The sequence below is a fragment of the Marinobacterium sp. xm-d-579 genome, assembly GCF_013282935.1.
Lineage (GTDB): Bacteria > Pseudomonadota > Gammaproteobacteria > Pseudomonadales > Balneatricaceae > Marinobacterium_E.
This window is the reverse complement of sequence record NZ_WBYP01000001.1, coordinates 569,355-684,101: the sequence shown is the minus strand read 5'-3', so window position 1 is coordinate 684,101 and position 114,747 is coordinate 569,355. Positions and strand designations below refer to the sequence as shown.

The 114,747-nt window shown below is 49.0% G+C and carries 106 protein-coding genes and 1 pseudogene (1 of these 107 cut by a window edge); 62 read left to right on the top strand and 45 right to left on the bottom strand.

Annotated elements, in window-relative coordinates; translation table 11 throughout:
- Positions 1-90: 90 nt before the first annotated feature.
- Positions 91-1,281 carry a methionine adenosyltransferase gene (gene metK / locus XMD579_RS03525; protein WP_173505832.1) on the bottom strand — a complete coding sequence of 397 codons (1,191 nt, stop codon included), beginning with the start codon at positions 1,279-1,281 and terminating at the stop codon, positions 91-93.
- Between the two features lie 229 nt (positions 1,282-1,510).
- On the opposite strand from metK, the gene tkt reads away from it, so the two are divergent.
- The 4 genes from tkt to fba are packed head-to-tail and all read left to right on the top strand — an operon-like array spanning position 1,511 to position 6,860.
- Positions 1,511-3,505, top strand: a complete 1,995-nt coding sequence (gene tkt, locus XMD579_RS03520) for a transketolase (protein WP_173505831.1) — start codon at positions 1,511-1,513, stop codon at positions 3,503-3,505.
- A gap of 48 nt (positions 3,506-3,553) precedes the next feature.
- Positions 3,554-4,576, top strand: coding sequence for a type I glyceraldehyde-3-phosphate dehydrogenase (locus XMD579_RS03515; protein WP_173480082.1), 1,023 nt, complete (start codon positions 3,554-3,556; stop codon positions 4,574-4,576).
- Positions 4,577-4,597: 21 nt separating this feature from the next.
- Positions 4,598-5,764 carry a phosphoglycerate kinase gene (locus XMD579_RS03510; protein ID WP_173480083.1) on the top strand — a complete coding sequence of 389 codons (1,167 nt, stop codon included), beginning with the start codon at positions 4,598-4,600 and terminating at the stop codon, positions 5,762-5,764.
- 31 nt (positions 5,765-5,795) lie between these two features.
- Positions 5,796-6,860, top strand: coding sequence for a class II fructose-bisphosphate aldolase (gene fba, locus XMD579_RS03505; RefSeq protein ID WP_173480084.1), 1,065 nt, complete (start codon positions 5,796-5,798; stop codon positions 6,858-6,860).
- 47 nt (positions 6,861-6,907) lie between these two features.
- On the opposite strand, the gene XMD579_RS03500 is transcribed toward fba, so the two are convergent.
- On the bottom strand, positions 6,908-7,237 hold the full coding sequence (locus XMD579_RS03500) for a hypothetical protein (RefSeq protein ID WP_173480085.1): 330 nt from the start codon (positions 7,235-7,237) through the stop codon (positions 6,908-6,910).
- A gap of 96 nt (positions 7,238-7,333) precedes the next feature.
- Here XMD579_RS03500 and XMD579_RS03495 point away from each other — a divergent pair, with 96 nt between their 5' ends.
- Positions 7,334-8,317 carry a serine/threonine protein kinase gene (locus XMD579_RS03495; protein ID WP_173505830.1) on the top strand — a complete coding sequence of 328 codons (984 nt, stop codon included), beginning with the start codon at positions 7,334-7,336 and terminating at the stop codon, positions 8,315-8,317.
- Here the strand turns inward: XMD579_RS03495 and dbpA are convergent.
- Together dbpA and XMD579_RS03485 are read right to left on the bottom strand one after the other, a co-directional pair.
- Positions 8,314-9,699 carry an ATP-dependent RNA helicase DbpA gene (dbpA, locus tag XMD579_RS03490; RefSeq protein WP_173505829.1) on the bottom strand — a complete coding sequence of 462 codons (1,386 nt, stop codon included), beginning with the start codon at positions 9,697-9,699 and terminating at the stop codon, positions 8,314-8,316. The genes XMD579_RS03495 and dbpA overlap by 4 nt on opposite strands.
- Before the next feature lie 51 nt (positions 9,700-9,750).
- Positions 9,751-10,593, bottom strand: coding sequence for an NAD-dependent protein deacetylase (locus XMD579_RS03485; RefSeq protein WP_173505828.1), 843 nt, complete (start codon positions 10,591-10,593; stop codon positions 9,751-9,753).
- A 76-nt stretch (positions 10,594-10,669) separates the two neighbouring features.
- On the opposite strand from XMD579_RS03485, the gene XMD579_RS03480 reads away from it, so the two are divergent.
- On the top strand, positions 10,670-11,341 hold the full coding sequence (locus tag XMD579_RS03480) for a 2OG-Fe(II) oxygenase (RefSeq protein WP_173505827.1): 672 nt from the start codon (positions 10,670-10,672) through the stop codon (positions 11,339-11,341).
- 46 nt (positions 11,342-11,387) lie between these two features.
- Here XMD579_RS03480 and XMD579_RS03475 read toward each other — a convergent pair whose 3' ends face one another.
- The 3 genes from XMD579_RS03475 to XMD579_RS03465 all read right to left on the bottom strand — a co-directional run bounded on the left by XMD579_RS03475 (position 11,388) and on the right by XMD579_RS03465 (position 15,517).
- A complete protein-coding gene (locus XMD579_RS03475; protein WP_173505826.1) occupies positions 11,388-13,553 on the bottom strand; it encodes a malate synthase G in 2,166 nt (721 codons plus the stop codon).
- A 228-nt stretch (positions 13,554-13,781) separates the two neighbouring features.
- Positions 13,782-15,014 (bottom strand): phosphoglycerate dehydrogenase, encoded by a 1,233-nt coding sequence (gene serA, locus XMD579_RS03470; protein ID WP_173505825.1) that lies wholly within the window; start codon positions 15,012-15,014, stop codon positions 13,782-13,784.
- Positions 15,015-15,235: 221 nt separating this feature from the next.
- Positions 15,236-15,517, bottom strand: coding sequence for a pyrimidine/purine nucleoside phosphorylase (locus XMD579_RS03465; RefSeq protein WP_173480092.1), 282 nt, complete (start codon positions 15,515-15,517; stop codon positions 15,236-15,238).
- Positions 15,518-15,628: 111 nt separating this feature from the next.
- Here XMD579_RS03465 and XMD579_RS03460 point away from each other — a divergent pair, with 111 nt between their 5' ends.
- From XMD579_RS03460 to XMD579_RS03450, 3 genes are all read left to right on the top strand, one after another.
- The gene (locus XMD579_RS03460) at positions 15,629-16,816 is read left to right on the top strand and encodes an MFS transporter (protein ID WP_173480093.1); all 1,188 of its coding nucleotides are present in this window, start codon (positions 15,629-15,631) and stop codon (positions 16,814-16,816) included.
- 65 nt (positions 16,817-16,881) lie between these two features.
- Positions 16,882-17,583 (top strand): SDR family NAD(P)-dependent oxidoreductase, encoded by a 702-nt coding sequence (locus XMD579_RS03455; protein WP_173480094.1) that lies wholly within the window; start codon positions 16,882-16,884, stop codon positions 17,581-17,583.
- A gap of 17 nt (positions 17,584-17,600) precedes the next feature.
- Entirely contained in the window at positions 17,601-18,014 is a 414-nt protein-coding gene (locus XMD579_RS03450) for a CopD family protein (RefSeq protein ID WP_173480095.1), read from the top strand.
- Here the strand turns inward: XMD579_RS03450 and XMD579_RS03445 are convergent.
- From XMD579_RS03445 to XMD579_RS03410, 8 genes are all read right to left on the bottom strand, one after another.
- Positions 18,011-18,616, bottom strand: coding sequence for an SCP2 domain-containing protein (locus tag XMD579_RS03445; RefSeq protein WP_173505824.1), 606 nt, complete (start codon positions 18,614-18,616; stop codon positions 18,011-18,013). The two genes, XMD579_RS03450 and XMD579_RS03445, sit on opposite strands and share 4 nt — an antisense overlap.
- Before the next feature lie 25 nt (positions 18,617-18,641).
- Positions 18,642-19,397, bottom strand: a complete 756-nt coding sequence (gene ubiE / locus XMD579_RS03440) for a bifunctional demethylmenaquinone methyltransferase/2-methoxy-6-polyprenyl-1,4-benzoquinol methylase UbiE (RefSeq protein ID WP_173480097.1) — start codon at positions 19,395-19,397, stop codon at positions 18,642-18,644.
- 61 nt (positions 19,398-19,458) lie between these two features.
- Entirely contained in the window at positions 19,459-19,836 is a 378-nt protein-coding gene (locus XMD579_RS03435) for a gamma-butyrobetaine hydroxylase-like domain-containing protein (RefSeq protein WP_173480098.1), read from the bottom strand.
- 14 nt (positions 19,837-19,850) lie between these two features.
- Positions 19,851-21,179, bottom strand: coding sequence for an HslU--HslV peptidase ATPase subunit (gene hslU / locus XMD579_RS03430; protein ID WP_173480099.1), 1,329 nt, complete (start codon positions 21,177-21,179; stop codon positions 19,851-19,853).
- 10 nt (positions 21,180-21,189) lie between these two features.
- Positions 21,190-21,720, bottom strand: coding sequence for an ATP-dependent protease subunit HslV (gene hslV, locus XMD579_RS03425; protein ID WP_173480100.1), 531 nt, complete (start codon positions 21,718-21,720; stop codon positions 21,190-21,192).
- Positions 21,721-21,782: 62 nt separating this feature from the next.
- Positions 21,783-22,433, bottom strand: a complete 651-nt coding sequence (locus tag XMD579_RS03420) for an SPOR domain-containing protein (RefSeq protein WP_173480101.1) — start codon at positions 22,431-22,433, stop codon at positions 21,783-21,785.
- Positions 22,434-22,435: 2 nt separating this feature from the next.
- Positions 22,436-24,193: an arginine--tRNA ligase gene (gene argS, locus XMD579_RS03415; protein ID WP_173505823.1), complete on the bottom strand. Its 1,758-nt coding sequence runs from the start codon at positions 24,191-24,193 to the stop codon at positions 22,436-22,438.
- Between the two features lie 76 nt (positions 24,194-24,269).
- Complete coding sequence (locus tag XMD579_RS03410) at positions 24,270-26,459, bottom strand: primosomal protein N' (protein ID WP_217364071.1); 2,190 nt, start codon at positions 26,457-26,459, stop codon at positions 24,270-24,272.
- A gap of 229 nt (positions 26,460-26,688) precedes the next feature.
- Between XMD579_RS03410 and rpmE the strand changes: the two genes are divergently transcribed.
- The 3 genes from rpmE to XMD579_RS03395 all read left to right on the top strand — a co-directional run bounded on the left by rpmE (position 26,689) and on the right by XMD579_RS03395 (position 29,075).
- Positions 26,689-26,907 (top strand): 50S ribosomal protein L31, encoded by a 219-nt coding sequence (gene rpmE, locus XMD579_RS03405; RefSeq protein WP_173480103.1) that lies wholly within the window; start codon positions 26,689-26,691, stop codon positions 26,905-26,907.
- A gap of 13 nt (positions 26,908-26,920) precedes the next feature.
- Positions 26,921-27,673, top strand: a complete 753-nt coding sequence (locus XMD579_RS03400; RefSeq protein ID WP_173505822.1) for a thermonuclease family protein — start codon at positions 26,921-26,923, stop codon at positions 27,671-27,673.
- Between the two features lie 154 nt (positions 27,674-27,827).
- On the top strand, positions 27,828-29,075 hold the full coding sequence (locus tag XMD579_RS03395) for a malic enzyme-like NAD(P)-binding protein (protein ID WP_173480105.1): 1,248 nt from the start codon (positions 27,828-27,830) through the stop codon (positions 29,073-29,075).
- Between the two features lie 76 nt (positions 29,076-29,151).
- Here the strand turns inward: XMD579_RS03395 and XMD579_RS03390 are convergent, their stop codons facing one another.
- On the bottom strand, positions 29,152-31,614 hold the full coding sequence (locus XMD579_RS03390) for a penicillin-binding protein 1A (RefSeq protein ID WP_173505821.1): 2,463 nt from the start codon (positions 31,612-31,614) through the stop codon (positions 29,152-29,154).
- A 132-nt stretch (positions 31,615-31,746) separates the two neighbouring features.
- Here XMD579_RS03390 and pilM point away from each other — a divergent pair, with 132 nt between their 5' ends.
- The 12 genes from pilM to XMD579_RS03330 all read left to right on the top strand — a co-directional run bounded on the left by pilM (position 31,747) and on the right by XMD579_RS03330 (position 46,701).
- A complete protein-coding gene (gene pilM, locus XMD579_RS03385) occupies positions 31,747-32,811 on the top strand; it encodes a type IV pilus assembly protein PilM (RefSeq protein ID WP_173480107.1) in 1,065 nt (354 codons plus the stop codon).
- Positions 32,798-33,349, top strand: coding sequence for a PilN domain-containing protein (locus tag XMD579_RS03380; protein WP_173480108.1), 552 nt, complete (start codon positions 32,798-32,800; stop codon positions 33,347-33,349). The genes pilM and XMD579_RS03380 overlap by 14 nt, the downstream gene beginning before the upstream one ends.
- Entirely contained in the window at positions 33,346-33,963 is a 618-nt protein-coding gene (locus tag XMD579_RS03375) for a type 4a pilus biogenesis protein PilO (RefSeq protein ID WP_173480109.1), read from the top strand. The genes XMD579_RS03380 and XMD579_RS03375 overlap by 4 nt, the downstream gene beginning before the upstream one ends.
- A gap of 4 nt (positions 33,964-33,967) precedes the next feature.
- On the top strand, positions 33,968-34,516 hold the full coding sequence (locus XMD579_RS03370) for a pilus assembly protein PilP (RefSeq protein ID WP_173505820.1): 549 nt from the start codon (positions 33,968-33,970) through the stop codon (positions 34,514-34,516).
- A 3-nt stretch (positions 34,517-34,519) separates the two neighbouring features.
- Positions 34,520-36,583, top strand: a complete 2,064-nt coding sequence (gene pilQ, locus XMD579_RS03365) for a type IV pilus secretin PilQ (RefSeq protein ID WP_254442890.1) — start codon at positions 34,520-34,522, stop codon at positions 36,581-36,583.
- Positions 36,584-36,597: 14 nt separating this feature from the next.
- On the top strand, positions 36,598-37,122 hold the full coding sequence (aroK, locus tag XMD579_RS03360) for a shikimate kinase AroK (protein WP_305792067.1): 525 nt from the start codon (positions 36,598-36,600) through the stop codon (positions 37,120-37,122).
- A 14-nt stretch (positions 37,123-37,136) separates the two neighbouring features.
- Positions 37,137-38,219 (top strand): 3-dehydroquinate synthase, encoded by a 1,083-nt coding sequence (gene aroB, locus XMD579_RS03355; protein ID WP_173480111.1) that lies wholly within the window; start codon positions 37,137-37,139, stop codon positions 38,217-38,219.
- Between the two features lie 182 nt (positions 38,220-38,401).
- Complete coding sequence (gene gltB / locus XMD579_RS03350) at positions 38,402-42,856, top strand: glutamate synthase large subunit (RefSeq protein WP_173480112.1); 4,455 nt, start codon at positions 38,402-38,404, stop codon at positions 42,854-42,856.
- A 59-nt stretch (positions 42,857-42,915) separates the two neighbouring features.
- Positions 42,916-44,340, top strand: a complete 1,425-nt coding sequence (locus XMD579_RS03345) for an FAD-dependent oxidoreductase (protein ID WP_173498645.1) — start codon at positions 42,916-42,918, stop codon at positions 44,338-44,340.
- A gap of 109 nt (positions 44,341-44,449) precedes the next feature.
- The gene (hemE, locus tag XMD579_RS03340; protein ID WP_173495608.1) at positions 44,450-45,514 is read left to right on the top strand and encodes a uroporphyrinogen decarboxylase; all 1,065 of its coding nucleotides are present in this window, start codon (positions 44,450-44,452) and stop codon (positions 45,512-45,514) included.
- Between the two features lie 58 nt (positions 45,515-45,572).
- On the top strand, positions 45,573-46,268 hold the full coding sequence (can, locus tag XMD579_RS03335; protein ID WP_173505819.1) for a carbonate dehydratase: 696 nt from the start codon (positions 45,573-45,575) through the stop codon (positions 46,266-46,268).
- Between the two features lie 145 nt (positions 46,269-46,413).
- Complete coding sequence (locus XMD579_RS03330) at positions 46,414-46,701, top strand: hypothetical protein (protein ID WP_173505818.1); 288 nt, start codon at positions 46,414-46,416, stop codon at positions 46,699-46,701.
- Positions 46,702-46,764: 63 nt separating this feature from the next.
- Here the strand turns inward: XMD579_RS03330 and XMD579_RS03325 are convergent, their stop codons facing one another.
- Positions 46,765-48,153: a HAMP domain-containing sensor histidine kinase gene (locus XMD579_RS03325; protein WP_173505817.1), complete on the bottom strand. Its 1,389-nt coding sequence runs from the start codon at positions 48,151-48,153 to the stop codon at positions 46,765-46,767.
- Positions 48,150-48,821, bottom strand: a complete 672-nt coding sequence (locus XMD579_RS03320) for a response regulator transcription factor (RefSeq protein WP_173505816.1) — start codon at positions 48,819-48,821, stop codon at positions 48,150-48,152. The genes XMD579_RS03325 and XMD579_RS03320 overlap by 4 nt, the downstream gene beginning before the upstream one ends.
- 166 nt (positions 48,822-48,987) lie before the next feature.
- On the opposite strand from XMD579_RS03320, the gene XMD579_RS03315 reads away from it, so the two are divergent.
- The 6 genes from XMD579_RS03315 to XMD579_RS03290 are packed head-to-tail and all read left to right on the top strand — an operon-like array spanning position 48,988 to position 53,630.
- Positions 48,988-49,737, top strand: coding sequence for an ABC transporter ATP-binding protein (locus tag XMD579_RS03315; protein ID WP_173505815.1), 750 nt, complete (start codon positions 48,988-48,990; stop codon positions 49,735-49,737).
- Positions 49,734-50,666 (top strand): ABC transporter permease, encoded by a 933-nt coding sequence (locus tag XMD579_RS03310; protein WP_173505814.1) that lies wholly within the window; start codon positions 49,734-49,736, stop codon positions 50,664-50,666. Before XMD579_RS03315 ends, XMD579_RS03310 begins: the two co-directional genes overlap by 4 nt.
- Positions 50,659-51,636, top strand: coding sequence for an ABC transporter permease (locus XMD579_RS03305; RefSeq protein WP_173505813.1), 978 nt, complete (start codon positions 50,659-50,661; stop codon positions 51,634-51,636). Before XMD579_RS03310 ends, XMD579_RS03305 begins: the two co-directional genes overlap by 8 nt.
- A gap of 2 nt (positions 51,637-51,638) precedes the next feature.
- On the top strand, positions 51,639-52,259 hold the full coding sequence (locus XMD579_RS03300; protein ID WP_173505812.1) for a hypothetical protein: 621 nt from the start codon (positions 51,639-51,641) through the stop codon (positions 52,257-52,259).
- A gap of 31 nt (positions 52,260-52,290) precedes the next feature.
- A complete protein-coding gene (locus tag XMD579_RS03295) occupies positions 52,291-52,791 on the top strand; it encodes a cytochrome b (RefSeq protein ID WP_173505811.1) in 501 nt (166 codons plus the stop codon).
- Positions 52,791-53,630: a phosphatase PAP2 family protein gene (locus XMD579_RS03290; RefSeq protein ID WP_173505810.1), complete on the top strand. Its 840-nt coding sequence runs from the start codon at positions 52,791-52,793 to the stop codon at positions 53,628-53,630. The genes XMD579_RS03295 and XMD579_RS03290 overlap by 1 nt, the downstream gene beginning before the upstream one ends.
- A gap of 73 nt (positions 53,631-53,703) precedes the next feature.
- Here the strand turns inward: XMD579_RS03290 and XMD579_RS03285 are convergent, their stop codons facing one another.
- Entirely contained in the window at positions 53,704-54,975 is a 1,272-nt protein-coding gene (locus tag XMD579_RS03285) for an O-acetylhomoserine aminocarboxypropyltransferase/cysteine synthase family protein (RefSeq protein ID WP_173505809.1), read from the bottom strand.
- Positions 54,976-55,081: 106 nt separating this feature from the next.
- Between XMD579_RS03285 and radA the strand changes: the two genes are divergently transcribed.
- Positions 55,082-56,458, top strand: a complete 1,377-nt coding sequence (gene radA / locus XMD579_RS03280; protein ID WP_173505808.1) for a DNA repair protein RadA — start codon at positions 55,082-55,084, stop codon at positions 56,456-56,458.
- Between the two features lie 15 nt (positions 56,459-56,473).
- Complete coding sequence (locus XMD579_RS03275; RefSeq protein WP_173480126.1) at positions 56,474-57,109, top strand: nucleoside triphosphate hydrolase; 636 nt, start codon at positions 56,474-56,476, stop codon at positions 57,107-57,109.
- Positions 57,110-57,158: 49 nt separating this feature from the next.
- On the opposite strand, the gene ettA is transcribed toward XMD579_RS03275, so the two are convergent.
- Complete coding sequence (ettA, locus tag XMD579_RS03270; RefSeq protein ID WP_173480127.1) at positions 57,159-58,817, bottom strand: energy-dependent translational throttle protein EttA; 1,659 nt, start codon at positions 58,815-58,817, stop codon at positions 57,159-57,161.
- A 269-nt stretch (positions 58,818-59,086) separates the two neighbouring features.
- Here ettA and glyA point away from each other — a divergent pair, with 269 nt between their 5' ends.
- From glyA to ribA, 10 genes and pseudogenes are all read left to right on the top strand, one after another.
- Entirely contained in the window at positions 59,087-60,340 is a 1,254-nt protein-coding gene (glyA, locus tag XMD579_RS03265; protein ID WP_173480128.1) for a serine hydroxymethyltransferase, read from the top strand.
- 95 nt (positions 60,341-60,435) lie between these two features.
- Positions 60,436-60,897, top strand: a pseudogene (gene nrdR / locus XMD579_RS03260) (transcriptional regulator NrdR); the annotation flags it as partial.
- A gap of 137 nt (positions 60,898-61,034) precedes the next feature.
- Positions 61,035-62,132, top strand: a complete 1,098-nt coding sequence (ribD, locus tag XMD579_RS03255; RefSeq protein WP_254443733.1) for a bifunctional diaminohydroxyphosphoribosylaminopyrimidine deaminase/5-amino-6-(5-phosphoribosylamino)uracil reductase RibD — start codon at positions 61,035-61,037, stop codon at positions 62,130-62,132.
- A gap of 9 nt (positions 62,133-62,141) precedes the next feature.
- Positions 62,142-62,807 (top strand): riboflavin synthase, encoded by a 666-nt coding sequence (locus XMD579_RS03250; protein WP_173505807.1) that lies wholly within the window; start codon positions 62,142-62,144, stop codon positions 62,805-62,807.
- 13 nt (positions 62,808-62,820) lie between these two features.
- A complete protein-coding gene (gene ribBA / locus XMD579_RS03245) occupies positions 62,821-63,936 on the top strand; it encodes a bifunctional 3,4-dihydroxy-2-butanone-4-phosphate synthase/GTP cyclohydrolase II (RefSeq protein ID WP_173480131.1) in 1,116 nt (371 codons plus the stop codon).
- Between the two features lie 6 nt (positions 63,937-63,942).
- Positions 63,943-64,416 (top strand): 6,7-dimethyl-8-ribityllumazine synthase, encoded by a 474-nt coding sequence (ribE, locus tag XMD579_RS03240; RefSeq protein WP_173480132.1) that lies wholly within the window; start codon positions 63,943-63,945, stop codon positions 64,414-64,416.
- Position 64,417: 1 nt separating this feature from the next.
- Positions 64,418-64,891 (top strand): transcription antitermination factor NusB, encoded by a 474-nt coding sequence (gene nusB / locus XMD579_RS03235; RefSeq protein ID WP_173480133.1) that lies wholly within the window; start codon positions 64,418-64,420, stop codon positions 64,889-64,891.
- On the top strand, positions 64,891-65,859 hold the full coding sequence (gene thiL / locus XMD579_RS03230; protein ID WP_173480134.1) for a thiamine-phosphate kinase: 969 nt from the start codon (positions 64,891-64,893) through the stop codon (positions 65,857-65,859). The genes nusB and thiL overlap by 1 nt, the downstream gene beginning before the upstream one ends.
- Positions 65,852-66,325: a phosphatidylglycerophosphatase A gene (locus XMD579_RS03225; protein WP_173480135.1), complete on the top strand. Its 474-nt coding sequence runs from the start codon at positions 65,852-65,854 to the stop codon at positions 66,323-66,325. The genes thiL and XMD579_RS03225 overlap by 8 nt, the downstream gene beginning before the upstream one ends.
- Before the next feature lie 85 nt (positions 66,326-66,410).
- Positions 66,411-67,022 (top strand): GTP cyclohydrolase II, encoded by a 612-nt coding sequence (gene ribA, locus XMD579_RS03220; RefSeq protein WP_173480732.1) that lies wholly within the window; start codon positions 66,411-66,413, stop codon positions 67,020-67,022.
- A gap of 61 nt (positions 67,023-67,083) precedes the next feature.
- Here the strand turns inward: ribA and XMD579_RS03215 are convergent, their stop codons facing one another.
- The 6 genes from XMD579_RS03215 to XMD579_RS03190 all read right to left on the bottom strand — a co-directional run bounded on the left by XMD579_RS03215 (position 67,084) and on the right by XMD579_RS03190 (position 71,543).
- Complete coding sequence (locus XMD579_RS03215) at positions 67,084-68,853, bottom strand: 1-deoxy-D-xylulose-5-phosphate synthase (protein WP_173482759.1); 1,770 nt, start codon at positions 68,851-68,853, stop codon at positions 67,084-67,086.
- Positions 68,853-69,737: a polyprenyl synthetase family protein gene (locus XMD579_RS03210; protein WP_173480137.1), complete on the bottom strand. Its 885-nt coding sequence runs from the start codon at positions 69,735-69,737 to the stop codon at positions 68,853-68,855. Before XMD579_RS03210 ends, XMD579_RS03215 begins: the two co-directional genes overlap by 1 nt.
- Positions 69,737-69,979 (bottom strand): exodeoxyribonuclease VII small subunit, encoded by a 243-nt coding sequence (locus tag XMD579_RS03205; protein WP_173505806.1) that lies wholly within the window; start codon positions 69,977-69,979, stop codon positions 69,737-69,739. Before XMD579_RS03205 ends, XMD579_RS03210 begins: the two co-directional genes overlap by 1 nt.
- A gap of 59 nt (positions 69,980-70,038) precedes the next feature.
- The gene (locus XMD579_RS03200; protein WP_173480139.1) at positions 70,039-70,815 is read right to left on the bottom strand and encodes a sulfite exporter TauE/SafE family protein; all 777 of its coding nucleotides are present in this window, start codon (positions 70,813-70,815) and stop codon (positions 70,039-70,041) included.
- Between the two features lie 91 nt (positions 70,816-70,906).
- Positions 70,907-71,212 (bottom strand): cytochrome c5 family protein, encoded by a 306-nt coding sequence (locus tag XMD579_RS03195; RefSeq protein WP_173480140.1) that lies wholly within the window; start codon positions 71,210-71,212, stop codon positions 70,907-70,909.
- Between the two features lie 145 nt (positions 71,213-71,357).
- Entirely contained in the window at positions 71,358-71,543 is a 186-nt protein-coding gene (locus XMD579_RS03190; protein WP_173480141.1) for a hypothetical protein, read from the bottom strand.
- 137 nt (positions 71,544-71,680) lie between these two features.
- On the opposite strand from XMD579_RS03190, the gene XMD579_RS03185 reads away from it, so the two are divergent.
- Positions 71,681-72,184, top strand: coding sequence for a methylated-DNA--[protein]-cysteine S-methyltransferase (locus XMD579_RS03185; protein WP_173480142.1), 504 nt, complete (start codon positions 71,681-71,683; stop codon positions 72,182-72,184).
- On the opposite strand, the gene XMD579_RS03180 is transcribed toward XMD579_RS03185, so the two are convergent.
- Positions 72,181-72,627, bottom strand: coding sequence for a type II 3-dehydroquinate dehydratase (locus XMD579_RS03180; protein WP_173480143.1), 447 nt, complete (start codon positions 72,625-72,627; stop codon positions 72,181-72,183). The two genes, XMD579_RS03185 and XMD579_RS03180, sit on opposite strands and share 4 nt — an antisense overlap.
- Positions 72,628-73,033: 406 nt before the next feature.
- Between XMD579_RS03180 and XMD579_RS03175 the strand changes: the two genes are divergently transcribed.
- A complete protein-coding gene (locus tag XMD579_RS03175) occupies positions 73,034-73,792 on the top strand; it encodes a sulfite exporter TauE/SafE family protein (RefSeq protein WP_173489013.1) in 759 nt (252 codons plus the stop codon).
- A gap of 72 nt (positions 73,793-73,864) precedes the next feature.
- Here the strand turns inward: XMD579_RS03175 and XMD579_RS03170 are convergent, their stop codons facing one another.
- The 4 genes from XMD579_RS03170 to XMD579_RS03155 all read right to left on the bottom strand — a co-directional run bounded on the left by XMD579_RS03170 (position 73,865) and on the right by XMD579_RS03155 (position 77,674).
- Complete coding sequence (locus tag XMD579_RS03170) at positions 73,865-74,731, bottom strand: shikimate dehydrogenase (protein ID WP_173495617.1); 867 nt, start codon at positions 74,729-74,731, stop codon at positions 73,865-73,867.
- Between the two features lie 12 nt (positions 74,732-74,743).
- Positions 74,744-76,027: a TRAP transporter large permease gene (locus XMD579_RS03165; protein ID WP_173480146.1), complete on the bottom strand. Its 1,284-nt coding sequence runs from the start codon at positions 76,025-76,027 to the stop codon at positions 74,744-74,746.
- Positions 76,027-76,584: a TRAP transporter small permease gene (locus XMD579_RS03160; RefSeq protein WP_173505805.1), complete on the bottom strand. Its 558-nt coding sequence runs from the start codon at positions 76,582-76,584 to the stop codon at positions 76,027-76,029. Before XMD579_RS03160 ends, XMD579_RS03165 begins: the two co-directional genes overlap by 1 nt.
- An 85-nt stretch (positions 76,585-76,669) precedes the next feature.
- Positions 76,670-77,674: a DctP family TRAP transporter solute-binding subunit gene (locus XMD579_RS03155; protein WP_173505804.1), complete on the bottom strand. Its 1,005-nt coding sequence runs from the start codon at positions 77,672-77,674 to the stop codon at positions 76,670-76,672.
- Positions 77,675-77,931: 257 nt separating this feature from the next.
- On the opposite strand from XMD579_RS03155, the gene XMD579_RS03150 reads away from it, so the two are divergent.
- From XMD579_RS03150 to XMD579_RS03140, 3 genes are all read left to right on the top strand, one after another.
- Positions 77,932-78,582 (top strand): TetR family transcriptional regulator, encoded by a 651-nt coding sequence (locus XMD579_RS03150; RefSeq protein ID WP_173505803.1) that lies wholly within the window; start codon positions 77,932-77,934, stop codon positions 78,580-78,582.
- Positions 78,583-78,655: 73 nt separating this feature from the next.
- Positions 78,656-79,807, top strand: coding sequence for a sugar MFS transporter (locus XMD579_RS03145; protein ID WP_173505802.1), 1,152 nt, complete (start codon positions 78,656-78,658; stop codon positions 79,805-79,807).
- Between the two features lie 120 nt (positions 79,808-79,927).
- Positions 79,928-81,778: a bifunctional sugar phosphate isomerase/epimerase/4-hydroxyphenylpyruvate dioxygenase family protein gene (locus XMD579_RS03140; RefSeq protein ID WP_173505801.1), complete on the top strand. Its 1,851-nt coding sequence runs from the start codon at positions 79,928-79,930 to the stop codon at positions 81,776-81,778.
- Positions 81,779-81,978: 200 nt separating this feature from the next.
- Here XMD579_RS03140 and XMD579_RS03135 read toward each other — a convergent pair whose 3' ends face one another.
- Both XMD579_RS03135 and XMD579_RS03130 read right to left on the bottom strand, forming a co-directional pair.
- Positions 81,979-83,169: an ROK family transcriptional regulator gene (locus XMD579_RS03135; protein WP_173480152.1), complete on the bottom strand. Its 1,191-nt coding sequence runs from the start codon at positions 83,167-83,169 to the stop codon at positions 81,979-81,981.
- Positions 83,170-83,171: 2 nt separating this feature from the next.
- Positions 83,172-83,948 (bottom strand): ATP-binding cassette domain-containing protein, encoded by a 777-nt coding sequence (locus tag XMD579_RS03130; RefSeq protein WP_173480153.1) that lies wholly within the window; start codon positions 83,946-83,948, stop codon positions 83,172-83,174.
- 189 nt (positions 83,949-84,137) lie between these two features.
- Between XMD579_RS03130 and XMD579_RS03125 the strand changes: the two genes are divergently transcribed.
- The 8 genes from XMD579_RS03125 to XMD579_RS03090 all read left to right on the top strand — a co-directional run bounded on the left by XMD579_RS03125 (position 84,138) and on the right by XMD579_RS03090 (position 93,355).
- Entirely contained in the window at positions 84,138-85,067 is a 930-nt protein-coding gene (locus XMD579_RS03125) for a sugar ABC transporter substrate-binding protein (RefSeq protein WP_173480154.1), read from the top strand.
- 77 nt (positions 85,068-85,144) lie between these two features.
- Positions 85,145-86,674 carry an ABC transporter permease gene (locus XMD579_RS03120; RefSeq protein WP_173480155.1) on the top strand — a complete coding sequence of 510 codons (1,530 nt, stop codon included), beginning with the start codon at positions 85,145-85,147 and terminating at the stop codon, positions 86,672-86,674.
- 278 nt (positions 86,675-86,952) lie between these two features.
- Positions 86,953-87,615, top strand: coding sequence for a response regulator transcription factor (locus tag XMD579_RS03115; RefSeq protein ID WP_173482756.1), 663 nt, complete (start codon positions 86,953-86,955; stop codon positions 87,613-87,615).
- On the top strand, positions 87,612-89,102 hold the full coding sequence (locus XMD579_RS03110; RefSeq protein WP_217363795.1) for an ATP-binding protein: 1,491 nt from the start codon (positions 87,612-87,614) through the stop codon (positions 89,100-89,102). The genes XMD579_RS03115 and XMD579_RS03110 overlap by 4 nt, the downstream gene beginning before the upstream one ends.
- Positions 89,103-89,197: 95 nt before the next feature.
- Complete coding sequence (locus XMD579_RS03105) at positions 89,198-90,442, top strand: ABC transporter substrate-binding protein (protein WP_173480157.1); 1,245 nt, start codon at positions 89,198-89,200, stop codon at positions 90,440-90,442.
- Between the two features lie 57 nt (positions 90,443-90,499).
- On the top strand, positions 90,500-91,399 hold the full coding sequence (locus XMD579_RS03100; RefSeq protein ID WP_173480158.1) for a carbohydrate ABC transporter permease: 900 nt from the start codon (positions 90,500-90,502) through the stop codon (positions 91,397-91,399).
- Positions 91,389-92,252: a carbohydrate ABC transporter permease gene (locus tag XMD579_RS03095; protein WP_173480159.1), complete on the top strand. Its 864-nt coding sequence runs from the start codon at positions 91,389-91,391 to the stop codon at positions 92,250-92,252. Before XMD579_RS03100 ends, XMD579_RS03095 begins: the two co-directional genes overlap by 11 nt.
- 5 nt (positions 92,253-92,257) lie before the next feature.
- Positions 92,258-93,355 carry an ABC transporter ATP-binding protein gene (locus XMD579_RS03090; RefSeq protein WP_173480160.1) on the top strand — a complete coding sequence of 366 codons (1,098 nt, stop codon included), beginning with the start codon at positions 92,258-92,260 and terminating at the stop codon, positions 93,353-93,355.
- A 481-nt stretch (positions 93,356-93,836) separates the two neighbouring features.
- Here the strand turns inward: XMD579_RS03090 and XMD579_RS03085 are convergent, their stop codons facing one another.
- On the bottom strand, positions 93,837-95,660 hold the full coding sequence (locus XMD579_RS03085; protein WP_173505800.1) for a hybrid sensor histidine kinase/response regulator: 1,824 nt from the start codon (positions 95,658-95,660) through the stop codon (positions 93,837-93,839).
- Positions 95,661-96,113: 453 nt separating this feature from the next.
- On the opposite strand from XMD579_RS03085, the gene XMD579_RS03080 reads away from it, so the two are divergent.
- Positions 96,114-96,662: a YaeQ family protein gene (locus tag XMD579_RS03080; protein WP_173489020.1), complete on the top strand. Its 549-nt coding sequence runs from the start codon at positions 96,114-96,116 to the stop codon at positions 96,660-96,662.
- A 27-nt stretch (positions 96,663-96,689) separates the two neighbouring features.
- Here XMD579_RS03080 and XMD579_RS03075 read toward each other — a convergent pair whose 3' ends face one another.
- From XMD579_RS03075 to XMD579_RS03045, 7 genes are all read right to left on the bottom strand, one after another.
- On the bottom strand, positions 96,690-97,049 hold the full coding sequence (locus tag XMD579_RS03075) for an outer membrane protein assembly factor BamE (RefSeq protein WP_173495647.1): 360 nt from the start codon (positions 97,047-97,049) through the stop codon (positions 96,690-96,692).
- Positions 97,050-97,072: 23 nt separating this feature from the next.
- Positions 97,073-97,843, bottom strand: coding sequence for a heme ABC transporter ATP-binding protein (locus XMD579_RS03070; RefSeq protein WP_173505799.1), 771 nt, complete (start codon positions 97,841-97,843; stop codon positions 97,073-97,075).
- A 2-nt stretch (positions 97,844-97,845) separates the two neighbouring features.
- Positions 97,846-98,892 (bottom strand): iron ABC transporter permease, encoded by a 1,047-nt coding sequence (locus XMD579_RS03065; RefSeq protein ID WP_173480166.1) that lies wholly within the window; start codon positions 98,890-98,892, stop codon positions 97,846-97,848.
- Complete coding sequence (fur, locus tag XMD579_RS03060; RefSeq protein ID WP_173480167.1) at positions 98,892-99,302, bottom strand: ferric iron uptake transcriptional regulator; 411 nt, start codon at positions 99,300-99,302, stop codon at positions 98,892-98,894. Before fur ends, XMD579_RS03065 begins: the two co-directional genes overlap by 1 nt.
- A 44-nt stretch (positions 99,303-99,346) precedes the next feature.
- Positions 99,347-100,444: an ABC transporter ATP-binding protein gene (locus XMD579_RS03055; RefSeq protein ID WP_173505798.1), complete on the bottom strand. Its 1,098-nt coding sequence runs from the start codon at positions 100,442-100,444 to the stop codon at positions 99,347-99,349.
- Between the two features lie 8 nt (positions 100,445-100,452).
- Positions 100,453-101,910, bottom strand: coding sequence for an ABC transporter permease (locus XMD579_RS03050; RefSeq protein ID WP_371731490.1), 1,458 nt, complete (start codon positions 101,908-101,910; stop codon positions 100,453-100,455).
- Positions 101,911-102,090: 180 nt separating this feature from the next.
- Positions 102,091-103,098: a Fe(3+) ABC transporter substrate-binding protein gene (locus tag XMD579_RS03045; protein ID WP_173505797.1), complete on the bottom strand. Its 1,008-nt coding sequence runs from the start codon at positions 103,096-103,098 to the stop codon at positions 102,091-102,093.
- Positions 103,099-103,318: 220 nt separating this feature from the next.
- Here XMD579_RS03045 and XMD579_RS03040 point away from each other — a divergent pair, with 220 nt between their 5' ends.
- The gene (locus XMD579_RS03040; RefSeq protein WP_173505796.1) at positions 103,319-104,416 is read left to right on the top strand and encodes an enoyl-CoA hydratase/isomerase family protein; all 1,098 of its coding nucleotides are present in this window, start codon (positions 103,319-103,321) and stop codon (positions 104,414-104,416) included.
- 65 nt (positions 104,417-104,481) lie between these two features.
- Here the strand turns inward: XMD579_RS03040 and XMD579_RS03035 are convergent, their stop codons facing one another.
- Positions 104,482-105,465 carry a rhodanese-related sulfurtransferase gene (locus XMD579_RS03035; RefSeq protein ID WP_173482748.1) on the bottom strand — a complete coding sequence of 328 codons (984 nt, stop codon included), beginning with the start codon at positions 105,463-105,465 and terminating at the stop codon, positions 104,482-104,484.
- Positions 105,466-105,607: 142 nt separating this feature from the next.
- Between XMD579_RS03035 and gndA the strand changes: the two genes are divergently transcribed.
- The gene (gene gndA / locus XMD579_RS03030; protein ID WP_371731658.1) at positions 105,608-107,119 is read left to right on the top strand and encodes an NADP-dependent phosphogluconate dehydrogenase; all 1,512 of its coding nucleotides are present in this window, start codon (positions 105,608-105,610) and stop codon (positions 107,117-107,119) included.
- A gap of 4 nt (positions 107,120-107,123) precedes the next feature.
- On the opposite strand, the gene XMD579_RS03025 is transcribed toward gndA, so the two are convergent.
- Together XMD579_RS03025 and XMD579_RS03020 are read right to left on the bottom strand one after the other, a co-directional pair.
- A complete protein-coding gene (locus tag XMD579_RS03025; protein ID WP_173482747.1) occupies positions 107,124-107,432 on the bottom strand; it encodes a DUF1330 domain-containing protein in 309 nt (102 codons plus the stop codon).
- A gap of 71 nt (positions 107,433-107,503) precedes the next feature.
- Entirely contained in the window at positions 107,504-107,842 is a 339-nt protein-coding gene (locus XMD579_RS03020; RefSeq protein ID WP_173505795.1) for a DoxX family protein, read from the bottom strand.
- Between the two features lie 788 nt (positions 107,843-108,630).
- Between XMD579_RS03020 and XMD579_RS03015 the strand changes: the two genes are divergently transcribed.
- The 4 genes from XMD579_RS03015 to XMD579_RS03000 are packed head-to-tail and all read left to right on the top strand — an operon-like array spanning position 108,631 to position 112,317.
- Positions 108,631-110,085, top strand: a complete 1,455-nt coding sequence (locus tag XMD579_RS03015; protein WP_173505794.1) for a CHASE2 domain-containing protein — start codon at positions 108,631-108,633, stop codon at positions 110,083-110,085.
- Positions 110,082-110,450: a hypothetical protein gene (locus XMD579_RS03010; RefSeq protein WP_173505793.1), complete on the top strand. Its 369-nt coding sequence runs from the start codon at positions 110,082-110,084 to the stop codon at positions 110,448-110,450. The genes XMD579_RS03015 and XMD579_RS03010 overlap by 4 nt, the downstream gene beginning before the upstream one ends.
- Positions 110,441-111,907 (top strand): M48 family metalloprotease, encoded by a 1,467-nt coding sequence (locus XMD579_RS03005; RefSeq protein WP_173505792.1) that lies wholly within the window; start codon positions 110,441-110,443, stop codon positions 111,905-111,907. Before XMD579_RS03010 ends, XMD579_RS03005 begins: the two co-directional genes overlap by 10 nt.
- A gap of 11 nt (positions 111,908-111,918) precedes the next feature.
- Positions 111,919-112,317, top strand: coding sequence for a hypothetical protein (locus tag XMD579_RS03000; protein ID WP_173505791.1), 399 nt, complete (start codon positions 111,919-111,921; stop codon positions 112,315-112,317).
- A 322-nt stretch (positions 112,318-112,639) separates the two neighbouring features.
- Here XMD579_RS03000 and XMD579_RS02995 read toward each other — a convergent pair whose 3' ends face one another.
- Positions 112,640-114,747, bottom strand: the 3' portion of a protein-coding gene (locus XMD579_RS02995; protein WP_173505790.1) for a hypothetical protein. The gene runs 241 nt beyond the window's last position; only the last 2,108 of its 2,349 coding nucleotides appear in the window; its start codon lies beyond the right edge, outside the window — the gene reads right to left on this strand; its stop codon occupies positions 112,640-112,642.

Sequence of the window (114,747 nt, the reverse complement as noted above, 5' to 3'; positions counted from 1 at the left end):
TTATGCCATGACAATTAGGGTGCGTCAGGCTGGATTTAGACACAAAAAAGGGCAGGCTTTCGCCTACCCTTAGCCACTATTAGTTGGCGATTAGACGCCTGCAGCTGATTTTAACGCGTCTGCTTTATCGGTCGTCTCCCATGGGAAGGCCGTGAAGGTGTCATCACCAACGGTCATCTCAAATGGATCACGACCAAAGTGACCGTATGCCGCTGTCTGGCGGTACATAGGGTGCAGTAGATCTAGCATGTTTGTGATTGCGTACGGGCGCAGATCAAAGGTCTCGCGAACCAACTCGATGATCTTCTCATCCGAGATCTTGCCAGTGCCGAAGGTGTTGATTGAAACTGAGGTCGGTTCTGCAACACCAATCGCGTAAGAGACTTGAATCTCACAACGATCTGCAAGGCCTGCAGCGACGATATTCTTAGCCACATAGCGACCTGCATACGCCGCCGAACGGTCCACTTTTGATGGATCCTTGCCAGAGAACGCCCCACCACCGTGACGTGCCATGCCGCCGTAGGTATCTACAATGATCTTACGACCCGTCAGACCACAGTCACCGACGGGACCACCGATAACAAATTTACCGGTTGGGTTGATGTGCAGCTTAGTGCCAGCATGCAGTAGATCAGCTGGCAGAACATGCTTGATGATCAGCTCCTGAACCGCTTCCTGAAGATCTTTCTGGGTGACATCTGGATTGTGTTGCGTCGAAAGAACAACAGCATCAATCGCGACCGGCTTACCGTTTTCGTAACGACAAGTCACCTGAGATTTCGCGTCTGGACGCAACCAAGGCAGCAAGCCTGATTTGCGGGCTTCTGCTTGGCGCTCTACAAGACGATGGGCAAAGGTAATTGGAGCAGGCATTAGAACATCGGTTTCGTTCGACGCGTAGCCGAACATCAAACCCTGGTCACCGGCGCCTTGATCTTCAGGTTTTGCACGATCGACGCCCTGAGCGATATCCACAGACTGTTTACCGATGATGTTGATCACACCACAGGTATCACCATCGTAACCCACATCTGAAGAGGTGTAGCCGATGTCATTAATCACGTCACGAACAAGATCTTCAAGATCAATCCAAGAGGTGGTGCTGATCTCACCAGAGACAATCGCAACCCCGGTTTTCACCATGGTCTCACACGCCACTCGTGCGTACTTGTCCTCTTTTAAAATCGCGTCTAAAACTGCATCAGAGATCTGATCGGCAATCTTATCTGGGTGCCCTTCTGAAACTGATTCAGAGGTGAAAATCGAATATTCGCTCATGAGTAAATCCTATGGGTTAGGTCGAGCCGCACATGCACAGCTCTCAAAATGTGGCAGCCATTGTAACCGGTTAAGAGTCGAGTTCTAAGTAAAAAGAGCTCTACTTCGATGAAACCTTTGATCATTACCCATGAAATTGAGTCATTTTAGCTAATGTCATTTGAATCTAAGCCCCGTCTGCGAGAGAATTTACCCCTCAATTTTTAATACCCCCCGCAGGAGTAGATTAATGTCATCTCGCCGTGAGTTAGCCAATGCGATCCGCGCATTGAGCATGGATGCTGTTCAAAAAGCCAAATCTGGTCACCCAGGTGCCCCAATGGGTATGGCGGATATTGCCGAAGTACTCTGGAATGAGTTCATGAAGCATAACCCAAGCAACCCTCACTGGTTTGATCGCGACCGTTTCGTACTGTCAAACGGCCACGGTTCGATGCTGATCTATTCCTTGTTGCACCTAACCGGTTACGACGTCAGTGCAGAAGATCTGGCTAACTTCCGCCAACTGCATGCTAAGACGGCGGGTCACCCAGAGTATGGTTACTGCCCAGGCGTAGAGACGACGACCGGTCCATTGGGTCAAGGTATCACTAACGCCGTTGGTATGGCTGTCGCTGAGAAGACACTAGCGGCTCAATTCAACCGCCCGGGTCATGAGATCATCGATCACCACACCTACGTGTTCATGGGTGATGGCTGCCTGATGGAAGGTATCTCACACGAAGCTTGTTCACTCGCGGGTACTCTGGGTCTTGGCAAACTGATCGCATTTTGGGATGACAACGGCATCTCGATTGACGGTGAGGTTGAAGGTTGGTTCAGCGATGACACCCCTGCACGTTTTGAAGCTTACGGCTGGCAGGTGATTCGTGGCGTTGATGGTCACGATGCGGAACAGATCATTGCTGCTGTTGAAGCAGCTCAAGCAAACGAAGATCAGCCAACGTTGATCTGCTGTAAAACAATCATCGGCTTTGGTTCGCCAAACAAGCAGGGCAAAGAGGATTGTCATGGCGCACCTTTAGGTGATGACGAGATCGCTTTGGCTCGCCAAGAGTTGAACTGGCCACACGCCCCATTTGAGATCCCAGAAGAGATCGCAGAGGGTTGGGATGCACGTGAAGCGGGAAGCGTTCTTGAAAACGAGTGGAACGAACGCCTTGCAGAGTACTCTGAAGCCTTCCCAGAGCTTGCTGCTGAGTTGATGCGTCGCCTATCGGGTGAATTGCCTGCCGATTTCTCTGAAAAAGCGGATGCTTGGATTGCAGAAGTGGCAGAAAAGGGTGAGACCATCGCGTCTCGTAAGGCTTCTCAAAACGCTCTAAATTCACTGGGACCTATTCTGCCAGAGTTCTTGGGTGGTTCTGCCGACCTAGCGGGCTCTAACCTGACACTGTGGTCTGGCTCTAAAGCAATTAGCGCTGATGATGCGAGCGGTAACTACCTACACTACGGTGTGCGTGAGTTTGGTATGAGTGCGATCATGAACGGCATCGCACTGCACGGTGGTTTCATCCCATACGGTGCGACCTTCCTAATCTTTATGGAGTACGCTCGTAACGCGGTTCGTATGGCGGCTCTGATGAAGCAACGCGCTATCTTTGTTTACACTCACGACTCTATCGGTCTGGGTGAAGATGGTCCTACTCACCAACCGGTTGAGCAGGTAGCTAGCCTGCGTATGACGCCTAACATGGAGACATGGCGCCCTTGTGACGCGGTTGAATCCGCTGTGGCTTGGCGTAACGCGGTTGAGCGTGCCGATGGTCCAAGTTCATTGATCTTCTCGCGTCAGAATTTGCCGCACCAATCTCGCAGTGGTGATCAGATCGCAGCGATCTCTAAAGGTGGCTACATCTTGCAAGATTGTGCCGGCACACCGGATCTAATCCTAATCGCGACAGGTTCTGAAGTTGAGTTGGCTATGGCATCAGCCGAAGCACTGACAGCAGAAGGCAAAGCGGTTCGCGTAGTCTCTATGCCATCAACTGATCGTTTTGATGCTCAGACTGCTGAGTACAAAGAGTCTGTTCTACCGGCTGCGGTTACAGCTCGTGTAGCGATTGAGGCGGGTATTGCAGACTTCTGGTACAAGTACGTTGGCTTTGGTGGCGCGATTGTTGGTATGGAATCCTTTGGTGAATCTGCACCGGCTGGCGAGCTCTTCAAGCACTTCGGCTTCACGGTAGAGAATGTTAAACAGAAGGCGCTAGCCCTCGTTTAAGTTGATCACGCTGGTTTTTAACCGGCGTTTTACTCTCTGAGAGGTGAGATGAGCTACCGAATAGCGATTAACGGTTATGGTCGAATTGGGCAGTGTCTGCTCAGGGCTCTGTTTGAGCGTGGCTTAGAGACTAAGCTTCAACCCATTGCGATTAATGAGTTGGCTGAGCCTGAGACGGTCTCCTATTTGACGCGTTATGACACGACGCATGGCCGCTTCCCGGCACAGGTGTCTCTTAAAGATGATCAGCTAGTTATTCGTGACCACGCCATCCAAATCTTAAATACTCCCAAGCCCGACCAACTCCCTTGGCGTGAAATGGGTATTGATCTGCTGATGGAGTGTTCTGGCTCGTTCAGTGACCGTCAAACAGCTGAGTTGCATCTGAAGCAGGGGGCCAAGCGCCTACTCTTTTCACAGCCCGCTACGGCTGAGGTAGACGCTACCGTTGTGTTTGGCTTAAACCAAGATTCAATAAACGTGAATCATAAAGTGGTCTCAGCCGCCTCCTGTACGACCAATTGTGTGATACCTATATTAGATCAGCTCGATAGGCATTTTGGCATTGAGCAGGGTGTGACCACGACGATTCACTCGGCGATGAATGATCAGCCAGTGATCGATGCTTACCATCACACCGATTTGCGACTAACCCGCAGTGCTCTGCAGTCGATTATTCCGGTGGATACAGGGTTGGCAAAAGGGATCGATCGCCTACTGCCGTCGCTGGAAGGGAAATTTAAGTGCCTCCATTTACGTGTGCCAACCCTTAATGTCTCACTGATGGATATGTCGATCAGCTTAGAGCGTGACACCACTGAAGAGGAGATCAACCAACTCTTTAAATCGCTCTCTGAAGGTCCGTTAAAAGGGTTGTTGGGATACACAGAGGAGCCGCATGCATCGACCGACTTTAACCACGACAGTCGCTCAGTCGTTGTTGATGGCACCCAGACTCGATTGTCCGGCAAGCGTTTACTGAAGCTGGTCTGCTGGTTTGATAATGAGTGGGGCTTTGCCAACCGAATGTTGGATATTGCTGAGCATTGGCTCGCACTGAAACAGAATTAATTAAATGATTGGAGAATAACAATGAACGTAAAACTGATGAAAGATTTGGATCTTGCAGGCAAACGCGTATTGATTCGTGAAGATCTGAACGTTCCTGTTAAAGATGGCAAAGTCACTTCCGATGCTCGTATTCGCGCCTCACTACCGACCATTCAGCTAGCGCTTGAAAAGGGTGCAACAGTGATGTTGATGTCACACCTTGGTCGTCCAACCGAAGGCGAATATGAAGAGCAGTATTCACTAGCCCCTGTAGCGGCCCACTTGGAAGGTCTGTTGGGTCGTGATGTTCCACTGATTAAGGATTGGGTTGAAGGTGGCTTTTCAGTAGAGCCGGGTCAGGTCGTTCTTCTAGAGAACGTTCGTTTCAACGCGGGCGAGAAGAAAGATAACGAAGAGCTATCTAAGAAGATGGCCGCGCTTTGTGATGTCTATGTCATGGATGCTTTCGGTACCGCGCACCGCGCACAAGCATCAACTCACGGCGTGGCACGTTTTGCGCCAATCGCCTGTGCAGGTCCACTGCTAGCGAATGAGCTTGAAGCTTTGGGTAAAGCACTAGATAACCCAGCGCGCCCATTGGTGGCTATCGTGGGTGGCTCAAAAGTATCTACTAAGCTTGAAGTACTTAACTCACTCTCTGAGAAGTGTGATCAGCTCATCGTTGGTGGTGGTATCGCCAACACCTTCTTGGCTGCAGCGGGCAAGCCCGTTGGTACGTCACTGCATGAAGCCGATCTTATTGATACTGCGAAAGCGTTAATGGCTCGCTGTGAAATTCCAATTCCATCGGATGTCGTGACAGCGACTGAGTTTGCAGAGAGTGCGGAAGCGATTACGAAGTCAGCGGACGACGTCGCCGACAATGAAATGATCTTGGATATTGGTCCAGAGACTGCGGGTCAGTTGGCACAAGTATTGCAGAATGCCGGTACCATCATCTGGAACGGTCCAGTAGGCGTGTTTGAATTTGATCAGTTTGGTAACGGTACGGAAGCGTTATCAAGAGCGATTGCTCAAAGTAACGGCTTCTCGATTGCAGGTGGCGGTGATACTTTAGCGGCAGTAGATAAATATTCTATTGCAGATGATGTATCCTACATCTCAACAGGCGGTGGTGCTTTCCTAGAGTTTGTTGAAGGTAAGGTACTGCCGGCAGTCGCTGTGCTTGAAGCACGCGCTAACGGTTAACAGCAAACGATTAATAGCAAATAGGTAAAAAATGGCTCTTATTTCAATGCGACAGCTGCTCGATCATGCAGCAGAGTATGGCTACGGCATTCCAGCGTTCAACGTGAATAACCTGGAGCAGATGCGCGCCATTATGGAAGCAGCTGATCGTGCCGATGCCCCTGTCATCGTGCAAGCCTCTGCCGGTGCGCGCAAGTACGCGGGCTCTAACTTCCTTCGCCACATGATCTTGGCAGCGATTGAGGAGTTTCCACACATTCCTGTCTGTATGCACCAAGATCACGGCACAAGCCCAGCAGTCTGTCAGCGCTCCATTCAACTAGGCTTCTCATCGGTCATGATGGACGGTTCACTGGGTGAAGACGGTAAGACACCGACCGACTACGACTACAACGTTGAGGTGACTCGTCGTACCGTTGAGATGGCTCACGCATGTGGTGTCTCTGTCGAGGGCGAGCTTGGCTGTCTGGGCTCACTAGAAACGGGTGAGGCTGGTGAAGAGGACGGTATCGGTGCAGTCGGTAAGCTTAGCCACGATCAGATGCTGACTGACCCTGAAGAGGCTGCGCAGTTTGTGAAAGCGACTCAGGTCGATGCGCTTGCCATTGCAGTGGGTACTTCACACGGTGCTTACAAGTTTACTCGCCCACCAACGGGAGACATTCTTGCCGTTGATCGTATTCGTGCGATTCACGAACGTATTCCTGGTACTCACCTTGTTATGCACGGTTCATCTTCCGTGCCACAAGAGTGGCTAGAGGTGATCAACCAGTTTGGTGGTGAGATTCCTGAAACTTACGGTGTTCCGGTTGAGCAGTTGGTTGATGGTATCAAGCACGGCGTGCGCAAGGTCAACATCGACACCGATCTTCGTCTAGCGTCGACCGGTGCTGTGCGTAAGTTCTTGGCTGAAAATACCGCTGAATTTGACCCACGTAAGTATCTAGCGAAAACGATTACAGCGATGTCTGATATCGCTTACGCGCGTTACGATGCTTTTGGTGCGGCGGGCAATGCTAGCAAGATCAAAGCGATCAACCTTGAAGATATGACAGAGCGTTACCTCTCAGGTGAACTGGACGCAAAAGTGAATTAATCCAAGTTCACTGGATATCAAGGAGGCTTAGGCCTCCTTTTTTGTCTCTAGTGTATGGATTCTGTATGCAACTTACTCCAGGGCTCGGTGATGTCGTACCAGATGACCGCACTGAAATACTCCATCTGTCCCGCTTCTAGCTGCTCATAGTTCACTTCAAAACTGTGTAGCGTTTGTAGGCCCTGTTGGTGGGTATGATGATCGACGATCTGAAGGGATTGCCACTCTCGCTGCAGTCCCATCTTGCGCAGGTGTTCACCCAGTAACTCCAGTAGATCAGAGTTGCCATTGATCGTTGAAGAGTAGACGACGAAAGGGGTCTCTGGCCAGCCTGTCCCCTCGGTTATGTTGAGCTGATAATCGGTTGTTCTGCGCATGATCTGATCCTTAATTGAATATAGTTACGTTTCATCACGCTGAATCGATTGGCGCAATGATAGAATACCGTCATAACCGAACGATGGAGCCATAAGATGGACAGCAAAACCCCCTTCTACTCAATGACGCCTGATCGTGTCATCGATGCGGTTGAGTCTCAGGGGTGGCTGAGTGATTTCCGTATCCTTGAGTTAAACAGTTACGAAAACCGCGTCTATCAAGTTGGCATCGATCAAGCTGATCCCTTAATTACTAAGTTCTACCGCCCGAACCGATGGAGTGATGCGCAAATCCAAGAGGAGCATGATTTCTGTTTTGAGTTGGCTGATGCCGATATCTCTGTCGTTGCACCCTTGAAAAATAGCGAAGGGGAGAGCCTGCTCAACTTTGATCAGTTTCGTTTCACCCTCTTTCCACGACGAGGAGGAAGGGCACCTGAACTGGATGATCCTGAACACCTTTATCAACTGGGTGTTGCCCTCGGCCAAATACACTCTGTTGGCGCAGCTAAGCCGTTTGTAGAGAGACCCTCTTTAGATGTCGATAGCTACGGCTGGCAGAGTCGAGAGTTGCTACTGTCTGAACATATTCCACAGAGTCTTCGTGCAGCCTATGAGTCGATTTCACAAGAGGTGCTCGATAGGGTAGAGAAGCGTTTCTCAGACTATTCAGACCTTGAATCCATTCGCGTGCACGGTGATTGTCACAGTGGCAATGTGCTTTGGCGTGATGATCGACCGCACTTCGTGGATTTCGATGACGCCCGTATGGCTCCCGCTATTCAGGATATCTGGATGCTTTTGACGGGCGAGCGCCATCAGATGGAGATGCAACTGAGTGAAGTGATTGCCGGCTATGAGGAGTTTTTTGAGTTCAATCCTCGCGAGCTCAACCTTGTCGAGCCACTAAGAACACTAAGAATGATGAACCACGCTGCTTGGATCGCAAAACGTTGGGATGACCCCGCCTTCCCTAAAGCCTTTCCATGGTTTAACACAGAGCGCTACTGGGGTGAGCATCTGCTCGATCTTAAAGTGCAGCTCTCAGCCCTCGATGAGCCTGTACTGAAACTGCTTTAGATCTTACGCGCTCGTGCTGGCTTCCCTTTAAGAGGACGCTGGCGCAGGATCTCGACAGCACGATCAGCCAGTGTTCTTGGCACGGCTACGTAACTGTTGAAGTCTTGTACGGTAATGTTGCCGATCTGATCGCCTTTGATCTCTTTTGTTGCGGTTAGAGCACCGACAATGTCTCCGGGGCGAATCTTATTCTTGCGACCCATTGAGATCGCAATGGTGCGCAGGTTCGATTGCAGTTTAATCACATTGTTAATCTGTGGGCGGGGCATCGGTTTAGCTTCCAGTGACAAACCAACTGCTGTATTGATCTTCTCTAAACGGAACCCATCTTTAGCGCCGACCAGAGAGATAGCTTGGCCCTTACGACCAGCACGGCCCGTTCGGCCACAGCGGTGTGTGTAGACAGCCGAATCACCGGGCAGGCTGGCATTGAGTACCAGATCAACCGAGTCGATATCCAAACCACGTGCGGCAACATCCGTGGCGATCAAAAATCTTAACGTGCCGTTACTGAAGCGAATCAGTACCTGATCACGATCACGTTGTTCCATGTCACCATGTAACACGCCCGCTTTTAGACCGTAAGAGCGTAGCTCTTGCCCTAACTGGTTACAGCTCTCTTTGGTATTACAGAAGATGATGGCGGATTCCGGCATTACGGACGTCAATACCGCCAAAGTGCCTTGCCCCATTTGAGTTCGATCGCACTGGTAGGCACGATGCTTAATCGTGCTGATATCGGGATCTTTGGCAGCGATGCGCACCTCTTTAGGGTTGCGCTGATACTCTTTACTCAGTGCTTGGATGTTCTCAGGGTAGGTAGCCGAAAACAGAAGTGTCTGGCGATCTTTCGGCATTTGGCCAAGGATACGATCTAGGTCATCTTGGAAACCCATATCGAGCATACGATCCGCTTCATCAAACACCAGTGTTGAGACTTGTGATAGATCGAGAGTACGTTTGCGCAGGTGATCAACGATTCGCCCCGGTGTACCGACGATGATGTGTGCTCCGTGCTCTAGTGAACCAATTTGCGGGCCGATAGGTTGGCCACCACAGAGTGATAAGATCTTGATATTACCGGGGTGGCGCGCGAGTTTACGAAGCTCATCGGCGACCTGGCCGGCCAATTCGCGTGTTGGGCATAGCACTAACGCCTGAATGCAGAAACGTTTGGGCTCTAGGCGCTCCACCAGTGGCAGACCAAAGGCCAATGTTTTACCACTTCCCGTGGCTGCTTGTGCAAGCAGATCAGTACCCTCAAGGCTGTAAGGAAGACTTGCAGCTTGGATCTCGGTCATCGACTCGTAGCCGATCGAAGCCAAATTGTTTAACTGGCCTTCAGAAAGGGGGAGGGATTTGAACGATTTAGATTTGCTCACGGGTATGCCTTCAACTTGATAGTGCGCGAAGTATACCAGAGCTGATATCAACTAGCGCCAATCTATTCCAAGCAGATTAGCGACCTCTTCAAGGGTGTGATTAATCTCAGCATCGATTTTGAGGTCTAGCATCTCATCGGCACGAGTCACTCCTTGCGTCAGCGCCGCTTGTGGAATCTGTTGTTGCCGTGCATGGCGGTTAAAGCGAAATCCGGAGAACACCTGTAGTGAAGTGCCAATACAGAGCAGCGCATCTGACCCCTCCAAAGCATCAATCGCACTGAAGACAGTCTCCTTGGGAACGTTATCGCCAAAATAGACCACTCGTGCCTTCATGACGCCACCACAATCAGGGCAGTTCGGCACATTGAAGTGACTAAAATCGGCTTCAAGGTCAGCATCCCCATCGGGTCTTGGCGACGAGAGCGGGACGTTAAACTCTGGATTTTCACGACGACACCACTGGTGCATCTCGTCTCGGGTAATCTCATGATCACACTCAATGCACGCCACAATATCAGCACGGCCATGCAGATCGACCACCTTCTGGCTACCCGCTTTTTGATGCAGACGATCGACGTTCTGGGTCACCAGCAGTTCAACGCGGTTCTGCTTTTCAAGTGCGGCCAGTATTTTGTGTGCGTTACTCGGCTGAGCATCACGCATCGTATGCCAACCGGCTAAGCTTCTTCCCCAGTAGCGTTGACGTACCGCTAACTGACTGATGAATTGACCATGCTGCACCGGTGGAGGCGATTGCCAGTTACCCTCCGCATCGCGATAAGCCGGAATGCCTGAGCCAGTACTGATGCCCGCTCCCGTTAGTATGAACAGTTTTGGGTATCGCTCTATAAAGTCGGCCAGCTGTTGGCTCTGAGGGTTAAATTTTGTCATCAATTGCTTTCTAAATGCTTGCTTATTCTCTGATTTAGGCATGAAATGCAGATCTTATCTTTTTGAGTTCATCCCTATGTCACCTGCTCAACCCCTAACTGAATTACAAACCTATGCAGATGAAGAGGTTCTATTTGAACAGATCGCCAATAACCTGCAAAGCCAAGGCTATGCCATCTGCCCAGCGTCACTGCCGATTGAGCTGGGGCAGGAGATCTGTGAACAGTTATACGGGCTAGATGAAACTGAGTTCACTGCCGCGGGTATCGGTCGTCAAGATCAGCACATGCACAATGAATTTGTGCGAACGGATCGTATCTGTTGGTTTACAGGCGAGACTCCGACAGGCGCTCGCTGGTTAGCTTGGGCAAATCGGTTACAAGGCTATTTGAACCGTCGTCTATTCCTAGGCTTGTTCTCATTTGAAAGCCATTTGGCTCACTACAGTGCTGGTGACTTCTATAAGCGTCACTATGATGCGTTCCGAGATCAGCGTAACCGGGTGCTGTCGATGGTCGTATACCTCAACCCTAATTGGGGTCCGGATGATGGCGGTGAGCTGGTGCTTTACCAAAATGATGCAGATACCGAAGGACTTAAAGTCACCCCATTAATGGGCACGGTTGTTCTGTTTTTGAGTGAAGAGTTTCCTCACGAAGTGTTACCCGCACAACGAGATCGCTACTCCATTGCGGGCTGGTACCGCGTCAACGGTACAACCCCAGATCGAGTCGATCCACCTAGATAAAAAAACGGGCCCTAGAGGCCCGTTTTTGATCGTGCGGAGTTATCTATTAACGAGCCGCTTTTAGCTCTAGACGACGTGCGTGTAGTGCTGGTTCTGTGTAGCCGTTTGGCTGTTTGCAGCCATCGATGACCAAGTCACACGCCGCTTTGAACGCGATGTTGTTATCGATGTCGTCGCACAGTGGCGTGTAAGTTGGGTCGTTCGCATTCTGGCGATCAACAACAGCCGCCATGCGTTTTAGAGTCTCCATTGCCTGCTCTTCTGAACAGATGCCGTGACGAATCCAGTTCGCGATGTGCTGACTAGAGATACGCAGTGTTGCGCGGTCTTCCATTAGGCCCACATCATTGATGTCTGGCACTTTAGAACAACCGATACCCGAATCAACCCAACGAACAACGTAGCCAAGGATACCCTGTGCGTTGTTGTCCAGTTCCGCTTGGATCTCTTCTGCACTCCACTGTGGGTTTCGCTCGACAGGGATGGTTAGGATATCGTCTAGTGAAGCGCGTTCGCGCTTAGCCAACTCTTCCTGACGACCGAAGACGTCAACCTTGTGATAGTGAAGAGCGTGCAGGGTTGCACCAGTGGGTGATGGAACCCATGCGGTGTTTGCACCCGACATTGGGTGGCCAATCTTCTGATCGAGCATGTTCGCCATCTGATCAGGCATCGCCCACATACCCTTACCGATCTGCGCTTTACCGCTTAGGCCACAAGCAAGACCGATATCTACGTTCCAGTTTTCGTAAGCAGCAATCCAAGAGGCTGCTTTCATATCACCTTTGCGAATCATTGGACCCGCTTCCATCGAGGTGTGGATCTCGTCGCCGGTGCGATCTAGGAAGCCAGTGTTGATGAAGACAACGCGCGAGCTTGCGGCACGGATACACTCTTTCAAGTTGATCGTTGTACGACGCTCTTCGTCCATGATGCCAACTTTAATGGTGTTCTCTGCTAGGCCTAGTGCCTGTTCAACGCGACCCATAAGCTCGTTGGTGAAGGCCACCTCTTCAGGGCCGTGCATCTTCGGCTTAACGATGTAGATAGAGCCTGTGACGGTGTTGTTGAATTTGCCATTGTGCTTCACGTCGTGGATAGAGATCGTTGACGTGATCATGCCATCCATGATGCCTTCAGGTACTTCGTTACCCTCTTTGTCGATGATCGCGTTGTTGGTCATTAGGTGGCCAACGTTACGAACGAACATCAAAGAGCGGCCCTTCAGTGCCATAGGCTGACCATCTTTACCGGTGTATTCACGATCACCGTTGATGGTACGAGTGAATGATTTGCCACCTTTTTCGATGGTCTCGCTGAGTGTGCCTTTGATCAGACCCAACCAGTTGCGGTAAACCAGCGTCTTATCTTCAGCATCAACCGCAGCAACAGAGTCTTCACAGTCCATGATGGTTGTTAGCGCCGACTCCATCACAATGTCTTTAACGCCGGCTTTGTCTTCAGAACCGATCTGGCTTGATGCGTCGATCTGGATTTCAAAGTGCAGACCGTTGTTGATCAATAGAACCGATTCTGGAGCTGCAGCATCGCCTTTGTAGCCAACGAACTGCTCAGGGTTAGCCAGAGCAACGGCTTGGCCACCAATGGTAGCTACCAGTGAACCCTCTGCAACGGTGTAGGCGGTTACATCAGCGTGTGAACCTGAGGCAAGTGGTGCGGATTCGTTAAGGAAGTCGCGGCCGAATGCGATTACCTTAGCACCACGGGCTGGGTTGTACTCTTTAGTGATCTCGGCACCGCCATCGGTAGAGATCGCATCGGTACCGTACAGCGCATCATATAGGCTGCCCCAACGAGCGTTAGCCGCGTTAAGTGCAAAGCGTGCATTCATTACCGGTACTACCAGCTGTGGACCAGCCATGGTCGCCATCTCAGGATCGACATTCGAGGTCGTGATCTTAAAGTCAGGACCTTCCTCAACCAGGTAGCCAATCTCTTTTAGGAAGGCTTTGTACTCAGCAAAGTCGTAACCATCCTGATGCGCGCGGTACCACTCATCCATCTGCTCTTGGATCTGATCACGTTTAGCCAGCAGTTCGCGGTTGCGAGGAGCTAGATCGTGAATAATTGATGCGAATGAGCTCCAAAATGCATCGGTGCTGACGCCTGTGCCTGGAAGTACTTCGTCGTTAACGAAAGTGTAGAGTTCTGTAGCGACCTGTAGGCCATTAACTTCGGTACGTTGAATCATAATTACTCCTGAGTTTCGCGTAGGCCGGCATCTTTTCGCCGATGGGGTCGCGGTTTCAATTTGTGCTATGCAACATTAAACGACTGCTGCTTATATGTAACCCACCTTTAGTCTCAAGTGTGAAATGTTCTATTTCATACTGTGGAAAATGGGTCTTTTTTTCGTAGTGTGAAATTAGAAATGAAAAAGCCCAGCATCGCTGGGCTTTGGTCACTCTTTAAAGTCGACTTAGAAGAGTCGGCGGCAGCGAATCGTGCCATCAATTTCAGACAGTTTTTCAACCGCAATTTTTGAGCTGTCAGCGTCGACATCGATCACAACATAGCCCACTTTTTCATTGGTCTGCAGGTACTGACCGACGATGTTGATGTCATTTTCCGAGAAGATGTTGTTGATCTTAGAAAGGACACCCGGCACGTTTTTGTGAACGTGAAGAAGGCGGTGTGCATTGTTGTGGCCAGGAAGAGCCACCTCTGGGAAGTTAACCGAGGTGATCGACGAACCGTTGTCAGAGTACTTAACCAGCTTCTCTGCCACTTCGTAGCCGATGTTCATCTGCGCTTCCATTGTAGAACCGCCCACGTGTGGAGTTAGGATGACGTTATCGAACTTGCGTAGAGGGCTAATGAACTCGTCGTCGTTTGAGCGTGGCTCAACTGGGAATACGTCGATCGCAGCGCCCAGTAGTTTGCCGCTCTCTAGCGTTTCACAGAGTGCATCGATATCAACCACGGTTCCGCGAGCTGCGTTGATTAGGATTGAGCCTTGCTTCATCGCTTCAAACTGGATTGGCCCCATCATGTTCTGTGTTGCAGCAGTCTCTGGAACGTGAAGCGAGACAACATCACACATGCCTAGAAGCTCGTGCAGAGTGCCGACCTGTTTCGCATTGCCCAGTGGCAGCTTAGTGATGACGTCGTAGAAGTAGACCTCCATACCCAGGCCTTCAGCCATAACACTTAGCTGAGAACCGATGCTACCGTAACCGATAATACCGAGCTTCTTACCACGCACTTCGAAGCTATTCTTAGCCGTTTTCTGCCAACCACCACGGTGTGCAACCGCATTTTTCTCTGGTACACCGCGCATCAGCATGATGGTCTCAGCAAGAACCAGTTCAGCCACAGAGCGAGTGTTTGAGTAAGGTGCGTTGAAGACCGCTACACCGCGTTCAGTCGCTGCTTGCAGATCAACCTGGTTGGTGCCGATACAGAAACAGCCAACTGCGACCAGTTTTTCGGCCGCATCAAATACTTTTTCAGTCAGCTGAGTGCGCGAGCGAATGCCAACGAAATGAGCATCAGCGATGCGCTCTAGTAGCTCCTCTTCTGGAAGCGAGCCGGTGTGGAACTCAATGTTGGTGTAGCCTTGCGCGTTCAATGTATCAACGGCTGACTGGTGCACACCTTCCAATAGAAGAATTTTAATTTTGCCTTTTTCTAGAGACGTCTCTTTGCTCATTTTTGCCACTCGATTCTGAGGTTTAACCACTAGGGCTTAAAAATTTAGGGGCGCGATTATAGCACAAACGGGCGATTGGTCGGCTTTTATACAATCGTAGTGGGCGAAATATTCTCAGGTTAAGCTGAAGAATTTTGATTTAACAGGCGCCATTTTGTTCTGAACGAATCTTTAGACATAAAAAAGCCCTCTTTAAGAAGAGGGCCTTTTAAAAATGCCGGTTAGCTGTAGTAGCAGAGGTAAGCAGTTGCTGTTGCTACTTTGACATCGAATGAGCTGTTAGCGGGAACATTGAACTGGCTGCCAGCTGGAAAGCTTTGGAATTCAGTGGCTTCAGGGAGGCGAACAACCAGTTCACCGTGTACCACCTTCATTACTTCGTTCTGGCTAGTGCCAAACGTATATTCACCCGGTGCCATAACACCAGAGGTCACAGGACCGTCGGCTGACTCGAAGCCGATCGATTTTACATTGTCATCAAAGTAAGAGTTAACTGACAGCATGGGTGTCTCCTAAAAAATTGAACGCAAATAGTATTCAGAGTTGTTGGGTTTGTCACTACCGATCTAAAGGAGTAGGCTTCGCCCATTCATTGCACGGATTGCAGATTAACCATGATTGAAGCGAACAGCCGCGAATATTGGCGTGCCACCTTGGCCCTCTGTTTAGGGTCGTTCATGATTTTTGCCAATGTCTACATCACTCAACCTCTCCTACCGACCCTAGCCGAAGAGTTTCAGGTCTCAGCGCTAGAGGCCAGTTGGACCTTCACCATCACTACGCTGACCTTGGGTCTATCCTTGTTGTTCTACGGTGCACTGTCAGACTCTTTAGGGCGTCGAGGCATCATGATTCTGACGCTGGCGGGTGTGATGGGCTGTGGATTTGCGTTGAGTCAGGTTGAAGGCTATCACCAACTTCTAATACTACGGGCCGCTCAAGGGCTTTTATTAGGTGGGTTGCCTGCCATTGCTATCGCTTACATGAACGATGAATTTACTCCACGCGCACTCTCTTTGGCGGTGGGTCTGTACATTGGCGGTAACACCCTTGGGGGAATTGGCGGTCGCTTAATTGGTGGCTTTGTGGGTGAGTCATTGGGGTGGCAAGGCGCCTTTCTAGTGATGGCGCTGATCAGCCTAGCCTGCGTGGCGACCTTTGTTTATCTGCTACCTAGATCGAAACGCTTTGAATCCAGACCGTTAAGAGTAGGCCCCATGCTACGATCAATGGGCGATCACCTCTCCAATCCGATGTTGCTGAGCGCGTATCTCATTGGCGGCCTCAACTTCTTTATCTTCATTAATCAGTACAGCTACATTACCTTCGTTTTGGCGGATGATCCCTACAACTTGCCTGCCAGTCTGCTGGGTATGTTGTTTTTGACCTATCTGACCGGCACTTTTGGCTCAGCCATTTCGGGCAAAGTGTCAGACTATCTTTCTCAGCCGAGAGCGATGGCGTTGGGTATTGCCATTTTAGCGGTGGGCAGTTGTGTCACTCTGTTTGATTCGCTCATTATGATCATCATCGGCTTCTTAATTAATAGCTTTGGCTTCTTCTTTAGCCACTCTACTGCCAGCAGTTGGGTCAGCAAGCAAGCAACGCATGCCAAAGCGAGCGCCTCTTCACTCTATCTACTCTTCTACTATCTCGGCGCTAGTCTGGGTGGTTTCTATCTGCAGCCCTTCTGGTCGATCTGGCACTGGCCAGGTGTGATTTTAGGCTCTTTGATCGTGTTAGTTCTGACCTTCAGCTACTCAATCCGCTTAGAGAGAAAACGTCAGGCCCTTGCGGGTTAGAGAACCTGACAGCAGTTTGCATCCAGAACGCTGTTTAACGCGTATCTTTTAATTTTGGACGCACCATGGCCGATCTTTTAATCATAGGCAGTGGCGGAATTGGTCAGGCGTTTGCTGAACAGTCCACCATTCGCAGCCCTGACACTCGAGTGCTCACAACTACAAGATCCTCATCGGGTGACGAGCCGATAGTCCTTGATCTAACCGATACTAATACTTTTAAGCCCTGTATCGATCAGTTGAAAGAGCTTGAATTTGATCCCGTTAGAATCATTTTTTCTCAAGGTTTGCTGCACAACGAGACTCAACGTCCAGAGAAGTCTCTGCGCGAAATAGATCTTGATTGGATGACACAAGTAATGCAGGTCAATGCCCTCGGCCCAATGGCGTTTCTGGCCCAGTTGATGCGTCTTATTCCGCGTCAGTCAGAGCTGCAGATCGCTTTTCTATCGGCACGTGTTGGCAGTATTTCCGATAACCAACTAGGCGGTTGGTACGGCTATCGAGCATCTAAAGCGGCTCTGAATATGCTGATTAAAACCCTCAGTATCGAACTTGCAAGAACTCACCCTAAGGTTCAACTGTTGGCGCTGCACCCAGGTACAACCGATACAGAACTATCTAAACCCTTTCAGGCCAGAGTACCGGAAGGTAAACTCTTTACTACGACCTTTGCCGCCAGTGCGCTACTGGATGTTATGGAGAGTGCTCGCGGGGGGCAGAGTGGTCAATTTTTAGCTTGGGATGGCTCTTCAATACCCTGGTAAGCCTTTAAGGAGTTTGTATGCTTTGGATTAAGATGTTTCACATTCTGGCGATGACGAGCTGGATGGCCGGTATTTTCTATCTACCTCGTATATTCGTGCACTATGTAGAGGGTAAGGCTGCAGGGCAAGATGTTGCGCGCTTGTCGATTATGGCGTCAAAACTCTACGGTTTTATGACCATTATGGCGATTTTCACACTGGGCTTAGGGCTCTGGTTATGGCTAGGATATGGCTTTAGCGGTGGCTGGATGCACGCTAAATTGCTGTTTGTTGGTTTTTTGATCGGTTTCCATTTCTGGTGTCGATCTTACTTACAGAGACTAAAGCGCGATGAGCTTACTCAGAGTGGCCGTTACTTTCGACTCTTTAATGAGTTACCACTACTCATCTTCGTGCCGATACTTATCTTTGTTGTTGTGAAGCCTTTCTAAGCGCCTTTTAACAACCTCTCTAAACGGCGCTCGATCAACTCAGCTCTCTGCTTCAGTTGTCGAGTGTCGTCAATAAACCCTTCAAACTCAACGCGCGTTGGCAGCAAGTTGATCTCCTCTTGGAGGTACTCTTTGGCGGTCGTTGTCAGAGTCTGACGACTGCTGTTTGCCCACTCGATCGACTGATTGATCGGCTTCATAACTATAGCGGCAGGAAGATCACCGATTTGATCTGCTAACCAAGCTTCCCAGTCTAGGCTTGGGTTATCAAATGCGTGAGAGAGGCGTTGTAGCAGCGCGGAATCGCCTTTTACCTCGACGCCTTGGCCGAACATGACGCTATTGGGGTCATTCAGCAGTTTAAGCAGACCTGAGGCTGCTCCCGTTAAATGAGTGGTAGGTTCGCCATCGAATTCACGCATGACGGCGACTTGGTCATCGCTAAAAATCAGTGTGATTCTCAGCTCTTGTGGTATCAGGGTGATTCCTAAACTCTGACCGGCGAGCTTGCTGAGCGTGTTACGAGCGCTAGGACGCGTAGCGAGATAAGCGTTTATCGCTGATTCAATGGAGCCTGTTAGAGTCGCATCGATCAGATTCATAAACCTCTCCTCTCAACCGACTCTGTTAGGGTTTAATCCCAGTGTGAAGTGCGACAATGCCTTGGGTCAGGTTGCGGTAACGCGTCTGAACAAAGCCGGCACTGTCCATCATCCCTTTCAGAGTCTCTTGATCAGGATGCATGCGAATCGATTCTGCCAAGTAGCGGTAGCTTTCGGCATCGTTAGCAATCAACTGCCCCATTTTCGGCAGTAGATTAAAGGAGTAGAAGTCGTAGGCTTTTGTCAGTAGTGGGTTCTCAGTTTTAGAGAACTCCAACACCATCAATTTACCGCCTGGCTTCAGTACCCGATTCATAGAGCGCAGTGCAGCGTCTTTGTCGGTCACGTTGCGGAGGCCAAAGGCGATGGTGATGATATCGAAGGTGTTGTCTTCAAAAGGGAGGCATTCGGCATTGGCTTGAACGTACTCAACGTTGCCCGCAACGCCTTTATCGATCAGTTTGTCGCGACCCACTTTTAGCATGGAGTCGTTGATATCCGCCAACACCACCTTGCCTGATTGGCCAACGATCTGTGCAAAGCGGCGTGTTAAATCACCTGTTCCGCCAGCGATATCGAGAATTTTATGTCCAGGACGAGCACCGGAACTTTCGATCGTAATGCGCTTCCAAATACGGTGAATACCGCCCGACATCAGATCATTCATCACGTCATACTTAGCGGCTACCGAGTGAAATACGTCGGCAACACGGTTAACTTTTTCATCAACCGGTACCTCTTGGTAGCCAAAGTGCGTGGTGTTTTTCTGATTGTCTGACATGGGGTTGGATCCACTTAACTGTTCAATGGGGCTATTGTAACGACTGAGTGGGAGCTTGTCGTTAACCTATCGCAATCATTCCGTTGTCTCGGCTAGCACCGGCTGCATCAAGTCGAGCGAGATAATCACTCCAATACTGCTGTTGATTGTGCGCTAGGTCGTGGAGGTAGGCCCAGGTATAGAGCCCAGAGTCGTGCCCATCATCAAAGATCAGCTTCAGAGCATAGTTGCCGCTTGCTTCGACACCTTTAAGTCCAACCAAGCGCTTGCCAGTCTGAAGGACCTCTTGACCAATGCCATGCCCACGAACCTCTGCAGAGGGGCTATGAACACGCAAAAACTCGGCGGTCAGCTCATAGTTGCCATCTTCATAAACCAACTCAAGAGTCTTAGAGCGCTTGTGAAGATGGATCTGTTTAGGCATGGGCACAGAACTCATGGGGTAACCTCGTATTACAGAATGTAGTGACTCAAGTCCTCGTCGGCGCTCAGTTCACCAAGGTATTGGTCTACAAAGTTACGATCAATTTCGACGGTTTGACCACTCTTATCCGCAGCGCTGAAAGAGAGCTCCTCAAGTAGGCGCTCCATCATCGTGTGCAGACGTCGTGCTCCAATGTTTTCGGTCTTCTCGTTCACCGACCAGGCGAGCTCGGCGATGCGCTGAATCCCCTCTTGAGTAAACTCAATCGAAACGCCTTCAGTAGCCATCAGGGCTTTATATTGCTCTGTAAGAGCGGCTTTGGGCTCGGTCAAAATACGAGAGAAGTCTTCTGGTGTCAGTGCTTCCAGTTCTACACGAATCGGTAAGCGACCTTGGAGTTCTGGAATCAGATCTGATGGGCGAGCCAAGTGGAAGGCGCCTGACGCAATGAACAGTATATGATCGGTTTTGATCATGCCGTGCTTCGTGCTGACCGTACACCCTTCGATTAGTGGTAGAAGATCTCTCTGTACCCCTTCACGTGATACGTCAGCGTTACCAGACTCGGCGCGTTTACACACCTTGTCGATCTCATCTAAGAAGACAATGCCATTCTGCTCTACCGCTTCTAGCGCTTGCTGTTTGAGGTCGTCCTCTTTAATCAGCTTAGCGGCTTCCTCTTCGGTTAGAAGCTTGAAGGCTTCTGATACTTTAAGACGGCGCGACTGCTTCTTATCCTGCCCCATGTTGGCGAAGAGGCTCTGCAACTGATTCGTCATCTCCTCCATGCCTGGTGGTGTCATGATCTCAACACCAACTTTGGGTTGAGCAATTTCAATATCGATCTCTTTATCGTCGATCTGACCTTCACGCAGCTTTTTGCGGAAGATTTGGCGGGTTGCTGAGTCTGTTTTGTCTAGCTCTTCACTACCGATAGGGCGTGCTTCAGGTAGCAGTGCGTCCAGAATGCGCTCTTCTGCAGCCTCTTCAGCACGGAACTTGTTCTTCTCGATCGCCTGTTCACGCAGCATTTTGATCGATTGGTCGACCAGATCGCGGATGATGGTCTCAACATCACGACCCACATAGCCGACTTCGGTGAATTTTGTCGCTTCAACCTTAATGAATGGAGCGTTGGCAAGCTTCGCCAAACGACGTGCAATCTCAGTCTTACCCACACCGGTTGGACCAATCATAAGAATGTTCTTTGGGGTAACTTCTCCGCGCATCTCTTCATTCAGTTGCATGCGGCGCCAACGATTACGCAAGGCAATTGCAACAGAGCGCTTAGCGGAATCCTGACCAATAATGTGACGATCGAGTTCTGATACGATCTCGCGAGGGGTCATAGCTGACATAAAAGGCTCCTTAAGCGACAGACTCGAGTTGTTCGATGGTTAGGTTGGCGTTAGTGAAGACACAGATATCTGCTGCGATCTGAAGGCTCTTCTCAACGATGTCACGTGCGTTTAGTTCACTGTTATCGACCAGCGCGCGAGCTGCCGCAAGAGCATAGTTACCGCCTGAACCGATCGCAATGACACCGTCTTCAGGTTCGATCACATCGCCACTGCCAGAGATTAGAAAGGTCTTCTCAGAGTTGGCCACCAGCATCAAGGCCTCTAATCGACGCAACACTCGATCCGAGCGCCACTCGCGAGCAAGGTGGATAACCGCGTTCACAATGTTGCCTTGGTGTTTATCAAGCTGTTGCTCAAATAGATCGCGAAGAGTAATCGCATCGGCAGTACTACCAGCAAAGCCTGTGATGACTTTGTGTTTATCGATGACATTAACTTTACGGGCGCTACCTTTCATTACGGTATTACCCAGAGAGACTTGGCCGTCGCCGCCTACAACGACTTGATCACCGCGGCGAACAGAAACAATAGTGGTCATTAGAGATTTTCCCAATCATAAGCTTATCTGCATTTATTGGGATGAATCGCCCGTTTTCAAGGCTAGTTTACTTTGCGCTTAACTGGGTGGATGTTCAGCTTTTCGAGTTTGGCTGTGGCGCTTTTTAACTCGTTATAGGTCGAGAAGTTTCCAGTCGATACTCGGTACCAAACGCCGTTGCTCCCCTCTGTACGGGACATGGTCACGTTTGGCAGGCCAGAAAGTGCCAGTCGTGCACGCTGAGCTTCAGCATCGCGTGCATTGCGGAATGAGCCTGTCTGCAGTCGGTAAACGGCATCCAGTGAAGCCGTTTTGGGGGTCGAAACATAGGCTGACTCTTCAGGTGTTTGGACTTCGCTCTCTTCTAATAGCTTGTAGAAACCAAACCGCTCATCCTGTGACTCTAGGTCGATGTTATCTAAAGGCAGAGATTCCCCAGGTTGTCGGGGTTCGACTTTAGCGGGAATCACGGGCTCCAGTGTTGGAACCTGCTGAACCGCTTTGCTATTGCTCGTTGGTGCCGGTTGTTTAATCAAAAAGAAGATCAGACCAGCAAGCAGACCCAAAGCCACGACAACAGCAAGCACTAATCCTGCAGATACTCCTGAAGGTTGAGGAGCAGCCGGTGTTTTGCGAGCGCTCGAAGTGGTACGAGTGGCACCAGCTCGAGGCCTATTTGACTTGGGTTTGGATGCAAAGTCTCGATTCGACATGGTTACATCTGTTCAGGTGCTGACACACCCAAAATGGTGAGACCGTTTGCGATGACTTGGCGCACCGCCATGGAAAGCGTGATGCGTGCATTACGCAGTGCTTCATCCTCAATCAGCATCTTATGGCCGTTATAGTAGGCGTGGTAATCCGACGCGAGGTCACGCAGGTAGTTAGCCAGTTGGTGGGGCTCGAAGTTGGCTGCAGCCTGTTTAACCGTCTCTGGGTATTTGCTCAGTGCGGTCACAAGGTCACGCTCCGCTTCGCTATCCAAACGCTCCAGTGATGCTAAGCCCATCGCTTGGTCCCAAGCCATCCCTTCACTCTCTAATTTGCGCAGTACCGAGCAGATGCGAGCGTGAGCGTACTGGATGTAGTAGACCGGGTTATCCTTAGATTCTGACTTGGCAAGGTCTAGGTCAAAGTCCATGTGCTGATCGGCTTTACGAGTAACATAGAAGAATCGACAAGCGTCATTGCCCACCTCGTCGCGAAGCTCACGCAGTGTGACGAATGAACCGGAACGAGTCGACATCTGAACGCGCTCGCTGCCACGGTAAAGAATGGCGAACTGAACCAGTTTTACGACCAGACGCTCTGGATCGTACCCAAGTGCCTGAATGGCCGCTTTGACTCGAGTAATGTAGCCGTGGTGATCGGCACCCCAGACGTTGATAACTGTTTGGAAACCGCGCTCAAATTTGTTCATGTGGTAGGCGATGTCAGAGGCAAAGTAGGTGGTTTGGCCGTTGGCACGTTTAACCACACGATCTTTATCATCTCCGAAATCGGTCGATTTGAACCAGATATTGCCACCCTCTTCGTACAGGTAGCCCTTATCATCAAGGCGTTTCAGTGCCTCATCAACATCACCGCTGGAAGTCAGTGAGCGCTCACTAAACCAGCACTGGTAGTTCACGCCGAACTCACCCAAGTCTTCGCGAATATCGCCTAGGATAGAGTCCAGGCCGGCATCGAATAGGGTTCTGTACTGTGCGCCAAGGATGTTTTGAGCGCGATCGATAAGCCCATCGATGTGAAGCTCTTTATCGCCGCCTGCCGGTTCATCAGCAGGGACATCGAGATAGAGATCATCGAGTGAACACTGCAGTGCATCACCCTGAGTGGCTTTTAAGCTAGCAGCGATGTCACGAATGTACTCACCCTGGTAGCCGTTGGCTGGGAAGGTGATGGTATCGCCAAGCAACTCGAGGTAGCGAAGAAAGACGCTGACCGCCAGAATGTTCATTTGGCGACCCGCATCGTTGACGTAGTACTCACGCTCAACGTTCATACCACCGGCTTCCAGTAGGTCGGCCAGTGTTGCACCGTAAGCGGCACCGCGGCCATGACCTACGTGCAATGGTCCTGTTGGGTTAGCAGAGACAAACTCTACCTGTACACGATCATCGCTGGTTGGTTTACTGCGGCCAAACTGGTCAGTCTGCTCCAGTACATCGGCAACTACTGAGTAGATTGCAGCATCGTTGACAAAGAAGTTGATGAAGCCAGGACCAGCGATCTCAGCTTTATCAACGACCGTTGAAGCTGGAAGAGCTTGCAAAATCATCTCTGCAATAGCGCGTGGGTTTTGGCGAGCCGGTTTGGCCAGTGTCATCGCAAGGTTGGTCGCAAGATCACCGTGCGCCTTGTCACGTGTGTTTTCAACTTGGATGTTTGGCTCAAGATCAGCAGGGAGTTTGCCCTCTGCTTTCAGTGCTTCAATGGCGCCGTTTAACAGGAGCGCTATCTGTTCTTTCATGTCTTTACTCAGTGAAATAGATCGATGGTGTAGTCTGTCACTACAAAGTTGGCTGCATTATATCGTTTTGCAGCCCTTAAAAGCTATCGACAGGGTCAATGTCTATGTTCCAGCGAACGCGACTCGACTCTTTGTCTTGCTCCAACCAATTTTGTGCCGCTTTCAGAGTGCCTTGGATCGACGTGCGAGAGTCTCCCGTGAACATCAGTTGCGCTCTATACATGCCAGCACGCTTCTCCATGAAGGAGGGGAAGGGGCCGCTGATCATCGGAAGCTGCTCTCTTGGGTAGGTAGCCTCTAGGGATCTCCTTAAACGCATAAGGTGTGCTTCGGCCCAGCCCTGTTTTTTCGCTTCAGCACGGATAATCGCTTGAAAAGCAAAGGGGGGAAGTTGAGCCTGTTTGCGACTCATCAACTCCTGTTCTGCAAAGGTGAGATAGCCAGAGGTTACCAAGGTGTTTAGTAGAGGGTGATCAACCTGGTGGGTTTGTAACACCACTTCGCCCGGACGTTCCGCTCGCCCCGCTCGGCCGGCAACCTGCATAATAAGTTGCGCGGTACGCTCCATGCCACGAACATCGGCACTGAATAGGCCTGCGTCGGTATTGACGATGACGACCAGTGTGACGTTCGGAAAGTGATGGCCTTTGGCCAGCATTTGAGTACCGACCAAGATGCATGGATCGCCACTGTTAACTTCGTTCATCAAGGACTCAAAGGCTTGGCGAGAGTGGGTTGAATCACGATCCACACGTTTGATGCTGGTATGGGTGAATAGCTCTGACAATCTCTGTTCGATTCTCTCCGTACCGCTACCGGCCGGTCTTAGTTGATCACTGCCACAGTGCTGACAGTGGCGCGGGATAGGGGTTTGTCGATCACAGTGATGGCAGTGCAGCTTTGGTGGTTTGCGGTGCAGCGTCATGCGTGCATCACAGCGTGTACAGTCAACGGTTGATCCGCAATCCTGACAGGTCAGCGTTGGGGCAAAGCCGCGGCGGTTGATAAATACCAGGACTTGGTTGCCAAGGGTAATGTGATCGTTAATGCGACTGATAATCTCTGGAGCGAGGCCAGTATCTAACTCAACACCTTTCGTATCAAACAGCTCAAAGCTGGGCGCCGCTGCTCGACCCGCACGCTGTGTCAGTTGTAACTCTTTGAAGCGGCCCTGTTGAACGTTAAGTAGCGATTCCAGTGCCGGTGTCGCACTGCCCATGATGACCGGTATATCAAGCTGTTTTGCACGAACCAGAGCAAGGTCTCGTGCGTGATAGCGGAAACCCTCTTGCTGTTTAAACGATGGGTCGTGCTCCTCATCAATAACGATCATCCCAAGATTAGCAAAAGGAATGAAGATCGCTGAGCGTGTACCAATGACGATGCATGTCTCCCCGGACCGGATCGACTGCCAAGCCTCAAAGCGCATTCGATCCGTAAGGCCTGAGTGCAGTGAAGCAATGTTCGTGTTGAAGCGAGCAGTAAAGCGCTCAACCAGTTGTGGGGTTAAGCCAATCTCGGGCACCAAAATCAGCACTTGCTTGCCGTCGGCCAACGCCTGCTCGATCGATTGTAGATAGACTTCGGTTTTTCCCGAGCCGGTCACGCCGACTAATAGAATTGGGCTGAATCCCTCGCTCTGTTTGATCTGATCAACTGCTCGTTGTTGCTCAGCATTCAGTGCCAAGCCTGCAACGCTAGGTAGGACAGTGTTGACCAGCTGTGCACCGATTAAAGGCGCTTCACAGGGTTCGATCTGCTCCGATTCAATCAGTGCCTTTTGCACTTGTGACGTGAATTCAGCCTCTCTAATTGCGGATGTGCTGATTGGCTGTCGGTTTTTAATGAGCGTAAACAGGGCGCGCTGTCTGACGGCCCGTTTGGGCAGCGATTCAATATCGGCGTGCTCGGTTAAACGCCAGTAATCGGGGGCTGAGAAGGGGTGCTGCTCTTTGCGTGCTAAGTTGGGTAGAAGGTGAATTAAGGCATCGCCCAGTGGGTACTTATAATAGCTTGCCGCCCACTCACCGAGTTGTATCTGCTCATCATCGACAAGGGGCTCCTGATCGAGTAACGCTTCGAAAGGTTTCAGCTTATTTAGTGGCACCTCGGTCTGCTCGCTAAGACTATGAATCATCCCTATCAAGCTGCGCTGCCCGAATTTGACCAGCACACGAGCTCCGATAGCGGGCACAGCCACTCCTTGCGGAATGGCGTAGTCAAACAGACGGTTTAGGGGTACCGGTAGTGCAACACGTACGATCATGGCCAAAATTTCTAATAAGCGAAGGGCAAGTCTAGCACCCATCGGGCAGTTGGAAATAGCGGCTTCAAGGTATTGGGTGATCAGTGGTTGTTATTCGTACAGTGCCTGCGTATAATTGCGCGCCTTGACATTTCCCGGCGAATTTTTCGTCAGTCGTGCGGTGCTTAAGTAGCATAATATATGCATCAAGCGTTAAGTGGCGGCACATAAAACATAGAGGTTTAATACTATGAAAGCTGGTATCCACCCAGAGTACAACGAAGTTACCTTCAACTGTTCTTGCGGTAACGTAATGACAACTCGCTCTACTATGAAAGAGAGCACAATGGCTGTCGACGTTTGCAGTCAGTGTCACCCTTTCTACACTGGTAAGCAGAAAGAAGCTCAGACCGGTGGTCGAGTGGATCGCTTCAACAAGCGCTTCGGTGCTCGCAGCCTCAAGAAGTAACTTGGGTCTCTGCATGCAGAACATTAAAAAGGCACTCATCGCGAGTGCCTTTTTTATTGCCTGTCAGTCAGCGCAAGCGAGTAGTTGTACCCCACAAGGTGCATCTGAATCGGTACGGGTAGCCAAAGTGGTCGATGGCGATACCGTTCATCTAACCGATGGGCGAAAGGTGCGCTTGATAGGCGTTAATACCCCTGAGCTCTACTCAAAGCCAAGGGCTGAAGAGGGGGCCCTGCAGGCTAAACGCCAATTGCAATCTTGGGTAAACGAGTCAGACTCTCTGCAGCTCTATTTCGGACGTGAGCCTAAAGATCGTTACGGTCGTGTATTGGGCTACTTGTTCGATGGATCGAAAACGCTCTCGCAACGTTTGATCCACGAGGGTTTGGGTTGGGCGATCAGTGTTCCCCCTAATGATCGACTAGCGGATTGTCTCTTCTCATCCGAAAAGAGACCAAGAACTCTAGGAAAAGGAGTATGGTCAAAATCCATTGCTGCCGCTAAAGAGATTGAACAGGGTGGTTTCAATTTGGTGTCGGGACGCATTACCAAGATTGATCAGGCTAAAAAGTACCTCTACGTCGAACTGGATGATCGATTGGCGGTTCGCATACCGAAAGAGTGGAACAGGAGTCTCTCCTTTACATTGGGCAACTCACTGGAGGTGCGAGGCTGGATTTTGGATCGCCGTGACTCTTTAAAGCCGGGCTCGTTATTTAAACCCTTTTTGCTGCCGGTTTTAGATAAACGGCATATCAAAATGTGAAACGGTTATAAGCCCAATTGCTTAGACAGTTTCCAAGAATAGACCTTTCTACCGAGAGGTTATTTTTATATCATCCCACAACGACCTTTAACTAGAACATAACTTAGCCTATCTGCATTATGCCTATGGGCCTATAACCATTCAGGATTCTACAATGTCTCAAGACTTTAAACAGGCAGCACTGGATTACCATGAGTTTCCAATGCCAGGTAAAATCAGCGTAGAACTATCTACACCTGCTGAAACTTCACGCGACCTATCTCTTGCATACTCTCCAGGTGTTGCTGAGCCAGTGCGTGAGATCGCTAAAGATCCTGAAAATGCTTACCGTTACACAGCCAAAGGCAACCTGGTTGCCGTTATCTCAAACGGCTCTGCTATTTTGGGTCTTGGCGACCTAGGTCCATTGGCTTCTAAGCCAGTCATGGAAGGTAAAGCGCTTCTATTCAAACGTTTTGCAAACATCGACTCTATCGACATCGAAGTGGATGCTGAGAGCCCACAGGCGTTTATCGATACTGTCGCTCGCATCGCTGATACCTTCGGTGGTATCAACCTAGAAGACATCAAAGCACCAGAGTGTTTTGAAATCGAACGCACGTTGATCGAGCGTTGTAACATCCCAGTCTTCCACGATGACCAGCACGGTACTGCGATTGTTACCGCTGCCGGTATGATCAACGCACTTGAGCTTGCTGGTAAGAAGCTAGAAGAGGCATCGATTGTATGTCTTGGTGCTGGCGCTGCAGCAAGTGCTTGTATGAAGCTGTTGATCAACATGGGTGCTCGCAACGAGAATATCTACATGATCGACCGTAAGGGTGTTATCCACTCGGGTCGTGATGATCTAACTCCCGAGAAAGCGATCTTCGCAACTGAAACGGATAAACGTTCACTTGAAGATGCTATCGATGGCGCTGACGTATTCCTTGGTCTATCAGGTCCTGATCTGCTTTCAGCAGAGAACCTAGCTAAGATGGCAACTAATCCTGTTGTCTTCGCTTGTGCAAACCCTGATCCAGAGATCAAGCCAGAACTTGCTCGCGCGACTCGTGAAGATGTCATCATGGCAACAGGTCGTTCAGACTACCCTAACCAGGTAAACAACGTGCTAGGTTTCCCATTCATCTTCCGTGGCGCTCTAGATGTTCGTGCAACAGCGATCAACGAAGAGATGAAAGCCGCAGCCGTTATCGCACTAGCAGAACTTGCTAAGCAACCTGTTACACAAGAAGTACTGGATGCTTACGGCCTAGAGAGCCTAGAGTTCGGTCGTGAATACATTCTGCCGAAAGCGACAGATTCACGTCTTTTGGGCGCGGTATCTTACGCAGTGGCTAAAGCAGCGATCGATTCAGGTGTTGCCGTTAAAGGCATGCCAGAGAACTACCCACTGAGCTAATCACTCTGAGGTAAATAAGAAGGGAAGCCACTGGCTTCCCTTTTTTTGTGTTAAACACATTACAGAACTTAACGGATTATCGGAACAGCTCTTCAGAAGTAGGAGGAGCTACTTCACTGCCCGGTTTAGGAGCGACCTCAGTCGGTACCTGCTCCTCTTTGAAAATCTCGTTGTAAGCGTTTTTCTGTCCTTCGTAAGCTAGTAGTCCTGTCGCAGGATCAATCAGAGCCGTCGCAATACCTGCCGGTTCAGGCAGGTAACTTTCAGGGATGTTACGAAGAGCATCTCCCATGAAGTCGATCCACATAGGCAGTGCAGCCGTGCTACCCCATTCGCGCTTACCTAGATGAGACGGTTGGTCAAAGCCGACCCAAGCCGTTGCGCTCAATTTAGGGGTAAAACCGCTGAACCAAGAGTCTTTTTGATCATTGGTTGTTCCCGTTTTGCCAGCTAGGTCACCACGTTTCAGAGCCAGTGCTCGACGACCAGTACCCTTTTTAATGACGTCGCGCATCATGTCGTGAATGATGTAAGCGGTGCGTTCATCTAGCAGACGTTCAGCGAGAGGTTGTCCCGTTAACGTCACTAGTTGCGGGTCACTCTCGGTGCTGGCTTGCGCCTCAGAAGCTGTATCATTGGAAGCCATGTCGGCGAGCTCTTGAGCGATTAACTCTGCTTGCTGGCGTTCAGGACAACTACCGCAGGCAATACTCGGATTGGCAGCAAACAGAGGTAGTCCTTCACGGTCTAGCACCGACTCAATGATGTAAGGATTGATTTTGAATCCACCATTGGCAATCGAGGCATATCCTGTTGCAACCTGAAGCGGTGTGGCATCAGCACTGCCTAGCGAGAGTGATAAGTTTTTAGGAAGCTTATCCTCTTCAAAACCAAAACCGAGTATGAAGTTTCGCGTCTCTTCGATACCTAAAGCTCGCATCAGACGAATGGATATTAGGTTACGTGACCGGTATAGCGCCTCACGAAGTCGAGTCGGACCGCCAAACTTGCCATTATCGTTCTCAGGCCGCCAGTTACCCTCTAGGCTGACGTCATGGAAAACAACGGGAGCGTCATTGATTACTGACCCCGGAGTGTAGCCATTGCTCAGAGCGGCACTGTATAGAAAAGGTTTAATATTAGAACCCGGCTGACGGTACGCTTGAGTGGCTCGGTTGAACTTGTTTAGATAGAAACTAAATCCGCCGGTTAGGGATTGAATTGCGCCATTCTCAGGATTGATGGCAATGAACGCACCTTGCACTTCGGGCAGTTGCGAGAGACGCCAGCCTTCAGCGGTTTGGCGAATTCGAATCATATCGCCAACAGCCAGCACTTCGGATGCTTTTATCGGTTCAGAGCCGGTTGAGTTAACCCCTTTATATGCTCGAGCCCAGCTGATACCTGACCAGCGCAGCGTCGTTTCGCTGCCATCACCAAGTAGTAGCGTCGCTTCAGAATCATCCACCGCTTTCACCAGAGCCGCCTCAAGTCCGCCATAGGCTGGTGTCGCTTTAAGTTTTTTCTGCAGTGCAGAGGGTTCAATCTCTGTTAGATCAAAATGCTGCTCTGGACCACGGTAGCCGTGGCGTTCCGTGTAAGCCAGCAGCGCCGTTCTGAGCGCTTGATTGGCGCTGCGCTGCATGGTGCTGTCAATGGTCGTGTAGGCTTTCATACCCTCGGTGTAGATCCTTTCACCGTAGGTTTCATAGAGCTCCGCACGAACCATCTCTGCAACGTAAGGCGCAGGGATTTCAATATCAGCACCGTGGTAGCTAGCCGTAACCGGTTGATTGACCGCGTCGGAGTAGTCAGTCGTTGTAATGAAGCCTAGCTCCTGCATTCGACCAAGAATCCAGTTACGACGTTCGAGGGCTCGTTGCGGGTTAGTAATGGGGTTATAGGCTGATGGCGCTTTAGGTAAACCTGCGATCATTGCCAGTTGAGCGATGTTGAGCTGATCAATGGTTTTGCCATAGTAGACCTGTGCGGCGGCTTGTATGCCATACGATCGGTGGCCTAGATAGATTTTGTTGATGTAGAGCTCAAGGATCTCTTGTTTAGAGAGTGATTGTTCAATGCTGAGTGCTAACAGAATCTCAACAAATTTACGCTCAAAGGTACGCTCGCGCGTTAGGAAGAAGTTCTTAGCCACCTGCATGGTGATGGTCGAGCCGCCACTCTGAATTTTGCCAGAAGTTGCTAGCTGAAAGGCTGCACGAAAAAGCCCGCGAAGATCGATCCCTTGGTGTTCAAAAAATCGTGCATCCTCTGCGGCTTGAAGAGCATGGATAAAGTGTTGCGGGATATCGGCATAGCTGATTGGCGTTCGGCGCATTTCTCCAAACTCAGCAATCAACTTTTCATCTGCACTGTATACGCGCAGAGGGGTTTGAAACTCAACCTCACGCAGGGTCTCAGCGTCAGGCAATTGTGGGCTAAAGTAGTAGTAGATTCCGCCGGCTGCCAAAACGGCTCCCAGCAATCCAATTGCAGCCAGTGCCATCAACCATTTAATAATTTTTTTAATTATGCGCATTAATCTGCAAATTTCTTAAATTGAGCTAGGATTATAACGAGAACTTGATTTAGGTCCATAATGTCACTTGTAACTTTTGTGACCTAGTCTAGAGTGAAGTTAGATAATATCCACTAATTATTAGGTATTTTTGTGTTCAAACTCTTTGGTGGTAACAAACAAAGTGTTTTGGGAGTTGATATCGGGAACTCCTCTCTTAAGCTTGTTGCTTTAAGCTTTCGTGGAAAGACGCCTGTGCTGGACGGCTTTGGCGTCATCTCTCTGCCAGAAAAATCCTTTGTAGATGGCAGTATTGAGAAACCTGAAGAGGTTGCCGATGCGATTGTCAAAGCACAACGTCTGGCGGGTGTGAAAGCCACGCGAGCCATCACATCCGTAGCCGCCTCTGACGTGATCACAAAAGAGATTCAAATTTCTGAACTGTTCTACGGCTTTGACCTTGAAGAGCAAGTTAAAATTGAAGCCGATCAATTTATCCCCTATCCAATAGAGGATGTTGCACTGGATTTCGAGGTGCTAGGGCCTGTGCAAGGTAATCCGGCATTTAATCGAATTGGGATTGTCGCTTGTCGTCGCGACGGCGTCTCTGCTCGAGAGGATTGCCTAGATTTGGCTGGGCTCCAATGCGATGTGGTTGATGTAGATACCTATGTCTATGAACGCGCACTCCCACCAGAAGAGCTGGTGCCTGGAAGAGCCTGTGCGATTGTCGATTTTGGCGCTCATAATCTTACCTTTTACGCTTTTAAGGATGGCTTGATTAGCTACCATCGTGAGCATACCTTTGGGGGCGAGGAACTACTGCAGCAACTGCAACTCTACACAGAGCTGCCGCATGATGAATTGGCTGCACAGCTGCGACACGGTGAACTAGATCCCTCGCTTATCAGTCTCATGGAGAGCTTTGCTGATTCAGCGGTTCAGCAGGTCTCTAGAGCTTTGCAGTTCTATTCAGCTTCGGGGTCCCAAGAGCAGTTATCGACACTGTATATTACGGGCGGTCTAGCCTCTCTACCTGGTATTAAAGATAAATTGAGTAGTGAGTTAGGTATCAGGGTTCATGGTTTAGATCCGTTTGAGAGGGTAGAGATTGCATCCCAGATTAATATGGATCGATTAAATGCCGAGAAGAACGCTTTGACTAAAGCACTCTCTTTAGCCTTGCGTGGTGTCGGGGGGCAATATGAGAACCATTAACCTGAGACCTTGGCGTGAAGAGCGAAATGCTTTCCTGCAAAAACGTTTCTACACACAACTTATCGTCACTGCTCTGTTGGCCGCTTCGATTGTCGGAGCGAGTTACTACTACCTAACAGTTATGTTGAATAGGCAGCAGGATCGAAATGCCTATTTAACCAGCGAAATTTCGCGCCTAGATGTCAAACTGAAAGAGATACAAGAGCTTAAAAATAAGCGTGAACGCCTGCTAGAACGACTGACTGCAATTCAAGAGCTGCAGGGTACACGTCCTATTATTGTTCGCACCTTTGATGAGTTGGTAGAGGTTATGCCTGATGGCATTCACTACCAGTCACTGAACCGCTCTGGCCAAGAGATGTCGATCAATGGCCTTGCGGTTGCTAATGAAGATGTCTCGTCGTTGATGCGCACATTAAATGACTCCATCTGGTTTGGTGAGCCCTCGTTGTCGAAAGTCGCGACACAGAATGGTTTGAAGAGTTTTAATTTGCGAGTGCCGCTTGAGCGCCCCAATGTTGAGGAGGCTGCACAATGAGCTCAGTTTCCCTAAAACAGAAGTTTGAACGCGCGTTTCGCGGTTTTGACATCAATAACTTAGATCTGTCCGAAGCTTGGAGCTGGCCTTATGGCGTAAAAGCGATCGCGTTTGCTCTTTTGTTCATCGTTATTAATGGTGTCGGCTTTAACTTCTTAGTGATGGATCAAAAAGAGTCGCTCGACAGAGAGATTGGTAAAGAGCAGACACTCAAAACTCAGTTTGAAGCGAAGTCCTACCAAGTGGCCTCACTGGATGCACTGAGACGTCAAATGGCGGACGTTGAGTTGCGCTTTGCTGAGATGCTGGCGCAACTGCCAACAGAGAAAGAGGTACCGGGTCTGCTCGAGGATATCAGTGCGACAGGTCGAAACGCGGGACTTGAAATAGACTCCATCGCGCTGCAGCCAGAACGCAAAGCCTCATTCTATGTCGAGCTACCGATCGCCATTCAGGTTAAAGGTACCTACCATCAGATGGGTCAGTTCGTGTCGGGTGTTGCCAGCGTTAAGCGCATCGTAACCCTACATGATTTCAACCTTAGCCCAGCCAATGGTGATCTTTTGACCATGAGCATCAGCGCTAAAACTTACCGCTATGATGATGAGGAGTGATGTGATGAATAGAACAATCAAACATCTCTCTCTCATCGCGCTATTGGCATCTCTTTTGCAGGGTTGTATCTGGGTAGATGATTCGTCGGACCTTAAACTCTTTGTTCGTGAGAAGCTGGCGGCGCCTGGAGGTGGCATTGAACCGCTGCCTGAGCTGATCGCCTACGAAGCCTTTGTTTATGAAGGACCTTGGCAGCGTGATCCCTTTGTACCGCTATTGCCACAACAGTTTCTCGATGACGATGAGGTCGTGGTTGCACCAACAATCATGCCTGATTTCAATCGTATTAAAGAGTACTTGGAAGAGTTTCCGGTTGAGCAGTTGCAGATGGTAGGGACAATTACCTCGCCAATGGATGGTCAATTGATCGCCCTAGTCAGAGACAGTAACTTTGAAGTGCATCAGATTAAAATGGGTGCTCGCATGGGCATCGATTATGGTGTTGTAGTGAATATTGATGAACGCGGTATTGAGTTGAAAGAGATTGTATCGAACGGCCGCGGCGGCTGGATGAGCAGACCCAGAGTCGTCAAACTGCCGGGATTGGAGTAAGCCATGAATATGAAGAGATGGAAATTAAATATGTCGGTTCAGCGTTTAGTTACTCTGGTCACTTTGATGCTTATGTCGACGATGGCGTCGGCGCAAACGTTAAATGCTGTGGTTGCGACTGCGCTGCCGGGCAATCAGACAGAGTTGAGGTTTGACTTCACGGATCAACCGGCCGAACCAAAAATTTACGCAGTGGATACACCTGCGAGGTTGGTGGTTGATTTGTGGGGTGTTGATAAATCTGAGCAGTTGGATCGTTCAATCAGTGTTGGCTCTGGTCCCGTATCAAAACTGCTTTTTGCAGAAACCAACGATCGCCTTCGTGTCGTTGTCGAGCTGACGGAATCGGTTGGCTACCAAACCTCAGTGCAGGGTAATCAATTGATCCTCTCAATGGGTAACTCAACTCAAGCTTCAGCCGCTACTGCAGCAACGGCATCTAAAGCAGCTCCTGCTCAAAAAACCACTGTAGATGACACAACACGAGTAGTGGGTGTCGATTTTGAGCGTCTAGAAGGCAATCAAGGTCGGGTGACGATCTCTCTGAGTGACGATCGTGCTGGATTGGATATTATCGAAGAGGGTAACGGCGTCATTGTTAATTTGGTCGGGGCAACCTTGGCACCCGGGCTGTCTCAAAAGCTTGATGTCAAAGCCTTTGCGACACCGATTAACTTTATCGACTCGATGAATGCTGATGGCAGTGCGGCAATTTTGATTCTGCCCTCTAGCGACCCTTACGATTACCTCGCGTACCAATCCAACAACCAACTAGTGCTGGATTTCAAACCGATCTCGTTGAGTGCTCAAGCGGATCTTCAGAAAGATCTGTTCCCGTTTACCGGTGAAGAGATCGATCTAAACTTCCAAAATGTAGAGGTGCGCTCTGTACTCCAAATCATTGCAGAAGTGGCAGAGAAGAACCTAGTGGTAGGCGATGAAGTGAGCGGTAATACCACGCTTCGTCTGAAGAATGTCCCTTGGGATCAGGCGCTGGATATTATTTTGAAGACCAACGGGCTGGATAAGCGTGTCGTGGGTAACGTCATGCTAGTGGGCGATGCAACACAAATCGCCGATCGTGAACGTCAAGAGCTTGAAAACCAGCAACAGGTTAAAGAGCTGGCGCCGCTGGTAACCGAATACATCCAGATCGACTACCGCCGTGCCTCTGAGATGAAAGAGTATCTTTCGGCGGCCAATCTGATCAGTGAGCGTGGTTTTGTATTGGCTGATGACCAAACCAACGTCCTAATGGTGCGTGAGACTAACGCAGCCATCGAAGATATCCGCCGTACTCTGAAGCGCTTTGATGTTGAAGTCGCTCAGATCATGGTGGAGGCGCGCGTAGTCACGGCTTCGGCGAACTTCTCAGAAAGTCTTGGTGTTAAATGGGGTTTTGCTAATGGCCCAACCACCGTATTGGGTGATGGTCAGCTCTCTTTTGGTTCAGGCATTACGGCTCCAGGTGTGGCGGGCGTCACTCAGTCTGGTTTGAATGTGGACTTCGGTGTGGCAGGACCCTCTCTAGCGGTCGGCTTTATCAAAAACTCGCTACTGCTCTCGGCTGAACTTTCTGCGCTTGAGAGCTCAGGTAATGGTGAGGTGATTTCACAACCTAAGGTGATTACAACCAATGGTAAGGCGGCGAATATCACCTCTGGGCAACAGATTCCGTACCAAACTGTTGAAGACGGTACAACGACAACCGCATTCAAAGATGTCGCGCTCTCGCTTAACGTTACACCCCAGCTAAACCCAGGTGACCGAATCGCTATGGATCTGGCAATTAATCAGGACAGTGTGGGCTCAACCCTGGCTAATGGTGAAATTTCTATCAATACAAACCAATTAACTACTTCGGTTGTGGTTAACGATGGTGATACCATAGTGCTTGGTGGGGTATTCCGTACTGAAGCATCCGATGGTGTTCAGAAGGTTCCAGGTCTAGGTGACCTGCCTGTTATTGGTGCTGCGTTTAGAAATCGACAGACAACAGAACAGAAGAACGAGTTGTTGATCTTCATTACCCCGAAACTGATTCGTGAGTCACTGAACGTGCGGTAGTGTAAGGCTGTTTTTTGAAAATATTTTTAATTGGCCCTATGGGATCTGGAAAGAGCACCATAGGGCGTTTGCTTTCTAACGAGCTGAAATTGGAGTTTATTGACTCCGATAAAGTGATTGTTGACCGTGCTGGCGCCGATATTCCTTGGATCTTCGATGTTGAGGGTGAAGAGGGCTTTCGCGATCGCGAGCAGACGGTTATCGATCTAATCACTCAGCAAGATGACATCGTCTTAGCGACGGGCGGTGGTGCTGTGATGCGCCCAGCCAACCGAGAATTCCTCCGCAGCCGTGGTTTCGTTATCTACCTAGAAACCAGTATTGATCAGCAGATTGAGCGCACCGCGCGTGATCGCAACCGTCCTCTGCTGCAAACCCAAGATCCTCGCAAGACACTAGAGACCCTTTTAGAAAAACGAGATCCACTCTACCGCGACACCGCCGATATGATACTGCGCACTGATCGCAGACATCCGCGTATGGTCATCAGTGAGATCGTCAAAGCCCTTAAAAAACATCGCGTTCTGAAAAGCGCGTAGTCAGGATTCATCGCATGCAAGAGTTAAAAGTCGACTTAGGTGACCGTAGCTACCCTATCTACGTAGGCGACCATCTTTTTCAGAAAGTAGATATTGCGGGTGCGGTTCGGGGTAAGCAGGTAATGATCGTCACCAATGAGACGATTGCTCCACTCTACTTGAGCGCGCTGCGTGACCAGCTTCCTGGCCTTCAAGTGGACGAAGTGATTCTGCCAGACGGTGAGTCATTCAAAACTTTAGATACTCTTAACCTTATTTTCGATGCCTTGTTGCAGATGCGCCACAACCGCACGACCACACTGATCGCTCTAGGTGGTGGAGTTATCGGAGATATGACTGGTTTCGCAGCGGCCTCCTATCAGCGTGGTGTCGATTTCATTCAGATACCGACAACCTTGCTCTCTCAGGTAGACTCATCGGTGGGGGGGAAAACGGGCGTTAACCATCCGCTGGGTAAGAATATGATCGGTGCCTTTTATCAGCCCAAAGCGGTATTGGCCGATACCGATGTCTTGAAGACACTCCCAGAGCGTGAGTTGGCCGCGGGTCTTGCTGAAGTGATCAAGTACGGTTTGATCTACGATGTTGAATTTCTTGCTTGGCTGGAGAAGAACATCGATGGACTTAACGACTGTGATCCTGAGTTGATGGCATATGCCATTAAACGTTCTTGTGAAATCAAAGCAGAGGTCGTTGCACAAGATGAGCGTGAAGGCGGTATTCGTGCCATTTTGAATCTTGGTCACACCTTTGGCCATGCCATTGAGACTGATCAGGGCTACGGAAATTGGCTGCATGGTGAAGCGGTGGGAGCAGGTATGTGGATGGCTGCAGATCTTTCGATGCGTCTCGGTTGGTTAGAGCCTGCTGATTTAGCACGTGTTGAAACACTCTTGCGTCGAGCGAAGTTGCCGATAGCACCTCCAGCAGATATGACGCCGGATCGGTTTATTGAGTTGATGTCGGTTGATAAGAAGGTTTTAGACGGTCAGATTCGACTCGTCTTGCTGCAACAGCTAGGTCAGGCAGTCGTTACCAGCGAGGTCGACCCCGAAGCCCTAAAATCGACACTAAAGCAGCACTACAGCGGCGAATAAAAAAATTCCGACTTACAAAACGCGCCAACTTGGCGCGTTTTTTGTTTTTTCTTGGTCGATTTGTAGCCAGAGCCGTAGAAGTGTAGAATTACGGTCCCATTTTGCCTCTGTGTCATTTCTCTAGAGGTGTATTCAGGTTTTAAGTGCCTGATTTTATTTAAGTTTTTAGGTAGGAATAGCGTATGAGCAACGGTCTGTATCGCGCGGATGAATTTAAAGATAACTGCGGTTTTGGTCTAATGGCCCACATGCAGGGCGAAGCAAGTCATAAGGTACTTGATAACGCCATTGAAGCATTGGCCTGCATGACTCACCGTGGTGGTATTGCAGCGGATGGTAAGACGGGTGATGGCTGTGGTCTGTTGATGCAGATGCCACGCGATTTCATGCGTGCAGCCGCTAAGAATGAGTTGAATGTCGACCTAACTGACACCTTTGCTGTTGGCATGGTATTCCTATCTAAGGATGCCGCGGCGGCTGACAATGCTCGTACTGTCATGAATCGCGAACTTGAAGCGCAGGGCCTTACCGTTGCTGGCTGGCGTGTAGTTCCGACGGATGACAGCTGCCTTGGTCCTATCGCGAAAGAGACGCTTCCACAGATCGAACAAGTTCTGATCAATGTGTCAGACATGGATGCAAAAGCGCTTGAAGTTGCGCTGTTTGTGGCTCGCCGTAAAGTTGAGATCGCTCTGTCTGATGATGCAGATTTCTACATCTGTACCCTATCTGAGCGCGTGATCAGCTACAAAGGCTTGATGATGCCGGTCGATCTTCCTGTGTTCTATAAAGACCTTGCAGATCCTGAGTTGAAGACAGCGGTGTGTACCTACCACCAGCGCTTCTCAACGAACACAGCACCGCGCTGGCCTCTTGCACAGCCATTCCGTTTCCTTGCCCACAATGGCGAGATCAACACGGTTGAAGGTAACCGCAACTGGGCACGTGCTCGCGCCTCTAAATTTGCTACTCCATTGATTCCAAATCTTGATGAGCTACAGCCAATCGTTAACACCACCGGCTCTGACTCGTCATCAATGGATAACATGATCGAATTCCTACTGGTTGGTGGTATCGATATCTACCGCGCGGTTCGTATGATCATTCCACCTGCGTGGCAGAACGTTGACACCATGGACACTGAGCTACGTGCATTCTACGAGTACAACTCGATGCACATGGAAGCTTGGGATGGTCCTGCTGGTATGGTTATGACTGACGGTCGTTACGCGGTCTGTCTTCTAGACCGTAACGGTCTTCGTCCATCTCGTTGGGTGATGACCAAAGATGGCATGATCTGTACCGCTTCTGAGATCGGTGTATTCAGCTACGAGCCAAGCGATATTGTTGCTCAAGGTCGTGTTGGACCGGGTCAGATTCTAGCAATCGATACAGAGACAGGTGATGTACTGCACACTGATGATGTCGATAATCGTCTTAAGAAGGCACAGCCTTACAAGCAGTGGTTGAAAGAGAACACACTGCGTCTAGAGAACACGATGAATCTTTCCGTTGAAGCGGAAGCGCTCAGTGATATGTCCCCAGAAGAGACTAAGACTTACATGAAGATGTTCAATGTAAGTTTTGAAGAGCGTGACCAGGTGCTTCGTCCGTTGGGCGAAAGTGGCATGGAAGCGGTTGGCTCAATGGGTGATGACAAGCCGATGGCCGTGTTATCAGAGAAGATTCGTTCGCCATACGATTACTTCCGTCAGCAGTTTGCTCAGGTGACCAACCCACCAATCGACCCACTACGTGAAGCGATCGTGATGTCACTAGAGACCTGCCTAGGTCGTGAGCAAAACGTATTTGAAGAGACTGCGGATCACGCTCGTCGTGTTGTATTGACGATGCCAGTACTCTCTGCAAGCAAGTTCTACCGTATTCGTGACAACGATGAAAAAGGGTTTGAAGTTGCTGTTATCGATCTTAACTACAACCCAGAAGAGTTATCGCTTGATAAAGCGATCGTTGCTGTCTGTGATAAGGCGGAAGCTGAGGTTCGTGCTGGAAAATCGATCATCATCCTATCGGATGCCAACATCGAGAAGGGTAAGTTACCTATCCATGCAGCAATGGCGACGGGTGCTGTTCACCACCGTCTAATCGATACTGGTATCCGTACTGATGCCAACATCATTGTAGAGACGGGTACAGCTCGTGACCCACACCACTTCGCAGTGCTATTCGGTTTTGGTGCAACCGCGGTCTACCCATACTTGGCTTACCGTGTGCTGACTGATCTTTGTCGCACTGGTGAGATGCTACAAGATGCTCTACAAAGCCATGAGAACTACCGTAAAGGTATTGATAAAGGCCTGTTCAAGATCTTGTCTAAGATGGGTATCTCGACCATCGCGTCGTACCGTGGTGCTCAGTTGTTTGAAGCGATCGGTCTTAGTGATGAAGTGGTTGATCTCTGTTTCAAAGGGGTTACTAGCCGTATTCAGGGCTCTAAATTTGCTCACTTTGAAGAGGACCAAGCGGCGTTGGCTAAAACAGCCTTCATCGCACGTAAGCCAATCACTGATGGCGGCCTACTGAAGTACAAGTTTGGTGGCGAGTACCATGCTTACAACCCAGACGTGGTTCAAGCAATCCACGAAGCGGTTAAGTCGGGTGATCAGAAGCACTACGACCGTTACGCTAAACTGGTTAACGAACGTGGCATTGCGACGATTCGTGACATGCTTAAGCTTAAAGATGTCACTCCGATCAGCATTGACGAAGTAGAACCCGCTGAAGCGATCTACCCTCGTTTTGATACAGCAGCAATGTCGCTGGGTGCACTCTCTCCAGAGGCGCATGAAGCTCTAGCGGTTGCTATGAACGAACTGGGCGGTCGCTCTAACTCAGGTGAGGGTGGTGAAGATCCTGTTCGTCACGGCACTATTAAGCGCTCTAAGATCAAGCAGATCGCTTCGGGCCGTTTTGGTGTAACACCGGAGTACCTCGTTAATGCCGATGTTATGCAGATTAAAGTGGCTCAGGGTGCGAAACCAGGTGAAGGTGGTCAGCTACCTGGTGGTAAGGTTAACAGCCTAATCGCACGTCTACGTTACTCAGTGCCAGGTGTGACATTGATCTCGCCTCCACCGCACCATGATATCTACTCGATTGAGGATTTGGCGCAGCTTATTTTCGACCTTAAACAGGTGAACCCTGAAGGTCTGGTCTCTGTGAAGCTCGTTTCTCGTCCAGGTGTCGGTACCATTGCCTGTGGTGTAGCAAAAGCCTACGCAGATTTGATCACAATTTCTGGTTACGACGGTGGTACTGCGGCATCACCTCTAACATCGATTCACTACGCAGGTTCGCCTTGGGAACTTGGTCTAGCCGATACTCACCAGTCACTGCGCGGTAACCACCTGCGTGGTGCGATTCGTCTGCAGACAGACGGTGGTTTGAAAACGGGTCTAGACGTTGTTAAAGGCGCGCTACTGGGTGCAGAGAGCTTCGGTTTCGGTACTATGCCAATGGTTGCATTGGGTTGTAAGTACCTACGTATCTGTCACTTGAACAACTGTGCGACCGGTGTTGCGACGCAGAATGATCGTCTACGTAGCGATCACTTCCGCGGTACTGTAGAGATGGTTAAGAACTACTTCCGCTTTGTGGCAGAAGAGGTTCGTCAGATCATGGCTCAGCTGGGTCTGCGCACTGTCGAAGAGATGGTTGGCCGTGTTGATCTACTAGAGATCATTGAAGGCAAAACAGATCGTCAGAAATCACTGGATCTTTCGCCACTGATCAGCGATGCCGGTGTGCCAGCAGATCGTCCACAGACGGTTCAGCAAGAGCGCAACGTTCCGTTTGATGAAGGCCGTCTAAACACTGACATGCTAGCGATGGCGCAGGCAGCAATCGATTCAGCAGCCGGCGGTGAGTTTGAACTGACGATCACTAACTGTGACCGTTCAGTGGGTGCGCGCACCTCGGGCGCTATCGCCAAGAAACACGGCAACTTGGGTATGGAAAACAACCCAATTACCTTTAAGTTCCGTGGCCATGCAGGTCAATCATTCGGTGTCTGGAACGCCGGTGGTCAGAACCTTCTTCTAGAGGGTGATGCGAACGACTACGTTGGTAAAGGCATGGCGGGCGGTAAGATCGTCATCAAGCCATTCTCTGAAGTGACTTACGCCTCACAAGAGACTGCGATTATCGGTAACACCTGTCTATACGGTGCTACAGGCGGTAAGTTGTTCGCAGCGGGCTGTGCAGGTGAACGTTTCGGTGTTCGTAACTCAGGTGTACACGCGGTTGTTGAAGGCGCCGGTGATCACTGTTGTGAGTACATGACAGGCGGTTTGGTAACAGTTCTGGGTGATACAGGTTACAACTTCGGTGCAGGTATGACGGGCGGTTTCGCTTATGTACTGGATAAAGATCGTAGCTTCGTGGATAAGTACAACCACGAATTGGTTGATATTCACCGTATCCACACCGAGCACATGGAGCAGTACAAAAACCACCTGCGCTCAGTGATCATCGAATTCGTTCGTGAAACGGGCAGTGCGTGGGGTCAGGAGATTCTGGATAACTACGAAGATTTCCTTGGCAGCTTCTGGCTGGTTAAGCCAAAGGCGGCGAGCCTAGATGTTCTGCTAAACAGCATGACACACGCTCCAGAGTAAGATTTAGGTTTATTAGATTATCGCCCAGATGCGTCTGGGCTTAGACAAGAGGTGGGACTATGACTACCCGTCTTCACAACAATTTTCAGTTTGTTGAAGTAGGCCGTAAGGGCCCAGAAAAGATCGAAGCAGAAGTTCGCCGTGGCGAGTTTGCTGAGATCTATCAGCCGTTTGAACAAGAGGACGTTAACGCACAGGCACACCGTTGTCTTGAGTGTGGTAACCCATACTGTTCATGGAAGTGTCCGGTACACAACCACATCCCGAACTGGTTGAAGTTGGTATCAGAGGGTAACCTGTTTGAAGCGGCTACTCTGTCGCACCAGACAAACTCACTGCCAGAAGTGTGTGGCCGTGTCTGCCCACAAGATCGCCTTTGTGAAGGTGCTTGTACACTCAACGAAGAGTTTGGTGCGGTGACTATCGGTTCGGTAGAGAAGTACATCACGGATACCGCTTTTGCGATGGGCTGGCGTCCAGACATGTCCAATGTGACGTGGACTGACAAGAAGGTTGCTGTCATCGGTGCAGGCCCTGCAGGTCTTGGTTGTGCCGACATCCTTGCGCGTAACGGCGTTAAGCCAGTGGTATTCGATCGTAACCCAGAGATCGGCGGTCTACTGACTTTCGGTATTCCTGAGTTTAAGCTTGAGAAAGATGTCATGGTTCAGCGTCGTGAGATCTTCGAAGCGATGGGTGTTGAGTTCAAACTGAACACTGAAGTGGGTAAAGACATCACTATGCAGGAACTGGTTGATCAGTTCGATGCAGTCTTCCTTGGCATGGGTACTTACACCTACATGAAGGGTGGTTTCCCAGGCGAAGACCTTGACGGTGTCTACGATGCACTGCCTTTCTTGATCTCTAACGTAAACCACTGCCGTGGCTACGAGAAAGATGCTTCTGAATACATCAGCATGGAAGGTAAGAAGGTTGTTGTGCTTGGCGGTGGTGACACTGCGATGGACTGTAACCGTACCTCGATCCGTCAAAAAGCCGCGAGCGTAACCTGTGCTTACCGCCGTGACGAAGAGAATATGCCAGGCTCTAAGCGCGAAGTCGAAAACGCGCGTGAAGAGGGCGTCAACTTCATGTTTAACCGTCAGCCCGTTGAAGTGGTTGGTGAGAACGGCAAAGTAACCGGTATCAAAGTGGTTACGACTCAGATGGGTGAGCCCGATGAGAACGGTCGTCGTCGCGCAGAAGTGGTCGAAGGTTCAGAAGAGATCCTACCTGCTGATGCGGTATTGGTTGCATTCGGTTTCCGTCCTAGCCCAGCGCCTTGGATGGCTGATTTCGGTATCAACCTTCACCAAGACGGTCGTGTCGATGCTGCACTAGAGGGTGATCGCCTGCCGTTCCAGACGTCAAACCCTAAAGTGTTTGCCGGTGGTGATATGGTGCGTGGCTCTGACCTGGTCGTAACCGCGATTTACGAAGGCCGTAACGCAGCTGAAGGTATTCTTGATTACCTAGAGGTTTAATCCTCGCTGATCTACATCAAAAGCCGCTGACCCCAGCGGCTTTTTATTAACTGCTTAACAGGCTCAAAGCAGGTACAATCTGCGCAGTTATTTTTAGGAATTTGCGAACATGTCTGAATTGAAAAATGATCGTTTTCTTCGTGCTCTATTGAAAGAGCCAGTCGATTACACGCCAGTATGGATGATGCGCCAGGCGGGTCGTTACCTTCCTGAGTACAAAGCAACACGCGCCCAGGCGGGTGACTTCATGTCACTCTGCATGAACAAAGATCTAGCCTGTGAGGTGACCATTCAACCTCTAGAGCGTTTCGATCTGGATGCGGCGATTCTATTCTCTGACATTCTGACTATTCCAGATGCGATGGGTCTAGGTCTCTACTTTGAAGCGGGTGAAGGCCCACGTTTCAAGAAAGAGGTACGTACAGAGGCAGACGTTGACGCGATTCCGGTTCCAGATCCAGTCAAAGATCTTGGTTACGTGATGGATGCGGTGAAGACCATTCGTTCTGAGTTGAACGGCCGTGTTCCTCTAATCGGCTTCTCTGGTAGCCCATGGACACTGGCGACTTACATGATCGAAGGGGGCTCTTCTAAAGACTTCCGTCACATCAAAGCGATGATGTATTCACAACCAGAAGTACTCCACAAATTGATGGATAAGCTTGCTGAGTCGGTCACGCTCTACCTAAATGAGCAGATTCGCAGCGGTGCTCAAGCGGTTCAGATCTTTGATACTTGGGGTGGTGCTCTGAGCGGTCCTATGTACCAAGCCTTCTCACTCGACTACATGAAGAAGATCGCCGATGGTCTGATTCGTGAATACGATGGTCGCAAAGTACCGGTGATCATGTTCACTAAGAACGGCGGTCAGTGGCTTGAGTCGATGGCTGATGCGGGTGCGGATGCACTGGGTCTTGATTGGACAACAGACATTGCAGATGCGCGTCGTCGTGTCGGTGATAAAGTGGCACTGCAAGGCAACATGGATCCATCGGTTCTTTATGCGCCGGCTGATACTATACGCGCTGAAGTGAGCCGTATTCTTGAAGGTTACGGTTCGGGTACCGGTCACGTATTCAACCTTGGCCACGGTATTCACCAGTTTGTGAACCCAGATCATGCCAAAATCTTTGTCGATGCGGTGCATGAGCTGAGTGCCTCTTACCATAAATAAGAAGCGCCACAAATAAGAAGCACCAGGATTAAACTGAGACTGCGGTAGACGAGAGACGATGAAAAAACTGAGTGGGCTGTTTGAAAAAAACCGAGGCTGGTCGGAAAAGATCCACCAAGCTAATCCCGAGTTTTTTGCAACCTTGGCAGCACAGCAGGCGCCGGAGTACCTCTGGATAGGCTGTGCTGACAGTCGCGTCCCTGCCAATGAGATCGTGGATCTTATGCCGGGTGAGCTGTTTGTTCACCGCAACGTCTCGAATCTTGTCGTGCACTCAGACATGAACTGTCTGTCGGTGATTCAATACGCAGTCGATGTATTGAAAGTCAAAGACATCATGGTCGTGGGTCACTACGGCTGTGGTGGTGTCGTTGCCTCTATGGAAGATGAGCGTCACGGCCTAATCGATAACTGGCTAAGCCACATTCGTGATGTCTACTACAACCATCGCAAGTTCCTCGGTCAGTGGGAAGCGAAACCCTATCAAGTTGATCGTCTTTGTGAACTCAACGTGGTTGAGCAGGCACTTAATGTCTGTAACACCACCACGGTTACCGATGCTTGGGCACGAGGCCAAGAGCTAAACGTACACGGATGGATCTACGGTCTCGGTGATGGCCTATTGCGTGACCTTGGCTTCACGGTTAGCAGCAAAGAGATGATTCGCCCGACCTTTATCGATGCAGTGAATCTGATCGAAGCGAAAGGCGAGACGGTGGAAGGCCACTCCTGTACCCAGTTCTGTAACCACTAATCCGCTACTTCTGATGAAAAAGGGCCTCGTGCCCTTTTTTTGTTTCTACTCCCTTACAAAAAAGTAAGAAATCAGACAGATGCAGGTTAACTACTCGCCTTAATCTAACACCATCACTTCAGATAAATCCTAAGGAGAAATAGAGATGAATAAGTATGTAGTGAAAGGTGTCTTAGTGACCATCCTCCTGGCTCCAACAGGGTATGTACTCGCTAAGGATGTAAATGGTGTTACTGCGCAGGAAGTCAAAACTGTCCAAGTTGATCAAAAACAGCTTGTAGATGATCAAGAGCATGAAGATAAGGTTGCCGCTCAGGAGCAGGATGATGACCATGCGGATGGCCATGAGAAGAAGCCATTTTGGAAATTCTGGGAAGATGATGACGATGAAGGAGATAACCGACTATCAACTCAGCACGACATTAAAGGCTAATTAATTCGATACTGCTCCCACATAACGCTAAACGCCCCCACGTTTAGCGTTTTTTTATATCTGCTATTTAAAGATTAAAGTGACTTGAAGTCCTGGTTTATTATCAACTAGCTTCAACTCTGCATTGTGTCTAGCTGCTATCGCTTTAATTAAACTCAATCCGAGACCAGTACCTTCGATGTTGCGACTTTTATCTGCTCGATAGAAACGCCGCACAACCAATTCAAGCTCACTAGCATCAATGCCGGGGCCGTTATCACTCACTTGTAGATAGGGTTGAGATTTTAGAAACCCATATGAAATTCTGATTTCTGAGCCTGCTGGAGTGTAACGCATTGCGTTATCAACTAGGTTGATAATAGCCTGACGCAAAAGATTGCTATCGCCTGCAATAGTCACGATATTCTTAGATGTAATCGGGGTTAGACTGTGTCCGCTCTCTTCAGCAATTGGCTCGAAAAGTTCTAGGGTTTCACGACACAACTCTCCCAACTCAACAGGTTTAGATTCGATCGCCTCGACACCGCTTTCAATTTGGGCAAGTTCTAAAATAGAATCAAAGGTTGCGGAGAGGCGGTCAACATCTTCAATTGCTGAATCTAAATTTTTGAGTTTTGTGTCATGCTCGTGGGAAAGGCCCTCAAGTTTTAATCGAAGGCGAGTTAAGGGTCTTCTTAGGTCATGAGCAATATCACTAGATACTTGCTGCAAGCTTTGAATGGATGTTTCAAGTTGCTCCAAGGTTTGGTTGATGCCTCTTGAAACTGTGGCAAGTTCGTCACGTTCATGAGGTGATACCTCACAGCGAACGTTAAGTTGGCCATTGGCTGCCTTATTTAAAACAGTATTGATGGAGTGAACTCTCATCTGGCTCAATTTAGCAATGCTGAAAGCCACAATCGTGACGATAGTCATCGCTATTCCTAATCCCCATAAAATGGATTCAGTTAAAAGCTCCTGGCTGTCTGAAACCCAGAGGCTGTCTTTAGCGACAAGAATCCAACCATCATCAACCTTAATCCCAAAGCCATAATAGCGACCATCACTTTCATCACCCACATCAGTGATTGAACTAATCTCTTTACCAACCGTTAGTGAACTACGGCCGTCAAATGGTGTTTGAACTAAAAGTGTTCCTTTGGCAGTTTTAGTCTTGTTGAACCAAAAGCTAGCAAGCGTTGTGTTGTCATTTGCAAACTGCGCTTGGCGCTTAATTTCAGTAATGACAGCTTCTGGGCCGGCCAGATTATAAATTCCCAAATATGAGTCTGCTGTCGATTTGGTATCTAGATAGAGTCGATCAGATATTTCAGTACTGTGAACCTGAACGACTACAAGTGCTGCAATAGATGTGCTAAATGCAAATACAGTGGTGATGATGATAGTAAATAGAAAAGGGGATGAGACTCTATTTAGATAGAGCCTTGTTAGTTCTCGAATAGAATTGCTCATGGTTTAAAAAGATATCCTGATCCATGAACAGTTTGGATATTGTTGGTGCCAAAAGGTTTGTCTAACTTTGCTCTGAGTCGACTGATATGTGTCTCGACGACCGAGGTTTTAGGGTCGAAGTTGATGTTCCAAACAGCCTCTAAAATCATCGTTTTAGTCTGTACGCGTTCTGCGCGTTCCATCAAAAATACTAAAAGGGCGTATTCACGAGGCTGAAGGTCAATCTTTTCGCCGCTACGGAAAACTTCATGGCTTAGCAGCTTTACTTGTAAACCACCGAGCATCAGCTCTGTTTGTTCAACTTGCATGGCTGGTCTGCGAGTAATGACCTCTATACGTGCAATTAATTCTGCCATAGAAAAGGGTTTAACTAGATAGTCATCAGCACCAGATTTTAAACCACCAACACGATCATCTACGCTTCCCATTCCGGTCAAGAAGATCGCTGGAGTTAAGTCCTTAGCTGCCCTAAGCGACTTGACCACAGATAGACCATCTAAACTTGGCATCATCCTATCGAAGATGTAGAGATCATAATCTTGCATGGTTGCTTGTCCCAGTGCGTGCTTGCCATCGTGCACGACATCGACTGAGTAACCTTGTTGTGCGAGGCCTGCACGAACGTATTCAGCTGTCTCTAGATCATCTTCTGCGTACAAAATTTTCATGTTTTTAGTCTTTAGTGCTTCCTATCAATAAAGCCAAGGTTACAGGGTTTAACTCTATTATCCCAATACCCGGCGGGGTTCTTACAAAATTGTAAGAAATTGCACAGATCAGTCTCAACACTCCTCTTTAAAGTAGCTCCTATAGATTTTAAGACGGAGCAGATCAATGACCAAACTCGCTGTAGATTTGAAACGCGTTAACCAACTGTTTGGGGATTATCATGCGTTGAATAATTTGACCCTTCAGATTCCTGAAGGAGAAGTTTTTGGTTTCCTTGGCCATAACGGTGCAGGAAAAACGACCACTATTCATCTGCTCACCACGCTAACTAAACCAATTAGCGGTAGTGGGTACATTTTTGGTAATGACCTTTTTCTCGAGCCCGAAAAAGTACGCCCGTTGATTGGGTACGTACCTGAAAATGTCCGACTTTATGAGTCGTTAACGACACGTGAAAATCTCGAGTACTTTGCTGGACTGTCAGGACTGAATGACATAGCCAATCGAGTCGATGAGGCTATGGAGTACCTATCAATTCAGGATCTGGCGAATAAGCGCGTGGGTAACTTCTCAAAGGGTATGCGTCAGCGCGTCGGACTTGCTCAAGCAATCGTGCACGACCCTAAATTACTTTTCTTAGATGAACCTGCTTCTGGCTTGGACCCCCTGGGTATGAAGATGCTGCGTGAGTTGATTGTTCGTCTTAATCAAGAGAAGGGCATGACGATTTTTATGAACACGCACCTAATTAGTGAAATCGCCAAAACCTGTACCTCTATAGGTGTTTTGAGTCGCGGTCACCTAGTTTTTCATGGTGATGTTGAGGAAGTGAATCAGCGCTTTAGTGATGAAGCTGCAATGGAACGACTCTATTTAAGCGTTCAAAATGAACAAAGAGAAGGTGCTGCGGCATGAGTCACTCGGTCTCGTATTTAGTTACTAAGCAATCACTCAGCTCACTGCTGAAGCAACCGATTGTCCATATCTTTGCATTGTTGTTTGTTAGTTTGGTTTTGATGTCTGCCTATTTGGGTTGGTCTGCAACGTCGACGGTTAATGCCATCTATCAGGATGCAGTGGTTTATCTGAAGAGCACAGGCGGTGCTATCCCAGATAATCCAGTGACGCAGCAATCCTCTCTTGGATTGCTCCGGAATATGACTATCTATATCAGTTTGATCGGGGCACTAGCATCAATAGTCGTTGGGTATCAGTTAATCGCAACAGATCGCAAAAGTGGCGTAGTACCCCTAATAGGGACTCGTATTGGTCAGTCACTCTCTTATCTCTTTGGTAAAGTATCTGCGCTAGCTGTTGTTTTGGGTGCGATTATTCTGATCTCAGCTCTTATAGCAGTCATTACCCTAGCTCTGCTGCCAGCTATTCAGGTCAGTATATCTCAGTGGGTTAAGTTGGCTGAGTTCTTTGCGTGCGCATATCTATACCTGCTCTTTTTTGGTTTTGTCAGCATCGCTTCGTCGGCAACTTCCAGGGTTGAATCGGTAGCCCTACTTATACCTGTAACGCTTTGGCTCACCTTTACATTCGTTTTTCCTGAATTGACGTCGAGTATTCATTCAACTGCAGCGATCAATCCAATCTCATCATTAGTTGCTGTACCAGATAGCGCGTTTTTCCACTTTACGAGCGCATTACTTGGACCAATGTCATTGACTGAAAGCTTTAAAACACTTGGCGCTTACTTTTTAGAGTACCAAGTGTCTGGAGAAGCATTTCCTCGGGGTGCTCTGCTTTCGCTGGCCGGTTTAACTACAGCTTCTGGATGTGTTGCAGCATTTGGGGTGCTCACCCTTAAGCTTGAAAAAGGAGAGTTCGATGTCTAGCCAAACTTTTGCAATTACCAGTAAGGACCTCAAAGAGGCTCGTCGTGATGGTTTTTTCGCTCTTTTGACTAGCTTTATCGGGGTTGCAGCAATTGTCGCTCTTGTAACAGGGGCTATTGCACTGGCCACGGACGTGGCAACTTACAACGCAGCGAAAGAGACCTTACTGGCGTTAGGAAAATCATTAGATGTGATTGCCTCTCCCGAGTTCTATCCACTTAAACTCCTTCGAGGTGCGATAGAGCAGATAGAGATTGTGGGTGCTGTTCTCGGGATTTTGGTTGGTTTTAGAACAGCTGTTGCTGAACGTGGCCGTCAAACTCTGGCGTTGGTTTTAACTCGACCCCTTTCAAAAACTCAGTTTCTACTTGGTAAGGTTTTTGCCGGTACCTTGTTGATTGCCATCAGTCTATTTTTGGTCTTTGCAGTATTGGCGGGAGTGTTAGCGGTAAGTTCTGGCGTTCCACTCAGTGGTGATGACCTTGTTCGTATTGGATTGGTATGGGTGTTAGCAACAACCTATGTCAGTGCTTTTTTCCTTCTATCACTGCTTCTGACTTTCACGCTCAAACACCCATCATCGGCGCTTCTCGCGAGCTTTGTAATCTGGTTGTTGGTGGTTCTGATTGCTCCTCAGATTGGAGATACCTTGGATCCGGACAACCAGGTTGCTGGTGGTGTGTTCAAACAGTTGCATATTCCTAAAGTGGAGCAGGAGCGAATCAAACAAGGGTTCGCGACTTATGAACTAGTTCGAAATGGGATAGAGGCAGCATCAGTAACTAAACATTTTGAGCGGGCTAGCTTCGCCATACTAGGTATTAAAGATACCTACACGGGTCAGGCGCTCACTCCAATCCTCACTGAGAAGCGCAGCGATATCTTTTGGATCTTCGGTAGCTTCTTTCTCCTATCAATATTAACGATCTCAAACAAACTTAAATTTGAAAAACTAGCAAAGGAATCATAATCATGAAAACTCAAAAGACTATATTAGCTGCTTCACTTTTAACTATTCTTCTGTCACAGGGTGTACAGGCAGCTGTAGTAGACAGCGACCAAGATGGTATACCTGATACTGCTGAAGCACTGATTCAGACAGACCCATTGAACGCTGACACTGATGGAGATGGTATTAAAGATCTTGATGATAAAGAGCCAACGGTCGCGCCTATTTCGGTAGTCACTTCAGGCCCTAAATCACCGATAGAAATAAAAGAGGCATTGGTCGAGGATAACTATGACTATGCTGCAAAACATGATGCACCCGATCACCTTGAACTGTTGCTTAAGAACAGCTCAAGTAAAAACTTAACTGATCTATCAGTTAGTTATTCGATCACAAGCAATGATTCTGGCAAGCATGAGTCTTACATAGTGCCACTCAAAGGATTTCAACTTGCAGCCGGCGCAGAAGATCGTGTGCATCTAGATGATGCCAAGATTGCGGGCCATTTCCGTGCAAACCCAAACTCAATTTACAAAACAGACTCATCAGCTAAAACCTTTAAAGTCATTGTCGATGCAGCGGGGTACCAGAGTGTGACTGCAGAAATTAACAAGGATAAAGGTGGAGCAGAGCAGGCTGACTAAGCCTGCTTTCTTAAACAGGGAGTAAACAGAGATGAATGTTAAACATTACTCAAAAGGCCTTTCTCTTCTACATTGGCTAGTAGCAATCATGTTCGCTGCAAGTTATATCATCAGCGATGGCATGCCCAAGTATTTTGATCAACATTTGGAAAACATTGATGTCAGTGGACAGTGGGTTGCCAACTTCCACGTTTACGCGGGACTCGCCTTTATTGCGGTAGTACTAATTCGTTTGATCGTGAGGCTTACCTCACAAAAACCTGAACCAATAGGGTCAGCTGATTCGCGTCTTAACAAAATAGCGACTGGGACCCATCACTTACTCTATCTGTTGATGTTTCTAGTGCCTGTTGCCGGAGTGATTGGGTGGTATGAAAAGATTACGATCTTTGGAGATATCCACGTATTGTTGATGAATCTAATGTTGGGTTTAGTGGGCTTGCATATTGCGGCTGCTATCTATCATCAATGGGTGTTAAAAGATGGAATACTCTCACGCATATCTCTATTGAAAAGTGAAAAACGAAATTAATGAATATTTCTAGTTCTACAGATACAACCAGCAGTCAATCTTGGCTGCTGGATACGGCGATCATAGGTGTGCTTGGCATGCTAAGTGCACTTTTGTTGTTAACTAACATCAATCAGCCACTATTCCTGGCACTCAATGGTTTATTTTCGTTTTTACCTGATTCCTTGTGGGTATTTCTTACCAATGGTGGCGATGCTGCCGTTGCACTGTCGCTACTCATTGGACTCTCGAGACATAGAAAAAGTAAAACAGTCGTATTTTCGAGTCTGATGACTGCCATTGCATTGACACTTGTGGTCCAAGGATTGAAGTTTGGATTAGGGGTAGAGCGTCCGCCGCAAGTTTTGACACAGGACGCTTTCCATTTAATTGGTGGAGCGATTCACTCAAAATCATTTCCCTCAGGACATACAGCAATAGCCTTCTGTGTTGCAGGGATTCTTGCTGCACAATACAGAGGTCACTGGTTCAAAGTCGCACTGGTAACCGTAGCTACGCTGATTGGTTTGTCGCGCGTTGCAGTTGGTGTTCATTGGCCTACAGATATCGTAGTAGGGGCTTTAATCGGCTGGATACTGGGTTACTACCTCTTTTCAATTATCGAGAGAGCAATCACAGAGAAGCAAAGTTACATTCTGATTGGATTCGTTTTCTCTGTAGTCCTGCTAGTCCTTATGTTCTTCAGGCATTTAGGAAGTGAACCAGTGTTTGCTGAGTTGCTTTTACATCGTATTGCCTTGGTCACCATTGCCCTTGGGACTGCAATTCAATTCATTCGTTTAGATTTAGAATCTCTGCCTTGGATAAATACACTCGTTTTAAAACTGACTGGGCGTTAGGACACCCATTAACTGTTTACTAAACAAAAACCCGAATCAGATGATTCGGGTTTTTTATTTTTACTATCACAGATTAAGCAGCGTCGAGTGCTTGTGAGAGGTCAGCGATTAGATCGTCGATATGCTCAATACCCACTGATAGACGCACCATGCCCTCGGTTACACCTGCAGATGCAAGCTCCTCAGCATTCAACTGACGGTGCGTCGTTTCTGCTGGAATAGAGGCTAGCGACTTACAGTCACCGATGTTCACCAAGCGAAGGAAGATCTGAAGTGCGTCGTAGAATTTACGAGACGCTTCACGGCCGCCTTTAAGTTCGAAACTCAAAATGCCTGACGCCTTACCGCCCATATATTTCTGCGCAAGTGCGTGGTCTTGGTGGGACGCGAGACCCGCATATTTAACCCAACCAACTTTACTGTGTCCTTCAAGGAACTCGGCAACTTTCTGAGTATTTTCACAGATACGCTCCATGCGCAGTGCTAATGTCTCTAGACCCTGCAGGATAAGGAATACGTTCATCGGTGAAATTGCAGCACCGGTATTACGAAGTGGTACCACGCGACAACGACCAATGAAGGCTGCTGGGCCAAATGCTTCGGTGTATACCACGCCGTGGTAAGACACATCCGGTGTATTCAAAAGAGGGAAGCGATCTTTGTGCTCCGCCCAAGGGAATTTGCCTGAGTCGACAATCACACCTCCAATTGAGTTGCCGTGACCGCCAATATACTTAGTTGCCGCCGTCACAATGATGTCAGCTCCCTGTTCAATTGGACGCCACAATGCAGGGCTAGGAACTGTGTTATCACAGATCAATGGAATGCCGTGCTTGTGAGCTACTTCTGCAAGTGCTGCGATATCGGCAATACGACCCGATGGGTTGCCAACCGATTCACAGTAGAGCGCTTTGGTACGCGCATCAATTTTAGATTCGATGGCGGCTATGTCATTGCTGGCTACAAAGCGTACCTCAATGCCTTGGCGTGGCAGTGTGTGTGCAAATAGGTTGTAGGTACCGCCGTAAAGATCGCTGGCCGAGATGATGTTGTCACCGACTTCGGCAATGGTCTGAATGGCGTAAGTGATCGCTGCCATACCTGAAGCGACGGCAAGACCGGCAATGCCACCTTCTAGCGCTGCGACACGCTGCTCTAAAACGTCAGTCGTTGGGTTCATGATGCGCGTATAGATGTTGCCGACTACTTTAAGGTCGAATAGGTCAGCGCCATGCTGTGCGTCGTCAAAAGCGTAAGAGGTTGTCTGGTAGATAGGTACCGCAACCGACTTGGTGGTTGGATCGATTTGGTAGCCCGCGTGTACCGCTTGTGTTTCCAATTTCATTTATCTTTCCTTCTCTTCTTATTGATCTACGCTTAATGCAAAATAGATAGACATTTTGTACGCGTAATCCAAACCTTACGCAACTTCTATGGAGTAATAACCTTATATGGCAAAGGCAAAGTTAGCCTACGTCTGCGACGAGTGCGGAGCTGATTACAGTAAATGGCAAGGGCAATGTACTGCCTGTAAAGCTTGGAACTCATTGAAAGAGGTGCGTCTTGGCTCGGCACCGGCAGGTGGTGCTCAGGCCGCGGTGCGTCGTCAGGGTTATGCTGGTGAAGCGGGTCAGTCGAAAGTGGTGAATCTCTCTGAGGTGGAGCTGAAAGCGACCGATCGTATCAGCAGTAAGATCGGTGAATTGGACCGAGTCTTAGGGGGCGGCTTAGTACCTGGATCTGCCGTGTTGATCGGCGGGCATCCCGGCGCCGGTAAATCGACTCTGTTGTTACAAACCATGGCCGCACTGGTGGCCGATATGCCAGCGCTCTATGTGACCGGTGAGGAGTCACTGCAACAGGTCGCCATGCGTGCTAAACGCTTAGGCCTAGAGGTTGGGGATCTGAAGATGCTCTCTGAGACCTCTGTCGAGACCATCTGTGATGTGGCGGATCAGCTCAAGCCTAGGGTGTTAGTCATCGACTCAATTCAGGTGATGCACGTATCCGATGTGCAATCGGCGCCGGGCTCAGTATCTCAGGTTCGTGAAAGTGCGGCCTATTTAACGCGTTACGCCAAACAGACGGGTACGGTGATCTTTCTGGTAGGCCACGTGACCAAAGATGGCTCATTGGCTGGCCCCAAAGTACTTGAGCATATGATCGACTGTTCACTGCAACTAGAAGGCGAGAGCGACAGCCGATTCCGCACACTGCGCAGCCATAAAAACCGTTTTGGCGCTGTCAACGAGCTGGGTGTGTTTGCCATGCTGGAGACAGGGTTAAAAGAGGTTAAGAACCCCAGTTCTATCTTTCTAAGTCGTGATGATAATGCAAGGCCAGGCAGCGTCGTGATGGTGGTCTGGGAGGGCACCCGTCCGATGCTGGTTGAGCTTCAAGCCCTAGTCGATACATCGCACCACTCCAACCCCAAACGTGTGGCTGTCGGAATGGATCAAAATCGACTTGCGATGCTGCTAGCGGTATTGAACCGTCATGGTGGATTAATGACCGGCGATCAAGATGTCTTTATCAACGTGGTTGGCGGTATACGAGTCATGGAGACCAGCGCGGATTTGGCGCTACTAACGGCGATTGTCTCCAGTTTTCGTGATAAGTCACTGCCAACCGACTTGATCGTCTTTGGTGAGGTTGGCTTGTCCGGTGAGATTCGCCCTGTGCCAAACGGGCAGGAGCGAATCAAAGAGGCGGCTAAACACGGCTTTACTCGTGCGATTGTGCCCAAAGGGAACAGGCCAAAAGAGAGCGTTCCGGGTATGAAGATCATCGCCGTTGATCGCCTCTCAGAAGCGCTGGACTCTATCTAATCTGAGTAAGCAGTAATGATTTCACAACAGGTACAACATCTACTCTCATGGTTAACCAATTATCATCAGCTTGGCACACGGGTTGTCATCGCTGTGGTTGGCCCGCCCGGTGCCGGTAAGTCGACGCTCTCTGAGGAGCTGGTCGACACTATCAATGACACTAAAGGGGATGGACAGGCCGCTGTTATCCCAATGGATGGATTTCATCTAACCAATGAGGTCCTGGTCGAACGAGGTCGTTTAGATCGAAAGGGTGCTCCAGACACCTTCGATGTAGAGGGATTGATCAGCCTGGTACGACGTATTAAACAAGCGGATGCTGATGTACGTTACCCCATTTTTGATCGCTCAATTGAGGCGAGTCATATCGATGCGGGTCTTCTGCCTAAAGGGTGTGAAGTGGTCGTAGTAGAGGGTAACTACCTTTTACTAGACGAAGCGCCTTGGTCAGAGTTGGCCCCCTATTTTGATCTGACAGTGTTTACATCACCCACATTTGAAGAGCTGGAACGTCGGCTGATTCAGCGTTGGTTAGATCATGGCTACACACAACAGCAGGCTGAGCAAAAAGCTTGGAACAACGACCTTCCGAACGCTAAAACGGTGGTAGAACGAAGCCGAAAGGCAGATTTGGTTTTTGATCAGGATTGAGAGATAAAAAAAGCCGCTGAGAAGCGGCTTTTTTGATGGTGGCAGGAGCTTAGCTCATGCGGCGATACTTGATGCGCTCTGGCTGGTGATCCTTGCCGAAGCGTTTCTTGTAGTCTTCCGCGTACTCAGTGTAGTTACCTTCAAAGAAGGTCACCTGTGAGTCACCTTCGTAGGCGATCATGTGAGTACAGATACGGTCAAGGAACCAACGGTCGTGGGAAATCACTACCGCAGAACCTGGGAAGGCTAGAATTGCCTCCTCAAGTGCACGTAGCGTTTCGATATCCAGGTCGTTGGTTGGCTCATCGAGAAGCAGTACGTTGCCACCCTCTTTAAGCAATTTCGCCATATGCAGGCGGTTACGCTCACCACCTGACAGATCTTTGACAAACTTCTGCTGATCGGAACCGCGGAAGTTGAAGCGACCACAGTAGGCGCGTGAAGGGGTGGTGTAGTTGCCTACCGTGATCATATCAGAACCGTCAGAGATCTCTTCGAAGACCGTCTTGTTGCCATCTAATTCACGAGACTGGTTGACGTAGGCAAGCTGTACCGTTGAACCAAGCTCGACAGAGCCTGAATCTGGCTGCTCTTCACCGGCAATCATGCGGAACAGAGTCGATTTACCCGCGCCGTTGGCACCGATGATGCCGACAATTGCACCCGGTGGAATTGAGAAGTTGAGGTTTTCAAACAACAGCTTATCGCCGTAGCTCTTAGTCACGTTATTCAGTTCGATCACCTTGTCACCTAGGCGTGGGCCAGGTGGAATGTAGATCTCTTGTGTCTCGTTACGAGTCTGAAACTCTTTAGAGTTCATCTCTTCGAACTGCTTCAAGCGAGCTTTCGATTTCGATTGACGACCTTTAGCGCCTTGGCGAACCCACTCAAGTTCCGCTTTGATCGCTTTCTGGTGAGCCGCTTCTTGTTTCGCTTCTTGCTCTAGACGTGCATCTTTCTGCTCTAGCCAAGAGCTGTAGTTGCCTTCCCATGGAATACCATGGCCACGGTCCAGTTCCAGAATCCAACCAGCCGCGTTATCAAGGAAGTAGCGGTCGTGGGTAATCGCAACCACGGTACCTGGGTACTCCTGAAGGAAGCGTTCGATCCAAGCGATCGACTCAGCATCCAAGTGGTTGGTCGGCTCGTCGAGTAGCAGCATGTCTGGGTGATCAAGCAGCAAACGACAAAGAGCCACTCGGCGACGCTCACCACCAGATAGGTGTTTTACCTCAGCATCCCAAGGCGGTAGACGCATCGCATCGGCCGCACGCTCTAATGCTGTATCAAGGTTGTGACCATCTTTGGCCGTGATAAGGTTCTCTAGTTCGCCTTGGCGTTTCGCTAGGGCATCAAAATCTGCATCTGGGTCAGCGTATGCTGCGTAGACCTCATCCAGCTCAGCCATAGCGCCTTTGACATCGGCCACCGCCTCTTCGATCACTTCACGAACGGTTTTTGTCTCATCCAGCTCAGGTTCCTGCGGTAGGTAGCCGACGTTAATGCCGGGCATTGGACGCGCTTCACCGATGTAATCCTGATCGACGCCCGCCATGATTTTTAGCAGCGTTGATTTACCCGCACCGTTCAGACCGAGGACACCGATCTTCGCGCCAGGGAAAAAGGATAGAGAGATATCTTTAAGAATTTCGCGTTTAGGTGGGACCACCTTACCAACGCGGTTCATTGAATAGACAAACTGTGCCATGTGTTGATTCCTAGCAAAATATCTGGGCTACAACGCCGTTGCATGACCCATTTAAAAAGGTTGCGCAGAGTATACCAGATAGGGGGCGGTCAAATCACAGGGCGGCACACTTAAACTTGAGAACAATTGCAGGTTGACCTGATCGCTTTTCAAGTGATTTTTCTACCCGTTTTGCCTTATAATGCGCGCCATCAAAATCTTTCGAGCTGACCAGGCTTCTCGATTGCAGCCAAAGTCGTCAGATCGTTGAACCAATACAGGGGATCTCCATGTTTAGTAAGGATATGAACATCGCTAGCTACGATGCAGAACTTTGGGCAGCAATGCAGTCTGAAGAGACGCGTCAAGAAGAGCACATCGAGCTCATTGCGTCAGAGAACTACACCAGTCCACGTGTTATGGAAGCGCAGGGTTCAGTTCTTACTAACAAGTACGCGGAAGGTTACCCAGGCAAACGTTACTACGGCGGTTGTGAGTACGTTGATAAAGCAGAAACGCTTGCGATTGAGCGTGCTAAAGAGCTTTTCGGTGCAACGTTTGCAAACGTTCAGCCACACTCAGGTTCACAAGCTAACGCGGCTGTATTTATGGCGCTTTGTAAAGCCGGCGATACTATTTTGGGTATGAGCCTTGCACACGGTGGTCACTTGACTCACGGTGCTGCAGTCTCTTTCTCAGGCCGTATCTACAATGCCTTCCAGTACGGTCTTGATGAGAACGGTGACCTAGACTACGCGGAAGTTGAGCGTCTTGCTCTAGAAAATAAACCGAAAATGATCATTGCCGGTTTCTCTGCTTACTCGCGTGTCGTTGATTGGGCTAAGTTCCGTGAAATCGCTGACAAAGTGGGTGCATACCTATTTGTCGATATGGCACACATTGCAGGCCTAGTGGCTGCTGGCGTTTACCCAAGCCCACTGCCATACGCTGACGTCGTGACAACAACGACTCACAAAACACTGGGCGGACCACGTGGTGGTTTGATTCTATCTGCGCGCGCTGATGAAGAGCTGCAGAAGAAACTGAACTTTGCGGTATTCCCAGAGTCTCAGGGCGGTCCATTGATGCACGTTATCGCGGCTAAGGCTGTCTGCTTCAAAGAGGCGATGGAGCCAGAGTGGAAAGCGTACCAAGCACAGGTTGTTAAGAATGCACAGGCGATGGCTGAAGTATTCCAGCAGCGTGGCTTTGATGTCGTTTCTGGCGGTACTGATGACCACCTATTCCTACTGAGCCTAATTGGCAAAGAGTACAGCGGTAAAGATGCTGATGCGGCACTAGGTCGTGCTAACATCACTGTGAACAAGAACTCGGTTCCAAACGACCCACGTTCACCGTTCGTCACTTCAGGTCTACGTATCGGTACTCCAGCCGTTACTCGTCGTGGCTTCAAAGAGGCTGAAGTGGCTGAGCTAACTAACTGGATCTGTGACGTGCTTGAGAACATCGACAATGATGATGTGATCAACCGCGTGAAAGAGCAGGTTAAAGCGATCTGCGCGAAGTACCCAGTTTACGCTTAATTGTGGATTTGAGAGTTCGCTCTCAACCACATAGAATACCGAGGGCAGCATTGAGCTGCCCTTTTTCGCTCTTTTAACAGCACTGAGAGGCCAATATGCATTGTCCCTACTGTGGCGCATCGGACACCAAAGTGAACGACTCAAGACTGATCTCAGAAGGTCAGCAGGTTCGTCGTCGTCGCGAATGCGTGAGCTGTCATGAGCGATTCACCACCTTTGAAGCGGCTGAACTGTTAATGCCGCGTCTGATTAAGAATGATGGCAGTCGCCAGCCGTTCGACGAAGAGAAACTCCGTTCAGGTATTACACGTTCCCTAGAGAAGCGCCCGGTCAGTATTGAACAGATTGAAGCCTGTTTGAACCGTGTAAAGCAGCGTTTGCGTGCACCGGGAGAGCGTGAAATTGAGTCAAAACTGGTCGGCGAAGCGGTCATGGCTGAACTGCGTAAGCTTGATCAGGTCGCTTACGTTCGTTTTGCTTCGGTCTACCGTGACTTCCAAGACATCAATGAGTTTAAACTTGAAATTGAGCGTCTAGCTGAGCCCGAAGTAGTTGAGACTAAAAGTGCCTCGAAATCGGCACTGACGGCTAACGCCCAACCAGAACCTAAATCGAAACCGAGTCGTAAATCTCGTCAGAAAAAACCGGAGCCACAGGTTCCAGATAGTCCAGATCTGTTTGGAGACGAGCTACTTTGAGTTTTACGATCGAAGATCGCCAGTACATGGCAAGAGCCATACAGCTGGCGGCTAAAGGCATCTACACCACAGACCCTAACCCCAGAGTCGGCTGTGTATTGGTGCGCGATGGTGTGATTATCGGCGAGGGTTACCACCAGCGCGCCGGTGAGGGCCATGCAGAAGTCAACGCGTTAAAAGCGGCCGGTGATGCAACCGGTGCGACTGCCTATGTCACTCTGGAACCCTGCAGCCACTTTGGTCGGACGCCACCCTGCTCTCAAGGACTCATCGACGCCGGAGTGACGCGTGTCGTTGCGGCCATGGTTGATCCAAACCCTGAAGTCGCCGGAAAAGGCATTGCAATGTTGAAAGCGGCGGGAATCGATGCGGCTGCCGGGTTACTTGAGAGTGAAGCGCGGGCACTGAATCCTGGGTTTCTTTCCAGAATGGAGCGCGGCCGTCCTTTTGTTAGATTGAAACTTGCCACCAGTATTGATGGCCGAACGGCCATGGCATCGGGTGAGTCGCAGTGGATTACTGGGCCTGAAGCGCGTGCCGATGTGCAACGATTGCGTGCCCGCAGTAGTGCAGTGATTACCGGGGTCGGATCGGTACTACAAGATGACTCTGCTTTGACGGTTCGAGAAGCTCAGTTGCCTGCATCCGTTGTGCCTCTGACTGAAGGTCGTCAGCCGTTGCGCGTGGTACTGGATTCTCAGGGAAGACTGCCAGCCTCAGCCCAGATGCTGGCGCTGCCTGGCAGAACCTTACAGGTTGTCGCTGCAAACGACTGCAACCTACTTGAGGGTGCTGAACAGGTTCAACTAGCGAACGAGGCAGGGCGTATCGATTTGCCACAGTTGCTTAGCTATTTGGCCGAAAAAGAGTCCTGTAATGAGGTGTTGGTGGAGTGTGGCGCCCAGTTAGCCGGTGCCATGCTAGCAGCAGGGTTAGTAGATGAGTTGGTTCACTATATGGCACCTAAATTGATGGGGTCTGATGCCCGCCCTCTAGCTGAGCTTCCATTAACTGAGATGTCTGAAGCGATCGAGATGAAACTGAAAGATGTCCGACAGTTTGGTCATGATCTTCGCATGACCTGGACAGTTTAGGAGCAGAAGGTGTTTACCGGAATTATAGAAGCGATCGGTACCGTCGCTGCCAAACAAGAGGTTGGTGGCGACCTTCGATTGACCCTAGCAACGGGTCAATTGGACATGTCCGATGTGGCGTTAGGCGACAGTATTGCCACCAATGGGGTCTGCCTCACCGTGATTGAGTATGATCAACAACATTTTACGGCCGATGTTTCGCAAGAGAGTCTGGCACATACTCGATTGATGGATCTGCGACCCGGTGAAGCGGTCAATCTGGAAAAAGCACTGCTGCCAACAACCCGTTTAGGCGGGCACTTAGTCTCTGGACATGTCGATGCTGTGGGTAGCATCGCTTCCATTGAGCGCGATGCCCGCTCAGTGCGCATAGCCGTCGACATGCCTAGCTCGTTAGCTCGCTATATCGCGCCGAAGGGATCGGTTACAATAGACGGCGTAAGTTTGACGGTGAACAGTGTTGATGCAGACAGTTTTCACCTCAACATTGTGCCTCATACGGCAGATACGACGATCATTAGTCAGTATGAAGTGGGGCATGGTGTTCATATCGAAGTGGATATGATCGCTCGCTACTTAGAGCGTTTGCTTCAAACGAAGCAGGAATCTGAATCGTCCAGTGAAGGGATTTCATTGGAGATGTTGGCCTCTGCAGGCTTTATGCACAGGCGTTAATTTAGGAGTGGATATGCAATTAAACAGCGTCGAAGAGCTACTCGACGACATTCGCCAAGGTAAGATGGTTATCTTGATGGATGATGAAGATCGTGAGAATGAAGGTGATCTAGTGATTGCGGCCGAAATGGTGCGTCCAGATGACATCAACTTCATGGCGAAGAATGCCCGCGGTCTAATCTGTCTTACCCTGACGCGTGAACACTGTGAACGTCTGAACCTCCCGCTGATGGTGCAGAGCAACGGTGCAGCCTACTCCACCAACTTCACGGTCTCTATTGAAGCTGCTGAAGGTGTGACCACGGGTATATCAGCCGCTGATCGTGCCCATACTGTGCGTACAGCCGTGCGGGGTGATGCTAAACCTGAGGACATCGTTCAGCCGGGTCACATCTTCCCATTGATGGCGCAACCAGGTGGTGTTCTAAGCCGTGCCGGTCATACAGAAGCGGGTTGTGATCTAGCTCGTATGGCAGGCATGAGCGCAGCGTCTGTGATCGTCGAAGTGATGAACGAAGATGGCACCATGGCGCGTCGTCCCGATCTTGAGATCTTTGCTAAAGAGCACGGTTTGAAGATCGGTACCATTGCGGATCTAATCCACTACCGTACGACTAATGAACAGACAGTGACGGTGGCAGACACCGGTTCACTGGAGACAGATTACGGTCAATTTAATTACACGACCTATAACGATGAGATCCTCGGTTGTACCCACCTTGCACTTCACAAAGGTGATATCAGTGCTGATGAGCCGACTATGGTTCGTGTACACAACCGCTCTGAAGTTCTGCGTGACGTGGTTGGCGTAGCTGAGGAGAGTGAAGCTAAGTGGACACTGCGTCGCGCACTAGAGCGTATCGCTGCAGAAGGTAAGGGTGTTGCCCTGCTTCTGGATAGTGGTAATCGCATCGATCTTGGCGACTCTATCAGCCAGATCACCAGTGGTTCTAAACCGTCTAAAGTGAATGTCAGCGCGTCCGGCGCTTACCTGACAGTAGGTACAGGTTCACAGATTCTACGTGATCTTGGGGTAGGTAAAATGCGCCTGCTCAGTTCACCAATGAAATTTAATGCAATCTCAGGCTTTGATCTTGAGATTGATGAATACATCCCTTTTGCAGAGTAAAAGATCATGAGTGTAAAAGTAGTTGAAGGCGATTTTGTCGCTGCAAATGGTCGCTACACAATCGTTGTTGGCCGTTTCAATTCATTTGTCGTAGAGAGCCTATTAGAAGGTGCTATCGACGTTCTTAAACGCCACGGCGTTTCTGAAGATAATATCCGCATCGTTCGTGTACCGGGTGCGTTTGAGATTCCATTGGCGGTTAAGCGCGTCGCTCAACAGAAACAAGATGATGCAATCATCGCACTGGGTGCGGTAATTCGTGGTGGTACGCCACACTTTGAGTACGTCTCTAACGAAGCGTCTAAAGGTGTAGCCCAGGTATCTCTCGACTTTGATATCCCAGTTGCAAACGGCGTTCTGACAGTGAACTCTATCGAGCAGGCAATCGAGCGCTCTGGCACGAAAGCAGGTAACAAAGGCGCTGAAGCCGCGCTATCAGCTGTTGAGATGGTGAGTCTTCTTCGCCAACTTGAGGTTTAAGATGAGCGAAGAACAGGCTCCTAAGCGCAAAAAAGTCTCTAATACAGAGAAGCGTCGCAACGCTCGCAGCTTTGTGCTGCAGGCACTCTACTCTCAAGAGCTGACAAAAAACCCAACGAATGAGGTAGAGGCTCATTTTCGTGTCGACAACGACATGAGTGAAACCGATGTACCGCTCTTCTCTGAACTGTTGCAAGGCGTGAATGCGCAAAAAGCAGAGCTTGATCAAGCGTTTAACATCTATCTGGATCGTAACGTCGAAGAGTTAGATCCGGTGGAAGTGAGCGTACTTCGTATCGGTGCTTATGAGCTGATCAATCGTATCGAAGTCCCTTATAAAGTCGCTATCAACGAGAGCGTTGAGTTGGCGAAAATTTTTGGGGCAACCGAGAGCCACAAGTACGTTAATGGCGTCCTCGATAAGCTGGCGCAAAAAGTCCGCGCTGTCGAGATCAAAGCCAACCGCGGTAAGTAATGCCAGGCGAATTCGATCTGATTCGCCGCTATTTTGACTCCATCAGTGGCGATCATCCCAGTGTTCAACTCGGCATTGGTGATGATTGCGCTCTGTTAACGTCCAGTCCCCATACCGAACTCGCTATCTCTGTCGATACGCTGGTTGAAGGTGTTCATTTTCTACCGGACATCGATCCAGAAGATTTGGCGTGGCGATTAGTTGCCAGTAGTGTCAGCGACTTGGCGGCAATGGGGGCATTCCCCAAATGGCTGACACTTGCCTGTACACTGAATGGGCCTACGCGAGAGTGGTTAGCAGCCTTCTCAAAAGGTTTAGCAGAGGCCTGTCATCACTACTCACTGATATTGGTCGGCGGGGATACCACCTCAGGGCAACAACAAGTGTTTACGGCTCAGGTGCATGGAGAGGTTCCGTTAGGCATGGCGCTTAAACGTAGCGGTGCTAAAGCTGGCGATGCCATTGTGGTCAGCGGCACTCTAGGCGATTCCCGAGCCGGATTAGCGCTATTAACTGCTGAGTGTGAAAGTGGGTCTGATTACCTACTTGAACGCTACTATCGCCCAACCGCGCGACTTGCGCTGGGTGAGGCGCTGCGTGGAATTGCGAATTCAGCCGTGGATGTGTCGGATGGTCTATTAGCGGATCTTGGGCATCTATTAACCGCTTCGGGTGTTGGGGCAGAGATCCATACTGAGTCACTACCTCTATCAGCCGACATTAAAGATCTTGCCCCAGATTTGGCAGAGAGATGGGCGCTTTCAGGCGGTGAGGATTTTGAACTCTGCTTTACACTTCCACAGGATAGAGTGCCTGAACTTCAACAAATCAGTGAACGTCTAGCACTACCCCTGACTCTAGTAGGCAAGATCACACAACAAACAGGGATCACACTGTTGAAATCGGGCGAACCTGTGCCTCTGCCTGCCTCATTGGGTTTCAACCATTTTGGAAACGAACATGAATAGAGCGCCTGCCAGTATCTGGCGAAACCCCATTCACTTTTTAGCCTTTGGTTTGGGCAGTGGTGCCGCGCCAAAAGCACCCGGCACCGTCGGTACGCTTGCGGCCATTCCTATTTGGTACCTATTCAACGATTGGGCACTGATACCCTATCTTTTATTAATGTTGGTGACCTTTTTATTGGGTTGCTGGTTGTGTGGCAAAACCTCAGACGATCTGGGTGTTCATGATCATGGCGGCATTGTCTGGGATGAGTTTGTTGGCCTATGGATTACCTTTATTGCGCTTCCGACGGGCTGGGAGTGGGTCGTGTTCGGGTTTGTGATGTTCCGTCTATTCGATATCTGGAAGCCCTGGCCGATAGGCTGGGCAGACCGACGCGTCTCGGGTGGCCTAGGCATTATGTTGGATGATCTATTGGCTGGATTGATGGCGCTAGGGGTCGTGCAAGCGGTAAACTATGCTGTATAGCAATCTGCTTTAGTGATCTGGTCGTAATACCTTTCACTAATTCAGAGGTAAAGATGCAAGGATGCATCGAATTGAGGATAAGATTTTGGATATTAAACTGATAGCGGAATGTAAATTGCCAATGCCTATGGGTGTATTCCGTATGGTTGGTTTCGAAGAGGTCGAGAGCGGTAAAGAGCACATCGCGCTGGTATACGGTGATGTTGCAGGTGACGAACCCGTTCTAGCCCGCATGCACTCAGAGTGTCTAACAGGTGATGCCTTGTTCAGCTTGCGCTGTGACTGTGGCTTTCAACTGCAAGAGGCCCTAAAGCGCATTACCGAAGAGGGCAAAGGCGTTCTGCTCTACCTACGCCAAGAGGGCCGTGGTATCGGTCTTTTGAATAAGGTCAAAGCCTACAACCTGCAAGACTCTGGCTGTGACACGGTAGAGGCCAATGAGCGCTTAGGCTTTGCCGCTGATATGCGTAACTACTCAATGTGTCAGCCAATGTTGGATGCGATCGGTGTTAAGAGCGTTAACTTAATGACCAACAACCCGCGTAAAGTCGCTGCACTCGAAGAGTATGGTGTGAATGTCTCGTCGCGTGTGCCACTGCAAGTCGGTAAGAACCGCTACAACGAGCACTACCTAGAGACGAAAATGGGTAAACTCGGTCATATGATGAGCGAAGTGCATTTCAAACCGGATGCTTAATGGCATAGGTTGGTACTGATTTGGTGCATTGATAAACCTCAGCAGCAGTGCTGGGGTTTTTTTAGGTCTGTAGAAAGTGCTCTATCTGCTCTCGAATTGAGTCAGCATCTAAGCCGGCATCTTGTAACTGTTCATCCCGAGTCGCATGCTCAATCCAACGATCGGGAATGCCAAGGTTAAGACAACGTAAGTTCTGGCCATTATGAGTCAGCCACTCATTCACAGCACTGCCCGCTCCGCCCGCAATAGCCCCATCTTCCAGGGTGATAAAGTGAGAGTAAGTATTCACTAGCTCTTCAAGCATAGCTTCATCGAGTGGTTTGACGAAGCGCATATCGATTAAGCCAAGATCCAACTGATCAGCGACCTGCTCGGCTGCTGGTAAAAGAGGGCCAAAGTTGAGTATGACGCCACCTTTACCAACTCTTACCAACCGGCTTTGACCCATGGCTAAGGACGCTAATGGAGTTCTGCTCTTAACGCCTTCGCCTCGAGGGTAGCGGACCACAGCACAGCCATTGTATTGGTAGCCTAGAGTCAGCATCTGCTGCTGCTCATCCAGTGTGGAGGGCGTCATAATGACAACCTCGGGTAGCGAGCGAAGCATTGGGATATCGAAGATACCTGAGTGGGTTGGACCATCTTCCCCAACCAATCCTGCACGATCTACAGCGATCAAACAGTCGAGATTTTGCAGGGCGATATCGTGGATGACCTGATCCAAAGCGCGCTGCAAAAAAGTTGAGTAGATTGCCAGAACCGGTTTCATCCCACCTACCGCAAGGCCGGCTGCAAAGGTGGCTGCGTGCTGTTCTGCAATGGCAACATCAAAGTAACGTGTTGGGTATTGGTCAGCGAATTGCACAAGGCCAGAACCCTCCCTCATGGCCGGGGTAATCGCGACTACTCGAGGGTCACTTGAAGCAGTTTCACAGATCCATTGGCCAAACTGATCGCTGTATTTCAGATTAGGAGCACTGATCTCTGATGGTTTTTCCAGTTTAGTGATGGCGTGATAGCCGACCGGATCCTCTTCAGCTGGCTTAAACCCAAACCCCTTACGAGTTCTAATATGCAGGAATTGAGGCCCTGTTTGGCTCAATGACTGCTTAAGGGCAGGGATTAATTGGCTCAGGTCATTACCATCAATAGGGCCAGAGTATTCAAAGTTCAGTGCTTCAAATAGAGGCATCACAGGGTTAGTGGGTGCTTGCTCACGTAGATTCTTGGCTAGATAGGTGGCCAATCCCCCTTGGTTGGGCGAGATCGACATGTCGTTATCGTTCAGAATGACGAGTAGATTCGCATCAGTATGTGCTGCGTGGTTGAGTGCTTCAAAGGCCTGACCAGCCGTCAGAGCCCCATCACCTATAACAGCCACCGATTTACGATCATTGCCTTGCAGTGTGTCGGCAATCGCCATGCCGAGAACGGCGCTGATAGAGGTGCTGGAGTGCCCAGTGCCAAAGCAGTCGTAAATACTCTCAGCTCGATCGGGAAAGGGAGTAAGCCCCTCTCGTTGCCGTATGTTAAGCATCGCCTCACGACGACCCGTCAGAATTTTGTGCGGATAGGCTTGGTGACCTACATCCCAAACCAGATGATCGTCTGGTGTGTCTAATAGCTGGTGAAGCGCTAGTGTCAGTTCGACAACCCCGAGTCCGCCACCAAGATGTCCCCCAGTCTGACCGACACAGAAGAGCAGATAGAGACGTAACTCATCCGCTAGCTGCTGTAATTGGCCCAGATTCAACCCTTTTAAATCTGAAGGGGAGTCAATCTGGTCCAACAGTGGAGTCGCAGGACGTTGTGTGGGGATATCAGTAATCATTAATGGTTACGGGCAATGACAAAATCAGCAAGGGCTATTAATGACTGGTTACGTTCACCGAAGGTTTCTAGAGCTTCAATCGCCTGTTGGTGCAATTCATTCAACCACTGCTTGCTTTGAGTAAGCCCAATAAGTGCAGGGTAGGTGGCTTTGTCTCTCTCTTCATCAGAACCTTGGGGTTTGCCCAGTTGTTCTGTGGTGCTTTCGATATCTAAGATGTCATCTTGAATCTGAAATGCTAGTCCAATCTTTTGCGCGTAACGATCGAGTGCCTCTAGATCCGTATCGGTAGCATTACCACTGGCTAAAGCGCCTAAACGCAGAGCTGCACGAATGAGTTCGCCCGTTTTAGCTGCGTGCATGCTTTTCAGCTGCTCTAGACTCAGTCTTTTACCCTCTGAGCCTAGGTCAAAGGCTTGGCCATCAACCATACCCAGATCACCACTGCATCTAGCTAGGGTATGAACCATCTGTAACTGAGTGGACGCTGGTAGTGCATCAATAGGCTGACTGAGCAGTTCAAATGCCCAGGTTAGCAGTGCATCACCGGCTAATATGGCGGTCGCTTCATTGAACTGGATATGGCAGGTTGGTTTGCCGCGGCGCAGCTCATCATTATCCATAGCCGGTAGATCATCATGCACCAGTGAATAGCTATGAACGCACTCCAAAGCACACGCGGCCGTATCCGCTTGCTCAATTTGTCCACCTAGTAACTCAGTGGCCAGGTAGACCAGCGTGGGACGAAGGCGCTTGCCTCCATTCATCAGGCTGTAGTGCATCGCCTGATGAAGGCTAGGGTCAATCCCGTTACGTTCAGCTAAACGTCGACTGAGCTCAGCTTCAACTCTCTGTCGGTACAGAGCTAGCATTGGTTGTGGCATTAGGTTTGTTCAGATTCGTTAAACGGTTGTTCTACCAGCTCGCCGGATTGCTCTGTTAGCATCACGACTTTCTGTTCGGCCGATTGCAGAATGTTTTGGCATTCGCGGGTCAGGCTGATCCCCTCTTCAAAGGATTTTAGTGCCTCTTCGATAGAGAGATCCCCCTTCTCCATCTCTGAAACCAGGGCTTCTAACCGTTTTAGGGAGCCTTCGAAGTCCGTTGTCTGTTTGCTTTCTGCCATGATTACTCAGTCCTTAAATTTAGGAAAACTGCGAACAAGCTTTGTAGTATACCCTGTCCTTAAGCAAAGGTCCGTGCAATACCGATGGTGCTGGTAATGATCAGCACTGTGCCAATAATTTTGAAGAAACGGGCGGAATCGGTCTTGACCAGATAGCGGTGCAGCTTTTGCCCAAGAAGGTGGCCGATGAATGCGCAGGGCAGCAACCAGAGGTGGTGGATTAACTGCAGATCGACGCCTACGACAAAGAAGGATCCCATCTTGATAACCACCAGAATGAACCAGAGAACAAACAGAGTATCGCGCAGTTGCTCTTTAGCGACATGGCTAGCGTAGACGGCCATGACCAGTGGCGCTGCAATCAAAGAAGTACCACTGACATAGCCTCCCAGCATTAAGAAGAGGTTATCGATCCAAGCGGAGTTGCTTTTAAAGGGTTTATTAAGAATGTAACCAATTGAATAGACGATGACGATGACAAAAATTAGCCCAGACATGATCTCGTTGGGCAGTGTTAAGAGCCCGAATACCCCAATCAGCTTCGGGATAATCATCACTTTTAGGGTTTTCTTCAGATAGGGCCAATCGACATTCTCTTTGAGCCCACTGGTTCCCAAACGCTTCGCTTTGAAATGATTCCCCAGCGTAATAGCCCCTGAAAAGATGAGCAGGTGCACGGCGATTATGGGCAGAAAGATGAGGGGATCATCAACGATTAACAGCAGAAACGGTAGGGCGAGTACGGCACCACCAAAGCCAAGGCCGGTTCGAACAAAGCCGCTCCAGACAAAGATGAGTGCAATGAGAAGGTATTGCCACCAGATTAGATCAGACAAGCTGTACCCCGAGAGTTTTTAAGAGCCGCTATTGTATGCCAGAAAACAAAAAACCGGCACTAGGCCGGTTATTTGTAGAGACGTCTAAAACTTATTTAGAGGAATCTAGCATGTGTTGGATAGCGCCCTGAAGTTCAGCATCAGAACAATCCATGCAAGTACCCATTGGAGGCATTGCGTTGATACCCGTCTTAGCAGTCGCTAGAAGCGCATCGATACCTTTAGCGGCACGTGGAGCCCATGCTGCAGCGTCACCCATTTTAGGAGCGCCAGCAACGCCAACCATGTGACAAGCTAGACAGTAAGTGTTGTATACAGTTGCGCCATCACGCTCAGCCATTGCAGTTGCAGGAACCATAAGAGCAGCGGCTGTTAGGCCAAGTAGAGTCTTTTTCATTATATCCACCTCAATTCATGAACTTTCGTTTGCTCTTATGGAGCTAAATTTAGCTTAGAGCGCCCGATCGAATAAGTTTATAACCAAAGGTTCGTGTAAGTCCAATTAATCTACGAAGATGAGGGGCTATTGGAGCAATTAGCGTCTAAAGTCGCATCGCAAAGCTTGCTTGCGAGTGTTGAGCTAGACCTCTTTTAGAGGTTTCATGCTCGCGTTCGATCTTTTTCAACGCAGCATCAAGATCGGTGCGGTCAATATTAGGTTGGTTTTTAAGCTCAGAAACGTTAAAGCCACGATGGTGCATTCTTACTAGCGCATCACTATGGTTCATTGTGCAGCTACCTTTTTATTGTTTATCAATTTAGTAGCGTGATTAAACGCCTTAAACATGACAGTTTGGTGACGTTTGCGTTAACAATTTATAACGTTGGGCCTATCTCCTTTGTGGATTAATATCGAGATGACAAAATGATAAAACTGATCAACGACTCAGATGTGATGGTTTCTGAACAGGCCCAACACTCTTGTTATAAAGAGACTACAGCGGGTCTGCTTAAAATAGTTTGGTGCGAACAGGGAATTTTAGAGAGCTCCTTCGTCGATGCAGAGGCCATCCCACCCAATGAGGATTACTGTCAATTTAAGCAATTCATCCTCACTAACGGTGGTCAGTTACCTTTGATCGTCTCTGGTACAGATTTTCAAAAGGCGGTCTGGCAGCGGATTGCTGTTAGCAAAGTAGGTGAAGTGTTGACTTATAAACAGCTAGCGGAAGAGGTTGGTAAGCCAGCAGCGGTTCGAGCTGTGGGTAGTGCTCTAGGTAAAAACCGACATGCCTATTTAATACCTTGTCACCGTGCGGTGCGTTCTGACGGGGGATTAGGGGGCTTTCGTTGGGGGGTGGAACGAAAAAGCCACCTGCTTACATTAGAAGCCGGTGGCCTTGATTTGGTTAAGCAGATTCTTGCTTAGGCTTTAAGCGCATCCGCTGCTGCGGTAATACCCAACTTGTAGCTGGTCAAGCCAAAGCCTGATATCTGACCAATAACGACCTGTGAGAAGACCGATTTATGTCGGAACTCCTCACGCGCATGAACGTTGGACATGTGCACCTCAACGATAGGGCCTTTGTCTTTGAATATCGCCAACGCATCGGTGAGACCGTAGCTGTAGTGAGTCCAAGCACCTGCGTTGATAACGATCGCATCAACATCTTCCAAAAAGGCTTGATGAATTTTGCGTGCCAGCTCACCTTCGATGTCTGTCTGGTAGCACTCAAGCTCACACCCCTGCTCAGCAGCCCAATTAGCTGCGGCCGATTCGATATCTTGCAGCGTAAAGGTGCCGTAATGTTTCGGATCACGCTTGCCGAACATTGCGTGGTTGATGCCGTGAAGCAGAAGTATTTTTGCCATGGTTCTATCCTTAACTGTTTGCCAGACAACTGGTCGCTTTGGAAGCCTGCGAACAAGTCCATGGCATCTCAGGCTTACAGTCAAATTCATTATCAAGGCGTGTTTTCGAAGGCCTAGCGGGCTAAGTCGAGAAAGCACAACGCTGAAGATGGATTTGACTGTAAGCCCCGCAGGGCGTGACCTGTAATGTGCATCTACTGTGTTGCTCTTCTTGCTAAGGACTACGGCCATTAGCGGCAAAAAGCGCCTTGTATCTACACATTTCAGATCTCGCTGAGATGCTATGGACTTATTCGCAGGCTTCCTAGTCTAAGATCCTGCCGCATGAGTGCAACATCTTTTGTACATAGATTGAAAAAGAGCCGTATACTTTGAAGCTCTTTATGTTCAGTGCAGGTTTCCCTAATTGATTGAATTTGGAAGTACAGCCTTTGTCATTGCGTTGATTGCCGCCTGGTTTGTTGGCCTATCAAAAGGTGGATTGCCCATCATTGCTATGTTGTCGGTGCCGATCCTCTCCCTAGTGATGTCACCTATGACGGGTGCCATTCTGTTGCTACCCATCTATATCATCAGTGACATGGTGGCGGTGTGGCTCTATCGAAAACACTTCTCAATGATCAATCTGAAAAATCTTATCCCCGCGGGTCTGCTAGGGGTGTTTATTGGTTGGGCAACGGCATCCATTGTCTCTGATCAGTTTGTCGCCCTGCTGATCGGTATTATGGGCCTCACGTTTGTCTCCTATATCTGGTTTGGAAAGCGCCAAGTAAAAGAGGCGAAAAAACCGACCAAAGTGGGCGGTTGGATCTGGGGCACCATTGCCGGTTTTACCTCGTTTATCTCCCATACTGGTGGCCCACCCTTTCAGGTCTATGTTCTGCCACAAAAACTGGAGAAACTGGTGTTTGCCGGGACAGCAACGCTCTTCTTTGCTGTGATCAACCTCTCAAAACTGCCACCCTACCTAGCGCTTCGTGGCTACTCCACAGAGGATTTAACGCTGGCGCTTTGGATGGTGCCCAGTGCACTGTTGGGTACCTTTATGGGGGCTAAGCTGACTAAGATTTTGAAGGATCGATGGTTCTTTGGCTTAGTAGAAGTCGGACTGCTGCTGGTCTCTATAAAGCTGATCCACGGAGTCATCGTAGAGTCTTTGTTGTAGGAGCCTTATCGCAGATGAGGCGATAGATTTGAAAGAGAATCGCGACCTTTTACAAGATCGCTCCAACTGCTACTAACCCAACTTGATAAATGTGCTCTTAATACCAAACTCTTCAATGAAGCGACCCAAAGCTTCATGACCATCGGCTTTGATGCCAGCAAAGGTATCAAAGGCATCAATGCCCTGGTGGAAGAAGAGGTCAAAGCCACTGACGATATCTAAACCCGCTTCGTGTGCAGCAGTCAAAAACTCAGTCTCTAATGGGACATAGACCGCATCAAACGCCCACTCTTGGCCACCAAATAGTTCTGGATCAAGTGGGATACCTGGTGTAGCGTAATGTCCTACGGGCGTACAGTTGACCAAACCGTTTGCGGCTTTAGCTGTTTCGGCTAGCTGCTCTTTAGAGATAACCTCAGCGTTGTACCCTTTAGCCCGTACTGCAGCCGCTAACGCTTCAGCCCCTTCAATGTTCAGGTCAAAGATGTTCAGCTTAGTTGCGCCACAATGGAACAATCCAAAGGCAACCGCACGTCCGACACCGCCGGCGCCTAGCATCAGTACTTCACCTGCTGGCTTGTCACCACGTTGAGCTTTGTAGCCGTGAATAAAACCGGTGTAATCCGTGTTTGTTGCCTTTACAGCACCATTGGCTAGGTAGAGTGTATTGGTTGCACCTACTTCACGTACCGCTTCATCGGGCTCATCAACGAACTCAACGGCAATGGATTTGAAGGGGAAGGTGACGTTGCAACCGGTAAATCCATCATTACGAAGTGATTGAAGCATGGTTTTAAATGCCTCTTTGTCACTTTGACCCGGATCCTTCAAGTCGTAAGAGACATCAAAGCCATAGATATCGCCCAACATCTTGTGCAGGAAAGGGGCACGCGATTGTGAGATTGAGTTACCGATTAAACCCAGTTTAAGTTGCTTCATAGCTGTCATCCTTTACAGCAAGCCCAGTGCTGTTGGTAATCCAATCACCAAATCTGGAACGAACGTGATAATAATAAGAACTAAAAGCTCCACTAAGAATAGCGGCAAAATCACCTTGCTCAGCTTCGCCATACCGACCTTAGCGATGGAGTCCGCGACAAACAGGCAGAGTCCCATTGGTGGTGTGATCAAGCCAATCATTAGGTTGAAGATAATTATGATGCCAAGGTGAGTTGGGTCGACGCCTAGACTCACAGCAATTGGGTGCAGAATCGGCACCAGTACCAACATTGCCGCGATGCCCTCTAGGAACAGACCGACCACTAAGAAGAGAATGATGACGCCGACTAAGAACATCCACTGAACCGTCATGTACTCCAAGGCGAAGTCAGTGATCATGTTGGGAACGCGGTTGTAGTTCATCAACCAGTTAGCAGCAGCAACCGCACCGATAACGACCATGATGATCGAGCTGTCGCGCATCGCTCGGGCGAAAAGACCGGCCAGTTTAGAGACTTTCAGCTCTTTGAAGACAAAGATTCCGACAAACAGGGCGTAGGCCACGGCAAAGCTGGCCGCTTCCGTTGGCGTCACGACCCCCATCAGTATTGAGCCGACGACGAAGACAGGCATCAATAGAGGAATAATCCCTTGGATCAGGGCGCGAGAGTTGCTCTGCTTTTCGCCAAGTTCGTGCTCTGTGCCCTGCTTCTCGTAGTGGCCTTTGAAGAAGTAGACGTAGACCGAAAGGAAGATCGCAAGCATTACACCGGGAACCACACCGGCCATGAATAGCGCGGGTACCGAGACACCCGTCACAGTCAGGGCATAGATGATGACAGGAATCGATGGTGGAATAATCGGACCAATGACGGAAGAGGCCGCCGTAATGGCAGCAGCAAACTCACGTGGGTAGCCTTTCTTCTCCATCTCTGGAATAAAGACACGACCAATCGCCGATGTATCCGCAACCGCAGAGCCAGAGAGACCGGCAAATATGACCGAAGCCCAGATATTCACCATGGCTAAGCCGGCACGCATTTTGCCGACCAAAACGTTCGCAAATGCGATGATACGACTGGTGATACCCGACTCATTCATCAGCTCGCCGGCAAGAATAAATAGAGGGATCGCCAATAGTGGGTAAGAGGCCATGCCACCAAACATCTGTGTTGCCACGATGCGAAGGTGGTATGGGAATTCGCCCACAGCCATGAAGTAGAGCAGTGCAGCGATGATGGCAAAAGCGATGGGTAGGCCAATAAAGATACCGCCTAGAAGAATGGCATAAGTCATTAGAATGCGCCCTCCGCTTCATGTTGATCGGTATTCGCAGCTCGATTTAGCAGGCGCAGTAGTGCTGCTACTGCAAGCATGGCGCCACCCAGCACCATAGCGAAGTAGTAGGGGTACATCTGCCCAAGAACCGCAAGCTGTTCGATACCGAATAGATCTCGAAGTTCACGCGCACTTGAAAGGATGCTGGATGCATCGACTTTGCCGCGCTTCATCATGAAGAGGTAGCCGGAGTAGCTCAACAGCGCACCAATCACGACCATGCAGAGGTCAACAAAAAAGCTAATCGGTTTGTGGGCTGCTTTAGGCAGCAGACCCGCGACCAGATCAAACGAGACATGGCGATCAAGCAGATAAGCCCAAGCCATGCCAAACATAATTCCGTAGACTGCCAGGTAGACGGGTAACTCCTCACCCCATGGGATCGACTCTCCGATGGTGTAACGGCGTACTGAGTTGATAAAGATGATCAGGAACACTGAAGCCATAGAAATGGCTGAACCTGCTGCAAAAAAGGTACCGACGAAGCGGGTCACCTTACGCAATAGAGTGTGCATAAGTCATACCGACAGTTATAAGTTTTTGAGAAATAGGCTCCGACCGGATGGTCGGAGCCGTGCAAACCTGAAGAGGTTTGGAGTATTACTCAGAAGCAGCTTCTACAGCAGCGTCTAGTTTAGCGATCCACTCATCGCTACCTAGCTCTTTAGCAAGCCACTCTTTAACCGCTGGCTGTGCAAGCTTCTTGAACTGAGCCATTTCGTCAGCTGTTGGTGAGTGTACTTTCATACCTTCAGCAACCACTTTCGTTACGCCTTCAGCCGTGTTGAACTGCTGAATTGCGCGACCCATTAGGCCTGCAGTACGAGCGGCCTTAGCAACGATGTCCTGCTCAGCAGCGCTTAGAGACTGGAAGAATTCGTCGTTGATTACGATGAAGTCAGCAGCGTAAACGTGGCCATCAAGGACCATGTACTTCTGTAGCTTATGAAGATTGTTGTTGTAGATAGTGCCGACAGGGTTTTCCTGACCGTCAACAACACCAGTTGTAAGTGCGTTTGGAAGTTCAGACCAAGCGATAGGTGTTGGTTCACCGCCAAGACCTTCAACCATCTCTACGTATAGAGGTATTGGCTGAACGCGGAACTTCAGACCTTTCATGTCTGCTGGAGATTTGATCTCACGAACGTTGTTAGTGAAGTTACGGAAACCTGTCTCGCCGTATGCAAGTGTGCGTAGGCCAGTCTCTTCTAGACAGTGTGCAGCAAGATCTTGACCGAACTGACCGTCAAGTACGTCCCAAGCGATCGTTGCGTTTGAGAATGTGTAAGGAATGTTTAGAACGTCAGCTTCTTTACAGATTTTAGCCATAGCGCCAGAAACGATCGCCATGTGCGTAGTGCCTTCCTGTGCTTGCTGAACTAGATCGCCTTCGTTACCTAGAGCTTTTGCTGGGAAAAGTTCTACTTTGATGTCTGTCTCACCTTCAACAATGTTTTTGAAGATGACACCAGCAGCACCTTTTTTAGATGTCTGCCAGTCAGCGCCGTCAACGTGACCTAGTTTGATAGTGGGTGCTGCAAAAGTTGAAACAGAAGCAGCGGCTACAGCAGTAGCAACAAGAGTTTTTAGCATCGCCTTTTTCATTGGGCTCTCCAATTTATTATCGTTTCACGCCTAGAGATGACGTTTCCAAGATTTTTTGTAGCAAGATGTCTAAAACCACCTACCCCAAGCAAGTTGGTTTTATGGTCTTGCTCTTAGCTTTTGTACTACTTGGTTAAAACTAAGTTTTGCAAATTTGCCATAGCTCTATACAGGCAATCAAGCTTTTTGTACTATTTGGTTAAAACGATTTGTTAGAATCTTTATAACCGTTTTGTAAATGGTTGGTTAAAAAGACTATGAATAAACCTGTTGCAACGAACAGCACTGCCGCAAAAAAACGTAATCCTGAAGCAGTCAAAGCCAATATCCTGCGTGTCGCCACCGAAGAGTTTGCCACCTCAGGCTATGCCGGTGCGCGGGTCAATGTGATCGCTGAAAAAACCGATACATCCAAGCGGATGATCTACTACTACTTTGGCGATAAAAAAGAGCTCTACCGTACCGTTCTTGAGGCTGCCTACCGAGATATCCGTTTGGGCGAGCAACAGCTGCATTTGAATGATCTCAATCCCGAGCAGGCGCTTCGCTCACTGGTGGCGTTCACTTTTGAACATCAGCGCAACAATCCGCAGTTTATTCGCCTGGTTATGATTGAGAACATTCACGAGGGACGCAATCTGATCGCAAAAGAGGCGTTTGAGGAGGTTAACAACCCTGCCATCGATCGGCTTGGCGAGATCTACCAACGAGGTGTTGAGGAGGGTGTTTTTCGATCGGGCATCAGTGTCATTGAGCTTCACTGGTTGATCAGTTCAGCCTGTTTCTTCAATAACTCAAACCGCTCAACCTTCAGTGCAGCCTTTGGCAACGATCTATTTACGGAAGAGGGGCAAAGTCATCTTAATCAGCAGGTACAAGAGATGATCCTGCGCTTTGTCGCCAACTGATATTTAAGAACATTTTGGATTGGTAACTTCATTACAGCTTCGCTAGATTGAAGCTCTTTTTAGTGAGTTTTACATGCATCCTAGCCGCCTTCTTTTAATTCTCTGTTTTATCGCGTTCATCTCCTTAGGCCTGCCTGATGCGCTGCTCGGTGTGGCTTGGCCCACTATGGCCGATGAGTTCTCAACCACTCTGGATCGTCTCGGAATCATTATGACCGGCGGAACCGTTGGTTATGCTCTAAGTAGTTTCATGATCGGTGCGATTGTTAATCGTATTGGGCTGGCTGGCCTGCTGATTCAAAGTGCTTCGCTTACCGTCATCGCATTGGTGCTGTTTATGGTTGTGCCTGACTGGTATTGGATGCCCTTTGTCGCACTGATTGCCGGTCTGGGCGGTGGTGGTATCGATGCGGGCCTCAATGCCTATGTGGAGAAACACTACTCAAGCCGTATCATGCAGTGGTTGCATGCCAGTTTTGGTGTCGGAGTCACCCTAGGTCCTGCCATCATGACCTTGTCGCTGGCCATGACAGGTCTGTGGCGGCCTGGCTATTTGTTGGTCGCGTTTTTGATGTTATTGATGCTCTCTGCTTTTATCCACTATCGCGGTTTATGGAGTGACCAGCCTAGTGCTGGTGAACCGGAAGAGCAGGGTAATGCCAGCATGCTCGCCACGCTCAAACTACCGGCGGCATGGCTAAGTATGTTGGCCTTTTTTCTCTACACCTCGGCCGAAATTGGTTTGGGCTTTTGGGCATTTACCCTGTTGACCGAATCGCGGGATGTGGTCCTTGCCACGGCAGGGCTTTGGGTCACTATCTACTGGGGATCTTTTACCCTTGGTCGAATCGTTGCGGGCCTACTTGCGCCCAAGTTAGGTGAGATGAACCTGACGCTCTACGGTCTGTTAATGTCACTGATTGGCTTGGTTCTGTTCACCCTTCAAATAGGTGGACCAGGTGGGGTCTATGGGCTTGCTCTGGTCGGCCTTGGCTTTGCACCCACCTTCCCAGCACTGCTTTCAACCACCTCAGAGCGAGTCGCAAAAGCGCATGTGACCAACCTGATCGGCATGCAGATCTCTGCTGCCGGTGTTGGTTTAGTGGTTATGCCCCTCTCCTTGGGGCTTCTAGTCTCTAGCGTTGGGTTGGAAGCGCTGGCGCAGGTTTTCTTGGGCATGACCGCCAGCGTCTTTTTGCTGCTTACCTTGATTCGTAAAAGATAAATTTCCTTTAAGTTATATCTAATCAATTAAATACTATTTATTAATTTAAATGGTATTTGCTAATATGCACTCATAGTTTTGAACCGTTTGGTTCAAAGTAACCCAATGTGAGTCCTCATTATGAAAACATCAATTGCTACCGTTACTCTCTCTGGCAGTTTGCCAAACAAGCTTGAAGCCGCTGCGGATGCGGGTTTTGATGCGGTTGAGATTTTTGATAATGACCTGATTCAGTTTGCTGGTTCACCTCGTGAGGTGAAGTCGATTGCCGATGACTTAGGTTTGGATATTCTAGCGCTGCAGCCGTTTCGTGATCTGGAAGGTCTGCCTGCTGAGTTAAAGCGTCAAAAGTTCTATCACATGCAGAGTCGATTCGAGATGATGCATGAGCTGGGCACTCAACGAATTTTGTGCTGCTCTAGTGTCTCTCCTCATGCCAGTGATGATCGTGCACGCTGTGCTGCGGACCTTTACGAAGCGGCTGAGCTGGCAGCAAAAGAAGGTTTTATTATGGGTTACGAGGCGCTCTCTTGGGGGCGCTTCATCGCTGATTATGAGGATGCTTGGGATCTGGTAAAGCGTGCCGATCATCCTGCGCTGGGCATTAACCTTGATACCTTCCACATGTTCTCTCGAGGTAATACGCTCGACTGTCTGCGCGATGAGATTCCTGTTGATAAAATCGCCTTGGTTCAGGTGGCCGATGCGCCTGTGATGCACTTGAGCGATTTGATGAGTTGGAGCCGTCACTACCGCAGCTTCCCGGGTCAGGGTGATCTTCCGGTCGTTGATTTCATGAAAGTCTTGTGTGACAAAGGCTTTGATGACTACGTTTCGCACGAGATCTTCAATGATGAGTTCCGTGCTTCTCCTGCCAAAGAGCGTGCAGTAGATGGTATGCGTTCATTGATCTGGTTGGATAAGCAGTGCAAGGATGAAACGCCTAAAGCTGAGATTACTGACGTTGAGTTCATTGAGTTTGCGATTGCTGGTGAAGAGGGTGAATCGATCGTCTCTATGTTGAATTCATTAGGCTTCCAAGAGACGCACAAACACCTCTCTAAAGATGTCGGTCTGATGCAGATGGGTGATGTAAACCTTGTGCTTAACCGCGAGCCTGCCAGCCAAGCTCACCAGCACTTCCAGCTGCACGGCGCATCAGTTTGTGCTTTGGCACTGACGACGTCGAGTGTCAAAGAGTCGTTGAAACAGGCAGACGAGTATCAAATCAAACGCTTCAATAACACAGCAGGCCCAGGTGAGTTGAATATTCCAGCGCTGCGCGGTGTTGGAGACAGTTTGGTCTATCTGGTTGAGCGTCATAAGAAGTTCCGTTTCTTTGATGTCGATTTTGAATCGGTCGAGGGAGTAGAACTACCCAAAGTGGGCGTTAAGCGCGTCGATCATATGGCACAGTCTGTTACCAATACCGATTTCCTATCGGCGGCGTTCTTCTATAAATCAGTGTTCAACTTTGACATTACACCGGTACAGGATCTGCCTGACATTTATGGCCTAGTGACCAGTCGAGTGGCCTCTAGTCAGAACGGGCAGGTGAAGATTCCAATCAACATGACTGAGGCTCGTCAGGCGTCACCGCAGCGCTTTATTCAGCGAACCCATGGTGCCGGTATGCAGCAGATCGCATTTGAGTGTGAGGATATTTTGGCTTTTGCAGCGCAGGTCAATCCGGAATCGGTGTTGCCGGTACCCAACAACTACTACCGTGAAATAAAGGGTAAGTTTGGTCTCTCTGCTGAGCGAATTGAGACCTTACAGCGCTTTAATATTCTTTACGATGCGAATGATGACGGTGAGTTTTTGCACTTCTACACGCGCGAAGTACAGGGTGCATTCTTCGAAGTTGTGCAGCGTATCCGTGGGTATCAGGCCTACGGTGAAGCGAATGCACATATCCGCTTTGCAGCGCAGGCGGCGTTGCGTGAGTATGAAACGAATTTGGTGCTTTGATCTTCGCTGAGTATTTGTTGGAGCTTTCTCGAAGAGGAAGCGATGCAGGTTTTGCACATCGCGGCCTTTTTAAGACCGCTCCAACGAACGCTCTTTGTTGGAGCCTTATCGAAGATGAGGCGAAAGGTTTGAAAGAGAATCGCGGCCTTTTTAAGACCGCTCCAACAGGGGGCTAGAGGATCGCTCCAACTGCATAGCAACTACTGTGCGGCTTTAAGGAAGGCTTGGTTATCTAAGCCAAAGTTAGAGTAGATCGGCAGTAGAGCACCGCCTAACGCGCGGGCTTCAAATCCAAGGTTGCCTGCGATTACCGGGGGTTTGTTGAGACCTTCCCAGTTCACATCGCTCGAAGCACGGTTGATAGCCAGTACTAAGTACTGTGTCGCGACCGCCGGTAGGCGTCCATCAATGATGACTCCGTCTGGATCAACAAAGGCAGCACCTGCCGCAATAGTCTGGGCAATGTAGGGTGCTGCGTTGTCAGCCCACTCTGTAAACAGAGCCCAGGCATCCTGTTCTAGGGTTTCCGATAGATTGGCAAAATCCGCCACGATCGATTCTGATTTCAATCGTTTATCAAGCTGGTGCAGTGACGCATAGTGAATCAGTTGCTTGCCATTGGCGCTCGGAACTGAACCCAGTGCACCGGCATTGGCATGGCTGCCTGGAAGAATCTGTCCGTTAAGAACGACACCACCACCGATGAACGTACCCACGTAGAAGTAGAGTAGGTTCTCCCAGCTCTGCGGATTACCGTAGGTTAGCTCGGCTAGGCAAGCTGCTGTTGCATCGTTCAGCATGGCCGCATCTAGGTCGGTGACCTTCTTTAGTTCTTCGAGCAGATCGATTTTCGCCCACTCAGCTAAAGCCTCTTTCGCTTCAATTAGCTCATCGCCCCAACCTTCCAGCGCAAACGGCGCTGCCAGGCCAACACCGGTAACGCGATCGCGTTGCATCTCGTCAAGAGGTTCAAGAAGCGTGTTGATGCTCTGCTCGATCTTGGCATAGACCTCTTTAGGCGTCGGGAAGGGGTATTCGTGCGATATGCGGGTACGAATATTCCCTGTCATATCCATAAACAGCACCTCCAACGAGGCGCGGCCAATTTTGACACCGATACTGTACGCCCCTTCAGGATTGAGTGCGTAGGGGGTAGAAGGCTGTCCCAAACCGCCGCGGCGTTTAGTGCCTGCGATTAACAGGTCCTGTTCCATCAATCGATTAATGATCGTTGATGCGGTTTGTGGAGTAAGGTTGGTTGCTTTGGCAATTTCGGCTTTCGTCAACGCATCATGCTCACGAATTAACGAGAGGATGAGTCGTTCATTGTATTGGCGAACACCGACCTGGTTTGAACCAGAGGCGCGTTGAGAAGCCGAAGCGCTGCGCATAATTAGATGTAACTCGCGTTTTCGTGGACACCCTGATCCGCTGCACCGGTGATCAACGAGACGATCTCGTTGCCGGTCGTTTCAGCCGCTACAACGTTGCCAACGATACGACCTTGGCGGAAGACAATAATGCGATCCACAAGGTTAAAGACTTGGCGAAGGTTGTGACTGATCAAAATTAGGGGAATGCCTTGGTCTTTTAAGCCACGAATAATGTTTTCAACACGCGTGGTCTCTTGGATACCCAAAGCGGCGGTTGGCTCATCCATGATGATCAACTTCTCACCCCAGCCCGCTGCACGGCTGATCGCTACACACTGGCGTTGACCACCCGACATGCCACGTAAGGACTGGCTTAGGTCAGGAATCTTAACGCCGGTCTTTTCAAGCAGTGCTTCTGACTCTTGGCGCATCCCTTTCTTGTCCATCCAGCTGAATGGGCCAAGATTGAATTTGGTCTTTTCACGTCCCAAAAAGATATTGGCTGGCACGTCTAGTTCATCTGCCAGTGCCAAGTTTTGATACACGGTCTCAATACCAGCATCGCGAGCCTCAAGAGGAGAGTCGAAGTTGACCTCTTCACCATAGAATTTGATCGAACCGCGAGTGCGTTGCTCTACACCGGTTAGGTTACGAACGAAGGTCGATTTACCCGCACCGTTATCTCCAACAATCGCTACGTGCTCACCCGGAGCAAGATCAAAGTCCGCATCATTCAGCGCGTGTACACCGCCGTAGTGCTTGGTTAACCCTCTGATCTCTAAGACTTTTTGAGACACTTTAAGACTCCTGAACGAAAATTCTCTTTATTTGAATGTGACTAAATATGACTAACAATTAAGAGCGAGTCAATAATTAAATCAATTCAATTTAATTATTGACAGGGCGCTATAAAGTATTAGAAGATCGCTGTTAGGCATCGAAATAGACCGCCGAAAACAAAAACAAACAAATGTGGAGATCTACACATGAAATTGAAAAAAATGCTTAGCGTAATGGCTGCTGGCGCACTTATGTCTGGCTCTGTATACGCAGGTTCTATCGGCTACATCACTAAATCAGCAACAAACTCAGGTTGGATGATGATCAACCAGGGTGCAGCAGACGCAGCTCAAGAAGCGGGCGTTGACCTAGTAACTGTAGGTCCAGCATTCCAAGGCGACCTATCAAGCCAGCTAGAAGTGTTCGAAAACCTAGTAGCACAGGGTGTGGATGCAATCGGTATCGCGCCAGTTGACTCTTCAGGTGTTGCTCCAGCAGTAAACGATGCAATGGATGCAGGTATCCCTGTTGTTGCAATCGATACTGGCGTATCAGGCGCTGCAGTGACGTCATTCGTTGCTACAGACAACTACGCAGTGGCTAAAGTACAGGGTGCTGTTGCAGCAACTCTGATCAACGATGGCGATGCGATCATCTACGTGACGGGTAACCAAGCTCAGTCTACTGGCCAAGAGCGTCGTAACGGCTTCGTTGAAGCGTTCAAAACAGCTCGTCCAAACTCTGAAATCTTAGAAGTACCAACTGAGTGGGACTCTAACCAAGCTCAGGAAGGTGTTGAAGCGATCCTAAACTCACGCAGCGACATCAAAATGGTTGCTAACGCATGGGACGGCGGCACTATGGGTGCTAAAGCAGCGATGGAAAACCTTGGCCTAGGCGCAGGTGACATCAAACTGGTTGGTTTCGACGGCGCAACTGACGCAATCGAAGCGATGGATAAAGGTTGGGTACACGCTGACACAGCTCAGATGCTTTACCAGATGGGTTACCAAGGCATCAAAGCTGCGGTTGCTGCATCACAGGGTAAAGATGTATCACCACGCATCGACACTGGTTTCTTCCTAGTGACTCCATCTACTTCAGGTGCTTACAAAGACCTAGTAGGTATCAAGTAAGTTTTACTTACACTCCGTCGAGATCGGGCATTAGCCCGATCTCTTCTTTAACTGTTTAAAACAAACGGTCCTGAATAATGACTTCTAAAAGCCTTCAAGATAAAGCGATCGGCGTTACGGTTTCTTTCTTCCGTAAAGAGTGGTCTGGCGCACTGCTGGCGATTCTGATTCTTGCTCTAGCCATTGAGCTAGTAACGGATGGTAAACCCTTCTTCCATCCCACTAACTTAATGACCATTCTGAACAACTCAGCCGCTATCGGTATTGTTGCGGGTGGTATGACGTTGGTGATTCTTGCGGCAGGTATCGATCTTTCGGTTGGATCTGTTATGGGCTTAATCGCAGCGGTCACCGGTTACATTGTTAGCTACTGGGGTTTCCCACCTTGGTTAGCGATCATGTCTGGCCTAGCGATGGGTGCATTAGTGGGTATTATTCATGGCACGTTGGTCGCCTATCTCGGGATGCCGGCCTTTATCGTTACCCTGGCGGGTCTTTCGATTTGGCGTGGTACGGCACACCTTTCAACGGATGCGCGTGCAACACCTAAGCTACCTGAAACGTTCGACCTATTTGGTCGCTACAACCCCTTTGCCGAACTTCGTGCTGATTACAAAGCGGGTGAACTGAGCGGCTTTATGGAGTCGATTGGCGCCTTCGTGAACGAGCACTGGATGGACTTCTTCCGTACCTTCCAGATGTCTATGATCATCTTCATCGTCTTCTTCATTCTGTTGGCGGTCGTTGTATCCAACATGCGTTTGGGTCGATACATCTATGCGATTGGTAGTAACGAACAGGGCTCTCGCCAAGCGGGTATCAATACGCGTCTCTACACTCTCTACACCTACGTAATCTGTTCGATGGGCGCTGCATTGGGTGCGATGCTCTTCCTAGGTCGCGCGCCTTATGCAAAATCTGACTACGGCCAGATGTGGGAGCTGGATGCCATTGCTGCGGTTGTTATTGGTGGTACCTCTCTGTTTGGTGGCCGCGGTACGATCATCGGTACCTTCATGGGTGTCATCCTTCTGAAACTGATCAATAACGGTCTGACCCTGGCTCAGCTAGAGACTTTCTGGCAGATGGTGGTACTGGGTCTGATCATTTTGGTTGCCGTTGGATTGGATATTGTTCGCCAATCTAAATCAGCGGTTAAAGTTCAGCGTATGCTGGGTGTTGTGGCTCTGGTTCTTGCTCTGTTTGCCTGCTTAACACCGGGTTCTGCACTGATCAGCTCGGCGATTTCACTGCATGAGCACAACAGCATGGTGGCAATGCAAGCAGCTGGACTTGATCTTGCGGCTAACCAAACGGCTCGCCTACTGGATGCGCCGGCTGTGGCTGAACTACAAGCCATTGTGTCTGGCAACTGGCAATCCTTCGCGTCGCTTCTCGTGCTTGTGTTGGGTGCCGTGGCTGTAGCTGTGACCTTGAAACGTTCACTGGCGCTTATCCTTGCAGCCGTCTACGTGGCAGCAGCGGTTCTGCTAGTATCAATGGGCATGGCAGCTGTTGCGCCTCTATTGATCTTGGGTGCGGTAGTACTGGCTGGTATGACGACGGTGCCTTACATGTTTGAAAGAGCTCGTACGCTAGAAGGCTAATCACCCAATGATTAAAAAACCCCATCGCCTAGGCTATGGGGTTTTTTGTTGAAAGCAAATAGCATCGCGGCCTTTTTAAGACCGCTCCAACAGTACGTGCAGTACCCCTTCAATGCTCTTAGTTGGAGCCTTATCGAAGATGAGGCGAATGGGGATTGAAAGAATCGCGACCTTTGCAAGATCGCTCCAACGGTAATTTGGTGGTGAACTTAGTAAGGCTAGCTCTCGTAAGTGTTTATCGTTAGAGTAAAAAGATAACAATTAGGAAGTTACCCTACATGCCTGTCATTGCACTCGTTGATGATGATCACGAGATACGCTCACTGCTCTCGGATTACTTAGAGAAAAACAGTTTCACGGTACTTGCGTTTGAGTCGGCTGAAGCGCTGCTTGAGGGCGACTACAGTGCTGCCGAGCTGTTGATTCTTGATGTCGGTTTGCCGGGCATGGATGGACTGGCTCTCTGTCGTACTCTGCGTCAGGACTCCAACTTGCCGATCATTATGCTCACCGCTGCCAGTGACGATGTGGATCGTATCCTGGGTCTTGAGTTGGGTGCAGATGATTACATGGGTAAACCCTTTAACCCTCGCGAATTGTTGGCTCGCATTAAAGCGCTGCTGCGTCGATCCGCCCCCGTCGAATCACCAACTGCTAGCTCTAATCTACTGTTAGACAGGGCGAAACGAACCGTGTCAGTCAATGGTGAAGCGCTTAGTTTGACTGGGGCTGAGTTTGATCTGTTGGCGCTACTGCATGGCCATGACGGTGTCATCAGCCGTGATCAGCTCAGCATGGAGCTTAAGGGGCATGCGGCGCTTCCGCAAGATCGTTCGATTGATACCTTAGTCAGTCGACTCCGCACCAAATTGACCCCCTTCAGCGAGGATGAGACGATCAAATCCATTCGCGGCAAAGGGTACCACCTGGTTCTAAAATGATCGGTTTTTGGTCCCGCCTACGCGATCGGCTGATGCCTAAGTCGATCATTGCACGCATGTCTCTGGTGTTGATCATCGGTGTCTTAGTGGCACAGGCGGTCAGTTCTTATGTCTGGACACGCCAGATTCAACAGGCAGAACGCGAACGTCTCGTTGAGATCTCGGAAGTGATGGGCGCGCGCATAGGTCAGACGATTCAGTTCTTCTCTAAACTACCGCGTGAATATCGTCACATCGTGCTCGATCAGCTGCGCGATATGGGCGGTACGCGCTACTTTGTCTCGATTAACAGTCAAAAAATTCATCTAGAGACCTTGCCCAACACTGAGCTACAGCAGCTTGTTGGCGAGCGTGTTAAACAGAATGCAGCCCGCCAGTTAGCCTATAAATCCGAAGACTTTGCGGTTGAGTTCGTTGCGTTTTCGAATCTTCGCATTCTCTCTGATGACAACCTGATGGTGCAGCTGCCACCCAAATGGCAGCGGTTTGCCCTGTTAGATCCCGGTGATGACAGCCCCGTCGTCGTTGTGCAGCTTAAATTAAACCCGGACGAGTGGGTCTATCTGGCCACGGTATTCCCTGGTGGGGATTTCATGGGCAGTACTCTGTTTGAGTCTGAGCGGTTGGTCTCTTTATTAGCAGTGACACTGACCGTGGTTGTTTTGGTGACCCTGCTGGTGGCCGGTATTGTTCGACCCTTGCGAAGGTTAGCTCGTGAGGCGGATGCCCTAGGGCGCGGTAAAACGCCCTCCCTGATTCCGGCCGAGGGTACCCGGGAGATGCAGACAACCATTCGTGCCTTTAACCAGATGGCGCAACGGCTTGAGAAGTTTATCTCCGATCGCGAGAAGCTGTTTGCCGCAATCTCCCATGACCTGAAAACCCCGCTGACACGCGCCCGTTTGCGGGTTGAGATGATTGATGACGATAAACTGCGCGATAACCTGATTGGTGACATCGAGAACGTCGATCTGCTGGTCAAAGCGTCCTTGCAGATGATTAAAGATGGCGCCATTCACGAGAACAGCGAACAGATCGATCTGAAACAGGTGATTGAGTCAGCCCTTGCCAGTGCAGAGATCGAAGGGCTGCCCAGCTCTGCGACACTGCCCGATGAGTTTGTCTTAGAGGGTCGCCGTCTCTCGCTTGAACGCCTGTTTACTAACCTGATCGATAACGCGTTGCACTACGGGCGTGGAGTCGAGATCTTTGGCCATAAAGAGCCGGAAGACAATGAGTTGGTGGTGCAGGTGTGTGACCGAGGCCCGGGTCTCAGTGATGAGTTAAAGCAGCGAGTCTTTGAGCCCTTCTATCGCATCGATAAAGCGCCCTCATCGATTCATGTCGGTCTGGGTATGGGCATTGTTAAGTCGATTGCGCAGCTGCACGGTGCCAGTATTGAGCTGCTTGATCGTGAAGGGGGCGGTTTGATCGTTGAGCTTCGTTTTCCATTGTCACACTTTGTAACAGAACGAAACTCTGCGTAAGACTCAAGTTGTTATATTGATTGAAGAACTGAAGATCTTGATCGCCAGTTCCCAAGGTATTCTTACCTATAAACAACAATAAAGAGGTTTACTCAATGATCAAACGTACTTTAGCTGCATGCGTAGCTGCAGCAACACTATCAACTGCAGCACAAGCTGCTGACGTAGAAGTTCTTCACTACTGGACAAGTGGCGGTGAAGCGAAATCGGTTGCATACCTAAAAGAGAAACTGACTGAAGCGGGTGTGGGCTGGAAAGATTTCGCAGTTGCTGGTGGTGGCGGTGAGAACGCAATGACCGTTCTTAAGTCACGTGCAGTATCGGGTAACCCACCGACTGCAGCACAGATCAAAGGCCCATCGATCCAAGAGTGGGGTGAGCTAGGTTTCCTATCAGACATCGATAGCGTCGCTAAAGCGAACAACTGGGATGCACTTCTACCTGGTGTGGTTTCTGATGTAATGAAACACGACGGCAAATACGTTGCCGCTCCAGTTAACGTACACCGTGTAAACTGGTTGTGGGCTAACCCAGAGATCTTCCAAAAAGCGGGCGCTACCATCCCAACAACTTGGGACGATTTCCTAGTTCAAGCTAAAAAGATCCAAGACGCTGGCTACATTGCCCTAGCGCACGGTGGCCAAGCTTGGCAGGACGCGACTGTATTTGAAGCTGTTGTGCTTGGTGTGGGCGGTCCTGAGTACTACCAGAAAGCATTCGTTGAGCTAGATGCAGACGCTCTTAACAGCGCAACGACTGAAGAGGTGTTCCGCGTATTCGGTGAGATCCGTGGTCTAATCGATGAAAACTCTCCAGGTCGTGACTGGAACGTTGCGACATCAATGGTCATCAACGGTGAAGCTGCAATGCAGATTATGGGTGACTGGGCGAAAGGTGAATTCACTGTTGCTGGTAAGACACCAGGCGTTGATTACGCATGTGTTGCAGCACCAGGCACGTCAGGTTCATTCACGTTCAACGTCGACTCTTTTGCCTTCTTCGCGCAGTCTGATGCTGACGCACAGAAAGCTCAACAAGAGATGGCTAAGCAGATCCTAGGTCAGGACTTCCAGAAAGTCTTCAACCTTAACAAAGGTTCTATCCCAGCACGTCTAGGCATGGCTCGTGACGAGTTCGATAGCTGTGCACACGCGTCAATGGATGCCTTTGTATCTTCTGCACAAACTGGCGGTCTAGTACCAAGCTTCGCGCACGGTATGGCTGTCCCTGAAGCAGTTTCTGGCGCTATCTACGATACCGCTACTAACTTCTTCAACTCAGATCAGTCGGCTGCTGAGGGTAAAGCTCAGCTAATCGCTTCTATCCAAGCAGCGATGTAATCCGACCAAGAGCCCTCAACCCTGGGGGCTCTTATTTACTTTTTTAGGAGATTCACGATGAGTGTGTCAAAGGCTAAAAAGCCAATGACGCTAGAGTCCTTATTGCCAAAAATTGTGTTAGCCCCCACCACCGCGGTGATGTTGGTCTGCATGTATGGCTTTATGATTTGGACCGGAGCGCTATCTTTTACTAAGAGTCGAATGTTGCCTCAGTGGGACTTTGTCGGCTTTGATCAATACGCCAAGCTGTTTGCCAATCCGCGCTGGGATGTGGCTCTGAATAACCTGGTGGTGTTTGGCGTTCTGTTTATCGCGGTCTCGTTACTGCTAGGTCTGTTCCTAGCGATCCTTCTGGATCAAAAGATTCGTTTAGAGGGTACGCTGCGTACCATCTATCTCTACCCCATGGCTGTCTCATTTGTGGTCACGGGTACGGCCTGGAAGTGGATCCTCAACCCAGGTCTAGGTCTTGAAAAACTGGTCCGTGATTTAGGCTTCGAGAACTTCGAGTTCCGCTGGCTAGTTGAGCAGGACATGGCGATCTACACCATTGTAATTGCAGCGGTATGGCAGTCGAGTGGTTTTGTTATGGCGATGTTCCTTGCGGGCCTTCGTGGCGTGGACGACAGCTTGATTAAAGCGGCCGAGATCGACGGCGCGAGCAAGATGAAAGCCTATTGGTATGTGATTCTGCCTATTCTGCGTCCGGTCTTCTTCAGTGCGATTGTCATTCTCTCTCACATTGCGATTAAGAGCTTCGACCTGGTGCAAGCGTTGACGGGCGGTGGTCCGGGTTACGCGTCTGACCTACCGGCTAACTTTATGTACACCTACGCCTTTAACCGAGCGCAGATGGGTGTGGGTGCCTCCAGTGCGATGATTATGTTGATGGGTGTTTTGGCGATTATTGTGCCGTACCTCTACTCAGAACTACGAGGTGGAAAAAATGGTCGCTAATCGTTCATTTAACTTAGGTCGTCTATTTATTTATGGCTGTCTGCTCGCGTTTGCGCTGTTCTACCTAGCGCCACTCTATGTGATGCTGACAACCTCGTTTAAAGACATCGAAGAGATTCGTAGCGGTAACCTACTGGCACTGCCACAGGATCCAACGCTCTATGCCTGGATCAAAGCGTGGAGCAGTGCGTGTACCGGCTCCGAGTGTCAGGGTCTAGCACCCTTCTTTATGAACAGCGTGAAGATCGTCGTTCCGGCCGTCATTCTATCGACCGTGATCGGGGCGCTGAATGGCTACGTGCTCTCTAAATGGCGTTTCCGCGGCAGCGACCTAATGTTTGGTATGTTGCTGTTTGGCTGCTTCATTCCGTTTCAGGTGATTTTGCTACCGATGGCGCGTCTACTGGCTGAATTGGGCCTAGCCAACACAGTAACCGGTCTGGTTCTGGTGCATGTGATCTACGGTGTCGCGTTTACGACGCTCTTCTTCCGTAACTTCTATGTCTCTGTTCCGACTGAGTTGGTGAAAGCGGCGCAACTGGATGGCGCAAGCTTCTTCCAGATTTTCCGCCACATTTTCCTGCCAGTATCTCTACCTATCTTCACGGTCACGATCATCTGGCAGTTCACTCAGATCTGGAACGACTTCCTATTTGGCGTGGTCTACTCAGGTCCGGGTACGCAGCCGATCACAGTGGCACTGAACAACCTAGTTAATACATCGATGGGCGGTAAAGAGTACAACGTCGATATGGCGGCTGCCGTGATTGCAGCGCTTCCCACTCTACTGGTCTACATCTTTGCAGGTAAATATTTTGTACGCGGCCTGACAGCTGGCGCGGTAAAAGGATAACTATTATGGGCTCTCTATTAATCGATAACGTCACTAAATCCTTTGGTGAAACAGACATCCTAAAAGGGATCAACATCGACATTCAGGATGGTGAATTCCTCATCCTGGTGGGTCCATCAGGCTGTGGTAAGTCGACGCTGATGAATATCATTGCGGGTCTTGAAGATGCGACCAGTGGTACGCTTGAGTTGGCGGGTAAGGATGTGACTTTGGCCTCGCCAAAAGATCGCGACATTGCGATGGTCTTCCAGAGCTACGCGCTCTACCCAACGATGAACGTTGCGCGCAACATCTCTTTTGGTCTAGAGATGCGTAAAGTCCCTAAAGAGGAGCGTGATCGCATCGTCAACGAGGTGGCTAAGTTGCTTCAGATCGATCACCTACTGGATCGTAAGCCGAGCCAGCTTTCAGGTGGTCAGCGTCAACGTGTTGCCATGGGCCGTGCCCTAGCGCGTTCGCCGCGCGTCTTCCTATTCGACGAGCCTCTATCGAACTTGGATGCTAAGTTGCGTGTAGAGATGCGTACTGAAATCAAGAAGCTGCACAAGCGTCTTGGCACGACCATTGTTTACGTGACGCACGATCAGATCGAAGCGATGACTCTGGCTGATCGTATTGCCGTTATGAAAGATGGCATCGTGCAGCAGTTGGGTACTCCGGACGAGATCTACAACAACCCAGCCAATATGTTTGTCGCAGGCTTCATGGGTTCTCCGCCGATGAACTTTATTGAGGTCGACATCAAAGAGGGGCAAGCGGTTGTTGAATCTGCGGGTGAAACACATCATCTAAAACTGCCATGTGCCGAGGCAATTGCTGCAAAAGGCCTTGATCGTGTGGTGTTGGGTATTCGTCCAGAGATGATCACCGAGCCTAAGCCGGCACCTGAAGATCAGGATTGGTTGCACAGCATGAAGTTGGACTTTGATGTTGTGGAGCCTATGGGGGCTGACACCATGGCGATTGGTCAATGGAACGGCATTGATGTTCACTCACGTCTCTCCCCTAAGGCGGGCATGACGGCAGGCGCTGGTACAGAGGTGCAGGTTAATACGGCGAAAGCGGTCGCGTTTGATATCCAAACCGGTGAGCGTATCTGCTAAACCTTGCCCTATATCTGTTGGAGCTTTCTCGAAGAGGAGGCGATGAACGGTAAAGCATCGCGACCTTTGCAAGATCGCTCCAACGGTTCGTACAGTCTCTCGTTAACGCTTTTTGTTGGAGCCTTATCGTAGATGAGGCGATGAACGGTAAAGTATCGCGACCTTTGCAAGATCGCTCCAACGGTTCGTACAGTCTCTCGTTAACGCTTTTTGTTGGAGCCTTATCGTAGATGAGGCGATGAACGGTAAAGCATCGCGACCTTTGCAAGATCGCTCCAACAGTTCGTGCAGTCTCTCTAAACGCTCTTGTTGGAGCTTTCTCGAAGAGGAGGCGATGAGCGTTAAAGTATCGCGACCTTTGCAAGATCGCTCCAACGGTTCGTGCAGTCTCTCGTTAATGCTTTTTGTTGGAGCCTTATCGTAGATGAGGCGATGAACGGTAAAGCATCGCGACCTTTGCAAGATCGCTCCAACGGGGTAGTTAATTCGCCTCTATCTCTTTAAGCGCTGTCTCTAATTGGTCGAGATTCAAAGGTTTCGGCAAAACTCGATCGGCCCCTTTCGCCAGCAGGTTGTCTGCCTCATTACCCACCGTGGCACCGGTAACACCAATAATCGGTAACGTAGCTCCCAGAGATCTGAGGGTTTCGGTCAGTTCATAGCCATCCATTACCGGCATCATGATGTCGGTGATGACCAGATCAAAGCTCTGTTCAGAGTAGGCATCTAGCGCTAATTGCCCGTTCTCTACATCAACCACCTCGGCACCTTCGCGGGTCAGTATGGTTTTGCCCAGCATTCTTAAGGTAGCGGTATCTTCGACCAGTAGTATCTTTTTGCCTTTGATTGCATGCTCTTTTGCTGCTGCTGCTGCTGCTGCTGCTGCTGCTGCTGCTGCTTCTTGTTTGGCCTGTTTGAGTGTGAAACTCAGGGTAAAGATCGCACCCCCTTCAGGATTTGGGCTGTAGACCAAGTCCCCATTAGGCAAGCTGCGGGCTAGTTCGCGACTAATATGTAGGCCAAGGCCGGTTCCGGATGCTTTGGTATCACCACGTTCAAAGGCCTCAAAGACCCGTGCGATATCTTCATCTTTAATGCCCTTGCCGTTATCGATTATCTGCAGCTGATATTCAGTTTGATCTTCTGATGAGGTATGGCTCAGATCTAAAATAACCTCTGTGCCCTGGCTGTGCACAATGGCATTTTTGGTCATATTAATAATGATTTGGCGAATCTGTTTTTTATAGCCAATGTGAATCCCATCACTGTTGCCGCGCACCTGAATATCGACACCGTATTGATTGGCCGTGTAGTAGAGAGTGTGGCTCGCCTCTTTGATGATGCGATAGACCGAAAGCTGGGTTTCAATTCGACTCTCTGTAATTAATGATTTGTCGGTACCCACCCTCATATCATCTAGCACGTCGAGCAGGTGCTGTGATGTAGCATGTGCCTCTTCAATGCGCTTGTTTTGCTCTGTTTCAAGCCGCATTTCATTCAGTTGCATATTTAAAGCAGCAGCCGGAGTTCGCAGTTCGTGTCCAATGATGGCAAACATCTTATCCTGCTGTTTAAGCGTCTTCGCCAAAGATGAAGAGGCTTTTACGGCTTCTTCAGAGGTCTCTTCAATCTGGTGAATGGCGCGCAGCATAAATCGGAACATCAGTATTAGAAGCAACTGAGTCACCAAAGCAAAGAGAATGAATAACCCTGCTAATTGAACAGTCCTATCATGCTCTGATGCCAATAAGCTTTTATAGGTCTCTTCAGTGAAATCATACAATTGCTGTATTTCGTCAATCACCTCAGTTGCTTTTAAAAAGAGATCGAGATCGTAGTCTTTTGTTGGATCCCTCAACTCCATGAAACGGTATCGATCTAATCGCTCAAAATGCTCAACGATCTGCTGTTCGATGATTTCAAAATCGAGTAATAATTCTGACGGGGAGCTACTTGCATTGGCCTGTTCGAAGGCTTCTATGGTGTTTCGGGTGTTGCTAAGGATCTCCGTAACTCGACCTTTTGCAATGTAAAGATTATTGCGTGAGACCAGGCCAGAATTGGATAATCCCGTTATGCCGCGAACGAAACCCATTTTTTCAATCAGATCGGGTAGGTGTACAAAGATGGTTCGGCCGGCTGTGTACGAGAGGATGTTCTCTTCCAACTGTACTCCTGAATCACGGTAGATTTGAAAAAGCTCTTTTAACAGTTGCTCAGAATAGGCACTCTTTCTTAAAAAGATCTCGTAGTACTGTCCATCGACAGAGAGAATCTGATCGATTTCGGCGTCTGGGTAATCCATCGCTTCTAGCGCTTCGACTAGGTTAAAACTGGCGCTTTCGCAGAGCTGAATGAGCTCACTAGAGGGTGTGGGTTCAATTCGCGCCAGTGTGCAGAGCCCACGAAACTCACCCAGTCTGGTAATGCTGTTGCGATAGAGCTTCTGCTGTTGCGTCGCTCGATCATAAGCGAGATGTCTTTGGTGGTCTGAATAGAATCCTTGCAGCGTGATCCCTACCGCAAAAAAAGAATAGACCTTGCATGGCGAGAATGACGACTTTCAGCCAGAGAGGGATGCGTTTAATGCTGTCGAGCATGTGGATCATTGAGAGCACTCATATTTTGTTTATCTATGCGAAGACAACACAACTTTCGCAATCAGTTAGAGTCAGCATAGACGGCTTTGTAGTAAAATCCAGTAAAGTCACAACTTTTTTATCTGTCACTAATGACAGTTTGTTTTTAGGGAACAGATATGGCGCAAAACTCCACCGTTTTTAAAATCTTTCTGCAAATTGCCGATATGGATCGCAACTACTACGTCGATCATTCGTTAACACTTGCCAGACACCCTTCAGAGACAGATGAGCGCATGATGATGCGCCTGTTAGCCTTTGTGATGAACGCGCAAGAGCGTCTGGAGTTTACCCGTGGCCTCTGTGAAGAGGATGAACCCGATCTATGGCTAAAGAGCTACGCTGATGAGATCGAACTCTGGTTAGAAGTGGGCTTGCCGAGTGAAAAGCGCTTGAAGAAGGCGTGCAACCGCTCACAAAAGACGGTTTTGATCACCTATGGCTCGGATCAGGCCTTCAACCCTTGGTGGGAAGGTGTAAAAAAGTTGGTCGCTAGCCAAAATAGTTTGATTATCTACCGCATCAACGAGGATCAAAGTGAGGCGTTAACCGCCTTGGCCGAGCGCGGTGCGCAAATCAGCGCGTCGATTACTGATGGGCAGATCTGGCTCAGTTCAGAGGCTGGCTCAGCGACCATTGATCCGCAACAGATCTACCCAGCCATTTAAAACTCGGCGGCATAAAAGCAACAGTGATTACTGCAGCTGTTGCACCAGATCGTTACAGGTCTGCAGCTCCTGCACAAAGGGTGAGTACTCAGTCGAGTTGACCACCGCTTTGATCGGCTTGTCATCATCGAATGTAATGACCAGCTCGCACTTCCCTTGGTTTGGGCTCTTATTGGGCATCATGTCTGAGTGGTAGGTCCAGACCCAAGTGTGTGGCCCCTCTTGTGCGATGGTACGCGGTTGTCCGAGCTGCATCTCGATGGTTGCTTTGTCCTTCTCAATAAGAAGGTCGCTGATCTCTTCGGTGGTTTTAAACCGAAGGTCCGGTGCTGTAGCACAAGCAGTGATACTGAGAGACGTGAGTATAAGGGCAGTGTGTCTAAACATGGTGATCTCCTTGAGCAGTAACATTAATCTCGTTTAGCCGTTTGCGGTAGGACAAAGGGCATGGATTCACTCGGTGTCCGATTCACTCGAACCGGCCACTGATAAGCGGTTGAAAGGTTGTCATCGGTTAACACAGCATCGGGCGAATCTTGGATCAGCAGTCGTCCTTTCTCAAACAGTGCAATGCTGTCCGAGAACATCGCGGCCAAGTTCAGGTCGTGCATGACGCAGATGACGCCACCGCCAGCGTTGGCATAGTCTCTAGCAAGTTGCATCACTTCGATTTGGTGGCCGATGTCCAAAGAGGAGACTGGCTCATCGAGCAGCAGCCAGTTGGCTTTACCATCGATCACAGGCTGCCAGACTTGTACCAGAATACGTGCCAGTTGAACGCGCTGTTTCTCACCGCCAGAGAGCTCTTGATAAAAACGTGATTCAAAGCCTTCTAAACCGACACGCTGGAGAGCCTGAAATGGACGTTCTGATCGGCGATCTAGGTCCGCCATCTGTACCACTTCCAACACAGTAAAGGGGAAAGCCAACTGGGTCGCTTGCGGTAGAATCGCGCGGCGTTTGGCGAGTGTTTGGTGTGAAAGATCAGCTAGGTTTTCGCCATCAAAATGAATCTCGCCTCGGTAATCAATTTCACCTGAGAGTGCCCTTAATAGGGTGGTTTTCCCCGATCCATTCGGTCCTGCAATCGAGACCAACTGCCCCGGTTCGGCGCGAAAATCGACCTTCGACAGTACCTCGGTTCGGTGGAATCCTACGCTGAGATCCTTGGTGATAATCATGATTAGAGATCCAGCAGATTACGATTACGCAGCAGCAGGTAGAGGAAGAATGGCCCACCCAATATCGCCATGACAATGCCGATGGGTAGCTCCGCCGGTGCAATCAGTGTACGACTGAGAATGTCGGCTAACATAAGAGCAATAGCGCCTAACAGTGCCGCGGCAGGCAGTAGATAGCGATGGTTTGGTCCTATGACCAGGCGCAGCAGGTGGGGCACGATGATGCCGACAAATCCGATCGCACCTGAAACGGCTACGGCGACCCCAACGGATAATCCAACCAGTAGGATAGCGGCTCGTTTAAGACGCTGCACCGAAACGCCTAAATGCATGGCAGCGGCTTCACCCAGCGCTAAACGGTTTAAGCCAGAAGCGAGTAACGGAGCTAACAGTAGCGAGATTAGCATCAACGGCCCAGCGACTTTCAGTGAGCTCCAACTAGCACCGGCAATGGAGCCAAGATTCCAGAAGGTTAGGTTACGCAACTGACTGTCGTTGGAGTAGTAGATCAACAATCCCGACAGTGCCGCAGCAAAGGCGCTGAGTGCTAAGCCAGCTAACAGCATCACGGCGACCGAGGTTCTGCCTTGACGCGTCGCGATCTTGTAGAGAATCAGCATACAGCCCCAGCCACCTAAGAAGGCCGCGATTGGGACCAGAAATCCACCGATACTATTTAAGAGTGAGATGGGTAACAGCCCACCTATGACAATGGCTGTCACGGCACCCAAACCTGCACCGGAGCTGACACCAATAAGACCTGGATCAGCCAAAGGGTTGCGGAACAGCCCCTGCATAATGGCACCCGAGACAGCTAAGCTAGCGCCGACCAATAGGCCCATGACTGTTCTGGGGGCGCGAATATCAAACAGGATGACCTGCTCTTGAATGCCGATGGCTTCGCCCTGCATTAACGCCCAAAGTGAGCTGGCGAGAGAAGTGTTTGATGAGCCAATGGTCAGGCTGAATAGGGCAACCAGGCACAGAGCCAACATCAATAGAGAGATGGTGAACTTTGCCTGTAAAGAGCGATCGCCCGTAGCCTGCATTAGCTCTTCTTAAGGCCGTAGATGTGAAGAGTTCGACCGGTCATCTCATAGCCGTGCTCTTTCGCGATCTCTTCGATGCGAGCGTTGATGATGGGGTCGTTAAACTCTTTAACTTCACCGGTTTTAACACAGACGATGTGATCGTGGTTGTCATCCGACGCCAGCTCAAAGACTGAGTGGCCGTTCTCAAAACGGTGACGCATAACAAGACCGGCCGCTTCAAACTGAGTCAGAACACGGTAGATCGTGGCTAAACCTATCTCTTCGCCCTGAAGCATGAGGTGCTTGTAGATGTCTTCAGCACTCCAATGGTCATTCTCATTGGCATCTTCGAGTAGCTGGTAAATCTTGATGCGCGGAAGAGTCGCTTTGAGTCCCGCTTTTTTAAGTTCTTGGTTGCTTGAAGACATAGTTGTTCTCGTCAATGTTTACTGTTCAGACGCTAAGAGACATCTTAGCGGGCCTCGTTTTTAGGTTCAATTTTACCTAGGTCATCCGTGACTAAAAATCGGTGTTGTTTCAATGCTAGATAGACCGTATCACCCACGCTGGGGGCTTGAACTGCATGACAGGTCACCGCAAGTGACTGGCCATCCTCCAAGAGCACACTCAATAGAGATTGCCCACCACGAAAACACTTGGATTCTACCTGTGCGCTAACCTCGCTCTGTTCAACAATCTCGACATCATCCGGTCGTATAAATAGCTCTTTATTGTAGGGTGCCTCACTCACCTCGGTGGTTGAGCGGCTCTGGCCAAACAGAGAGTTCACATGCTGGGTATCGACGTACTCTGCTTTTATGAACTCACCTTCGCCGATAAACTCGGCTACAAACCGGCTTTTCGGCTCGTAATAGATCGCTTCAGGCAGGCTGATCTGTTCCAGCTTGCCTTGATTCATAACCGCAACGCGATCTGCAAAAGCAAAGGCCTCTGCCTGATCGTGTGACACCATCAGCGTGGTAATTTGCTCTTGCTTTAGTAGCTCGGCAATTTCCGGAATGAGCTCATCTCGCAGTGCGGCGTCCAAGCCAGAAAAGGGCTCATCGAGTAGCAGTAGATCGGGTTTGGGTGCCAGTGCTCTCGCTAAGGCGACACGTTGCTGTTGTCCACCTGATAGCTCATGTGGGTAACGACCGCCCATGCCTTGTAGGCCGATCATTGTAAGTAACTGCTCACTTCGGGCTTTAGCCTGTTGGCTTGACCACTCAAACAGTCCGAACTCAATGTTTTCCCTGACGCTAAGATGGGGAAACAGAGCGATGTCCTGAAACACCATACCGATGTTGCGCTGTTCCGGCGGGAGTTGAGACTTTCCATCATCCAGACGTTTTGTGCCCAGCATGATGCTGCCGCTAGAGAGCGCGTGAAATCCTGCAATGCAACGCAGTAGCGAAGATTTGCCACAGCCACTGGGCCCCAACAGGCAGATGAGTTCGCCCTGTTGAATGTTCAGTGTGACCCCATTCACAACCGACAGATCAGCATACCCGGCATAAGCATTCTCAATACTTAGGTGTGTAGATGTCGGTATGTTTGACTCAATACTCATAGAGTTCCTTAGTGCTTGTGGCGGCTTATGGCACGATTCAACAACAAAACTGGGACTAGCCCAACGGCAACGATCATTAATGAGGGTGGTGCCGCCTCGATAAGCTGTTCATCCGAAGCCAGCTCAAAGGCGCGAACGGCCAGGGTGTTAAAGTCGAACGGGCGCAGCATTAACGTAGCCGGCAGCTCTTTGAGGACGTCAACAAAGACCACCAGTAGTGCAGTTAGAAGACTGCTCTTCATTAAGGGCGCATGGATTTGTCGCAACACTTGAAAGGGGGATCGTCCCATCCCTTTGGCCGCTTCATCCAGGCTAGGGCTAATTTGCCCCAAGCCAGACTGCACACTGCCAAGCGCGACGGCTAAAAAGCGCACGGTGTAGGCGATCAACAGGGCAAACAGAGTGCCACTGAAGATCAACCCGCTCATACCTAAGCCGAAGCGTTCGGAGAGAGCAAGCAGACTCTGATCCACAAACACTAAAGGTGCTAAGACCCCAATGGCAATAATGGTACCCGGCAGTGCGTAGCCCAGTGCGGCGAACTGTGTGGCCTGTTTCACCAATGAGCCACTGTTAAAGCGTTGGGTGTACGCCAGCAGCGTGGCCAGAACAAGGGCGATTAGCGCTGCAAGACCTGCCAAATAGAAAGAGTTCCAAGAGAGGCTGAGGAAGTCACTCCAGGGCATTTGCGCATCAAACACCGACCAAGAGAGCAGTTGACCGGCCGGCAACAAGAAGCCAAAGAAAAACGGAATGAAACAAGCCAGAGCCGCCAGCCAAGCGCGTCCACCCTTAAGCTGAATTCGGCTAGCCATCGCTCGAGATCCTGCTCGGACGTTGTAGCTCAGTTTGCGTCGTGAATAGCGCTCGACAAAGATCAATGTCGCCACGAACACTAGCAACAGACTGGCTAACTGTGCCGCACCATTGGCATCACCAAAGCCATAGAAGGTTCTAAAGATACCTGTTGAGAAGGTCGGAATGCCAAAGTATTGCACCGTACCGTAATCGGCCAATGTCTCCATTAGGGCTAGGCTGACACCGGCAATGATGGCGGGTCTTGCCATAGGAATGGCGACTTTTAGAAAGGCCCTGAAGGGTGAGTAACCAAGATTGCGAGAGGCTTCAAAGCTAACGGCTGACTGCTCAAGGAAGGTCGCGCGAGCCATCAGGTAGACGTAGGGATAGAGCACCAGCACCAACATAGCAATGGCACCGCTATGCGATCGAATCTCCCAGAACCAGTAGTCACCATAGCCCCAACCGGTCAGTTCGCGCAGCAGGGTTTGTACTGGGCCGGCAAAGTCGAGCATACCGGTATAGGTATAGGCGATGACATAGGCGGGCATGGCTAAAGGCAGTAGCATTCCCCAATCGAGCCAACGACGACCGGGGAAGTCACACATCGCTGCCAACCAGGCAGCCGGTGCTCCCATAATGACGGTGCCGATACCGACACCGGCCATCAGGATTAATGAGTTGAGAACGTAGTCGGCGAGGACGGTATCAAGAAGGTGAGAGAAAGCCTCAGATCCAGCAAATAGGGACTGACTAACAACGGTTAGAATGGGAAGGGCAACCAGACCGGCGATCGATAAGGCTACCCAATTTGCACGGATACTATTGATAGTTAACTCTCATCTGTTTTACTTCCAGCCAGCACGATCCATAAGGCGAAGCGCTTCTTGGTTCAGTTCGCCAAGCTTAGACAGTGCAACGTCATCGCTCTTAGCTGTGCCAAAGGCTTTTAGTACATTGGATGGCTCAACGCCGGCTACGACAGGGTACTCATTGTTGACTTCAGCGTACCACTCTTGTGCTTCCTGGCTCACCATGTACTCAAGTAGGGCAACTGTTTCGTCACGATTCTTAGATGACGCCGTCAATGCAGCACCACTGATGTTGAAATGGGTACCGCGATCGTTCTGATTGGGCCAGAACACCGCTAGCTGATCAGCAACCGCTTTGTCACTCGCTTTATCAGAGCGAACCAAACGCGCTAAGTAGTAGGTGTTGGCAATAGCGATGTCACAGACACCCGCGGCTGCCGCTTTTAGTTGGTCAGTATCACCGCCAGCCGGTGGGCGAGCAAAATTAGCCACTAGACCTTCAACCCAAGCTTCTGTTGCTTCGACACCGTTAGCAGCAATCGCAGAGGCAATCAGTGACTGGTTGTAGACATTGCTTGAGGAGCGAATACAGATACGACCTTTCCACTGCTCATCGGTTAGTGCTTCGTAGGTACTGAGTTGTTCTGGATTAACTCGATCTTTGGCATAGATGATTGGGCGAGCACGACTGGTCATACCAAACCAGTGGTTGTCACTGTCGCGCAGGTTGGCAGGAATCGCCTCGTTCAATGCAGTGGATTCAACCGGCTGAGTAAGGCCCATCTCTTTCGCGCGGTGAAGACGTGCAACGTCTGCAGTGATTAGCAGATCCGCAGGGGAGGCGCTGCCTTCCATCTTTAAACGGCTTAACAGTGCATCATCTTTACCGGTGAGCAGGCGAACTTCGATACCTGTCTTTTCGGTAAACTGATTCAGTAAGGGTTGAATCAGGGCCTCTTTACGCGATGAATAGAGGTTAATGTCAGCGACGGCAGTGGTTGTAAAACAGAGTGCTGCAACCGCGCTAATACGACGAATCCACATGTATGTTTCTCCTTGAGGTGCGAATTATAAACCGGCCTTACTCATTCCTTAAATAAGAGCCTTAGAACATTTGAGAATCATTACTACTCATTTATTGAAGTAATGATGCGATTCTACATGAGAATCATTTGCATTTGCAATAAGGTTTTGCAAATAGATTTTGACATCGTCCCGCTCTTAAGTAGGCTGTCCCTTGTCGTTAATCATAAGAGTCGCCACCATGAGCGTTGTTCAGTTTCACGAATACCCCACCCAAGATGGTTATAAGCTGTTAGAGATCTCCCTTAATGCTGAGAAATCACTCAATGCTTTGACGTTGGATATGATTCAGCTGATCGAGCCTCGTCTAAATCAGGCGGCAAAGGATGACAGCATCAAAGCGGTGCTGTTAACTAGCGTCGGCGAAAAGGCATTTTGTGCCGGCGGGGATGTGGTTAGCCTCTACCGCTCGATTACCTCAGGCGATAACCCCAACTTCCCGACCGAATACTTCACACACGAGTACCGTCTGGACTACCGCATTCACACCTTCCCTAAACCGATCATCTGTTGGGGCAGTGGCATAGTGATGGGCGGTGGTATGGGGCTGATGAACGGCTGTAGCCACCGCATCGTGACAGAGACGTCACACATGGCGATGCCAGAGGTGACGATTGGGCTCTTCCCCGATGTGGGTGGTTCATTCTTTTTGAACAGGATGCCGGGTCGCACAGGACTTTTCTTGGGTTTAACGGGTAACCCTATCTTTGCGGCGGATGCGTTGTTCTTAGGGTTAGCGGATCGCTTTATTGAATCGACGCGATACACTGAGATGGTGACTGGCCTGCAATCAGCCGATTGGAACAGTGATAGTATTCAGACAGTCAACCAGACACTTCGTCAGTTAGAGCAGCAGTCGCAAGCGGCGTTTCGACAAGAGTCACCGATTCAAGATCATTATGACTTCATTCAATCGGTGACTGATCAGGATGACTTAACTCAGTTGATGCACGCAATGGCCAACATTGAGAGTGACGATCCATGGATTCAACGATCACATAAGGCGATCACTCACGGGTCGCCTCTTTCGGTTCATTTAATTGCTGAGCAGTTGAAACGTACTCGTCATCTCTCCCTAAAAGAGGTGTTTATGTCTGAGCTAGTGTTGGCCGTGCAGTGTTGCCAGCATCCGGAATTTCCCGAGGGTGTTCGCGCTCTTTTAGTGGATAAAGATCGTAAACCGAATTGGATGTTTAAGTCGGTTGATACTGTGGAGTCAGCCGTTGTTGAAGCGTTCTTTGAATCGCCATGGCCGGTGAATCCGCTGGCTGATCTTTAAGACTCACAGACGATAGGGTATCAATGCAGGATAAGATGATGGTTATCCTGCATTGAACTCGGCCATTATTGGTTGGCTTTGCGCTGAGCTTCGCGTTTGGCTTTTTTCTCTTGGCGACGCTGCTCGAAATCGTGCACTGCGTCTTTACCCAAGTGATGTTCGCCACGCGCTTTTGCCAATTCGAGCTGGTGCTGGCGCTCTTGAAAGCGTTTACGCTGTTTATCGGTCACTTTGTCGTAGCAGTGGTGACAGCTTAACCCCTCTTGGAAGTGCTCACTCTGACGATCTTCAGCGGATAGCGGCATACGACAGGCGTGGCAGAGCTGGTAGTCACCGGGCTCTAAACCGTGTCCAACCGATACACGGTTGTCGAAGACGAAACATTCACCATCCCACATCGAGTTATCGGCAGGCACCTCTTCAAGGTATTTAAGAATGCCGCCCTCTAGGTGGTAGACCTCATCAAAGCCCTGTTCACGGAGAAACGCGGTCGACTTCTCACAACGGATACCCCCAGTACAGAACATGGCGACTTTTTTATGCTTACTTGGATCTAGCTGCTCTTTAACGTAGCTTGGGAAGTCACGAAAGGTGTCGGTATGAGGGTTGATCGCCCCTTTAAATGTACCGATATCCACTTCGTAGTCATTACGTGTGTCGACCAACAGTACTTCTGGGTCGGAAATCAGGTCATTCCACTCGTTAGGTTTGACATAAGTGCCGACGGTTTTCAGTGGATCGATGCCTTCAACACCCATGGTGACGATTTCACGTTTCAGTTTTACCTTGGTGCGGTAGAAGGGTTGCTCATCAAAGAACGACTCTTTGGAGCTGACTTGATCCAGCGGTGGGTGCTCTTTAAACCATGCGTAGAGCGCATCGATCGCTTCACGGCTACCAGAGACTGTGCCGTTGATACCCTCTTTAGCTAGGATTAATGTGCCGCGAATATCTTGCTCGTTCAGGAACTCTAACAGAGGCTGACGCAGTGCTTCACACTCCTCGAAGCGAACAAATTGGTAGAGTGCGGATACAACGATATTGGCCATAATCTCCCCGGCGTAATCTGGATGGTTAAAAACCGCGCAATTTTACCAGATAAGGCATTGAGGTTTATAGAGTAGAGTTTTCAAGCTTGAAAAACGTTAGAATAACGAGGGTCAGATAAACAACTTTTTTGGGGCTTAGGTAGTGGCAGATAGAGAGATGATCGGTTTTATTGGGCTTGGCGTTATGGGTAAAAACTTGGTGCTCAACCTCGTTGATAATGGTTACCAAATCGCAGCCTTTGACCTGGATGCCAATAAAGTAGATGACGCGATCGCTCAAGCGGCTGATGAAGTTCCGGATCGTCCTCAACCGATTCAAGCCTGTTCATCGCTCGGTGAACTGTTAGCGGCTTTGCCTTCACCAAGAACCATTTTTGTCTCTGTGCCAGCAGGTGATCCTGTCGATGCAGTCTGCCGTCAGCTGATTGAGGCAGGCGTTGAAGGCGATGATATCGTTGTGGATACCGGAAACTCACTCTGGACCGACACTCGTGATCGTGAAGTGAACTATAAAGAGCACTTTACCTTCTTCTCTACTGCGGTATCGGGTGGTGAAGTCGGTGCACGCTTCGGCCCTTCTTTGATGCCATCTGGCGATCAAAAAGCTTGGTCACGTTTACGCCCTATTATGGAGGCGATCGCAGCGAAAGTGGATGCAACCACAGGACTCCCCATTGAGCGTCGTGAGCCCGGTAATCCAGTCACTGAGGGTGAGCCTTGTGCGACGTACATTGGCGATTCTGGTGCAGGCCACTACGTAAAAATGGTTCATAACGGCATCGAGTATGCCGACATGCAGTTGATCTGTGAGGTCTACCACTTCATGCGGTACGCCATGCAGATGGCTCCCTCCGAGATCGCTTGTGTATTCCGAGAATGGAGTCGTGGCCCACTGCACTCCTACTTGATCGAAATCAGTGCGGAAGTTCTGGATCAAGAGGATCAGTTTACCGGCCTGCCGTTGGTCGATGTCATTCTTGATAAAGCGGGTCAAAAGGGTACCGGTTTATGGACCGCGGTTAGTGCCCTTCAGCTAGGTACACCTGCGCCAACGCTGACCAATGCAGTCTTTGCTCGCTCACTATCCACCCTTAAATTGATTCGCGTTGAAGCGTCTAAAGTTCTGTCTGGCCCAACAGATGTTACTTTAGATACTCCCAAAGAGCAGTTAATTGAACAGCTGCATGATGCACTCTACTGTGCAAAAATTTGTGCCTACGCGCAGGGTTATCATCTGATGCAGATGGCAGCAAAAGAACAGGGTTGGGCGCTCGATTTATCCGCCATCTCAAGAATTTGGCGTGCCGGGTGTATTATTCGTGCAGCGTTTCTTCAGCCGATCTCAGCAGCGTTTCAGCGTAATCAGGATCTGCCAAGCCTGCTAATGGATCCGTTTTTCTCTGAAAAGTTGGCTAAACATCAACATAATTGGCGCGCGATTGTGGCGCAATCAGCTCTAGCGGGTATCCCTGCTGGGGCGATTAGTTCCGCCCTAGGTTACTACGACTCATTCCGAACCGAGGTGCTGCCTGCCAACCTACTGCAAGGTCAGCGAGACTATTTTGGTGCGCATACATTCGAGCGAACAGATCGTGATGATGGAAAATACCACGTGCGTTGGAGTGAGCCGGGTAGGCCGATGGAGAAGGTGTAAATACCTACTCCCCAGGTTGAGGGCCTTCGTAGCCCTCGACAACCACTAGATCAGCAATGCCTGCATGTTCACGTAGCGCTTTAGCATTTTGGTAGCCAGAGGAGTGGTAGCAATTCAACGCCTGTTGGTAACTCGGGAACTCAATGATCACATGGCGTGATCGTACGCTCCCCTCAACCTGTTGGTTATCGCCTGCACGGACTAAAAATTTAGCCCCATACTGTTTAAATGGCTCAGTATTAGCGGCCTGATAGAGTTTGTAACCCTCTGGGTCTGAGATATCGACATGAGCCATCCAGTAACCTTTAGCCATCGTGTTTTACCCTTTTGATTCTAATGGCACCTAGCCTAACCTCAGAACAGTCACTGCTCAAGATACTGCTTTTACACTGGTTTAATATCGTTCTTAAAACGTCTAGTGTTGATAAGGGTTAGGATTAGGATAACCGTTGCAACGCCTAGCATTGGCCATTCAGCATTCAACAGATGAGTGGCCACGGCACCTATCATCACGCAGTTGAGCCCTACTGATGTGATTAAGCGAAGCCGCTTAACCCAAATAACTAAGCCTCCGATCACTTCGACGACACCGGTGAAATACATAAACCAGAGCGGGTAACCCCAGCGTTCAAAGGCTTCTAATTCAAACTCCAGACCAAGCAGCTTAGCACTGCCTGATGCAACGAAGATGAGAGTGATTAATGGGGTGATGAGTTTATCCATGTGTTTCCCTTTAGGTGGGTGAGTATGGATTAAGTGTAGTTGAGGATTTTGGAGGTGGGGCGGGAGTGATTCTGGGTGGTCTTTTAAAGAGATCGAATTGTGGCGGGATTGATTCAGGCCATCCTGGCCTTCACCCCTTTGGGGCAACACTTTGTGTTGTCCAAAACTACATCCGTGTAGTTTTGTCGAACCCGCTCCGCGGGCTCTGTAACCCGCCATAAAAATTAAAAAGGGCCACTCCCTTCGGGGTGGCCCTTTTTAATTTTGTATGGTGGAGGTGGCGTCAATCGAAATATAGGGTTAAATGCCTGATAAATAAAGATATTGCTATTAGATTTTAAATAAAGAGCCCCCATAAAAGCCCCCGTATTTTGAGTGCTTTTTGTTTGCTGAGTATTCGATTGCGGATCAAAAATAGCTAAAAAATCATAATATTATCGACCAAATTTTACACAAAACTAGGTGCGCAAAACATAGACGCCTCTAAAATTTTTAGATACGAAGTGCGCAATTCTGCATACCCTTTAGTGCGCAATATTGCGCACTCTAAACCTCTAATGAATTTGAAGTAAATGCATTGATTATATTAGACAAATGTTCACTTTCATGTAGCCATACTTACTTGCTAACTTATCCCCTCAAGCCAATACACAATAAAAATAATGATTAACTTTTTCAGCCTAATTAGGTTGCATGCCTTAAACAACAATCTATTTGATATCTCATGGCTGAGGTTGTTCATCTATACCGTAATGGGTGTGCTAGCGATACATGAAAATCCTCTGGGTATGGCAGATGCTTCAGATAGGGCATTTCAGCGTGCGCACAATGCTTTTACTGCGCCCTATTACAATACAGTAGCCCAGAATGATTCATTGGTTGTTCTCTTGAATGACCCCTCAATGAAGTATCTATTCAACAACGGAATAACAGAAGCCAATGGTTGGCCATTGCTTTATAGCGATCATGTTCTAATTCTTGAGAAGATTTTAGAGTTCCAACCACGAGCTATTTTTGTCGATATCTACTTCAAGGATAAGCGTTCAACCGATGCTAGTTTTGATGAGTTTGAATACCTTCTTGATGACGCAAAGGAGCAAGGGATTCCATTATTGTTTGCAAAGGGCTACGCAGATGAGGTTTTGAGTGAGGCTCAAATATCGCTTAACAAATATGGAGGGCTAGTCGTTAATGGCTGGAGCAATTATAGAGAGCAGTATTCGCTAAAGCCTGGTGGTGAAAACTCGGTTGCATTAGAGCTTTACAATATTGCCTGCAAAACAGCTGGCAAAGGTTACCCTTCATGCTCTAAAAAACCGTTAAGTTCTGAATCAATAGCAGTAGATGATGCAATTGCGGTTGATTGGAGCTCTAAGGCAAGTCGAAATCTCTTCCCAGATCGCATTCAGATGGAATGTGAAGAACCTATACCTTCTTTAAGTTCAATCCCGGACGGTTCTACGTTGGAGCGAATAAGAGGTGCTATTCGCATTACACTATTAAGTGCTAAAAACGCTTTATTCGGAGGGGAGGAAGCCCCCTGCATTTATAGTAATACCCTACCTGCAGAAACATTAGTTAGCGTTGTTAAACGCGGTTCGTTAGATGATGTAGAAGCCCTGAAAGAAGAAATAGAAGACAAGATTATTTTCTACGCCGTTGATATTGGTGCAATGACAGATGAATTTGATTCCCCAGTGCATGGTTTACTGCCGGGCGTGTATCGTCACTCGATGGCTCTAGATAACCTCATTGCCTATGGAGACAAGGTAAAGTTTAAGAAAGATTATCTGCTAGATGTTGGTGATAGCGTCACTTGGTTTTTGATGTGTTGGATTGTTCTCTATCGTAAGCAGAATAAAACTCCAGAAGAGTCGTTGTTTGGTCGTTTTCATATAGCTACTTTTGGTGTTATTCCTCTTGTTATATGGGCATTGGCTTCAGATTTAATTCTCGGCAGAAACTATGAATCAGTTAACCTGCTGGGATATCTGACGCTAATGCTAATGTTGGTCGAATTGGTTAAAAATGAATTCGCTGCATGGGTACTAGAGCTTCCTGGAAAAATTTGGAGCCATCTTCAGAAATACTGGAAATGGAGCTTCATTTTATTACTACTCCTGCTTGGGGGTGTTTGGGCTTTGTCTGCTCCTCTATCCAAAGAGGTGAGTCAGTTTCACAATAAGAGCTCTCAAGTATCAGTAAAAGTCAAAAACCAAAATAAAGAAATGGAGCAAAAATGAGAATCGGAATACTAGGTCTAGCGATGGCTTTTTCTCTGAGCATGGTTTCAATAGTAGCTGGCGCAAAACAAGTGGTGATAGAGCGATTTGATTCTTCTTCACTTCACTTTTCGGAGGATGGGAAAAAGAGGTCAGGAAAAATTGAAGCCAGCGAGTTAGGTGAATTACCGATCCCTGTTATCGACTCAAATAGAAAGTATTTAAAGATTGAGCGCGCTGACGGAAGTCATGTATGGATTATGAAACGTCAGGTGACAACATCTGAACTAAACGGATTGCAAAAGAATTGCACGCTTGTCGCTAAAGGCGATCAAAATAAATCAGAGCAGGGTGCTATCAGAGGAGTAGGTGGCGGATGCAACTAATTACAAGAGTAACTGCAACAGTATGTACGGCCTTAGTTTTAACAGGCTGTCAGACAGAAAATATTAAGATGCCGGACTTTGCGGCAAACCTACATGGTTTTAATGTTGATCGTTCTGAGGAACTAGACAAGCCAATGGTTGAAAAGGTCGCTGAAAATTACAAGCCAATGAGTGAGCCTGATTTCGATAAAGGTCTATTAGAGTTACGTAAAGCCAATCGTAGTCACTCCGACATACCTGAGCTAGAAGCCTACGCCAATGAAATAAAAGACAAGTTGCTTGCTGTATGGCCAGGTAAAAAACCTTCTGTAAGAGTTGTGATTGTATCGGACGGAAATTACAACGCAGTAACCTTTGTTGAGCAGCATGTCGTAGCGCTTTCTGTCGGAACGTTTAGAAAAGCGATGGACAGTGAAGATCAATTTGCAGCGCTGATTGCTCATGAGCTATCTCACATTCTCGCTGATCATAAAAATAAAGATCATCTGAGTGGTCTAGTATCCAAAGTCTCTACGCTAGGCGAACTTTACCTAGGAGCACAGCAGAATGCTGGTGCAGATATTGCAGGAGACTATGCCAAAACTCAGCTAGCGGGTTGGGCAGCAGAAAGTCTTTTGTTCCCAGCGTGGAACCGTGGCCAAGAGAACGAAGCCGATGCACTAGGAGTAGATCTACTTGTAGCAGCAGGTTACGAGCCTTATGGCATGGTTAGTGTGATTAACTCTCTTGAAAAAACTGCAGGTGAGAAAAAAGCATTTGTAGAGAAACAATGGATTGCAGCCAAAAAGAATGCATCTGGTGAAACAGTCAATATTTCAGCCGATCCAATGGCGTTAATAGCAAATATCGGCGGCCAACTTAAGGATCAATACGGCCAAGAATATGATAGCTATGCCGATCGTAAATCGAAGGTAAATAACTACATTGATGCATTCCATGAAGAGGCCCTAGATCGCGAAGCAACTATAACGCGTTATAAAAAGCGTCTTTCAAAAACGAATGTTAACGTTCCTTTGAATCGCTACCTAGCGGTTATGGATGCAGAAGTGAGTTTGGCCGAAGGTAAGGTAAATACCGCAGCATCTAAAGCATTAGCTGGTCTTCAAGGACCGCAGGCTAACGATCCATATATTCGCTATATGATGTACCAGATACGTCGACAGCAGGGTGAAATGGATAAAGCTGCAATCAACCTACGCAAAGCCTTTGAGTCCGATCGCGCAACTCTATCTATTTACACTGATTGGGCCGATAGCTTAATAAACGCTAAGAAATACGAGGCGGCAAACACAGTTCTAAAAGCTGCTGATCTGACATTTGAAAAGCCAAATTCAATTTTGCCAGCATTAATAAAGGTGAATAAAGCGCTCAAACAAGATGTAAATGAATACAGTATTCGTTGCATGGCGACCCTAGATAAAACGCTCATGCAAAACTGCAGTGCAGCTTCTTCCTAAGGCAAAGAATGATGAATAGTAAAGACAAACAGCTGATGCAAGAGGCTCTAAAAGGGTCAATTGGTGACGATTTTCAAGAGCGCCAATATAATCAAGAAGACGTCGCTAGAGATATTGCTGAAGCGGCTGACCACGGTGGTATGTGCTCATTTTGTTGTTCAGAAGTACCAAGAAGGGCAACTGTCTGCGCATCCTGTGGTGCTGTGTGGATGAAAGAACCTACACCTTTAAAAGATAATTTGGAGGGCTGGTTCTATCTTTTGGTTTTTGTTGTTTCAGCTATTGTCGGGTTCAGTATGGAAAGTTGGATAGCGTTTTTTGTTTTTTTGGGACTTTGTATAGGCTTGATAATCTTTTCTCAAAATGCGCTCAAGGGCCCTGAAAAACACGTGTGGTCGAGGCGGAATTGATTGGACTGTGCGGCAGCCCAACCAACAAAGGAAACAATTGCCGCCTCTAATAGCTCAATAATCATAGAAGCACCTACGGGTGCTTTTTTATTGTAAACGCCGGTTTAAAGATGCTCCGCTTTACAGCGGGATCGCCGAAGTAAAATTGACCCACCCCTGATTATAACTTTACCGACGTTGGCGTTTCGAGCGTGGGAGTTACGACACCGATCTCTTTGCTGATCTTTAGCCTACGACTCTCGATTTAATTTTAGGGATGGGTCTTTGCTTAGAAGATCAAAGTTCAAACTGCATAGAGCTGTATTGAAACTTGGACCAAGAATTATTTCATTCTTGGCCAATTCAAATTCGCATCTTCATCGAATACTGCGAAGGTTTCCCAAACAGAGCTTTCGACTACGCCTGATTCCGAAACCTCATGAAGCTCGAAAGAGTTTGAATATCTTTTATCCTCTGCAACAACCAGTCTCTTTGGAGCATCGAAGTCAGACTTTATTAAGTCCAGTCCTATTTTTCTTGATTCATCAATGTCTATCCAATATTCAGCCTGCTTGCCGCCAGAGCGTTTATATAATCGTAATATTGGTTTAGAACCATCAATGTACTGAACTATTAGATCGTTGCCAGCATGGATAATGCCTGATTTTAATTTTTTGAGGTTTCCAATGTAAGTTTCAGAATTCTCAATGGCGGTAGCAAAGTATGTAGTCGGCAGATCCTTTCTCATTGAAGGCTTGAGTGTTACATTATACTTTTCGTTATTGTATTCATCAGCATAAATAGTTTCTATGGTTGCCCATTCTGTTGAATTAATATCTTTCGCGTGTTGAATTAATACCTTATTAACTCTAAAAATGATTTCAGTTTTCCGATCGTGTCCCTGAAGTTCATCATATAAATCCTTATATTGAAGACTAGATTCATCAAATTTAATTTCATGAAATTCAACATATGGAACCAGTCTTATTACGCCTTTATTCAGGAGATCCTCATAAATTTCTGCTTGATCTAAGGTTTCCTCTGTGAATTGAAATGACAACCCCTCAGGTCTAAATCTATTAGAAATATTTTTTGGTAGTACGTAGATGTAATTTACTGAATCATTAGTTTTAACTGTCGGTTCAACTGAGACACTTTGGAGCATAAAGTAATTTTGTTCTGGATCCCCCTCATGTAAGCGGTATTGGGATATCAGAAATCCAGTTTCTTCTGACTTAAGTGAGCTTTCGAGATCAGCCAGTCTCCGGTACTCTGGATCATTATTGATAGCCTTTTCAAGCTGAAGCGCAACACTTGCTACCTCCTCATCTACAAATGGAAACAAGCCATAAAAAGTATTTGTTAATTCGGCTTGCATACTGCCTGCAATATATTTTTCATCAAGTGTTTCCCAGTGCCAGTCTATTCCTGGCGAAGGAAGAGGCCCTATTTTTTGGATTTGTTTTTTGTATCTGCCAGGTATCATCATAAATGTTTTCCTCCAGGCAGCAGGACTTCTTAATTTATCGAGAATTTTATAATTCTCCTCAAAGTTATAACCAGGATTATTTTCATGATCTACGTGAAAATAAATAGGTTGTGCTTGGTAAGTTAAACCGAAGTCCTTAATATCATAATTCGACATTTGATTAGCCAAATTTTTTACTTTTTCTACAATGATTTTGTTTAGTTTTTTTGCTTTGAATGAGTTTTTGGTATTATCTAGCTCTATTATTTCCTCGGCCGCTGGATGGTTTTTGAAATAATCATAAGTGTACCAATCTAATGAATCGTATCCATTAATTTTTCTTGTCTTATCCATTTTAGAATATTGTAATACATTGCGTTTTATATAATCTAAAACCTTTGCATCTTCATTTAAATCCTTTGGATTTTTAACTAATTCATTAATTCCTTTGAATTTTGAGTTGTAAATATTTTCCGCGTTATTTCCATAAACAAACTCTAGAATATGTGGCGTTGATTCTTCAATCCGCACCATTTTAGAGAAATCTTCAACACTTCTTTTTTTAATTTGTGCATGGAAATACTCCTCAATTTCTAATGCGGTCTTTAGGTTGCTCGGCACCTTAAATGTCTCTGCTTTAGAGCTATAATCTTTTTGATAGACAAGATTTGAAAGGTCGTCGTTTAAAACGAGCAATCCCTCATTATTTTCTGGATGTAGATTTAAATCCAAATAAAACGACTTAGTTCTCTCTTCAAGGCTTTTGCCTGCAGTTTTAGTCTGCGCAACATTGTTTTCCTTGCTATTACCTACACCGCTAGATGAATTTTTATCTGAAATACTGAACAACCAAGATGCGCTTGGCCCACTCGTGCCGCTGTAGACAACTTCGCCATTATTTTTTGTGGCTACAACCTTAGCAGTCTTGAGTTCTTTACATTCTTTGCTAAATATCCCGCCCAATTTAGGTAGCAAGGCTTCAA

What these genes read in the sequence shown, in the direction of transcription:
- metK (WP_173505832.1), bottom strand. Translation starts at nt 1,281, where the DNA reads ATGAGCGAATATTCGATTTTCACCTCTGAATCAGTTTCAGAAGGGCAC.
- tkt (WP_173505831.1), top strand. Translation starts at nt 1,511, where the DNA reads ATGTCATCTCGCCGTGAGTTAGCCAATGCGATCCGCGCATTGAGCATG.
- XMD579_RS03515 (WP_173480082.1), top strand. Translation starts at nt 3,554, where the DNA reads ATGAGCTACCGAATAGCGATTAACGGTTATGGTCGAATTGGGCAGTGT.
- XMD579_RS03510 (WP_173480083.1), top strand. Translation starts at nt 4,598, where the DNA reads ATGAACGTAAAACTGATGAAAGATTTGGATCTTGCAGGCAAACGCGTA.
- fba (WP_173480084.1), top strand. Translation starts at nt 5,796, where the DNA reads ATGGCTCTTATTTCAATGCGACAGCTGCTCGATCATGCAGCAGAGTAT.
- XMD579_RS03500 (WP_173480085.1), bottom strand. Translation starts at nt 7,237, where the DNA reads ATGCGCAGAACAACCGATTATCAGCTCAACATAACCGAGGGGACAGGC.
- XMD579_RS03495 (WP_173505830.1), top strand. Translation starts at nt 7,334, where the DNA reads ATGGACAGCAAAACCCCCTTCTACTCAATGACGCCTGATCGTGTCATC.
- XMD579_RS03485 (WP_173505828.1), bottom strand. Translation starts at nt 10,593, where the DNA reads ATGACAAAATTTAACCCTCAGAGCCAACAGCTGGCCGACTTTATAGAG.
- XMD579_RS03480 (WP_173505827.1), top strand. Translation starts at nt 10,670, where the DNA reads ATGTCACCTGCTCAACCCCTAACTGAATTACAAACCTATGCAGATGAA.
- XMD579_RS03475 (WP_173505826.1), bottom strand. Translation starts at nt 13,553, where the DNA reads ATGATTCAACGTACCGAAGTTAATGGCCTACAGGTCGCTACAGAACTC.
- serA (WP_173505825.1), bottom strand. Translation starts at nt 15,014, where the DNA reads ATGAGCAAAGAGACGTCTCTAGAAAAAGGCAAAATTAAAATTCTTCTA.
- XMD579_RS03465 (WP_173480092.1), bottom strand. Translation starts at nt 15,517, where the DNA reads ATGCTGTCAGTTAACTCTTACTTTGATGACAATGTAAAATCGATCGGC.
- XMD579_RS03460 (WP_173480093.1), top strand. Translation starts at nt 15,629, where the DNA reads ATGATTGAAGCGAACAGCCGCGAATATTGGCGTGCCACCTTGGCCCTC.
- XMD579_RS03455 (WP_173480094.1), top strand. Translation starts at nt 16,882, where the DNA reads ATGGCCGATCTTTTAATCATAGGCAGTGGCGGAATTGGTCAGGCGTTT.
- XMD579_RS03450 (WP_173480095.1), top strand. Translation starts at nt 17,601, where the DNA reads ATGCTTTGGATTAAGATGTTTCACATTCTGGCGATGACGAGCTGGATG.
- XMD579_RS03445 (WP_173505824.1), bottom strand. Translation starts at nt 18,616, where the DNA reads ATGAATCTGATCGATGCGACTCTAACAGGCTCCATTGAATCAGCGATA.
- ubiE (WP_173480097.1), bottom strand. Translation starts at nt 19,397, where the DNA reads ATGTCAGACAATCAGAAAAACACCACGCACTTTGGCTACCAAGAGGTA.
- XMD579_RS03435 (WP_173480098.1), bottom strand. Translation starts at nt 19,836, where the DNA reads ATGAGTTCTGTGCCCATGCCTAAACAGATCCATCTTCACAAGCGCTCT.
- hslU (WP_173480099.1), bottom strand. Translation starts at nt 21,179, where the DNA reads ATGTCAGCTATGACCCCTCGCGAGATCGTATCAGAACTCGATCGTCAC.
- hslV (WP_173480100.1), bottom strand. Translation starts at nt 21,720, where the DNA reads ATGACCACTATTGTTTCTGTTCGCCGCGGTGATCAAGTCGTTGTAGGC.
- XMD579_RS03420 (WP_173480101.1), bottom strand. Translation starts at nt 22,433, where the DNA reads ATGTCGAATCGAGACTTTGCATCCAAACCCAAGTCAAATAGGCCTCGA.
- argS (WP_173505823.1), bottom strand. Translation starts at nt 24,193, where the DNA reads ATGAAAGAACAGATAGCGCTCCTGTTAAACGGCGCCATTGAAGCACTG.
- XMD579_RS03410 (WP_217364071.1), bottom strand. Translation starts at nt 26,459, where the DNA reads ATGATCGTACGTGTTGCACTACCGGTACCCCTAAACCGTCTGTTTGAC.
- rpmE (WP_173480103.1), top strand. Translation starts at nt 26,689, where the DNA reads ATGAAAGCTGGTATCCACCCAGAGTACAACGAAGTTACCTTCAACTGT.
- XMD579_RS03400 (WP_173505822.1), top strand. Translation starts at nt 26,921, where the DNA reads ATGCAGAACATTAAAAAGGCACTCATCGCGAGTGCCTTTTTTATTGCC.
- XMD579_RS03395 (WP_173480105.1), top strand. Translation starts at nt 27,828, where the DNA reads ATGTCTCAAGACTTTAAACAGGCAGCACTGGATTACCATGAGTTTCCA.
- XMD579_RS03390 (WP_173505821.1), bottom strand. Translation starts at nt 31,614, where the DNA reads ATGCGCATAATTAAAAAAATTATTAAATGGTTGATGGCACTGGCTGCA.
- XMD579_RS03380 (WP_173480108.1), top strand. Translation starts at nt 32,798, where the DNA reads ATGAGAACCATTAACCTGAGACCTTGGCGTGAAGAGCGAAATGCTTTC.
- XMD579_RS03375 (WP_173480109.1), top strand. Translation starts at nt 33,346, where the DNA reads ATGAGCTCAGTTTCCCTAAAACAGAAGTTTGAACGCGCGTTTCGCGGT.
- XMD579_RS03370 (WP_173505820.1), top strand. Translation starts at nt 33,968, where the DNA reads ATGAATAGAACAATCAAACATCTCTCTCTCATCGCGCTATTGGCATCT.
- pilQ (WP_254442890.1), top strand. Translation starts at nt 34,520, where the DNA reads ATGAATATGAAGAGATGGAAATTAAATATGTCGGTTCAGCGTTTAGTT.
- aroB (WP_173480111.1), top strand. Translation starts at nt 37,137, where the DNA reads ATGCAAGAGTTAAAAGTCGACTTAGGTGACCGTAGCTACCCTATCTAC.
- gltB (WP_173480112.1), top strand. Translation starts at nt 38,402, where the DNA reads ATGAGCAACGGTCTGTATCGCGCGGATGAATTTAAAGATAACTGCGGT.
- XMD579_RS03345 (WP_173498645.1), top strand. Translation starts at nt 42,916, where the DNA reads ATGACTACCCGTCTTCACAACAATTTTCAGTTTGTTGAAGTAGGCCGT.
- hemE (WP_173495608.1), top strand. Translation starts at nt 44,450, where the DNA reads ATGTCTGAATTGAAAAATGATCGTTTTCTTCGTGCTCTATTGAAAGAG.
- can (WP_173505819.1), top strand. Translation starts at nt 45,573, where the DNA reads ATGAAAAAACTGAGTGGGCTGTTTGAAAAAAACCGAGGCTGGTCGGAA.
- XMD579_RS03330 (WP_173505818.1), top strand. Translation starts at nt 46,414, where the DNA reads ATGAATAAGTATGTAGTGAAAGGTGTCTTAGTGACCATCCTCCTGGCT.
- XMD579_RS03325 (WP_173505817.1), bottom strand. Translation starts at nt 48,153, where the DNA reads ATGAGCAATTCTATTCGAGAACTAACAAGGCTCTATCTAAATAGAGTC.
- XMD579_RS03320 (WP_173505816.1), bottom strand. Translation starts at nt 48,821, where the DNA reads ATGAAAATTTTGTACGCAGAAGATGATCTAGAGACAGCTGAATACGTT.
- XMD579_RS03315 (WP_173505815.1), top strand. Translation starts at nt 48,988, where the DNA reads ATGACCAAACTCGCTGTAGATTTGAAACGCGTTAACCAACTGTTTGGG.
- XMD579_RS03310 (WP_173505814.1), top strand. Translation starts at nt 49,734, where the DNA reads ATGAGTCACTCGGTCTCGTATTTAGTTACTAAGCAATCACTCAGCTCA.
- XMD579_RS03305 (WP_173505813.1), top strand. Translation starts at nt 50,659, where the DNA reads ATGTCTAGCCAAACTTTTGCAATTACCAGTAAGGACCTCAAAGAGGCT.
- XMD579_RS03300 (WP_173505812.1), top strand. Translation starts at nt 51,639, where the DNA reads ATGAAAACTCAAAAGACTATATTAGCTGCTTCACTTTTAACTATTCTT.
- XMD579_RS03295 (WP_173505811.1), top strand. Translation starts at nt 52,291, where the DNA reads ATGAATGTTAAACATTACTCAAAAGGCCTTTCTCTTCTACATTGGCTA.
- XMD579_RS03290 (WP_173505810.1), top strand. Translation starts at nt 52,791, where the DNA reads ATGAATATTTCTAGTTCTACAGATACAACCAGCAGTCAATCTTGGCTG.
- XMD579_RS03285 (WP_173505809.1), bottom strand. Translation starts at nt 54,975, where the DNA reads ATGAAATTGGAAACACAAGCGGTACACGCGGGCTACCAAATCGATCCA.
- radA (WP_173505808.1), top strand. Translation starts at nt 55,082, where the DNA reads ATGGCAAAGGCAAAGTTAGCCTACGTCTGCGACGAGTGCGGAGCTGAT.
- XMD579_RS03275 (WP_173480126.1), top strand. Translation starts at nt 56,474, where the DNA reads ATGATTTCACAACAGGTACAACATCTACTCTCATGGTTAACCAATTAT.
- ettA (WP_173480127.1), bottom strand. Translation starts at nt 58,817, where the DNA reads ATGGCACAGTTTGTCTATTCAATGAACCGCGTTGGTAAGGTGGTCCCA.
- glyA (WP_173480128.1), top strand. Translation starts at nt 59,087, where the DNA reads ATGTTTAGTAAGGATATGAACATCGCTAGCTACGATGCAGAACTTTGG.
- ribBA (WP_173480131.1), top strand. Translation starts at nt 62,821, where the DNA reads ATGCAATTAAACAGCGTCGAAGAGCTACTCGACGACATTCGCCAAGGT.
- ribE (WP_173480132.1), top strand. Translation starts at nt 63,943, where the DNA reads ATGAGTGTAAAAGTAGTTGAAGGCGATTTTGTCGCTGCAAATGGTCGC.
- nusB (WP_173480133.1), top strand. Translation starts at nt 64,418, where the DNA reads ATGAGCGAAGAACAGGCTCCTAAGCGCAAAAAAGTCTCTAATACAGAG.
- thiL (WP_173480134.1), top strand. Translation starts at nt 64,891, where the DNA reads ATGCCAGGCGAATTCGATCTGATTCGCCGCTATTTTGACTCCATCAGT.
- XMD579_RS03225 (WP_173480135.1), top strand. Translation starts at nt 65,852, where the DNA reads ATGAATAGAGCGCCTGCCAGTATCTGGCGAAACCCCATTCACTTTTTA.
- XMD579_RS03215 (WP_173482759.1), bottom strand. Translation starts at nt 68,853, where the DNA reads ATGATTACTGATATCCCCACACAACGTCCTGCGACTCCACTGTTGGAC.
- XMD579_RS03210 (WP_173480137.1), bottom strand. Translation starts at nt 69,737, where the DNA reads ATGCCACAACCAATGCTAGCTCTGTACCGACAGAGAGTTGAAGCTGAG.
- XMD579_RS03205 (WP_173505806.1), bottom strand. Translation starts at nt 69,979, where the DNA reads ATGGCAGAAAGCAAACAGACAACGGACTTCGAAGGCTCCCTAAAACGG.
- XMD579_RS03195 (WP_173480140.1), bottom strand. Translation starts at nt 71,212, where the DNA reads ATGAAAAAGACTCTACTTGGCCTAACAGCCGCTGCTCTTATGGTTCCT.
- XMD579_RS03190 (WP_173480141.1), bottom strand. Translation starts at nt 71,543, where the DNA reads ATGAACCATAGTGATGCGCTAGTAAGAATGCACCATCGTGGCTTTAAC.
- XMD579_RS03185 (WP_173480142.1), top strand. Translation starts at nt 71,681, where the DNA reads ATGATAAAACTGATCAACGACTCAGATGTGATGGTTTCTGAACAGGCC.
- XMD579_RS03180 (WP_173480143.1), bottom strand. Translation starts at nt 72,627, where the DNA reads ATGGCAAAAATACTTCTGCTTCACGGCATCAACCACGCAATGTTCGGC.
- XMD579_RS03170 (WP_173495617.1), bottom strand. Translation starts at nt 74,731, where the DNA reads ATGAAGCAACTTAAACTGGGTTTAATCGGTAACTCAATCTCACAATCG.
- XMD579_RS03165 (WP_173480146.1), bottom strand. Translation starts at nt 76,027, where the DNA reads ATGACTTATGCCATTCTTCTAGGCGGTATCTTTATTGGCCTACCCATC.
- XMD579_RS03160 (WP_173505805.1), bottom strand. Translation starts at nt 76,584, where the DNA reads ATGCACACTCTATTGCGTAAGGTGACCCGCTTCGTCGGTACCTTTTTT.
- XMD579_RS03155 (WP_173505804.1), bottom strand. Translation starts at nt 77,674, where the DNA reads ATGAAAAAGGCGATGCTAAAAACTCTTGTTGCTACTGCTGTAGCCGCT.
- XMD579_RS03150 (WP_173505803.1), top strand. Translation starts at nt 77,932, where the DNA reads ATGAATAAACCTGTTGCAACGAACAGCACTGCCGCAAAAAAACGTAAT.
- XMD579_RS03145 (WP_173505802.1), top strand. Translation starts at nt 78,656, where the DNA reads ATGCATCCTAGCCGCCTTCTTTTAATTCTCTGTTTTATCGCGTTCATC.
- XMD579_RS03140 (WP_173505801.1), top strand. Translation starts at nt 79,928, where the DNA reads ATGAAAACATCAATTGCTACCGTTACTCTCTCTGGCAGTTTGCCAAAC.
- XMD579_RS03135 (WP_173480152.1), bottom strand. Translation starts at nt 83,169, where the DNA reads ATGCGCAGCGCTTCGGCTTCTCAACGCGCCTCTGGTTCAAACCAGGTC.
- XMD579_RS03125 (WP_173480154.1), top strand. Translation starts at nt 84,138, where the DNA reads ATGAAATTGAAAAAAATGCTTAGCGTAATGGCTGCTGGCGCACTTATG.
- XMD579_RS03120 (WP_173480155.1), top strand. Translation starts at nt 85,145, where the DNA reads ATGACTTCTAAAAGCCTTCAAGATAAAGCGATCGGCGTTACGGTTTCT.
- XMD579_RS03115 (WP_173482756.1), top strand. Translation starts at nt 86,953, where the DNA reads ATGCCTGTCATTGCACTCGTTGATGATGATCACGAGATACGCTCACTG.
- XMD579_RS03110 (WP_217363795.1), top strand. Translation starts at nt 87,612, where the DNA reads ATGATCGGTTTTTGGTCCCGCCTACGCGATCGGCTGATGCCTAAGTCG.
- XMD579_RS03105 (WP_173480157.1), top strand. Translation starts at nt 89,198, where the DNA reads ATGATCAAACGTACTTTAGCTGCATGCGTAGCTGCAGCAACACTATCA.
- XMD579_RS03100 (WP_173480158.1), top strand. Translation starts at nt 90,500, where the DNA reads ATGAGTGTGTCAAAGGCTAAAAAGCCAATGACGCTAGAGTCCTTATTG.
- XMD579_RS03095 (WP_173480159.1), top strand. Translation starts at nt 91,389, where the DNA reads ATGGTCGCTAATCGTTCATTTAACTTAGGTCGTCTATTTATTTATGGC.
- XMD579_RS03090 (WP_173480160.1), top strand. Translation starts at nt 92,258, where the DNA reads ATGGGCTCTCTATTAATCGATAACGTCACTAAATCCTTTGGTGAAACA.
- XMD579_RS03085 (WP_173505800.1), bottom strand. Translation starts at nt 95,660, where the DNA reads ATGGATTACCCAGACGCCGAAATCGATCAGATTCTCTCTGTCGATGGA.
- XMD579_RS03080 (WP_173489020.1), top strand. Translation starts at nt 96,114, where the DNA reads ATGGCGCAAAACTCCACCGTTTTTAAAATCTTTCTGCAAATTGCCGAT.
- XMD579_RS03075 (WP_173495647.1), bottom strand. Translation starts at nt 97,049, where the DNA reads ATGTTTAGACACACTGCCCTTATACTCACGTCTCTCAGTATCACTGCT.
- XMD579_RS03070 (WP_173505799.1), bottom strand. Translation starts at nt 97,843, where the DNA reads ATGATTATCACCAAGGATCTCAGCGTAGGATTCCACCGAACCGAGGTA.
- XMD579_RS03065 (WP_173480166.1), bottom strand. Translation starts at nt 98,892, where the DNA reads ATGCAGGCTACGGGCGATCGCTCTTTACAGGCAAAGTTCACCATCTCT.
- fur (WP_173480167.1), bottom strand. Translation starts at nt 99,302, where the DNA reads ATGTCTTCAAGCAACCAAGAACTTAAAAAAGCGGGACTCAAAGCGACT.
- XMD579_RS03055 (WP_173505798.1), bottom strand. Translation starts at nt 100,444, where the DNA reads ATGAGTATTGAGTCAAACATACCGACATCTACACACCTAAGTATTGAG.
- XMD579_RS03050 (WP_371731490.1), bottom strand. Translation starts at nt 101,910, where the DNA reads ATGGCCGGTGTCGGTATCGGCACCGTCATTATGGGAGCACCGGCTGCC.
- XMD579_RS03045 (WP_173505797.1), bottom strand. Translation starts at nt 103,098, where the DNA reads ATGTGGATTCGTCGTATTAGCGCGGTTGCAGCACTCTGTTTTACAACC.
- XMD579_RS03040 (WP_173505796.1), top strand. Translation starts at nt 103,319, where the DNA reads ATGAGCGTTGTTCAGTTTCACGAATACCCCACCCAAGATGGTTATAAG.
- XMD579_RS03035 (WP_173482748.1), bottom strand. Translation starts at nt 105,465, where the DNA reads ATGGCCAATATCGTTGTATCCGCACTCTACCAATTTGTTCGCTTCGAG.
- XMD579_RS03025 (WP_173482747.1), bottom strand. Translation starts at nt 107,432, where the DNA reads ATGGCTAAAGGTTACTGGATGGCTCATGTCGATATCTCAGACCCAGAG.
- XMD579_RS03020 (WP_173505795.1), bottom strand. Translation starts at nt 107,842, where the DNA reads ATGGATAAACTCATCACCCCATTAATCACTCTCATCTTCGTTGCATCA.
- XMD579_RS03015 (WP_173505794.1), top strand. Translation starts at nt 108,631, where the DNA reads ATGGCAGATGCTTCAGATAGGGCATTTCAGCGTGCGCACAATGCTTTT.
- XMD579_RS03010 (WP_173505793.1), top strand. Translation starts at nt 110,082, where the DNA reads ATGAGAATCGGAATACTAGGTCTAGCGATGGCTTTTTCTCTGAGCATG.
- XMD579_RS03005 (WP_173505792.1), top strand. Translation starts at nt 110,441, where the DNA reads ATGCAACTAATTACAAGAGTAACTGCAACAGTATGTACGGCCTTAGTT.
- XMD579_RS03000 (WP_173505791.1), top strand. Translation starts at nt 111,919, where the DNA reads ATGAATAGTAAAGACAAACAGCTGATGCAAGAGGCTCTAAAAGGGTCA.